Here is a 115,343-nt window from a genome sequence, read left to right on the forward strand (position 1 = left end):
GAGACGGTGGCGTGACGGATTGCTCCCCGGTCACCGTCGAGGTGCAGCTCGAAGGCCTCGGCGCCCGCGGCGGAGGCGATCCCCACGTACACGGTGCCGACGGGCTTGCCGTCCTGCGGGTCCGGGCCGGCGACACCCGTCGTGCTGATCCCCCACGTTGCGGGCTCCCCGTCGACGGACAGCGCGATCCGGACACCGGCGGCCATCTGCCGGGCGACCTCCGGGTGCACGGCGCCCTCGGCCTCGAGCAGGTCCTCCGAGACCCCGAGCACGGAGTGCTTCACGGGCGTCGCGTACGCCACGACGCCACCGTGGACGACGGCGCTCGCCCCGGGCACGTCGACGAGGGTCGCGACGACGAGTCCGCCGGTCAGCGACTCCGCCACGGCGAGGGTCTCGCCCCGCGCCGTCAGTTCGGCGATGAGACCCGGTGCGACCGGCTCGACGGGCGCGGCCTCGGTCGAACGGTCGGGCCCGGTCATGCGGTGGTGCGGTTGTGCTTCCATGCCTGCCAGAGGTAGTCGATCCCGCTCAGGACCGTTGCCAGGAACGCGGCGGTCATGAGGATGCCGTTGACCCAGTGCGCCCAGTCACCGACCAGGTTCCACCACGGGAACAGCGCGGCCGTCAGCGCGACGGCCTGCAGCACGGTCTTGATCTTCCCGCCGCGGCTGGCCGGGATCACCCGGTCGGAGAGCACCGCGAACCGGAAGACCGTGATGCCGATCTCCCGCACCATGATCAGCACGGTCACGTACCAGGGCAGTTCATGCAGGATGGACAGCGCGACGAGCGCACCCCCGATGAGCACCTTGTCGGCGATCGGGTCGACGAGCTTGCCGAAGTCCGTGACCAGGTTCTGCCGACGGGCGATGATGCCGTCCGCGCTGTCCGTGACGATCGCCACGACGAAGACGACCGCGGCCCAGATGCGCAGGGGCCCGTCGTTCCCGGCGTCGGTGAGCAGCAGGACGAAGAACAGCGGCGCCATCAGGATGCGCACCACCGTGATGATGTTCGCGACGTTCGCGGTCGACGCCGGGCCGGGCCCCTTGCGCAAGAGCCGCCCGCGCCACGGGAACCGTGCGCCGTGCGTGGTGTTCGTGCTGTCCGAGGCGGTCATCGCCGTCACTCCCTGCCCGTCAGTCCCCACGCGTCCTCATCGGGCTCGTCGTGGACTTCATCGTACCCGCGGGTCATGTCCCCGACGGGGTCGGCACCGTACCGGTCACCGTCGCCGGACGGCGTCGGTGCCGGCGCTGCCGGAGCGGCCGCGGCGGGCGGCTCCTCGCCGCGGAGCTTCGCGAGCACCGCGGGCAACTGGTCGGCGGTCACCAGGACGTCGCGGGCCTTCGAGCCCTCGGACGGTCCGACGATGTCGCGCGACTCCATCAGGTCCATCAGGCGACCGGCCTTGGCGAAGCCGACGCGGAGCTTGCGCTGCAGCATCGACGTCGAACCGAACTGGGTCGACACGACCTGTTCGACGGCCGCGAGCAGCAGTTCGAGGTCGTCGCCGATGTCGGCGTCGATCTCCTTGCGCTCGACCACGGCCTGGACGTCCTGGCGGTACTCGGGCTGGGCCTGCCGTGTGACGTGCTGGACGACCTCGGCGACCTCGCCCTCCTGCACCCAGGCGCCCTGCACGCGGAGCGACTTCGACGAACCCATCGGCAGGAAGAGCGCGTCGCCCTGACCGATCAGCTTGTCGGCGCCGGGCTGGTCGAGGATGACGCGGGAGTCCGTGACGCTCGTCACCGCGAAGGCGATGCGCGACGGCACGTTCGCCTTGATCAGGCCGGTGATGACGTCGACCGAGGGCCGCTGCGTCGCGAGCACCAGGTGGATGCCGGCGGCGCGGGCGAGCTGGGTGATGCGGACGATCGATTCCTCGACGTCACGCGGTGCCACGAGCATCAGGTCGGCGAGCTCGTCGACGACCACCAGCAGGTACGGGTACGGCTTGAGCTTCCGCTCGCTGCCCGCCGGCAGGACGATCTCGTTGTTCTCGATCGCCTTGTTGAAGTCGTCGACGTGGCGGAACCCGAACGACGCCAGGTCGTCGTACCGCATGTCCATCTCCTTCACGACCCACTGCAGCGCTTCGGCCGCCTTCTTGGGGTTCGTGATGATGGGGGTGATGAGGTGCGGGACGCCGGCGTAGATCGAGAGCTCGACGCGCTTCGGGTCGACCAGGACCATGCGGACCTCGGACGGCTTCGCGCGCATCAGCAGCGACGTGATCATCGAGTTGATGAACACCGACTTGCCGGAACCGGTGGAGCCGGCGACGAGCAGGTGCGGCATCTTCGCCAGGTTCGCGACGACGAAGCCGCCCTCGACGTCCTTGCCGACGCCGATCGTCATCGGGTGCTTCGACTTGCGCGCGGCGTTCGAGCGCAGCACGTCGCCGAGCGAGACGATCTCGCGGTCGGTGTTCGGGATCTCGACGCCGATCGCGCTCTTGCCCGGGATCGGCGACAGGATGCGGACCTCGTTCGAGGCGACCGCGTACGACAGGTTCTTCGACAGGGCCGTGACGCGCTCGACCTTGACGCCCGGGCCGAGCTCGATCTCGTACCGGGTGACCGTCGGCCCGCGGGAGAACCCGGTGACCTTCGCGTCGACCTTGAACTCGGTGAGCACCCCGGTGATGGCGGCGACGATGTCGTCGTTCGCCTGGCTGCGCGCGACCGAGGGCGTGCCGGAGCTCAGGGTGGTGGCGGCCGGCAGTCGGTACGGCTTCGACGGGTCGTCGTCGGGCCCGGCGGCGGCCGCGCTCAGCTCGGCGGCGGCGTCGATGTCCTCGGGCTCGTCGACGACCTCGGGCTCGGACAGCACCTCGGGCACCGCGGGACGGATGTCGGCGGTCGGCTCCGGGCGCGCGGGGACGTCGGTGCCGAACGCGCGGAGGGCCTGCTCGGCGTCCTGCAGGTCCTGCTCGACGGAGTCGTTGAGGTTGACCGACGCGGGCTCGGCCGGTGTCACGTCGACGAGCCCTGCGGCGGCACCGGCGTTCGGGCTCGGAACGGGGGCGACGGGAGCAGCGGGCGCGACGGGCGCGGCAGCGGGCGCGACACCGGTGGCCGGCGGGAGCACCGGGCTGTCGTACGCCGGGTCCTCTTCGCGTCCGGACTTGTTGCGGCGCCACCACGGCACGTTGTCGCCGCCGGCTTCGGCGTCGGCAGCGGCCTGCTCGTCACCGAACCCGAGGTCGTCGAACAGCTGGAAGTCGGCGTCGCCCTTCTTGCCGCGCTTCGAGGTGCGAGTGCGGGCGACGGGCTCTGCCACGGCGGCGGCAGTGTCCGCGTCCGGCTCGGCAGCGGGCGCCGGGGCACCGAACAGGTAGGCGTAGAGCTCGTGCAGCCGGCGACCGAGCTTGTTCGGCGGCGTCTTGGTGATGATGAAGAGCGAGAGCACGAGCAGCACGATCGCCACGGGCACGGCCACCCACGCGGTCGCGATCGTGACGAGCCAGCCGATGACCACCCAGCCGAGCACCCCACCGGCGGCAGCGAGCGCGGGCATGCCGTCGGCCGCGCTCGGTCGGCCGCCGAAGACGTGGCAGAGCGAGGCGATGGAGACGATCAGGATGCCCAGACCGATGCCGATCCGGGTGTTGTCGTGCACCGAGGCCGGGTGCCGGAACAGCCACCCGGCGAACACGATCATGATGACCGGCAGGGCGAATGCCAGGCGGCCGAACAGCCCGCCGAACGTGTACGCGTCGAGTGCGACGGAGACGCTGTTGGTCGGGTTGAGCCACTCGACGACCCCGCCGGCGATGGCCAGCAGGAACAGCAGGAACGGGAACCCGTCGCGCCGCTGGTCCTTCTCGAGGGTCTCCTTGCCGAGCAGCCGGAACATCGCGCCGACGCCGTGCGCCATCGCGAGCCAGAAGGTCACGAGCGGGTTCTGCTCGCGGAACACCGGCGTGGGTGCGGCCTGCGGCAGCTTCTTCGTCGTGGCCTGGGTGCGCGACGAACCGCGCGTCCCGTTGCCACGGGACGACGTGGACGCGCGCGAGCGCGTGGTCGACTTGGTGCCTCCGGCCATGGGCAGAACCCTAACGCCCGCCCAGGACAAACGCAGGAAGGCCCGCCGCAGCGTCCGTGACGGACGCTGGACGGGCCTCCAGGGCGGGGACGGAGGCTACGCCTCGATGACCACCGGGACGATCATCGGACGACGACGGTGCTTCGTGTTCACCCAACGACCGACCGTCCGACGGACGACCTGCGCGAAGGCGTGCGAGTCGCGCGTGCCGTTGGCTGCGGCCTCGGAGATCGCCTTGGCGATCTGCGGACGCACGTCGTCGAAGACGGAGTCGTCCTCGGCGAAGCCGCGCGACTGGATCTCGGGGCCGATCACGCACTGCCCGGTGGTGAAGTCCACCGCGCAGAAGACCGAGATGAAGCCCTCTTCGGCCAGGACACGGCGGTCCTTCAGGTCGGCGTCGGTGATCTCGCCGACGGTGGAGCCGTCGACGTAGACGTAGCCGATGTCGAGCTGGCCGGCGACCGTTGCGACGCCGTCCTTCAGGTCGACGACGATGCCGTCCTGACCGAGGATCACGTTGCGCGGCGGGACGCCCGTCTGGATCGCCAGGTCGGCGTTCGCGTACAGGTGACGGTGCTCGCCGTGGACGGGGAGCACGTTGCGCGGTCGCAGGATGTTGTAGCAGTAGAGCAGTTCGCCGGCCGAGGCGTGTCCGGAGACGTGCACCTTGGCGTTGCCCTTGTGCACGACCTTCGCGCCGAGCTTGGTCAGCCCGTCGATCACGCGGTACACGGCGTTCTCGTTGCCCGGGATGAGCGACGACGCGAGGATGACGGTGTCGCCCTCGCCGATCTCGATCTGGTGCTCGAGGTTCGCCATGCGGGCCAGGACGGCCATCGGCTCACCCTGCGACCCGGTCGACATGTAGACGATCTGGTCGTCGGGGACGTTCTTCGCCTTCTTCGTGTCGATGAGCACGTTCTCCGGCACCCGCAGGTACCCGAGGTCGGCGGCGATCGTCATGTTGCGGATCATCGAGCGGCCCATGAACGCGACCTTGCGGTTCGCGGCCGCGGCGGCGTCGAGGACCTGCTGCACGCGGTGCACGTGGGACGAGAAGCTCGCCACGACGACCTTCTTGCGGGCGCGCATGATGATGTTCTCGAGCACCGGGCCGATGTCACGCTCCGGAGCGGTGAAGCCCGGCACGTCGGCGTTCGTGGAGTCCGGCAGGAACAGGTCGACGCCGGCCTCGCCCAGACGGGCGAACGCACGGAGGTCGGTGATCCGGTCGTCCAGCGGGAGCTGGTCCATCTTGAAGTCACCCGTGTGCAGGACACGACCGGCGGGGGTCGTGATCGCGACGGCGAGGGCGTCCGGGATGGAGTGGTTCACGGCGACGAACTCGAGGTGGAACGGGCCGATCTGCTCGGTCTGGTCCTCGGCCACGACGAGCGTGTACGGCTTGATCCGGTGTTCCTTGAGCTTCGCCTCGACGAGCGCGAGGGTCAGCGTGGAGCCGATCAGCGGGATGTCGTCGCGGAGCTTCAGCAGGTACGGGACCGCACCGATGTGGTCTTCGTGGCCGTGCGTGAGCACGACACCGAGGACGTCGTCGAGGCGGTCACGGATCGGCGTGAAGTCCGGCAGGATCAGGTCGACACCGGGCTGGTGCTCCTCGGGGAACAGCACGCCGGCGTCGACGATGAGCAGCTTGCCCTCGTACTCGTAGACGGTCATGTTGCGACCGATCTCGCCGAGGCCCCCGATGGGGATCACGCGGAGGGTGCCGTTCTCGAGCGGCTGCGGTGTGGAGACTTGTGTGGGCATTCGGTCCTACGGATTCGGGCGACGTGCGTGCTGCGCGCCGCGGTGTTCGCTAGCGGGTGGTGCCTGGCACCTTCGGTAGTGCACCGCCGGCCGCCGCGTTGCGGTCGGGGCGGAAGTTCGAGAAGTCGGCGCCGGGCACGTCGCGCACGGCTTCGAGTGAGGTCTCGATGGCGTACGCCTCGGAGTCCTCGGGGCCGACGAGCGGCAGTCGGACGCGCGGGCTGCCGATGCGGCCGAGCCCGTGCAGGATGTACTTGGCGGCCACGGTACCGGGAACGTGCGTCATCACGGCGCGGACGAGCGGCTCGAGTCGCTTGTGCTCGGCCGTCGCGGTGGCCAGGTCGCCCCGGTTCACGGCGTCGACGATGGTGCGGTACGGCGTGCTCGTGATGTTCGCCGTCACGCCGATCAGGCCGGTGGCACCGATCGACAGGTGCGGGAGCACGTTCGTGTCGTCACCGGAGAAGTACATGAGGTCGGTGTTGTTCAGCACGCGCGAGACCTCGGCGAAGTCGCCCTTGGCGTCCTTCACGGCGAGGATGTTCGGGTGCTTCGACGCACGCAGGATCGTGTCGTAGGTGATCGGGATGCCGGTGCGGCCCGGGATGTCGTACAGGATCACCGGCAGGTCGGTGGCGTCCGCGATCATCCGGAAGTGGGTGAGGACACCCGACTGTGTCGGCTTGTTGTAGTACGGCGTGACGATCATCACGCCGTCCGCGCCGGCCTTCTCGCTCTGCTTGTACAGGTGGATGGCGTGCGCGGTCTCGTTCGAGCCACCACCCGTGATGATCTTCGCGCGGCCGGCGGCGACGGACTTGCCGACCTCGACCAGCCGGAGCTTCTCCGGGTCGGTGAGCGTCGACGTCTCGCCGGTCGTGCCGGTGACGACGATGCCGTCGGCGCCGGCGGTGATGCAGTCGTCGATGTGCTGCTCGACGCCGGGCCAGTCGACCTCTCCGTCGGCCGTGAACGGGGTCACGAGGGCGACGAGGACCTGACCGAAGGGATTCTCACGCGGGGACACGGGCACCAGCGTACCGGGGATGCGCGCGGAGGCCGCCGTCCGTGTGGACGGTCGCCTGCCTGCGGCGCGGCCGGGAGGCCCGGATCACGTCCGTCCCGCCGGTCACGCCCGGCGCGTGCGGGCGCTCAGGCGCGACGCTGCCACTCCAGGAACCGGTAGCGGGTGCCGCCGTTGCGGGACTCCTGCCACGGGCCCTCGTCGGTGAGCGTCCAACCGGCAGTCTCGTCGAGCGTCGGTGCGACGGTGTCGCCGGGGACGTCGACGTCGATCACGGTCTCGGAGACGACATCGGCACGGTCGAGCGCCGCGGCGTAGACCTGGCCGCCGCCGATGACCCAGACGGTCTCGTCGGTGCCGTCGTCGCCTTCGAGCGCGGCCTGCAGGTCGTGCACCGCCTCGGCACCGTCGGCGGTCCACGTCGTGTCACGGGTGAGCACCACGTTGCGCCGACCGGGCAGGGGGCGGAACCGCTCGGGCAGGGACTCCCACGTGCGCCGGCCCATGAGCACGGTCGCGTCGCCGGTGACCCGCTTGAAGTGCGCCAGGTCCTCGGGCACGTGCCAGGGCATGCCCCCGTCGGCACCGATGACGCCGGCGGTCGAGCGGGCCCAGACCATGCCGATCATCAGACGGCGACCGCGGCCTTGATCGCCGGGTGGTGCTCGTACCCGACGACGGTGAAGTCCTCGTACTCGTAGTCGTCGATCGAGTCGCGCGGCGCGAGCTCGAGCGTCGGCATCGGGTACGCCGTGCGGGACAGCTGCTCCTCGACCTGTTCGACGTGGTTGTCGTAGACGTGGCAGTCGCCGCCGGTCCAGACGAAGTCGCCGACCTCGAGCCCGGTCTGCGCCGCGATCATGTGGGTCAGCAGCGCGTACGAGGCGATGTTGAACGGGACGCCGAGGAACATGTCGGCGCTCCGCTGGTAGAGCTGGCACGAGAGCTTGCCGTCGTTCACGTAGAACTGGAAGAACGCGTGGCACGGGGCGAGCGCCATGTCCGGCACGTCGGCGACGTTCCACGCCGAGACGATGAGCCGACGGCTGTCCGGGTTCGTCCTGATCTGCTCGATGACCTGGGCGATCTGGTCGACGTGCTCACCCGAGGGGGTGGGCCAGGATCGCCACTGCACGCCGTACACCGGGCCGAGGTCGCCGTCGGCGTCCGCCCACTCGTTCCAGATCCGGACACCGTGCTCCTGCAGCCAGGTCGCGTTGCCCTCGCCGCGCAGGAACCAGAGGAGCTCGTACGCGATCGACTTGAAGTGCACGCGCTTCGTGGTGACGAGCGGGAAGCCCTTCGACAGGTCGTAGCGGAGCTGTGCACCGAACAGGCTGCGGGTCCCCGTGCCGGTGCGGTCGCCCTTCGGCGAGCCCTCGGTCAGGACCCGGCGGAGCAGGTCCTCGTAGGGGGTCGGGACGGAAGCGTCGGGCTGTACGGTCTCGCTGTCGGTCACACACAGAAGCCTACGTCGGTGTGAGTAGCGTTGCCGGTATGCCCGACACGACGGAACAACCGCTCTCGATCCTGGTGGCCGGCTCGTCCGGCTTCATCGGGACCCCCCTCGTCCGCGCCCTGCGCGAGGCGGGGCACCACGTCACCACGCTCGTGCGCCGGGAAGCCCGCACCGCGACCGAGTTCCGCTGGGCACCGGGGCGACGTCCGCTCGACCCGGCGATCCTCGACGGCGCCGACGTCGTGATCAACCTGGCCGGCGCGAACATCGGCAAGCTGCCGTGGACCGACGCGTACCGCAAGGAGATCCGCAGCTCACGCATCGACGCCACCGACACCCTGGTCGAGGCGATGCGGCACGCGACCACTCCCCCGGCGCTGTTCCTGTCGGGCTCGGCCTCGGGCGTGTACGGCGACCGTCCGGCCGACGTGCTGCCCGACGACGCCGCCCCGGGCACGGGGTTCCTCGCCGACGTCTGCACCGCGTGGGAGTCGGCCGCGAACGCCGCCCCCGCGGGGGTCCGGGTCATCACGCTCCGGACCGGCATCGTGATCGGCAAGGGCGGCGGCGCGCTCGCACCCCTCGTCCCGCTGACCAAGCTCGGCGTCGGCAGCCGACTCGGCACCGGCGGCCAGCACTGGCCCTGGATCGCCCTCGAGGACGAGGTCGGCGCGATCGTGCACCTGGCGACCGCGGCGCCGGACGTCTCCGGCCCGGTCAACCTGGCGGGCCCGGAGCCGGTCGTCGCCGACCGCATCACGAAGCACGTCGCCGAGGTGCTGCACCGCCCCTACCTGTTCCGGATCCCCGAGTTCGCCCTGCGCCTGGCGCTGCGGGACGCCGCGGACGACATGCTCCTGTCGAGCCAGCGGATGGTCCCCACGAAGTTGCTCGAGTCCGGCTACACGTTCCGGTACACGCAGGCTGCGGACGCGATCGACGCCGTCTTCTGATCGGACGGCAGACCGGGGGTCAGCGGTCGGCGGCGCGCGCCAGGGCGGTGCGCATCGCCGACCGTGCACGTTTGCGGTCGCCCGCGGCGTCGTAGACCACACCGAGCCGGTACCAGGCACGCCAGTCGGCCGGGTCCTGCTCGACCGCGTCGCGGTACCGCGGGAACAGCTCGTCGGCGGCGTCGCGGATCGGACGACCCGACGGCCGCACGGGGACGACGTCGTCCGGTGTGCCGCCCTCGGCCTCGAGCCGTGCGCCGAGCCGCGTGATGCGGATGCCGAAGCGGAACTCCAGGACGAGCAGGAGCGCGCCGATCGCGGCGACGACGAACAGTGCGACACCGATGCCGATGCCGATCGGGATGCCGGTGGCGATGAAGGCCACAGCACGCTGTCCGACGAGAACGATGTACAGGGCGAGCAGCACCGCCATCAGTGCTGCACCCCAGAACGGCGAGCGGATCGTGCGTCCGGCCCGCTCCATGCGACCCACGGCCCTCAGCCGATGCCGAGGACGCTGCCGAGGCCCACGGTGAGCCCCCGCGCCGACACCACGTTCGCGAGCGCCGCACGGATGCCCGCCACGTAGGCGACGTCGTCGTTGGTGTCGTGCCGGATCGTCAGTGTCTCGCCGGGGCCGCTCAGCAGGACGTCCTGCACGGCCTTCACCCCGGGCAGCCGGAGCGAGTGGATGGGCACACTGGCGACCTGCTGACCACGGGCGCGCTGGTCGACGTGTGGAGCGTCCACCGGCCCGACATCGCGCCGGGCGTCGGCCATCAGCTCCGCCGTGCGCACCGCGGTGCCCGAGGGTGAGTCGATCTTGCCGGCGTGGTGGGTCTCGACGATCTCGGCAGCCGGGAACCACGGCGCCGCGATCGTCGCCAGGTGGGTGCCGAGCACCGAGCCGATCGAGAAGTTCGGGACGACGAGCACCCCCTGCTCCGGGCGTTCCTGCAGCCCGGTGCGGAGCTTCGCGAGGCGGTCGAGCGACCAGCCGGAGGTACCGACGAGCACGTTCGCGCCGCTCGACAGTGCGTTCTCCACGATCGCGGGGCTGAGCGACGGCACCGTCACGTCGACCACCAGGGCCGCGCCGCCGAAGACGGACGGGGGTGCCTGGTGGGCGCCGTCCTTCGAGGACAGACGGGCGACGAGCTCGAACTCCGGGAGTTCCTCGACGACGGCGGCCACGAGGCCCCCGAGACGACCGGTGGCGCCGACGACGGCGACGGGAGTGACCATGCGGTCCATCCTAGGATCGACGCATGTCAGTCGAGGTCAGGACCGTGCCGGCCGATCTGCCCGAGGTCGACGTCCTGCTCGACGCGTACCTGGACGAGCGCGAGGCGACGTTCCCGAGCGCGCAGGGCACCTACGCACGGAAGCGCACCCCCGCGGCCGAGTTCACGCCGCCGAACGGTGTCTTCGCACTGGCGGACGACGACGGCGTCGCGATCGGGTGCGGGGGGCTCCGGCGGATCGCGGACGGGGTGGACGCAGCCGGCGCCGTCGACGTCCGGTTCGAGGTCAAGCACGTCTTCGTGACACCGGCCGGGCGCGGCAAGGGGGTCGCGACGGCCGTGATGGACCTGCTCGAGCGGGCCGGTGCCGACCTCGGCGCGACGAGCATCGTCCTCGACACGAACGACTCACTCGTCGCCGCGGCCGCCCTGTACCGCAGCCGCGGCTACGAACGCGTCGAGCCGTTCAACGACAACCCGAACGCGACCGCCTGGTACCGCAAGGCGGTGGCCCCGACCCGGACGGGCCGCGGGCCGGACGCCTGAGCCGCCACGGGCCTCCCGGCCGCGCCACCGCGAACCGGACCGGCGGCCGCTAGACGGGCTGGTCGACCGGCAGCCCGGTGCGCAGCTCCACCGGCAGGTGGGCCAGGTCGTTCAGCGTGACGACCTCGGCCGGCTTCGCCGAGCGGATCCGGATGATCGTGAGCGCGGTGTGCGCGACGTTGGTGCCCATCCAGCGCCACTCGGGCGCCTGGAACGCTTCACGCACGAACCAGCCGATCACGGCGTTGTGCGTGATGAGCAGGTCGTGCCGGTCTTCGCGCGCCGGGGTGAACCACTCCGACACGGCGTCGCCCATCTGGGCTTGCCCGGCGACGATCTCCTCTTCGGTGATGCCGCCGTACCAGCCCTGGTAGGCGTGCGGCATGTCCGGCGTCGGGCCCGAGGGGATGCAGTCGAACAGCAGCGTCGAGGGTTCCGGCTGGATCGACGGCAGTCGCTGCGACAGGAACGCGGCGGTCTCGCTCGGGGCCTCGAGCGGCGAGTGGTACACGCCGTCGAATGGCACGCCGCCGAGACGGTCGGCGACCAGGGTCGCCTGACGCTTGCCGCGTTCGGAGAGCTTGCCGTCCCGCAGGCCGTGTTCGGCGTCCTGGTGTTCACCGTGGCGGACGAGGTACAGGTAGTGCGACATGTCCGTGTTCAGCTGCCGATCCCGATGGCCGCGGCGAGTTCGTCCTGCTGCACGGCGCCGACCACCGAGGTGATCGTCGGTCGGGTGAGCAGGTCGCGCGCGAGTTCGAGCACGCCGCCGGTGGTGACGCCGTCCACGCGTTCGAGCGCGGTCGACAGGTCGGTGTACTCCCCCGTGCCGAGCTCGGAACGGCCGAGACGCGTCATGCGTGCGTCGGAGTCCTCGAGCGAGAGCGTCAGCGCACCCTCGATCTGCCCCTTCGCCCGCCGCAGTTCGTCGTCGGTGATGCCGTGGTCGACCATCCGGCGGAACTCCGCGTCGACGATGTCGACGACACCGGCGACGTTGTCCGGCGCGCAGCCGGCGTAGACGCCGAAGGCACCGTTGTCCAGGTAGGCGGGAGCGAACGACGACACCGCGTAGGCCAGACCGCGGCGCTCGCGGACCTCTTGGAACAGGCGCGAGCTCATGCCGCCGCCGAGCACGGCGTTCAGGACGCTGAGCGAGGGCCGGCGGTCGTCGCGCAGGTCGAGACCCTGCGAGCCGCGGAGCATGCTGACCTGCTCGGTCGGGCGGTGCACCACGGACAGCTTCGGCTCGACCGGGTCGGCAACCGTCTGGGGCGTGCGGCGCGGCAGCGGCGCGGCGTCGGGAGCGTCGTGGAAGACGCCGGCGACGAGCTCGCAGAACCGGTCGTGGTCGACGGCACCGGCGGCGGTGACGACGATGCCGTTGGGCGCGTAGTGCTCGCGGTAGTGCGCCAGCACCTCGTCGCGCTGGACCGCACGGATGCTGTCCGGGGTGCCGCCGATCGGACGGCCGAGGGGGTGCCCGCCGAACGCCGCGGCGAAGAACGCTTCGCCCGCGACGTCGGCCGGGTCGTCAGCGGCCATCGCGAGTTCTTCGAGGATGACACCGCGCTCCACGGCGAAGGCCTCGTGCTCGAGCACCGACCCGGTGACCATGTCACCGATGACGTTCACGGCCATCGGGACGTCGGTATCCCGGACCCGTGCGTAGTAGCAGGTGTACTCCTTGGCCGTCGCGGCGTTGTGCTCACCGCCGACCGAGTCGAACGCGATGGCGATGTCGAGCGCCGACCGCGTCTCGGTGCCCTTGAAGAGCAGGTGTTCGAGGAAGTGCGTCGAGCCGAACTGACCGTCGCGCTCGTCACGTGAACCGACGCCGACCCAGAACCCGATGCTCGTCGACGCGGCGCCCGGCACCACCTCGGTGAGCACACGGACGCCCGACGGCAACACGGTGCGACGGACGAAGGCCCCACCGGACGTCAGGAACGACGTGTCCGGGGCCCCGAGCGGCAGTGGCACTGGCTGGTTCATCGCAGACGAGCCTACTGATCCGCCGACGCGTGCCGCCCAGTTTCCCGGTCCGGGCCACGTGCCACTCGAAGTGGGGTACAGGAAGTGTGGACAGACCGACTCGTCTGTCTGTCCTCCTTGTGCTACAGTTGGCCACGCCGGATCGAAAGCCCCCCTAAGTTCCGATCCGGCGGCTCGGGACATCAGTCCTGCGCGACCACCGAGTCCCCCCACTCCGGTCGCGGAGCCGATGAGTCCGAGGAGTACACGCTGTGACGGTCGATTCCCCCCAACCGGCCGTCCAGCGTCTCCCCGGCCCGAGCACGAACCTCGCGTCGCCGGACGGGTCGAGCGTCCCCCCGACTCCCCGCTCCGGCGGCGCGAAGGTCCGTGTCCTCGAGACCGCCACGCGGCTGTTCTACGAAGAGGGCATCCACAGCGTCGGCGTCGACCGCCTCATCTCCGAGGCGAGCGTCACGAAGGCGACGTTCTACAAGCACTACGGGTCGAAGGACAACCTGATCCTCGCCTACATCCGGACCCAGCACGAGCGCGTGCAGGAGCGGATGGAGCAGCTCATCACCGACGCCGGCTCCCCCGAGCGGGCTGTCCGAGCGTGGGTCGCCGCGCTGGCCGACGACGTCAACGACCCGGCCTTCCGCGGCTGTGCGTTCCTGCACGCCGCCGCCGAGTACCACGACCCGCGCGACCCGGTCCGCCAGGTCGTCGCCGTGCACCGCGACTGGTACACCGAGCGCCTCGCGACCCTGCTGCACGACGCCGGGCACCCCCTGCCCGGCGACGGCGCCGACGAGCTCATGCTCGCGCGTGACGGTGCGATGGCCGGGGCCTACGCCGGCGACGCGATCGCTGCCACCGCGGCGCTGAACCGCGTGGTCGACCGGGTGCTCGCGGTCTGAGACCCGACTCGTCGCCAGCGCTGTCGCTGTCGGCTGTCGGCTGTCACTGTCGCTTTCGCGAAAGCGACAGGTCACCGCGAACAGTTCGCGGCGATCCGTCGGCTTCGCGGCACGGACGCACCCGCGCGACGCAGATCTGTCGCTTCCGCAGCGCGGTCGAGGCGACCGTGGGGCGGACGGGAGGCCCGTGGCGGCCCCGCTCCGCGCCTCCAGGCCGTCTGTGCGAACTCCCACAGCCCCACGCGCGTCCCGAGCGCAGGCCCGGCCGGCGGGTGTTGGCTGGGGGCATGGCCAACGACCCCAACTGGAACCTGCCCGATGTCCCGTCCTTCACCCTGACGAGCCCCGACTTCGCCGACGGCGGTGCGCTGCCCACCTCGGCGCGCGGCTCCGACGCCGGTGGCGAGGACCGCTCCCCCGCGCTCGAGTGGTCGGACGCACCCGAGGGCACGAAGAGCTTCGTCCTGACCGTGTACGACCCCGACGCCCCGACCGGCTCCGGCTTCTGGCACTGGAGCCTGACCGACATCCCGGGCTCGGCGACCTCGCTCCCCGCCGGTGCCGGCACCGACGACGCCCTGCTGCCCGCCGAGGCCCTCCGCCGCCGCAACGAGTTCGGCACGGACACGTTCCTCGGCGCTGCACCGCCCGCGGGTCACGGCGCGCACCGGTACTTCTTCACGCTGAGTGCCCTCGACGTCCCCGTGCTCGAGGCGCCGGCCGACGCGACCCCCGCGGTCGTCGGCTTCATGCTCCGTGGGCACCTGCTCGGTCGCGCGCAGCTCATGGGCACGCAGGAGACCCCCGCCGCCTGACGGGTACGCGCACCGCGCACCGCGCCGCGAGCTTTCGCGCCCACCGCACACACGGCCCGCAACGGCGAACGGCCGCCGCCCCGGAAGGGACGGCGGCCGTTCGTGCGTCAGGACGCGAGAGAGGATCAGCCCTCGGCCGGGTCCTCGGCGTGGGCGCGGACCGTCTCGGCCGAGGTGGAGTCACCCTCGGTCTCGTCGGCCACGACCGGCGCGAGCGACAGCTTGCCGCGGTCGTCCACCTTGGTGACCTCGACCAGGACCTTCTGGCCGACGCCGAGCACGTCTTCGACGTTCTCCACACGCTTGCCACCGGCGAGCTTGCGCACCTCGGAGACGTGGAGCAGACCGTCACGGCCCGGGAGCAGCGACACGAAGGCGCCGAAGGTGGCGATCTTCACGACGGTGCCGAGGAACTGGTCCCCGATCTCCGGGTTGGTCGGGTTCGCGATCGCGTTGACCTGGGCACGAGCGGCCTCGGCCGACGGACCGTCGACGGCGCCGATGTAGACGGTGCCGTTGTCCTCGATCGAGATGTCGGCACCGGTGGTGTCCTGGATCCCGTTGATCGTCTTGCCCTTCGGGCCGATCAGCTCGCCGATCTTGTCGACGGGGATCTGCACCGAGATCACGCGAGGAGCGGTGTCCGCCATCTCGTCGGGGGCGTCGATCGCCTCGTTCAGCACACCGAGGATGGCCGAGCGGGCCTCCTTGGCCTGCTTGAGCGCCGCGTCGAGCACCGTCGACGGGATGCCGTCGAGCTTGGTGTCGAGCTGGATCGCGGTGACGAACTCCGAGGTACCGGCGACCTTGAAGTCCATGTCGCCGAGCGCGTCTTCGGCACCGAGGATGTCGGTCAGGGCCGCGTAGCGGGTCTGACCGTCGACGGTGTCGGAGACCAGGCCCATCGCGATGCCGGCGACCGGGGCCTTGAGGGGCACACCGGCGTTGAGCAGCGACAGGGTCGAGGCGCAGACGGAACCCATCGAGGTCGAGCCGTTGGAGCTGAGCGCCTCGGAGACCTGGCGGATGGCGTAGGGGAACTCGTCACGCGACGGCAGCACCGGCACGAGTGCGCGCTCGGCGAGGAAGCCGTGCCCGATCTCGCGACGCTTCGGCGAACCCACACGGCCGGTCTCACCGGTCGAGTAGGGCGGGAAGTTGTAGTGGTGCAGGTAGCGCTTCTTCGTGACGGGCGACAGCGAGTCGATCTGCTGCTCCATCTTGAGCATGTTCAGCGTGGTGACGCCGAGGATCTGCGTCTCGCCGCGCTGGAAGATCGCCGAACCGTGGACGCGCGGGATCACGGCGACCTCGGCGTCGAGCGGACGGATGTCGGCGAGGCCGCGGCCGTCCATGCGGATCTGCTCGGTCAGGATGCGGCCGCGGACGACCTTCTTCGTGACCGACTTGTACGCGGCACCGACCTGCGAGTTGGCGACCTCGGGCAGCGAGCCTGCGGCGACCTGCTCGGCGATGGCAGCCTTGACGCGCGACTTGAGCGCGTCGTCGGCGTCCTGACGCTCGGTCTTGGCGGCGATCTTGTAGACGTCACCGAGCTCGGAGAGCGCGAGGGCTTCAACGGCCGAGTAGACCTCGGGCGCGTACGGCGGGAAGACCGGGAAGTCCTGGATCTCCTTGGCCGACTGCGCGGCGAGCTTGGCCTGGGCGTCGACGAGGGACTTGAGGAACGGCTTGGCCGCCTCGAGACCCTGGGCGACGATGGCCTCGTCGGGCTTGGTGGCGCCGCCCTGGATGAGGTCCCAGGCGTGCTCGGTGGCTTCCGCCTCGACCATCATGATCGCGACGTCCTCGTTGCCCGCCTCGTCCGTGACGACACGGCCGGCGACGGTCAGGTCGAACACGGCGTCGGCGAGCTGCGAGGCCTTCGGGAACGCGACCCACTGGTCACCGATGAGCGCGAGGCGCACACCGGCGATCGGGCCGGAGAACGGCAGACCGGAGATCTGCGTCGACGCGGACGCGGCGTTGATGGCCAGCGCGTCGTAGAACTCGTCCGGAGCGATGCTCAGGACGGTGATGACGATCTGGACCTCGTTGCGCAGGCCGTCGACGAACGACGGACGCAGCGGCCGGTCGATCAGACGGCAGACGAGGATGGCCTCGGTCGACGGACGGCCTTCGCGACGGAAGAACGAACCGGGGATCTTGCCGGCGGCGTAGGAACGCTCCTCGACGTCGACGGTCAGCGGGAAGAAGTCGAATCCTTCACGCGGGTGCTTGCCGGCGCTGGTGGCCGAGAGGAGCATCGTTTCCTCGTCCAGGTACGCGGCGACCGCGCCCTGGGCCTGCTGAGCGAGCCGACCGGTCTCGAACCGGACGGTGCGCTTGCCGTACTTGCCGTTGTCGATGACGGCTTCGGCGAACTTGATCTCGGGACCCTCCAAAAGGGCGCCTCCTTGATGTGTTTCCGGCAGGCCGTGGCGACGGCACTCGATGGTGCGTGCGCGCCGATCGTTCCGGACGCATGTCTGGCCAGCAGTAGAAGCACTCGGGAAACCGTTCCGGCCCGCGAGCCACCACCGATGACCAGCTCCGTGCCCGGCCTGCGCAGTGTTGTGTGTGACGTCCGGGGAATGAGTCCTCGGACACGATGGACTTTACCAGTCCTCAGGCTGTCGGCGGCGCGGCTCGCTGGACTCCTGGTGAACATCGGTAGCCTGCCGACATGCGTCTCACCCCCTCACGGGGCGTGCTCGTCGCGGCCGCCGTGGTCGTCGGCGCGCTCGTCACCCCGACCCTGACCGCTGTGCCCGCCAACGCCACCGAGTACCCCACCTGGCAGGACGTCCAGCGCGCCAAGGGCAACGAGACCGCGAAGCGGGCCGAGGTGCAGAAGGTGCAGGCCGCGCTGCAGTCGGCGCAGGACGAAGCGGCCGCGAAGTCGCAGGCCGCCCTGGTGGCCTCGTCGAAGGCGGACGCGGCCGAGACGGAGCTGGCGTCGGCCACCCAGGCCGCCACGAGCCTCCAGGCCCAGGCGCAGCACGCGAGCCAGACGGCGGAGCGGGCCCAGCAGCGGGCCGGCCAGCTGGCCGCGAACCTGTACCGCGACGGCAGCACGAACCAGATGACCACCCGGATCGCGACCGCGAAGAACCCGGACCAGCTGCTCTACCAGCTCGGTGCGCTCGACCAGCTCTCTGAGACCTGGTCCGGCGTGATGGACGACGCGTCCGTCGCTGCCGGCACCGCCTCGTCGCTGCACGAGCAGGCCGAGCGGGCCGAGACGGAACGCGCGACGCGTGCGCAGGCAGCCGAGGAACGATCGGCCGCGGCGAAGTCGGCGGAACAGGTGGCGGACGCCGCCGTCGAGTCGACGGAACAGCACAGCGACGAGCTGTACGCGCAGCTCGCGTCACTCAAGGACAGCACTGCGAAGCAGGAAGCCGGGTACGAGCTCGGCCAGCGGGTCGCCGCACAGAAGGCGGAGCAGCAGCGCAAGCGGGCAGCAGCGGCGGCGGCCGAGGCAGCGAACACGCCGACCCCCGGCAGCAGTGGCGGCAGCGCCCCCGGCGGCGGTTCCGGCACGTCGTACCCGAGCACCGGCGGCGTCGTCGTCGACCCGGCCGGCGCCCAGGCCTACGCGCGCGGGGCCCTGGCGTCCTACGGATGGGGCGACGACCAGTTCTCGTGCCTGGTGTCCCTGTGGACGCAGGAGTCCGGGTGGCGGGCGAACGCCCTGAACGCCTCGAGCGGCGCCTACGGCATCCCCCAGTCACTCCCTGCCGAGAAGATGGCGGTGGCCGGTGCCGACTGGCGGACGAACGCCGCGACGCAGATCAACTGGGGCCTCGCCTACATCAAGAGCGCCTACGGGTCACCCTGCGGGGCGTGGGGGCACGAGATGAGTGTCAACCCGCACTGGTACTGATCGCCGGGCAGGTCGGTTGCAGCGCAGCTTGACGCCGTCGTCTTGCTGAGACGCCGCAGTCTCACTGAGACGCCGTCGTCTTGCTGAGACGCCGTCGTCTTGCTGAGACGCCGCCGAACGCACGAGACGCCGCCGGATTCGGCGGCGTCTCGACGACACGACGGCGTCTCTGCACCTGTTCAGTGGCCGAGGCCGCCGAGCAGGCTCGCGAAGTCCGGGGTCGCGGGGAGCGCGTCGGCTTCCTGCGGCGCCCGCCTGGAGGCCCGGATCGCCCAGGCCAGGTCGGCTCCGGCCCGGCGGATGCGACCGTCCAGGGCGGCCGAGTCGCCGTCGGTCCCCCAGTCGTCGGTCGCGGCGAACACCCCGGTGGGGACGATCGCCGCACGCAGGTACGCGAAGACGGGTCGCAGCGCGTGGTCGATCGCCAGGGAGTGCCGCGAGGTCCCGCCGGTGGCACCGAGCAGGACGGGCATGTCGGCCATCGAGTCCTTGTCGAGCACGTCGAGGAAGGACTTGGCGAGTCCGCTGACGCCCGCGGTGAAGATCGGTGTGACGAACACGACGGCATCAGCCTCGACCACGGCGGCCATCGCGGCGGAGAGTGCGGGTGCGGCGAACCCGGTCAGCATCGCGTCGGTGATCTCGTGCGCGAGCGGCCGGAGCTCCACCTGCACGACGTGTGCGGGGGTGCCTTCGGCGACGAGCGAGGACACGGCCGCCTCGCCCAGACGGTCGGCGAGCAGGCGGGTGGAGCTGGGCTCGGAGAGTCCGGCGGAGACGACGGCGATGGTGGTCATGATGCTTCCCGACTTTCGATGCGTTTGCATGAACATAGCATCCAACCGAGCTCCCCTCGCGACCATTCCCGTCGTCCGACCGGCGGCCGATCGGTCACGACTCCCCGCGCGCTGACCGCCGATCGGTCACGAAGTGTCGAGTCAGACCGCGGGATACGACGAGTCGTGACCGCGGGACGAGCGCGGGCGACGTGTCGTGACCGGTCCGAGCGGGAGCGCCGACGGAGCGGACCCCGGCGCACGACGCCCGCCCCGGGAACGAAGAACACCCCGGTCCTCGTGGAGAGGACCGGGGCGTTCGGTCAAGCGTGTGTCCGGTCGACTAGCGACGCAGGCCGAGGCGCTCGATGAGCGTGCGGTAGCGGGCGATGTCGACGTCGGAGAGGTAGCCGAGGAGACGGCGACGCTGACCGACCATGAGCAGCAGGCCACGACGCGAGTGGTGGTCGTGCTTGTGCTCCTTGAGGTGCTCGTTCAGGTCGTTGATACGACGCGTCAGAACGGCGACCTGGACCTCGGGGGATCCGGTGTCGCCCGGGTGGGTCGCGTACTCTTCGATGATCTCCTGCTTGACCTGTGCGTCAAGTGCCATGGTGATCCCCTTCCTGTCCGTTGCGCGGTGCCCGTGCCTGATGCACGAGCGCTCTTTGTCCGCGGCCGTTCGACGGCAACCGCCCAAGACTACCAGAGTCCTACGCGGTCCTGGGCTGCAGACGGCGTCGGCGGCGACGGTCCGGCAACAGGCTGCGGACGAGTCCGACCAGGGTCGCGCCGAGCAGCCCGCCGAGACCGTTCGACAGCACGTCGCGCGGGTCCGCGACGCGGTACGGCAGGTACGTGGCCTGGGCGAACTCGATGCCCGTGGACAGTGCCACCGCGACGAGCGCGCCGAGGATCCACCAGCGACGGGGCAGCCACAGCGCGGCGAGCATGCCGACCGGCACGAACATCGCGATGTTGGCGAGGAACTCGGTGCGCTCGTACGTGAACCAGGCACCGTGCGGCAGCTGCTGCACCCACGCGATCGCGTGCAGCACGAGCGAGTTCTGGGCCGAGGTGAAGACCTGCGGGGTCAGCGTCATCCGCCAGATCACCCAGGCGTAGCCCGCGGTCAGGGCGAGGAGGAGGAGTCGACGGAACATCCGCACAGTGTGGAGCACGGTCCTGCGCGGTCGCTGGAGCGCTCCTGTCAGCGGGCGGTGCGACTCCTGGGCGATCGCGGCTCGGCCCTGGTCAGGACTCCCCCGCACCTGTCAGCATGGGTCCGGGCACGACCGCTGCCCGCACCACCGACACCGCACGGGCAGATCAGGGAGCACCGCAGCATGCCGGAGCACGAGGCACCCAGCACCCCCCTCCGCAACCGCACCGGCGGACTGCGGCAGTGGGGGTGGATCGCCGCGGCGGCCGTCGTCGTCGCCGCGGTCGTGACGACGCTCGTGGTCGTCGGCCCCTGGAACGGTGGCCCGCCGGACGGCGACCGTACCCCGAGCGGACGAGCCGTGTCCGAGCGGAAGTCCGCGGCCGAGGCGTTCCCCGGCGGACTCGCGCGCCAGCCGACCGCGGTGAACCAGGCCGGCATCCGCGAGCGCCAGGCCCGGGCCGAGGGCGACGCCCAGACCGCCGAGCAGATCGCGGTCATCGCCGACCAGCCGATCGCGACCTGGCTGACGAACACCTCGCGCTCCGAGACCCGGTCGACCATCCGGTCCGTGGTCGCCACCGCGAAGGAACGTGGCGGCACCCCGGTGTTCGTCCTGTACAGCATCCCCGACCGCGACTGCGGCAGCTACTCGAAGGGCGGCACCGAGGACGACGCCTACCTGCCGTGGGTCCGGTCCGCCGTCCGGGCGATGGCCGGTTCGCACGCCGTCGTGCTCGTCGAACCCGACTCGATCGCCCAGATCCAGAACTGCGAGCGGCTGCGCGACGAACGCCTGCCCCTGCTGCGGAAGGCCGTCGACGCCCTGACCGGCCACGGGCTCACCGTGTACCTGGACGGCGGCAACGAGAACCGCGTGCCGACCGCCACCATGGCGGACTGGCTGCGGCAGGCCGGCATCGACGAGGTGCAGGGGTTCTTCACGAACGTGTCGAACTTCTACCGGGTCGACCAGGAGCGCGCGTACGCCGACGAGCTCGCCGACGCGATCGGCGGGGACCCGCACTTCGTCATCGACGTCTCCCGCAACGGGCAGGGGTGGCGGGGAACCTGGTGCAACCCCGAGGGCGCCGGCCTCGGCCAGGAGCCGCACGTCACCGGCGGCAGCACCCGGCTCGACGCCCTGCTCTGGGTGAAGACGCCGGGACTCAGCGACGGCACCTGCAACGGCGGCCCCGCGGCCGGCCAGTGGTGGGAGTCGTACGCGCTGGCCCTCGTCGAGCACCGCAAGCGCGACTGACCACCGTCTTCCGACAGCCCGCGCAGGGCCGTGTCGGTGCCCGGTGGTTGCATGTGCGCATGACCGCGACCGACCGCATCCGCTCCGTCGTCCCGCCCTACTTGCTCCGCGCCGTCGCCGATGCCGACGCGTTCCCCCGGGCGGCCTCGGCAGCACGCACCGCGCTGGCCTCGCTCGACGCCGTGCAGGCACCGAAGCACGCGCACCTGGTCGCCCCGCGCGGCGTCAGCGGCGCCGTCGACCGCTCCCCGCAGCGGACGATCACCGACGCGCACGGCACCACGACGCTGCCCGGCACCGTCGTCCGGCGCGAGGGTGACGCCGACTCCGGTGACGCCGCGGTCGACGAGGCGTACGCGGGCCTCGGCGCCACGCACGCCTTCTGGCTCGAGGTGTTCGACCGGGTGTCGATCGACGGCGCCGGGCTCCCCCTCGACGCGACCGTGCACTTCGGCCAGGACTACGACAACGCCTACTGGGACGGCCGCCGGATGGTGTTCGGCGACGGCGACGACGAGGTGTTCCGCCGCTTCACCGTCGCGCTCGACGTCATCGGCCACGAGCTGGCGCACGGCGTCACGCAGTACACCGCCGACCTGACCTACCAGGGCCAGTCGGGTGCCCTCAACGAGTCGATCAGCGACGTCTTCGGCTCCCTGGTCGCCCAGTACGCTGCGGGGCAGACGGCGGAGCAGGCGAGCTGGCTCATCGGCGAGGGGCTGTTCACCGACGCTGTGCAGGGCGACGCGCTCCGGTCGATGCGAGCCCCCGGCACCGCGTACGACGACCCGGTGCTCGGGAAGGACCCGCAACCGGCGACCATGGCCGGGTTCGTCGACACCACGGACGACGCCGGCGGGGTCCACACGAACTCCGGCATCCCGAACCACGCGTTCTTCCTGGCGGCCACGGCGATCGGCGGCCCCGCATGGCTGGGCGCCGGTGCCGTCTGGTGGGACGCTCTGACGTCGCCCGAGGTGACCGCTTCGATCGACTTCGCGGGCTTCGCCGCCGTCACCGCCGACGCGGCCGGGCGGCGGTTCGGGGACGGTTCCGCCGAGCAGACCGCGGTCCGCCAGGCCTGGCAGCAGGTGGGCGTGCTCGACTGAGCAGGCCACCCGGGCGTACCGTCGGGGCCATGCGCATCGAGGTCCGCCGCTCCGGGGGCTTCGCCGGCACCACACGACGCTGGCGGGTCGACACCGACACGAGCAGCGACCCCACGGCGTGGTCCGACGTCGTCGACGCGCTGCGGCGCACCCCGGCACCGACGGCAGCGCCCGTCCCCGACGACTTCAGCTGGACGATCACCGTCGAGCGCACCACCGTGACGATCCCGGGTCGCCGCCTCGACGGTCCGTGGGCCGACCTGGTCGCGCGGGTGCGGTCCGAAGGCGACCCGACCTGAGCCGGGAGGCCCGTGGCGGGCCCGCACCGGGCCTCCCGTCCGCCCCGCGGGGACGCCACCGCCCACCGATCGTGCGCAGGAACGGTCGCGTGGGACCGACGGACCCGACCGTTCCTGCGCACGAAGTGCGCGGGGACGCGACCGTCAGTCGACGTCGATGACCGTCAGGCGACGGGTCGGACGCGTCATCGCGACGTACACCGCGGCGGCGGCACGGGCGGCGTCGGCCCCCACGCCGTCCGGGTCCACGAGCAGCACGCCGTCGAACTCCAGCCCCTTGGCGTCCGCACCCGTCAGCACCGTGAGCGAGCCGGCGGTCGGCGAGGCGAGGCCCCGGACGTCCGCCTCGGTGCGGGCGAGCCGCTGCCGGACCGTGTCGACCTGGGCCTCGGGGACGATGACGCCGATGGTGCCGGAGCCGATCCGGGCACGCTCGGCGTCGGCGACCGCCACGACGGTGTCGAGCAGGTCGGCCCGGGCGACGCGGACGCGCTCGACGGGGTCACCGTCTCGAACGGCCTCGTTGCGGGTGACCGTGAGGCCGGCGCTGTCCGCGAAGGCCCCGGCGGCCTCGACGATGGAGCGCGGGGTGCGGTAGTTCACCGTGAGCTGCTCGATGCGGTGGTCGAGCGGCACCTGCGGCGCACGGCCGCGTCGGCGACGCGCGAGCGCCCCGATGACGTCGTCCCAGGTGCGCGCGGCGCCGGGCGAGGAACCCTGCGCCATGTCGCCGACGATCGTGAACGAGCGCAGCGGGTTGCGGCGGGCGAGCACGCGCCACTGCATCGGCGAGAGCTCCTGCGCCTCGTCGACGACGATGTGCCCGTAGGTCCACTCGCGGTCGTCGGCGGCGCGCTCGGCGGTGGAGCGGGGGTCGCCGCCCTCGGCGAACGAGCCGGCGACCTGCTCGGCGCTGACGATGCCCTCGACGCCCATGTTCTCGATGGCCTGGCGGGCGTTCTCGATGTCACGGTTCCGGCTGGCCTTCGCCGCGCGCTTGGCGGCGCCGCCGGTCGGGTCGAACGGGCCGAGGAGTTCAGCGGCCTCGTCGAGCAGAGGGACGTCCTCGACGGTCCAGGCCGTCCCGCGGGCGCGCTGCAGCAGGGCTCGGCGCTCCGGGGTCCAGTCGGGGGTGAGCGAGGCGAGCCAGTTCGGCCGGGCGTAGAGGTCCTCGAGGAACTTCTCCGGCGGCAGCGGCAGCCACGCGGTGTTGAGCAGCACGCGGGCGTCGTACGAGCTCCGGATGTCCTCGCGCAGGACCTTCTCGTCGGCCTCGTCCACCGTGGTGCCGCGCTCCCGCAGCTGCTCGGCGAGCAGGCGGGTCATCGCGTCGAGGGCGGTCTTGTTGAACGTGACGCGGGCGGCGTTGTGCGGCTTGCCGCGGTCCTGCGCGCGCTTCATGGCGTCGGCGACGAGCTGCGGCGGGACGACGAGCCGCTCGCCCTCGATGTCGAGCGTGACCGACTCGGTCGGCACGACCTGGCGCGAGCGCACGGCCCGGCGCAGCAGTGACGCCATCTGCGCGGCGCCCTTCACGGCGGCGACGTCGCGGGTGTCGTGCGTCGTCGCGTGCACGCCCGGGTAGAGCGAGCCGAGCGACGCCATCACGACACCGGTCTCGCCGAGCGACGGGAGCACCTGCTCGATGTACGTCAGGAACGCCGGGGACGGGCCGACCATGAGCACGCCGGAGCCCCGCAGCCGTTCGCGGTACGAGTACAGCAGGTAGGCGGCCCGGTGCAGCGCCACGGCGGTCTTGCCGGTGCCGGGGCCGCCCTGCACGATGAGCACGCCCTCGAGCGGGGAGCGGATGATGCGGTCCTGCTCGCCCTGGATCGTCGCGACGATGTCGGTCATCCGGCCGGTGCGCTCGGCGGTCACCGCGGCGAGCAGCGCCCCTTCGCCCTGCAGGTGGGTGCGCTCGTCGTCGTAGAGCGAGGCGTCGAACACCTCGTCCTCGACGCCGACCACGCGACGGCCCTGCAGGGACAGGTGCCGGCGGGAGCGCATGCCCATGGGGTGCGCCGCGGTGGCCTGGTAGAAGGCGCTCGCACCGGGGACGCGCCAGTCGAGCAGCAGCGGCCGGTGCTCGGCGTCGCGCAGCCCCACACGGCCGATGTACCGGAAGGTGTCGTCGGGGTTGTCGGGCTCGGCGACCTCGAGCCGGCCGAAGACCAGACGGTCCCCCACCCGCTCGAGCGTCGCGACGGTGTCCTCGTAGAGCCGGGCGTACGCGTCGCGCTCGCTGCGGCTCTGGTGGTTCCCGCCGACCGCCTGTCGGCGGGTCTCGGCGAGGCGCTGTTCGGCCTCGGCGGTCAGCTCGTCGAGACGACGGAAGAGGCCGTCGACGTAGCCGCGCTCACGGTCGATCTCGGTCGGTTCGGACACACACAACCCTTCGGGAAAGAGGGGTGTCCAGTGTAGTCCCGGCGCACCGACACGGATGACTGGAGGCGCGGTGCCAGCTGGCACCGCGCCTCCGGTCCGGACGGCAGCGCGTCCGCGCGTCCGCGCGTCCGCGTGTCCGCGTGTCCGCGTGTCCGCGACCCGTCTACATCTCTTCGTGCGTGTCCGGATCGCCGTCCCACAGGCGGCCGCGCTCGAGCGCGGAGATCGCCTGCACCTCGTCGTCGGTCAGCTCGAAGCCGAAGACGTCGAGGTTCTCCTTCTGGCGGGCGGCGTCGCCCGACTTCGGCACCGGCACGGCACCGAGCTGGACGTGCCAGCGCAGGACGACCTGGCCGGGGGCCACCCCGTGTGCGGCGGCGGCGTCGACGATCGGCTGCTCGGTGAGCAGTTCCGACCGCTTCGCGAGCGGGCTCCAGCTCTCGGTCACGATGCCGAGCTCCTGGTGCACCTTGCGCAGTTCCGCCTGGGGGAAGTACGGGTGCAGCTCGACCTGGTTGACGGCCGGGGCGACCCCGGTGGCGTCGACGATGCGGCGGAGGTGCTCCGGCGTGAAGTTCGAGACGCCGATCGAGCGGACCTTGCCGCTGTCGCGCAGGTCGACGAACGCCTTCCAGGTGTCGACGAACTTGTCCACCGACGGGTTCGGCCAGTGGATCAGGTACAGGTCGACGTGGTCGAGCCCCAGGTTGCCGAGGGTCTCGTCGATCGAGCGGTGCGCCTCGTCGTAGCCGTGGTGGCGGCCGGGGAGCTTCGACGTGACGACGAGGTCCTCGCGCGCCACCTCGGACTCGCGGACGGCCCTGCCGACGGCGTCCTCGTTGCCGTAGTTCAGCGCCGTGTCGAGCAGCCGGTAACCGCCCGCGATCGCGGTGCCGACCGCGGCCGCACCCTCGTCGCCGTTCAGCCCGTAGGTGCCGAGGCCGAGTTCCGGGAACCGGTGGCCGTCGTTCAGCTCGATCGTCGGGGCACCGACCTGCATCAGCGGACCCCGAGCAGGTCGATCACGAAGATGAGGGTCTTGCCGGACAGGAAGTGGCCGCCACCGGCGGGGCCGTAGGCGAGCTCCGGCGGGACGACGAGCTTGCGGCGGCCGCCGACCTTCATGCCGGGGATGCCCTCCTGCCAGCCGCGCACCAGCGCCGCGAGCGGGAAGTCGATGGGCTCGCCGCGGTTCCAGGAGCTGTCGAACTCCTCGCCGGTCTCGTACTCGACGCCGGCGTAGTGGACCTTGACGGTCGAGCCGGCGGACGCTTCTTCGCCGGAGCCCTCGACGATGTCGGTGACGACGAGCTCGGTGGGGGCGGGGCCCTCGGGGGCGTCGAACTCGGGCTTGCTGTTCAGGTCAGTCATGCTGATCAGTCAACCAGAGGGCGCACCGGGCACGCGCAACGAGCGTCCAGCCCGCAGAATGGTTCCACCGTGACACCATCGACTCCCGCACCGCCGCGCCGCCGTCTGCTCGCCGACCTGACCCCGCTCCGCCGCTCCCCCGCCTTCGCCCGGCTCTGGGCGGGCACCGCGATCGCCGGCATCGGCACCCAGATGACGACCGTGGCCGTCGGGCTCGAGGTCTACGAGATCACCCGCTCGACCTTCGCCGTGGCCCTGGTGGGTGTCATCGCGCTCGTACCGATGATCGTCGCGGGTCTGTACGGCGGGATGCTCGCGGATGCCTTCGACCGGCGCCTCGTCGCGCTCGTGTCCTCGATCATCGCGTGGGTCGCGGTCGCCCTGATCGCCACCCACGCCTGGCTCGACCTGCACAGCGTCCTCTTGCTCTACGTGCTCGCCACGGTGAACGCCGTCGCCGCCACCGTCAGCAACGCGTCCCGCTCGGCCATCGTCCCGCGGCTCGTCGGCACCGACCTGCTGCCCGCGGCGAGCGCCCTGGGCGGGATCGCGTCGGGGTTCCAGGTCACGGTGGGCCCGGCGATCGCCGGAGTGCTCATCGCGACCGTCGGGTTCGCGCCGACGTACACGATCGACGTCGTGCTGTTCACGTTCGCGTTCCTCGGGGTGTTCACGCTGCCGCGGATGGCTGCCGACCACGACGCGCTGCGGCCGGGGCTCGGCTCGCTCATCGAGGGTGCGAGGTTCCTGCGGCGGTCGCGCAACATCACGATGACCTTCGTGCTCGACATCGTCGCGATGACGTTCGGGCAGCCGCGCGTGCTGTTCCCCGCGATCGGGGCGCTCGTCATCGGCGGCGGGTCGATCACGGTCGGCACCCTGACCGCCGCGTACGCGATCGGAGCGCTGCTGTCGAGCGTGTTCTCCGGGCCGCTCGGGCACGTCCGACGCCAGGGTGAGGCCGTCGGCTGGGCCATCACGGCGTACGGCGGGGCGATCGCGGCGTTCGGTGTGGTGATCGCGCTGGCGCACGTCCTGGGCGGTCGCTCGGGTGAGGCGTTCGGGGTCGAGATCCTGCCCGCGCTCGGGCTCGCGGCGCTGTTCCTGGCGATGGCCGGCGGCGCGGACAACGTCAGCTCGGTGTTCCGGAACACGATCCTGCAGGCAGCGTCGCCGGACGGCATGCGTGGTCGGCTGCAGGGCATCTTCATCGTGGTGGTCACGGGCGGTCCGCGGCTCGGCGACCTGTACGCCGGCCTGGTCGTCGCGGCCGGCATCGCGTACCCGCCGGTCATCGGCGGCGTGCTGATCATCGGCCTCGTCGCGCTCCTCGTCCGGATGGTCCCGTCGTTCCGCCGCTACGACGCCCTGCACCCCCACGCCAACTGACCGGTCGGTCCTGGTGCGCATAACACCGGTGTTCGCGCGTGGAACACCCGCGTTCCGCGGTGCGGAGCGTGACACCGGTGTCTTGCAGGCGCACCAGCGCGACCAACAGGCGGTCGGGAGGCGCGGGGCGGGCCCGCCACGGGCCTCCAGGGCCGCACGTGTCGGGTACCGTACGACACATGCCGGACAGCGCATCGCGCGATCTCCAGCGGACGGGAGTCCGCGCCGTCGTCCGGCGCACCTACCACTCCGTCATCCGGCACCGCGTCGTCGACGCGGCCGCGTCGCTGACGTTCTTCGCCCTGCTGACCGTCTTCCCGACCGCGCTGGCGGTGGTGTCGGCCCTGTCCATCGTGGACCGCAAGGGCGACAGCCTGACCGACATCGTCGAGGTCCTCGGGTTCATCGTCCGGCCCGAGACCGCGTCGCACCTCGAGGGCCCGCTCCGGCAGCTGCTGACCCTGGACAACCCGTGGCTCGGGTTCACGATCGGCGTCGTGCTGACGCTCTGGTCGCTGTCCGGCTACGCGACGGCGTTCGGGCGGGCGATGAACACCGCGTACGAGGTCGAGGAGGGTCGGCGGATCTGGAAGTTCCGCAGCATGATGCTCCTCGTCACGCTGCTCGTCATGGTCGGCGGTGCCGTCGCGATCGTCATCCTGCTCGGCACCCCGACGATCTCCGAGGCCGTCATCCGGCAGCTCGGGTGGGCGCCCTGGATCGACGACGTGTGGAACGTGGCGAAGTGGCCGGTGCTCGCGGTCGACCTGGTCGTGATGGTGGCGGTGCTGTACTACGCGACGCCGAACGTGAAGACCCCGCAGCTGCGGTGGGTGTCGGCCGGTGCCGCGTTCGCGATCGTCACCTGGGCCATCGCCACCCTCGGGTTCGCGCTCTACGTGGAGACCCTCGGCGGCGGGAACCGTGCCTACGGGTGGCTCGGCGGCGCGATCCTGCTGCTCGTGTACCTGTACATCTCGAACTTCGTGCTCGTGGTCGGCGGGGAGCTCGACTCCGAGGTGATCCGGATGCGGCAGCTGATGGCCGGCATCGAAGCGGACGAGTCGATCCGGCTGCCGCTGCGGGACGTCACCCGGAACTTCACGCTCGCGCGCTGGCGGGACCAGGACATGGCTGCAGCGCAGCACGTCCGGGCCGAGGCCGCTCGGGTGGCCGAGGACGAGGACGCCGAGCTGACCCCGGGCGAGGAGCAGCTGCGGGCGATGGCGCAGCAGGTGCGGGTGGGCGAGCGGCCGCTGCCCTGACGGGTGGCGTGCGCGCGCTCGTTGCCGCGGACGCCCCGCGTCAGCGCTTGCGCGCCTCGGCGTCCAGCATCTCCTCGGTGACGATCGGGATGGCGCCGGTCGCCAGCTCGATCCCCGACAGCCGTGCCGGGCTGAGCACCCGCATGACCTGGTCCTCGTCCATCAGGCCCGCGGCCACGACGAGCGTCGAGATCGGCGTCGAAGTGGTCAACGCCGTGTGCGCGATCGACGCCGCGGCCGCGTACCCGATGTACGGCGTCAGCGCGGTGACGACGCCGACGTTCGTGTCGACCTGGGCGGCGAGCTTCGCCTCGTTCGCTTCGATGCCGACGACGCAGTGCTCGCGGAGGGTCGCACAGCCACGGGACATCCACTGCAGGGACTGCAGGATCGAGTGGGCGATGATCGGCTCGAAGGCGTTGAGCTGGAGCTGGCCGCTCTCCGCCGCCATGGTCACCGTGGTGTCGGCTCCGGCGACCGCGTAGGCGATCTGGTTCACGACCTCGGGGATCACCGGGTTCACCTTGCCCGGCATGATCGACGAACCGGCCTGGCGAGCGGGCAGGGTGATCTCGCCGAGGCCCGCCTGCGGGCCGGACGACAGCAGCCGCAGGTCGTTGCAGATCTTCGAAAGCTTCGCGGCGCTGCGCTTGACCGTGCCGGACAGGGTCATGAAGGCGCCGGCGTCGCTCGTCGCCTCGATGAGGTCGGGGGCGGTGACGACGTCGATCCCGCTCGCCTCCTGCAGCTGCCGGCGGACCTCGTCGCGGTAGAGCGGATCCGCGGTGATCCCGGTGCCGATGGCCGTCGCGCCGAGGTTCATCTCGGCGAGCAGCGGCATCACCTTGCGGAGCATCTCCGCGTCCTCCTGGATGGTGTGCGAGAAGCCGGTGAACTCCTGCCCGAGGGTCATCGGCACGGCGTCCTGCAGCTGCGTCCGGCCGACCTTGAGCACGTCGGCGAAGGCGCGGCCCCGCTCGGCGAACGCGGCGGAGAGTTCCTCGAGCTGCACGATCAGCCGCCGGACGCCGAAGATCATCGCGATCTTGATGCTCGTCGGGTAGGTGTCGTTCGTCGACTGGCTGCGGTTCACGTGGTCGATCGGGTGCAGGTACGCGTAGTCGCCCCGCGCACGGCCCAGGAGTTCGAGTGCCCGGTTGGCGAGCACCTCGTTCGTGTTCATGTTCGTGCTCGTGCCCGCGCCGCCCTGCACGACGTCGACGACGAACTGCTCGCGGAGCGCCCCGTCGCGCACTTCCTGCGCCGCGCGGTCGATCGCGTCGGCGCGCTCCTCGTCGAGGACACCGATCGCCCGGTTCGCCCGCGCCGCCGCCTGCTTCACGGTGACGAGCGCCTCGATGAGGTCCGGGTACACGGCGATCGGCACGGAGGTGATCGGGAAGTTCTCCAGCGCCCGCAACGTGTTGATGCCCCAGTAGGCGTCGTTCGGGACCTCCCGTGATCCCAGCGAGTCGCTCTCGGTCCGCGTCGTCGTCACAGGTGCCTCCTCGTTGCCGGTCACACGTCGAGGCTAGTCCGGTCCGTCCAGCCGGTCCGGGAACGCGCCGGGACTGTGCAGAGCGGCGCGTTCCTGCGCGAGCGGGCGGAATGCCGCGGTCGCTTCGGTAACGCACGCCGGCATTTCGCCCGCTCGTCCGGCGAGCGCCCGCCGTGCACTTCGTGAGCAGAAGATGTCGAGTCGCGCACCCCGAGCCGACATCTTCTGCTCACCAAGCGCGCCGCCCACGCGAGCGGGCGGAATGCCGCGGTCGCCTCGGCAACGCACGCCGGCATTTCGCCCGCTCGCCCGGGGCGGACGGGAGGCGCGGCGCCAGGCCGCCACGGGCCTCCCGTCCGCGCCGCGGGCGCGGCGAACACACGACGAGTGAGCAGAAGACGCCGGGTCGCGAAGGGCGACCCGGCGTCTTCTGCTCACTCGGTGAGCGCGCCCGTCAGTGGAACTGCGGAACGATGAGGTAGATGCCGTAGAGCACGACGGCGCCGCACACGACGAAGCACGCGACGGCAGCGGCACGGAGTGCACGTGTAGCCGTCGAGGCGCCGGCCGGGTTCGGGAAGCCCGCGGTGGCCGGACCGATCGTGCCGTCGTCCTTCACGGTGAACTTGCCGGCGCGGGTGTCGGCGGCGCTCCAGAGACGGAGGCCGACCGAGTACACGGCGACGACGAAGCACGACGAGACCACGGCGACGAGCGCCACGGTGAGGAATGCAAACCAGTCGATGCCCATCAGCGACGGCCTCCCTTGCGGGCCGCCATGCGACGGAGCGTCCGCTCGCGGCTCAGTTCGGCGCGACGCTCGGCGACCGCGTCGGCGCGCTTCTTGCGCTGCATGTCGCGCAGCTCCTTGCGGGTCAGGACCGCGTTCGCGGCGACGTCGACCTCGATGGCCGAGGCCTGCTCGTGCGGCTTGCGGAGCGACCAGAGGTACAGGCCGAGGATGACGGCGGCACCGACCACGGCGTCGATCACGAGCCCGATGACGCCGAGACGGGCGATCCCGGAGGCGACGGCACCGACCGCAGCAGCGGCAGGCAGGGTGATGAACCAGGCGATGACGATCTTGCCGGCGGTCGACCACTGGATCTTCGAGCCCCGGCGGCCGAGCCCGGCACCGATGATGGAACCCGAGGACACCTGCGTCGTGGACAGCGCGAAGCCGAGGTGGCTGGAGGCGAGGATCGTCGCCGCGGTCGAGGCCTCGGCCGCGAAGCCCTGGGTCGCCCGGATCTCGGTGATGCCCGAGCCGAGCGTGCGGATGATCCGCCAGCCACCCGTGTAGGTACCGAGCGCGATCGCGAGGGCACAGGCCACGACGACCCAGAACTGCACGCCCTGGTTCGACGACTGCGCGCCCGAGGCGATGAGGGTCAGCGTGATGACGCCCATCGTCTTCTGCGCGTCGTTGGTGCCGTGCGCCAGGGACACCATCGAGCTGGTGAAGACCTGCCCGATCCGGAACCCGCCGCGCTCGTTCGGGAACACCGGCCGCTTGGTGATCCGGTACGCGATGCGCGTCGACAGGAACGACACGAGCGCCGCGATCACGGGCGAGGCGAACGCCGGGATGATCACGACCGTCAGCAGCGCGACGTAGTTGACCGACTGGAACCCGGCACCGACGATCGCGGCACCGATGAGCCCGCCGAACAACGCGTGCGAGGACGACGACGGCAGCCCGCGGAGCCACGTGATCATGTTCCAGACGACTGCCCCGATCAAGCCCGCGAAGATCATCTCGGGGCTGATCGCGACGCCACCGGGGCCCTCGTTGATCAGCCCGTGCGAGATCGACGTCGCCACGGCGGTGCTGAGGAACGCACCGACCAGGTTGAGCACCGCAGCGACGGTGACCGCCACCTTGGGCTTCATGGCGCCGGTCGCGATCGGGGTCGCCATCGCGTTGGCGGTGTCGTGAAAACCGTTTGTGAAGTCGAAGAAGAGGGCCAACGCGATGACCAGGACGACTATGAGTGTGATGTCCACCGCGGGCAAGTGTCCCAGGCGTCGGCCCTTCGAGCAAACCTGATCGGCAACCTGTTGTTCACCGTCGCTTCACACTCGTTCAGGTTCGGAACCATGCCGATGGAAGAATGGGTCCATGGACACCGCTGAGCTCCTCATCCTGTTGATCGGATCGCTCGCGGTGACCGGGTTCGCCCGCGCCAAGGGGCTCCCCGCTCCCCTGCTCGTCACAGCGGTCGCCCTGGCGGCGTCGTTCCTGCCCGGGCTGCCCCCGATGGAGATCGACTCCGAGGTCATCCTCACGGTGATCCTGCCGCCGCTGCTCTACTCCGCCGCGCTCGACGTGTCGTGGCAGAGCTTCCGCGGCTCGATCAAGCAGATCCGACGACTCGGCATCTTCCTGGTGATCGTGACGGCCCTGGTCGTCGGCGGAGTGGCGTACCTGCTCATCCCGGACATGACGCTGCCTGCGGCGATCCTGCTCGGCGCGATCGTCGCCCCGCCGGACGCGGTGTCCGCCGCCGCGATCGGCCGGAAGCTCGGACTCCCCCGGCGTGTCATGACCGTGCTGTCCGGCGAGAGCCTCATCAACGACGCGGCCTCGCTGACCCTGGTGCGCGTGTTCACGCTCATCATCGCCGGCACGTCGCTGACGGTCTGGCAGGACCTCGGCATCTTCGGGCTCGCGATCGGCGTCGGCCTGGTCGTCGGCATCGTGCTCGGCGTCGTCGTGCACTGGATCCGGATGCGCATCAACGACCCCGTGGTCGAGACGATCATGAGCATCCTGCTGCCGTTCGTCGCGTACATCCTCGCCGAGGACCTGTCCGGCTCCGGCGTCATCGCGGTCGTCACGGCCGGCCTGTACATCGGCTACAACTCGCCGAAGGAGGGCTACGCCACCCGCCTGCAGGAGCGTCCGCTCTGGACGAGCATCGACGTCATCCTGGAGGGCTTCGTGTTCGCGCTCATCGGCCTGCAGCTCAACACCGTCGTGCAGGACCTGGTGGAGAGCAAGCGCAGCCTCGGGCAGACGCTCACCGCGGCGGCTGTCGTGCTCGCGGTGGTGATCCTGGTGCGGCCGCTGTTCGTGTTCGAGTCGTACGTGCGCAACCGGTTCAACGGGAAGTGGCTCCGGCCGCTGCGGATCAAGCTGTCCCGCGGGCACCCCTCACTGCGGTGGATGCGCGGTTCCGCGGAGCCGAAGCTCAACTGGCGGGAGCTCACCGTCATCTCGTGGACGGGCATGCGTGGCGTGGTGACCCTGGCGGCAGCGGTCTCCGTCGTCGCGAGCCCGACGCAGATCCCGGCGCAGGACACGATCTTCATCATCGCCTTCTTCGTCACCGTCGGCACCCTGCTGTTGCAGGGGCTCACGCTGCCCTTCGTCATCCGCGCGCTCAAGGTGCAGGACCCGGCCGAGGGCGAAGAGGACGTGCGCAGCGAGATGCGACTCAACCAGCGCACCACCGAGGCCGCGATCGAGCTGCTCGAGAAGCGACGTCCGGCGTGGGCGAAGCAGTACGGCTCGGACGCCGTCGACTCGGTGGTGAACCGGCTGAAGGCACGACTCGAGCGTCAGGCCGAGACCTTCCGCCAGGACGCCGAGGAAGAAGAGGACGAGGAGCGGAACGTCGCACTGCGCCTGCGTGGCTCGCAGATCCAGGACATCCGGCGCGAGCTGCTCGACCGCCGCCGCGAGATCGTGCTCGAGGAGCGGGAGAAGGGGAACCTCGACGAGGAGGTCATGCGCCGCGTGCTCGTGACCCTCGACGCCGAGGAGCTCGCAATGGACTCGGCGCAGGCATCGCGCAGTCGCTCCTGAGCACCTCGGGCGTATCCTGGCGCTCCGATCGAGAGCAGGAGCAGAGCGCCGAGTGAGCACGCCGCGGAACGACGTCCCCAGGAACGACGACGGACCGGAGCGCCCCGGCGGTTCGCGTCCGACGCCCTCGAAGTCGCGCGGGAGCCGGCCGTCCGCCCAGGGGACGAAGCCGCGTCGCGGTGCCAAGGTCGCGGGACACGCCAGCCGGTCAGCACCCCGGCGGCAGGCCCCCGTCCCCGCCCCGCAGCAGTACAGCGCGTACCGCCGCTGGTACTCGACACTGCACCCGTCGCTCCAGCTCATCGGCCTGCAGCTGTGGATGCCGCTGTTCTTCATCGTCGGGTTCTGCCTGTGCTACGTGTTCGCGTTCCACGCCCCGCACCCGCACGACGTGCCGATCGCCCTGATCGGCAGCGACCCGTCCTTCGTGCAGGCCGTGCAGCGGGCGTTGCCGGGCGAGTTCGTGTTCCACTCCTACGACTCGCTCGCCCAGGCGAAGCGCGACGTGGTCGACGGCTCGATGGCGGTCGCGTACGACCCGGCCGCGAACGAGTTCTTCAAGGCGAGCGCGCACCAGTTCCAGGTCGCGAGCCTCGTGCCGGCCACCCTCAGCGCGGTGCTCACCGGCCTGGGCGTCGCGACCCCGAAGGTGACCGAGCTCGCGCCCCTGCCGGCGTGGGACGAGTACGGCACCGTGGCGATGTACGTGATGCTCGCGTGGTGCATCGGCGGCTACATGGTCGCGATGTTCATCGGCATCATGGGCGGCCCGCTCCGGCACCGCACCCGCATGACGGTCATCGCGGTCGGCGGCCTGGTCATCTCGCTCATCACGAACACGCTCGCCGGCCCGGTGCTCGGTGCCATCCACGGCCACTGGATCCAGCTGGTGCTCATCGCCTGGGGCTGGATCGTGGCGATCGGCCTGGCGGTGAACGGTCTGAGCTACTTCGTCGGCCGCTTCATCGCCGCCCCGGCGATGATCTGCTTCGTCTTCCTGTCCATGCCGTCGTCCGGCGGCGCCTACCCGAAGTGGTTCATGCCCGAGCCGTTCGCGTGGCTCAACAACGTCGTGGTCGGCTCGAGCATGGTCGACATGATCAAGCACCAGGTCTACGGCGTCGGCCCCGGTCCGGCCCGAGGCCTGATCACGATGGCGTGCTACGCGGCGGCCGGCCTCGTGCTCATGTACTTCGGCAAGCAGTGGTGGGAGCGCAAACGGATCCGCGCGATCGTCACCGGCCGCACGACGATGTTCCAGGACGCGAACACGGCCAACCGCGAGTTCCTCGGCGGGCAGCGCGACGCCGAGCTGGAGCGCCACGGGCTGACCTCCACCGAGACCGGCACCCTGAGCGTGCTGCGGGACGACGACTGGGAGGACGAACGCACCGGTGGCGACGTCTTCACCGGCGCGCGCGACGGCCTCGAACCGGGCGCGACCCCGACCGGTCGCATCGCCGTGCAGCGCCCCGCGAACCGGAAGGAGCCGCGACCGGCGGCGGCTCCGCACGGCAAGCACGCCGACCGCTGACGCGTATCCTGAGGGGCATGAACCCCCGAATCACCTGGCACCGCGTCCTCGTCACCGTCGTCGTCGTGTTCCTCGTGCTGACGCTGGGCTTCTACGCCGCGAGCGTCCTGCTCGCCCCAGCCGACGGGCGCGGCACCGCCGGGCTGTTCGTCGGGTGGGCGATGTTCTCGATGATCGGTGCGATCGTCGTCGGTGTCATCGACTTCTTCGTGCGGCCTCTGGGCGGCCGGAGCGGCGACGCCGACGTCATGGCCGCCGCCGAAGAGGCCCGGACCGGCAGCACCCGCACGCAGCAGACGCGCTAGCGGCACGCGCACCCAGCAGACGCCCTGAGCGAGACCCGCCCCAGCGGAAGAACTAGGCCACACCCGTGCCGGTGAACCCGGACACCGTCGCGTCGTCCTCGGCGAACGTGAACCGCGCCCGGACGTTGCCGCCAGCGAGCACCCCCGGCAACCAGTACCGGGCGTCGTCCCACATCGCGTCGTAGGGCACGGCGTCGACCGGGATCCAGCGCGGCTCCAGTTCGTCCGAGCCCGACGGGTCCCCCTGCCAGCGGCGGCAGACGAAGACGTCCGAGACCTGGGACCAGGACGGTCGGTACGGGAACCGGTAGTCCAACGTGCCACGGGCCTCCAGGTCGACCGCGTCGACCCGCAGGCCGACCTCTTCACGCACCTCGCGCACGGCGGTCTCGACCGCCGTCTCGCCGGACTCGCGCTTGCCGCCGGGGCCGACCAGACGGCCGGTGCCGAGGCCGCGGCGCTTCTCCCCCAGCAGCACCTCGGGCCCTGCCTCGCCGTCGCGCAGCAGGTACACGACCACCACCCGGGGATGCTGGGACTTGCTCTCGTCGCGAAGGCTCACGCGTCCAGTGTGACCGATGGAGTGTCGTACGCTCTTCCCATGGCAGGCGTGCTGCGGGGGCACCATGGCTGAGCCCCGCAGGACCGGGCGCAGCCTCGAAGTGCTGCGCGCCGAGGCCGCCGAGGAGATCTCGATGCTCGTCGAGCACCGGAGCCGTCAGGGCGAGGACCCGTGGGAGTTCATGCCGACGCTCCCCACCGTCGACGAGCAGGTCGTGCTGATCCTGCGCGCGGACGCCGTCGACCTGGACGAGGCGATCGGCAAGCGGCACGCACAGTGGTCGAGCCACCCGGCGTCCGGGCAGGGCACCAAGCTGGGAGAGGAGTACCACCGGCTGCGCCGGATCGCGCTGCAGCACCCCGAGCTGACGCCCGCCGTGTGGAAGCTGCTCGGCGCCCTGCCCGAAGCGGGCTGAGCTGCGGTTGGATGGACGCATGACCGAAACCGTGCTCGCCGTCCTCAACCAGCCCTCCCGCGACGCCGCGCCGCACGACCCCGCGGCCGACGCCTTCACGTGGGCGAAGCCGCTCGAAGAGCACGTCCAGGTGCAGGACCTCGGCGTCACGCGCGGTGACGGCGTGTTCGAGACGATCACGGTGATCGACGGTCGGCCCCAGGCCCTCGAGGCGCACCTCGCCCGTTTCGGTCGCTCCGCCGCGATGCTCGACCTGCCCGCCCCCGACCCCGAGGCGTGGCGCCAGGCCATCGAGGCCGTCTGCGCGCGCCTCGACCCGGTGCGCGAGGCCTTCGCCAAGACCGTCCTGACCCGCGGCGTCGAGGGCACCGACCGTCCGACCGGCTGGGTCTACGCCGCGCCGTCTGGCGACTCCACGGCCGCCCGCACCGAGGGGATCTCCGTCGTCGTCCTCGACCGCGGCTACCGGCACGACGTCGAGCGCACCTCGCCCTGGCTGCTGCAGGGCGCGAAGACGCTGTCGTACGGCGTCAACATGGCCGCCCTGCGCGAGGCCGTCCGCCGCGGCGCCGACGACGCCCTGTTCGTCTCGAGCGACGGCTACGTGCTCGAGGGCACGCGCGCGAACCTGATCATGAAGGTCGGCGACCGGCTGGTCACGCCCCGCACCGACATCGGGATCCTGGCGGGCACGACGCAGGCCGACGTGTTCCGCTTCGCTGAGCAGGAGGGCATCGAGACCGCCTACGAGCTCGTCACCCTCGCCGATCTTGCAGCCGCGGACGCGCTCTGGCTCGTGTCGAGCGTGCGGCAGGCGGCGCCGATCCGTTCGGTGAACGGCGACGCCCGCGCGATCGACGCGGACCTGACGACGCGCATCAACGACTTCCTGCTGGCGCGCGAGGTCTGAGCACGGTCTGACCGCTCGACCCGGAAGACGCCGTCGTGTCCGCGAGACGCCGCGGAATTGGGCGGCGTCTCGCGGGTGTGACGGCGTCGTGCCGAAACGACGGCGTCTCGCGACCGGACACCTGACGGACGGGAGGCCCGTGGCGGGCTCGCCACGGGCCTCCCGTCCGCCTGTGGCTGAGCCCACCGCGTCACGCGAGACGCCGGCGTCTCGTGGCCGCTACCAGCGCGGGGTGGTCACGCCGGCTCCGTCGGCCCACGCGAAGACGGTCTTGCCGTCGATCCAGACGCGCGTCGCGCGGCTGGTCGCGTCGAGCGGGTCGCCGTCCCAGAGCACGAGGTCGGCGTCGTAGCCCTCGGCCAGGCGACCGACACGGTCGCCGAAGCCCAGGAACTCGGCCGGGTTGACCGTGAGCGCCTCGAGTGCGGTCTGGGCGGGCAGGCCCTCCTTCACGGCGGCGGTCGCCTGGTCGACGAGCATGTTGATCGGCACGACCGGCGCGTCCGTCGTGATGGCGACCCGGACCCCGGCCGCCGCGATGGTGGCGAGGTTCGGGATGCCGCGGTCGCGGAGTTCGACCTTCGAGCGGCTGGTGAAGAGCGGGCCGTAGATGACCGGGATGTCCTTCGCGGCCAGCACGTCGGCGATCTTGTGCGCCTCGGTGCCGTGGTTCACGACGAGCCGGTAGCCGAACTCCTCGGACAGGCGGATGGCGGTGGCGATGTCGTCGTGGCGGTGGGTGTGCTGGTCCCAGACGAGTTCGCCGTCGAGCACCCGGACGAGCGTCTCCTTCGTCAGGTCGCGGGCGAACGGCTCGTCCTTCGCGGCGGCGGCATCGCGGGCGGCCTTGTAGTTCTGCGCGTCGACGAAGGCGTCACGGATGATCTTGGCGACACCGAGCCGGGTGGAGGGGGTCTGGCCCTTGCCGCCGTAGACCCGCTTCGGGTTCTCGCCGAGGGCGCTCTTCACGCTCACCGAGTCGGAGATGAGCTGCTCGTCGATCGTCCGGCCGCCCCAGGTCTTGATGGCGACGCTCTGGCCGCCGATCGGGTTGCCCGAGCCGGGCTTGACGACGATGCTCGTGATCCCGCCGGCGAGCGCGTCCCGGAAGCCCTCGTCGTCGATGTCGATCGCGTCGATCGCGCGGACGCCCGCCATGTTCGGGGCGGTCATCTCGTTCGTGTCGTTGCCGGCCTCGCCGTTGGCTTCTTCGTGGATGCCGACGTGGCCGTGCGCCTCGACGAACCCGGGGACGAGCCACGAACCCGCGGCGTCGATGACCGTCATGCCGTCGGGCGGGGTGACGTCGGGTCCGACCGCGGTGATCCGGCCGTCCTCGACGATGACCGCGCCGCCGTCGAAGGCGGGGGCGGAGACGGGGACGACGTGGGCACCGGTGATCGCGAAGGAGTTGCTCATGGCACCAACGGTACGCGGGGGCGTGCGGGCGGGGCGTGCGGGCGGCGGCGCGCGGGCGGCGTGCGGGCGGGCGGCGGCGTGCGGGCGAAATACCGATTCCTGGCGCCGGACGTCCCGGCGGCCCTACCGTCGCGGGATGGCACACCGGAGCGAGACCTGGCCCACGCACCACAGCGCCGAACGACCCTGGCGCAGCGCAGTCCGCGGGTGCCGTGACGACCGGCTGGTGACCACCGTGCGGGTGTCGGTGCCCCCGTCCATCGCCAGGGCTCGGTGGACACCCGACGACGACACCGTCGCACTGCTCGACCGGAGCGCCACGGCCCTGCGCACCCTCGACGTCCACCACGGCTCCCGGCTCGCACCGCTCGGGTCCGTGCTCGGCCGGACCGAAGCCGTGGCGTCGTCGCGGATCGAGGACGAGCCCGCCTCGATCGACGACCTGGCGCGCGCGCTCGTCGGCATCAGGGCGAACCCGGGTGCCACCGCGGTGGTCCGGGCCGGCGGCGCCGTCGAGCACCTGGTCTCCGCGGCGGACTCGGGCATCGTCACGGAGTCGTCTCTGCTCGAGGCGCACCGTCTGCTGATGCGCGACGACCCGGTCGACGGACGGTCCGCAGGCCGGTACCGCGACGTGCAGAACTGGATCGGTGGCGGCGCCACACCCCGCGACGCCCGGTACGTCCCACCGCCGCCGGAGCTCGTGGCACCGCTGATGGCCGACCTGCTCGCGTTCGTGCACCGTGTGGACCTGCACCCGATCGCCCAGGCGGCCATCGCGCACGCGCAGTTCGAGTCGATCCACCCCTTCACCGACGGCAACGGTCGGACCGGGCGGGCGCTGATCGGGGCCGTGCTGCGGCGCCGCGGGGTCACGACGACGGTGACCGCGCCCGTGGCCACCGCACTCGCGGCGGACCGACCGCGGTACTTCCGGCACCTGGAGCGGTACCGCGACGGCCAGGTCACCGGGTTCGTGGCCGATCTGGCCCTGGCGATCGGGACGGTCTGCGACGAGGCGACGCTCGGCGCCCTGCTGCTCGCCGAGCACGACGCCGACCGGTCCACCGGTCCCTGCGCCACGGGCCCGCACGCCGTCGTCGGCCGTGCGCTCGCCGACGACCCCGTCCTGACCGAAGCGCACCTGGGAACCCTGCTCACCGCCGACCAGGTCGAGCGCGTCACGCTCGACCTGGTGCTGGCGGGCGTGCTCCGTCCGGTCACCCGTCGCCGCCGTGACCGCGCCTGGGTGGCACCCGCCGTGGTCGCCGAGCTCGAGGCGTTCGAGCAGCGGGTGCACGCCGCTGTGGGCGGCCACGAGCGGACCGCGGCCTGACCGGGGGTGCGGGCGAATAGGGTGGGACGGTGAGCAACGAGCACACCGCATCCACCCCGCCCAGCGCCGCCAAGCGGCCCGTGACACGGACCCACCACGGCATCGACTTCGTCGACGACTACGAGTGGCTGCGGGACAAGGAATCCCCCGACACCCTGGCGTACCTCGAAGCCGAGAACGCCCACACCGACGCCGCGACCGCGCACCTCGCGCCGCTGCGGGACCGCATCTTCGCCGAGGTGAAGAGCCGCGTGCAGGAGACCGACCTCTCGGTACCGGTGCGCATGGGCGACTGGTGGTACTTCACCCGCACCGCCGAGGGCAGCCAGTACGGCGTGCACTGCCGCGTGCCCGTTGCGGGCCCCGACGACTGGACGCCGCCCGCCGTGGTCGAGGGCGAGTCCACCCTGCCCGGTGAGCAGGTGGTGCTCGACGGCAACGCCCTGGCTGACGGCCACGAGTTCTTCTCCCTCGGGACCTACGACATCAGCGACGACGGCACCCGCCTGGTGTACGGCATCGACGTCGAGGGCGACGAGCGGTACACCCTGCACGTGCGCGACCTGGCGTCGGGGACCGACCTCGGCGACGCCATCCCGAACACCGGGGCCGGCGCCACGTTCGACCCGGCGGGCCGCTACGTCTTCTACCCCACGGTCGACGAGTCCTGGCGTCCGGACAAGATCTGGCGGCACACCGTCGGCACCGCGGCGTCCGAGGACGTCCTGGTGTTCGAGGAACCCGACGACCGCTACTGGGTCGGCGTCGGCGTCACCCGCTCGTCGCAGTACATCGTCATCGAGCTCGGCTCGAAGATCACGTCCGAAGCGCACGTCCTCGATGCTGCGGACCCGACCGGTGAGTTCCAGGTCGTCTGGCCCCGCCGCGAGGGCGTCGAGTACGAGATCGAGCACGCCATCGTCGGTGGCAGCGACCGGTTCCTGGTGCTGCACAACGACGGCGCCGAGAACTTCGAGCTCGTCGACGTCCCCGCCGACGACCCGACGTCCGAGCGTGACCGCCGCGTCGTCGTGGCGCACCACACCGAGCGCCGCATCGAGTCGGTCGACGCCTTCGCCGGGCACCTCGCGCTGGAGTACCGGTCCGAGGCGCTCCCCCGCGTCGCGATCATCCCGATCGAGGGCGACGGCTACGGCGACGCGCACGAGGTCCCCTTCGACGAAGCCCTGTTCTCCGCGGGGCTCGGCGGCAACCCGGAGTGGGAGCAGCCGACACTCCGCATCGGGTACACGTCGTTCGTCACCCCCTCCGAGGTCAGCGACCTCGACCTGGCCACCGGCGAGGTCACCGTCCTGAAGCGCCAGCCCGTGCTCGGTGGCTACGACCCGGCCGACTACGTGCAGGAACGCGACTGGGCCACCGCGGCCGACGGCACCCGCGTGCCGATCTCGCTCGTCTGGCGCCGTGACGCCGTCGACCAGGACTCGCCGTCGCCGCTGCACCTGTACGGCTACGGCTCGTACGAACACTCGATCGACCCCGGCTTCAGCGTCATGCGCCTGTCGATGCTCGACCGCGGTGTCGTCTTCGCGGTCGCGCACGTCCGTGGTGGCGGTGAACTCGGCCGGCACTGGTACGAGAACGGCAAGACCCTGACGAAGAAGAACACCTTCACCGACTTCGTCGCGGTCGCCGAGCACCTGATCGAGTCCGGCCGGACGAGCGCCGACCGGCTCGTGGCCGAGGGCGGCAGTGCGGGTGGGCTCCTGATGGGCGCCGTCGCGAACCTCGCACCCGAACGGTTCGCCGGCATCCTGGCGGCCGTGCCGTTCGTCGACGCGCTGACGAGCATCCTCGACCCGGACCTGCCCCTCACCGTCATCGAGTGGGACGAGTGGGGCGACCCGCTGCACGACGCCGAGGTCTACCGCTACATGAGCGAGTACACGCCGTACGAGAACGTCCGCGACGACGTCCAGTACCCGCAGATCCTCGCCGTGACCTCGATCAACGACACCCGCGTGCTCTACGTCGAGCCCGCGAAGTGGACCGCGAAGCTCCGCGAGGTCGGCGCGCCCGTGCTGCTGAAGACCGAGATGTCCGCCGGCCACGGTGGTGTCAGCGGTCGCTACGCGTCGTGGAAGGAGCGGGCGTTCGAACTCGCCTGGCTGCTCGACGTGCTCGGGCTCGCCGACGAGACGCCCGCCGCGGCGACCGCCACCCCGATCGCCGCGGGCTGAGCAGCGCCGCGCACTTCGTGAGCAGAAGAGGTCGGGTCCGAACGCGGGACCCGACCTCTTCTGCTCACCAAGCGAACAGCGGCGCACGCAACGCGCGCACTCCGCTCACACGCGGTTGAGCGCGTGCACCGCCTCGTCGTAGGACTCCTCGGCCAGGCGCACCCGGTCCCCCGCGAGCACCCCGTACCCGAACGTGCCCTCACCGCCACGCTCCGCGATCGCCGCGTTCGCCCGCAGGATGTCGAGGGCGTGCAGCGACCGCACTCGCTCCGTCAGCACGTCGGCGGCGGTGCCGATCCGCTTCCACAGCGCGTGCGGGAACGCGTCGTCGCCGAGCACGTCCATCGCCATCCGGGCCCGCATCGTCTCCTGCCACGCGGCCTCGGTGGTGCTCCGGTCGGCGGCCTCCCGCTCGGCGGCGGTGTCCGAGGTGTCGTCGGCCACGGCGGCCCGGACGAGCTCGCGCACGCGCGGCTTCACGTCGGCGCCGACGTCCTGGGCGACCTGCTTCGGCGAGCGGAGCGACCACGCGGTCGGCACCGGACGCTCGGCTGCGTCGTCGAGGGCGTCGAGCAGCTCGAGGAACGGCTCGCCGTGCAGGAACGCGACGACGTCGCGCACCGCCTGGTCGCGACGCTCACGGGTCGAGGCCAGGATCCGCTCACGGGTCAACGCGTCGACCAGGTCGTCCTGCGCCGGCGACGACGCCCGCGGCAGCCGGTCGATCAGGTACTCGGCCAGCGCCGCACGGGCGGTGACGCCCGCCAGGCCGTCCGCCGCCTCGGCGGCGCGGTCGACGGCCTCGCCGTCGCGGAACGCCGGGCGGTAGGCGCCCAGGATCGCGGCGATCTCGAGGGTGGTGTCGGCCGCTTGCCGGAGGTCGGCCGTGTCGCCGGAGCGGAGCCGGGCCTCCTGGCCGAGCAGCGCGATGCGCAGCTTGCGCACCCGCTTCGCCAGGATGCGTGCGGTCGTGCCCTTGGCCGGCTTCTCCTCGGTCTGGAGGCGCGGTGCCGGTGCTCCTGCCAGCCCGCGTGCCAGCTTGGACGCGACTGCGGCGGGGCCGGCGCCGACGGCCGCGAAGCGTCCGTCGAGGGCCGCGAACAGCTCGTGGGCGATCTGCGGGTCGACGCCGTCGACGGTCTCGACCTCGACCTCACGCCAGGTGCGCGGGGTCTCCGGGGCGTCGTCGTCGAGGCGCTGGGCGGTGACCTGGTCGTCGGCGAGCTCGGCGATCTGGTCGCCGTCCTCGTCGAGCAGTCGGGTGACGGTCCGGGTGGTGGTGATCCGGACGACCGGACGCAGCCCGCGGCCGCGACGCTCGGTGAAGAGTGCGGCGAGGACCTCGTCGGGCACCGAGTCGGCGTCGTCGGTCAGGGGGAACTGCTGCTCGTGGCGGACCGTGTCCGACTCGGAGCGCTTGATGTGCCAACCGGCGTCGGGGCCACCGGTGCGACGGCGGACCGTCACCCGCGCGGCCACCAGGTCGTACCGCTCGGTGTCCCAGTAGGTCGCGTCCAGTTCGAACGGCTCCTGGTGCTCGGTGCGGAGGATGCCGCCCGCGCCGACGAGGTCGGGGAGGGCACCGCCCTCGGGCAGGTCGTAGGTGCGCTCGATCTCGAGGTGCGTGTGGCTCACACGGTCTTGTCTACCAGGCACTGCGCGGATTCCCCGCACCCGGGGTTAGCCTGCAGGGATGAGCGACACGATCACCCGCGAGCAGTTCACGCCCGAAGCCGGCGGCGTCACGATGTTCACCACCACGTGGTGCGGCTACTGCGCCCGGCTGAAGAACCAGATGTCCAAGGCCGGGGTCCCCTTCACCGAGGTCGACATCGAGCAGACCCCCGGTACCGCGGAACTCGTCGCCGAGGTCAACGGCGGCAACCAGACCGTGCCGACGCTGGTGTTCCCCGACGGCACGACGGCGACGAACCCGTCCCTGGCCGAGGTGCAGTCCCGCATCTGAGCGGCGGCGCCTCGCAAGACACCGGCGTTCACGCTCCGAACACGCGCATGACGCGGTTCAGAGTGCAAACACCGGTGTTTTGCTGTCCGGACGCGCCTGTGCTAGCCGCCGAGCGCCTCGGTCAGCAGCGCGGCCATCGCGTCGAGCTGGATGTCGCCGGAGTCGACGACCGCTTCGTCCGAACCGTCGAGCGCACGGGCGGCCAGGGACGCCTTCGAGTCGATGAGCTCGGCGATCTTGGTGTCGATCGTCTGCGCGGCGATGATGCGCCACGCGGTGACGGGCTCTTCCTGTCCGATGCGGTGCACGCGGTCGATCGCCTGGGTCTGCTCGGCGCTCGTCCACGACAGCTCGGCGAGCACGACGTTCGACGACACCTGCAGGTTCAGGCCGACGCCGGCCGCGGTCAGCGAGCAGACGATGACGGCGACGTCGGGGTCGTTCACGAACGAGTCGATCTCGGCCGTGCGCTGCGTGGGGGTCTGGTCGCCGCGGATCGTGGCGGTGCGCAGCCCACGACGGGCGAACACCTCTTCCGCCTGGTCCATCACGTCGAGGTGCTTCGCGAAGAACACGACCTTGCCGACGTTCGAGGCGAGCTGCGCGGCGTAGTCGGCCGCGAGCTGGGCCTTGGCCCGGCCGATGCGGCGGACCATCGAGAACACGTTCTCGCCGGTCGACGAGGCGTCCTGGTCCTCGAGCTCCCAGCGCGCGACCTGGCGGACCAGCTTGTGGTCGATGCCGACGACCGGGTCCTGCCCGGTGCGGGCGTCGAGCGCCTGGTGGTACCGGCGGACCAGCTTCGCGGTGAGCTCGCGCTCGGCGTCGCGGATGGAGCGGCCCTCGTCGCCGTCGAGCTCGACGGGGATGTCGGCGATCCGGCGTGCGGGGATGTCCGCGGCGACGTCGACCTTGCGGCGTCGGACGATGCCCTGGTCGATGACGGCACGGCGGGCCTCGACGAAGAACCCGGGGTCGGCCGGCGTCAGGCCGATCTCCTCGAGCTCGTTCATGAGCTTGGCGCGCGGCTTCTTGTCGTCGATCCATCCGAGGTACTCCCAGATGGTGCGGAAGTCCTCGACCGAGTTGATGAGCGGGGTACCGGTCAGCGCCATGAGCAGCGGGGTGGCGGTGCGCTGCCGGATGCGCTCGGCGATCTGCAGCACGAACCGGGCGCGCTGCGAGTCCTTGTTCTTGATGAAGTGCGCCTCGTCGACGACCATCCCCTTGAACCCGAAGTTGCCGAGCCACCCGGCGTGCCGGTCGAGGATCTCGTAGTTCACGATGACGATGTCGGCGAACCCGTCGAGGTCGTTGCCGTCCCCGTGGATCACCGTGGCGCGGCGGTTCGGCACCCAGCGCTCGGCCTCACGTGCCCAGTTCGTCTTGACGACGTTCGGCACGACGACGAGCAGCGGGAACGCGTTCGCGGCGTCGGCGGCGAGCAGCGACTGCGCGGTCTTGCCGAGGCCGGGTTCGTCGGCGAGCAGGAAGGTACGGTGCCCCTGCGCTGCGGCGGTGATGAGCTCCGCCTGGTGCTTCATGAGCGTGGTGCCCGAGCGCGAGTGCAGCGTCGGGGGCTCCGGCAGCGGCATCGTCGCCGCTCCGCCGCCCGCGCCGTACTCGAACGACTTGAACAGCGGTCCGAACAGTTCCCAGTTCGCCAGGCGGCGCGGGTGCGCGACGGGCTGGTCGGCGAGGGCGAAGTCCGGCGGCATGAACGGGTTCGCGAGCTGGCGCTGGACGACGGACTGCGGCACGACGGCACGCACCGGGGTCTCGACCACCGCGGCGGGCTCGGACGCGATGACGAGGTCCTCCGGCTGGAGCTCGACGCCACCGGCGATCATCATGTCGCGCTTGACCGCGCGCGTCGCCTCGGGCACCTGCACCTCTTCGGCGAGGAGCTGGATGACGCTGGTGTCCCGCGCCGCCGTCTTCGCCAGGATCGTGGCCACGCCGTCGAGCCGCTTGAGCTGTTCGGCGCGCTGCGCGTCGGTGAGCTCCGTGTCGGCCTTCACCCGCGCGCGCTCTTCGCGCATCAGCAGGGCGACCGCCTGGAACTTCGTCCGGTTCGACGCCTTGAGTGGTCCGCGCTGCGCCGCGGCCTCGACCTCGCGCACAGCGCGGGCGAGGACGGGGATGACGCCGTCGTTGTCCAGCGGCCTGGTGCGACGTGACGCGGTCCGCGTCCCGCCGGCAGCACGCCGGGTGCCTGATCGAGCCAACGCTCCTCCTGTTCCGCCCACACGTCGGGGCGATCCGCCCGTGGGGCGGGAAGTCCTGCACCGGGGCCTGGCGCGGCTCCGGTTCGGCCGCGGGCCACCGTGGCCCACCGCATCGCCGGTCCCCGCATCGGGACGTCCGGTGGACTCCCGCGAGCCGTTCCACACGAGCACCTGCCGGGAGCAGGTTCGGACGGTCCGCGCCGGGATCCGGCGTCGTCACACGCACGTGGTGCCCCCTCGGGGCGCTCACGGCCCGGTCCCCGCGTCGATCAAGTGATCGACGGCTGCGTCCGGAATCGACGCGGCACGCGGGAACACGGTGCGTGCGCGCTCAGTTTACTCCCGGACCACCGACGGAGGCGACCGCCGCGTTGCCCGCGCGCGTCGCGACGGCGGACGGGAGGCCCGTTGCGGGCCCGACCCGCGCCTCCCGTCCGTCCTGCAGTCGCCTCCAAACCGCCGAAGCGACGGGGCTGCGAGCCGTCAGGCCTGCGGTGCGGACCGCGGGCGGGTCGATGCGCCGGTCGGGAGGCTCGGGGCCGCGTCCGCCAGGGCGGCCTGCGTCGCGGCGAGGAGCTGCTGGGCGGTCTGGATCCCGTTGGCGGAACCGGTGGTCGCCTGGCCGCCGGCGTGGGCGAGCAGCTGCGCGCCGATGGCGGGCCCGATGCGGTCGGTCTCGCGCGGGTTGCGCGCGACCCAGTCGCGGGCGATCGCGTCCGCGAGGCGCTCGGCGGCGGCGCCGCGCTCCGCGTCACCTCGGGACCGGTGCCACAGCCCGGTCACCACGAGGTGGGCGACGACGGCTCCGACGTCACGGACCGGGAACCCCCAGCCCGCGGTGTCGATGTCGAGCAGGCCCGAGATGCGCCACGGCTCGTCCTCGTCGACGAACACCTGCTCCAGGTGCAGGTCGCCGTGCACGACCTGCTTGGTCGAGCTCGACCAACCGATGGAACGGCGGCCGATGGCGTCGTACAGGCGGTCGATCTCCTCGGCGTCGCGCGGCAGGGCGGCGATGAGCGTGCGACGGTGCCAGTCGGCGTGGTCCATCGCGTCGGCACGGGCCTGCTGGGTCATCGGCACGGTGGCGACGCGGCCGCTCAACGCCGCGAGCGACGCCACGAAGCGCGGGTCGTCGGCGATGTCGAGGATGCGGCTGCCGGCCGGCACGCCGCGGATGCGCTCGAGCACGAGCAGGCCGTCGCCACGGCTGGACAGCACGCGCGGCACCGGCAGACCGGCAGCGACGAACTGCTCGTGCGACTGCACGATCGGCGCGACCCGGTGCGGACGGACGATCTTCAGGAACAGGGTGCGCTCGGGGGCGTCGACGCGCACCACCGCACGTTTGCCGGGCCGGTACGCGGCGACGGTGAGCACCGGGTCGGTGACGGGCATGCCGAGGGTGGTCAGCAGCTCGGCGACGGCATCGCGGTAGGTGACCTGCGGCAGCACCGGCAGGCCTGGGTCGTTCGGGTACGCCCAGACCGACACCGGTTCGCCCGTCCCCGGGTCCGTGACGATGGCGCTGTTCTGGTCGTGGGTGCCGCCGGTGTCGACGTAGGTCAGGACCGTGGCGCGCTGGCCGTTGCGGTCCAGTGTGTCGACCTCGTAGCCGTACAGGTAGCCGTTGCCCGACGGTTCGACGGAGTGCGCCCGAGCGGCCACCACGGAGGTCCCGGAGCCGGCGAAGGCCTGCGGGATGACGCGCTCATGGTTGGGCCACACGACATCAGTCAACCGCGTCGCACGGGTTTCGTCGCGTTCGTGCACGGCTCGGCGCGCGGCCGGTGGCTACCGTGGTCGGTGTGAACCCGGTCGCGCGTCTCCGCAGCTCCAGTCGCACGCCGTTCCTGCAGGTCGTGAAGACCGCCGTCGCGGTGGTGGCCGCCGTGCTCCTCTGCCGTCTGGTGATCCAGGGGCCGTTCCCCACCTTCGCGGCCATCGCGGCCCTGCTCGTGGTGCAGCCGAGCATCAACCAGTCGTTCGTGAAGGGGCTCGAGCGGAGCGCGGGCGTCGTCATCGGCGTCGTGCTGGCCACCGGGTTCCACCTGCTGCTCGGCGACGGCGTGTTCGTGGTGCTGCTCGTCATCGTGCTCGCGATCCTGATCGCGTGGGCGCTCCGGCTCACGCCGACCTCGGCCACCCAGGTGGGGATCAGCGGGATGCTCGTGCTCACCGCCGGGGTCGTGACGCCGAACTACTCCGCCGACCGGATCCTCGAGACCGTGATCGGTGCGATCGTCGCCCTGGTCGTGAACGCGCTCATCGTGCCGCCCGTCCTGCTCGAGCCGGCGCACCTCGCCGTCGCCCGGCTCGCCCGCGACACCGCGGTGGCGTTCGAGCGGATCGCGATCGGCCTGACCGAGGGGTGGGACCGCGCACGCTGGGACGAGGCCCTCGTCGCGGCCCGGGCCCTCCGGCAGCAGCACGCCAAGGCCGAGGCGTCCCTGGGGTCGGCCCGCGAGTCCCTGACGATGAACCCGCGCAGCGGCCGGCACCGGACGATCCTCGACCGCGACGTGGTGGTCACCGACCACCTGCGCATCCTGGTGACCCGGGTCACCGGCATGACCCGGGCGATCCGCGACAACACCGCCCCGGACCTGCGGGACGATCCGGTGGTGCACGGCATCGCGACCGAGGTGGCGCGGATCGGGGCGGACGTGCGGGCGCTCAGTGCGCGGGTCGAGTCGACGCGGCTCGACCCGGCACCCGGGGCCGGTGGGGCGGACGCTGCTGCGCTCGGACCGGACGCCGAGCCGTGGGCGGAGGCCTCGGAGCCGGCACTCACCGCGCCACTCGAGGTGGTGCGTCCGAACTCCCGGCACTGGGTGCTCATCGGGGCGCTGCTCGAGGACATCCGACGGGTGCGCGGGGAACTGCTCGGCGAGGACGACTAGGCGCGTCGCGTTCGCGCGGTGCCGGGTCTGCTCAGCGTGCCGCGCAGGCGTTGTGCCGGGTCCACCTCAGCGTGCCGCGCAGGCGTTGTGCCGGGTCCACCTCAGCGTGCCGCGCAGGCCGCCTCCGACGCCGTCCGCACCACGTCGGACCAGATCACCTCGGTCGGCACGACGTCGGTCGCACCGGGGACCCCGGTGTCGGCGTACCGGTTGATCTCGGCGACGACGACCTCGATGCCGACCTCGCGTGCGGCACGGCTCGCCACGTCCGGCACCGCCGTCCGCAGCTCTGCGACCACGCGATCGCGCGGTACGTCCTCCAGCTGTGCGAGCGTGCCGATCCCCTTCCACGCGGCGTCCAGTTCGGCGCGCAGGCGCACGATTGCCGGGTGGTCGATCGAGTCGTTCATGATCCCCCAGTGCGGGCGGCGCATCGGGTCGCGCTGTCCGCTGCCGGAGCCTAGCAACGAAGCAAGCGACGCTCACGTCCCTAGAACGTGGGACAGACCGTTCCGCCCTGTCCTGTGACGAGATTCAGCGAGTTCGGCCTGAGAACGGCCCTCGGCGACGGTTCGATGCCACGATGGGTCCGAGGAGGTCCACTATGCGGCTGTTGGTGGTCGAGGACGACGACGAGATGCGGGCCCTGATGGAGCGCGGACTCGCGGCCGAGGGGTACCGCGTGACGGCGGTCGAGAACGGTGTCGAGGCGCTCATCGCGCTCGGCGAGCAGGCGTTCGACCTTGCGGTCGTGGACGTGATGATGCCCGGCATGTCCGGCTTCGAGCTCGCCCGGCGGATCCGTGAGCGCGAGGACCCCGTGCGGATCCTGCTCGTGACGGCGCGCGACGCCGTGGATGACCGTGTGTTCGGGCTCGACGCCGGTGCGGACGACTACCTCACCAAGCCCTTCGCCTTCGCCGAGCTCACCGCTCGGCTGCGTGCGCTCGGCCGTCGTGAGTCCGCCGGGGCTCCCCGCACGATCGAGGTCGGCGACGTCTCCATCGACTCCGAGGCACGCCGCATCTCGATCAAGGGCCAGCGCGTCGCCGTGAGCCCCACGGAGTTCGCCCTGCTCCGCCTGCTCGCCCGGTCCGCCGGCAGTGTCGTCGACCGCCCGAAGATCCTCGAAGAGGTCTGGGACGGTTCGCAGCACGTCGACCCGAACGTGGTCGAGCAGTACATCTCGTACCTCCGCAAGAAGCTCACCGCGCACGAGGCCACCGTCGCCATCGCCACGGTCCGCGGTCGCGGGTACCGCCTGGATCTGCTCGGGGCGTGAGCGGGGCCGACGACGCCCCACGATCGGACCACCGACGCGGTGGTCCGATCCGGCCGCTGGGTCTGCTGTCGCTGCGTGCCCGGATCACGATCGGTTCGACGGCGATCGCGGCGATCGTGATCCTGCTGCTCGTCCTGGTGATGCGGTTCCAGGTGGTGAGCGTCGTCGCGAGTGCGACCCGCACGCTGCTCGACGCCGATGCCGACCCCTACGTCGCCACGCTCGAGGTCGACAGCGACCCCGACCTGTCGTCACCGGGCAACGCGCAGCTCGTCGCCGTCGTGTCCCCGTCCGGCGAGATCGTGCTCTCGACGATGCCGGACCGCGTCGAGCAGGCGCTCGGCAGTCTGCGGTCCACCCCTGCCGGCACCTCGATCATCACGGCATCCGGCTCGGAGTACCGCGTCGTCGTGGAGCACCCCGTCAACGAGGCCGGCCGGTGGACGGTCGTCGCCGCCCGTAACTCGCAGGCCGAGGCCATCGTCGTCGACGACCTCACGACGACCCTGTCGTTGACCGGCCTGGCGATCCTGCTCGCCTTCGGCGTGGCGTCCTGGGTGCTCGCGACCACCGCGTTGCGTCCGGTGAACCGGATGCGCCGCGAGGCCGAACGGCTCTCCGTCGCCCCGGAGCGCGCCGAACTGCCGGTGGGCCCCGCCCGGGACGAGCTGGCATCCCTGGCGACGACGCTCAACGCCTTCCTGGCCCGGACCCGGCAGGCGACCGAGCGTGAACGCCAGATGGTGTCGGACGCCAGCCACGAGCTCCGGACGCCCCTGGCCATCCTGACGACCCAGCTCGACCTCGCCTCGCTCGACGGCAACGACGCCGCCGCCCTCGCCGCCCACATCGAACGCGCCAAGCACAGCGTCGCGCGGTTGTCCCGGCTCGCCAACGACCTGCTCGCACTGTCGCGGATCGAGGAGTCTGAGCAACGTGAACAGGACGGCGACCGACGGCCGGAGACCGCCTGGTCGGACCTCGGCGACGAGGTGATGGCAGCGGTCGACCGCGTCCGGCTCATCGCGTCGGCGAAGGACGTCACCGTCGACTTCGACCTGGAGCCGCCGGTCGCCGTCGGCGGGTCCGGCCCGGGCATCGGCGGCGGCACCGTGGAACCGCGCTACCGGATCGACACGGGTGGGATGGCCCAGCTCGTCACGAACATCGCGGGCAACGCCGTGGCCGCACTCCCCCGCGGTGGCGGCATCTTCGTGTCCTGGCGGAGCACCGGCGGCCAGGGCGTGCTGCAGATCACCGACGACGGCCCCGGTGTACCCGAGTCGTTCATCCCCGTGGCCTTCGACCGGTTCACGCGTCCGGACGAGGCACGGACGTCCCGCCCGAACCCCGACCCCTCCACGGGCGCCGGCGCCCTGCCGGGCGGCTCCGGTCTGGGACTCGCGATCGTCCGCGCGGTGGCGGAACGCGCCGGGGGCACGGCGTCGCTCCGCAACGTGCCCGCCGGTGGGCTCGAGGTCACGATCACCCTGCCCGAGGTGCGCTGAGCTCGACCGATCACCGGCGCAGGACCGCTCACTGGAAGTCGCGCGACCGGGTGCGGACGGACAGCGACAGGTGCTCGATGCGGTCCGCCACCAGGTTGACCACGCCGTCGGGTGACCGCTCGAGGATGCCCCGGACGATCACCGCCGGGGACTCCCGCGCCACCCGGCGGTAGCGCCCCCACACCCCGACGCTGCAGATGACGTTGACCAGCCCGGTCTCGTCCTCGACGTTCAGGAACGTGATGCCGGACGCGGTCGCCGGACGCTGCCGGTGCGTCACGATCCCGCCGACCTCGACCCGTCGTCCGGTCTCGGCGGTCGCGGTGTCCTGCACGCTGAGCACCCGGCGGGCTGCGAGCCGGTCGCGCACGTGCCGGACGGGGTGGTCGTCGGTCGTCATGCCCGTCGACCACATGTCCGCGATGAGCACGTCCCCGCTCGTCATCTGACCGAACAACGGCGGCTGCACGAACACCTGCGTGTCCGGCAGCTGGTCCGGACGCTCGGCCGCGGCCTGCGCAGCCGACCACATCGCACCGCGGCGGTCGATGTCGAACGGGGCGAAGGCGTCGGCGGCAGCGAGGGCCTCGAGCTGCGGCGTCGTGAGTCCGACCCGGCGGGCCAGGTCCGACATGTCGCGGAAGGGGCCGTTGGCGTCCCGCTCGGCGACGATCTTCTCGGCGCTCTTCCGGCTGAGCGACGCGACCTCGGCGAGCCCGAGCCGCACGGCGAAGGCACCGTCGCGACGGTGGCTCGCGGTGTCGTCGGGGAGCGCCTTGTCGAACGGCAGTACCGGGGGCTGCTCGGCAGCCAGGCAGGCGTCGGCACCGACCGGGGCGTCCCCGTCCGGCAGCGGTTCGAGCGTGGCGTCCACCCCGGACCGCAGGATGTCCGGTCGCAGCACGCGGACACCGTGCCGCCGGGCGTCGGCGACCAGGGTCTGCGGTGAGTAGAACCCCATCGGCTGCGCCCGGAGCAGCGCTGCCAGGAACGCCCCCGGGTAGTGCAGCCGCATCCACGCGCTCGCGTAGACGATGAGGGCGAAGCTGATCGAGTGGCTCTCCGCGAAGCCGAAGTTCGCGAAGGCCTGGATCTTCGCGTAGATCGCGTCGGCGTCGGCGCCGTGGATGCCGTTGTCCGCCATCCCCGCGTAGAGCTTGTCCCGCAGCCGGTCGATCTTCTCGTGTCCGCGCTTCGACCCCATCGCCCGCCGCAGCAGGTCGGCGTCGTCCCCGGAGCAGTTGCCGACCGCGATCGCCATCTGCATGAGTTGTTCCTGGAACAGCGGGACCCCGAGGGTGCGTTCGAGCACGGGTTCGAGCGCCGGGTGCATGTAGGTGATCGGTTCCTCGCCGGTGCGCCGTCGGATGTACGGGTGCACTGCGCCGCCCTGGATCGGCCCGGGGCGGACGAGTGCGACCTCGATCACCAGGTCGTAGAACCGCCGTGGGAGCAGTCGGGGCAGGGTGCCCATCTGCGCGCGGGACTCCACCTGGAACACCCCGATCGTGTCCGCGCGGCAGAGCTGGTCGTAGACACCCTGTTCCTCCTTCGGGATGGAGTGCATCTCCCAGCGCTCACCGCAGTGCTCTGCCGCCAGGTCGAACGAGTACTGCAACGCGGCGAGCATGCCGAGCCCGAGCATGTCGAACTTCACGAGCCCCATGTAGGCGCAGTCGTCCTTGTCCCACTGCAGCACGGTGCGGCCGTCCATCCGGGCGTGTTCGATCGGCACGACCTCGCCCACCGGGCGGTCGGTCAGCACCATGCCGCCGGAGTGGATGCCGAGGTGCCGCGGGAACCCGAGGACGTCGCTCGCGAGTCCGACGACCGCCGGTGGGATGTCGTGGTCCTGGCTCTCGGTCACCGAACCCCACCGTTCGACCTGCTTCGACCAGGCGTCCTGCTGTCCGGGGCTGTGGCCGAGCGCCTTCGCCATGTCGCGCACCGCGCCCTTGGGCCGGTAGGTGATCACGTTCGCGACCTGGGCGGCGTTGTGCCGGCCGTACTTGGCGTAGACGTACTGGATCACCTCTTCGCGGCGGTCCGAGTCGAAGTCGACGTCGATGTCGGGCTCCTCGTCGCGCATCGCCGACAGGAACCGCTCGAACGGCAGCCCGTAGCGGATCGAGTCCACCGCGGTGATCTCGAGCAGGTAGCAGACCGCCGAGTTCGCCGCCGAACCCCGCCCCTGACAGAGGATGCCCCGGCCGCGGGCGTACTGCACCATGTCGCGCACGATCAGGAAGTACCCGGGGAAGTTCTTCTCCTCGATCACGGACAGCTCGCGTTCGATGCGCTCCCGCTTGCGGGGCTCGACGCCGTCGGCGCTGCCCGGGTAGAACCGCCGGGCACCGGTCCAGGTGAGCTCGCGCAGCCACGACATCGCGGTGTGTCCGTCCGGGACGTCGAGGTCGGGCAGCCCGGGCTTGACCGTCTTCAGCCGGAACCCGAGTTCGTCGGCGAGCTCCACGGTCCGTTCGACCGCGCCGGGGTAGCGCCCGAACCGTCTGGCCATCTCGGCGCCGGAGCGCAGGTGGGCGGTGTCGGCTGCGGGCAGCCAGCCGTCGATCTCGTCGAGGCTGCGGCGGGCACGGACCGCCGCGAGCGCGGTGGCCACCGGGAACCGGTCCGGGGTGGCGTAGTGCACGTTGCCGGTGGCGACCAGGGGCAGTGCGTGCTTCGTGGCCAGGGCGGCCAGGGCGTCGTTGCGGGCGCTGTCGAGCGGGTCGCCGTGGTCGAGCAGCTCCACCACGACGTTGCGGCTGCCGAACCGGTCGAGCAGCACCCGGAGCGCGGTGTGGGCGGCGGATTCCCCACCCTGCTCGAGGGCCTGCCGCACGGTGCCCTTCCGGCACCCGGTCAGGACACGCCAGTGGCCGTCCGCGCGTGCGGCGAGGTCGTCGAGGTCGTACTGCGGGCTGCCCTTCTCGGATCCGGCGGCCAGGTGCGCGCTCGTGACCGCGCCGGCCAAGCGGTGGTAGCCGTCCTGCCCGTCGGCGAGCAGGAGCAGGTGCGAGCCCTCGGGGTCGGGCACACCGTTCTGCGGTTCGGTCAGCCCCAGGGACAGCTCGGTGCCGAAGACGGTGCCCACCTGCGGGTAGGACTCGGCGACCTCGGCCATCCGGGCTGCCCCGTAGAAGCCGTCGTGGTCGGTGAGCGCGAGGGCGTGCAGCCGGAGCCGGGCGGCTTCTTCGAACAGGTGCTCGGGCTGACTGGCGCCGTCGAGGAAGCTGAAGGCCGAGTGCGCGTGCAGTTCGGCGTACGGCACGACCGGGCCGCCGTCGGTGTCGATCGGCGACGGGACGTACGGCTCGCGCTTCCGCGACCACGCCGGGCTGTCGCCGCCGTCGCCGTCGTGCGCGGTGCCCGGGCTCCGTTTGTCGGACAGCGCGCGCTCGAACTGCGACCACGGGACGGGTGGGTTGCTGTAGCCCATCAGGACACGCTCCTGTTGGTGGTGGTGGGGGTCGGGGTCACGTCGCGATCGCCTCCGCCCACCAGCGGTGGTCCGCGAGCATCAGGTACCAGGCACGCCCCTCGGCGTCGACGAGCTGCAGCCGGTGCAGGCGTCGGCCGCCGGACTCCCACCACCGGACGACGAGTGGCCACGGACCCGCCCAGGCCGTCACGGCAGAGAAGCCGCCGCCCCGGTCGCCCTCGGCACGGAACCGTTCGGGAGCGCCGGACAGCACGCCGCGCTCGTCGACGTCGACGCTCGCACCACCGGCAGCGACCACGTCGACCGGTCGGGGGCGCTCGAGCACGGTGGCGGGCGGCGGACCGGGGAGCTTGCCGGGCCACGGACGGTCGCGGACGGTCGCCAGGGCGCGCTCACCACCCGCGGGTGCGTCGCCCCACGGCACGAGCACCACGCGCTCGGACAGGGTGCGGCCACCGCCGACGCGCGGACTCACCACACCGTCGTGGCCGACCATGCCCTGGATCCGGGCGAGGCCGTGGTGCACGCGCTCGTCCGGGCCGGAGCCCCACAGCCCGCGCTCGTGGTTCGCCATGTCGTCGACGGCGACCGGCTCGAGCACGACCGAGGTGACCGGTGCCTCGAGCCCGCTGGGGTCCACCCCGCCGGCGAGCTGCCACCGCACCCGGTCGACCACGTCGGCGGCGTCGAACCAGCGCGGGTGTGCCCAGGTCCGTTCGAGCAGGATGTCACGCTCGTCGACGATCCCCACCCGGATGGTCGTCGCCACGAGCCCCGCGGCCCGGAGTCGCTCGGCGAAGTCGTCGGCGGAGCGTCGGAACGCGAACGCGATCTGGTCGGCACGGTCCAGCGGGGGTTCGAACGACGCCTCGACCCGGAGTTCCGGTGGGATCTCCCGCGCCGCGATCTCGCGCGGGTCTCGGCCCGCGGCCAACCGGTGCAGGAACGCTCCGGCCACACCGAAGCGGTCGCGGACCTGCTCGTCGCCGAGTGCCGCGAAGTCGCCGAGCGTGGTGATGCCGAGCCGGTCGAGCACCGTCGCGAGGTCGGGGTCGCCGAGCACGCCGAGCGGCAGGTGCGCGAGGAAGTCCGCCGATCCCCCGACGGGCACGAGCCGCACGCGTTCACCGGGACGCACCGGGCGCGCCCGGGCTGCCTGGTCCGCCGCGAACGGGGTGTCGGCCACCCCGGCCCGCACCGCGGGGGCGCCGTGGTCGGCCGCGATGCCGGCCAGGGTCGCCGCCGCCGCTCGCTCACCGCCGTAGTACCGGGCCGGCCCGCGGGCGCGGAGCGCGAGGGTGCCCGGCCGCAGCACCTCTACCCCGGGGACCGCTGCCTCGACCGCACGGATGACGGGCTCGAACGCGCGGTGGTCGAGGGCGTCGTCGTAGGGCTGCACGAGGAGCTCGGGGCACCGCGCCTGCGCCTCCCGCACGCGGAGTCCCCGCACGACGCCCTGTTCTCGCGCGGACGCCGAACTCGCGAACACGAGCCCCTTCGCGGTCAGGGCGAGGGGCTGCTCCGGCGGGGTCCCACCGGCCCGAGCAGCCGCGATGACCGGCCAGTCCGGGCACCAGAGCACGATGGTCCGGGTCGGGGGTGGTTCGGGCAGTGCTGCCCCACGGGTGATCGCGTCGGTCCGGACGCGCCCCGGGGCGATCACGACGCCACCGCCACGGGCCGCAGCACACGGGTGTCCCCGGAGCCCACCGTCGGCACGGGCGTCGCGGCCCGGACCGCGCCGTCGGCCGCGGGCAGGAGGAGCTCTGCGGTCGCCGGACGCACCGCACCGGCACGCCCGGTCGCGGTCACGGTGGCCCGGCGCTCCGTCAGGTGGCCGTGGCCCTGTCCGATGCCGCTCCACGTCGACGACGTGACCCGCAGCGTGACGTCCGCTCCGGGCCAGGACCCGAGCGCGACGAGCGCCCCACCACGCTGTCGCAGTCGGGCCGAGAGCCGTGCCACGTCGCCCGGCACGACCCGGCCGAGCGGTCGGGTGAGGACGATCTGCGCGACGTCGGCCATCGCCGCCGTCACGGCGAGCCACTGGTCGCCCGGATCGGGGACGAGCACGAGCCGCTCCAGGTCGATCCCCGCGGCTGCGGCGGCTTCGATCCCGAAGGACGGCACCCCGACGACCGCGCACCACGCGCCGGCCGCCGAGGCCGCCTGCAGCATCGTGATCGCGAGCAGCACCGACTCGGGGACGGCGTAGGTGCCACCGACCCGGATCGCGCCGCCGGGCAGCAGGGGTTCGAGCGCCGGGGCGGTGGGGAGCCCGGCGGTGTCGACCCGGGTGGACTCCATGTCGGCCACCCGGGACCGCAGGGACGTGATGCGGTCGAGCGCGGCCCGCGCGTCGCCCAGGTGATCGGACCCGCGACGCACACCGCCACCGGCCGCACCGCCGCCGCGTGCAGCACCGCTCCGCCCGCCCCGGTCCGGGGTGGGCGACCGGAGTGCCGCCGCCGTCTGCATGCCCTCATATTCGAACATGTGTTCGATGATGTCAATCGCGTCCGACATCTGTGGACAGTCCGTGTCGAACACGTGTTCGAAACGCGGCAGGTCACCAGCCGACGGCCGCCCCCACTGCACCGAGCACCGACCGCGTCTTCGTCTCGACCTCGTCCGCCTCGTCCGCTGCCACCGAGGACCACGTCACCGCTCCCCCGGCTCCCAGCGTCCGGGAACGCACCGCCCCCGACGCGTCGAGCACGGTCACGAGGCTACGGATCGCCACCGACAGATCGACCGCCCCACTGGCCGAGAAGTACCCGATCGCGCCGGAGTACACCCCGCGCGGCGCCCCCTCGAGCCGGTCCGCGATCGCCGTGGCGCTGCGCTTCGGCGCACCCGTCATCGACCCCGGTGGGAACGCCGCGTGCACCACGTCGGCCCGTGACGCCCCCGGCGGCAGCACCGCCCCGATCGTCGACACCAGCTGGTGCACGCTGGCGTACGTCTCGACCTCGCACAACCGCTCGACGTGCACCGACCCGGGCACCGCCGTCCGCAGCAGGTCGTTCCGCAGCAGGTCGACGATCATCACGTTCTCGGCGCGGTCCTTCGGACTCGTCGCCAGGTCGTCCCGCGCAGCCGCGTCCGCCGCCGCGTCGGCGAGTCGCCGTCGGGTGCCCTTGATCGGCTCCGCGAGCACCGCTCCGGCCGCGTCGATCCGCAGGAACCGTTCCGGCGACCGGCTCGCCACGCGCAGCGGGCCGAGCCGCAGGTACGCGCCGAACGGCACGGGGTCCGACGCCCGCATCCGCAGGTACTCGTCCAGGTGCGGGTCCGTACCGGGGCCGCCACGGGCCTCCTGGCCGACCGCGAAGGCGGTGGTGAGGCAGACCTGGAACGCGTTCCCCTCGCGGATCTCCGCACGGCACACGTCGACCGCCTGCTCGTAGGCGGCGCGCGACACGCGTCCGGTCGCCGCGGACACCCCGGCCGGGAGGCCCGTGGCCGCGTCGCCGACATCGGCCGACGGCATGCGGGCGGTCGCGTCCTCGAGCCACGCACGGTTGTGCGCACTGGCCTCCGGTTCGGCGTCGGCGACGAGCGCCAGCGCCCACGCGTCACCGGTGTGGTCGACGACGAGGGCACGGTCGACGAACCGCAGGTCCGCGTCGGCGTGCCCGTCGGCGGTGCGGTCCGGGCCGTCGGACTCGCGGCCGAGCTCGTACCCGAGGAACCCGACCCACCCGAGCGCGAACCCGCACCCGACGACCGGCTCGGGCAGACGGGGCGTGCGTCGGAGCAGGTCCGCGAGCACCGCGAAGGCAGGACGGCCCTCGGAACGAACCCGCCCGAACCACCCCTCGGCGGGCGCGGCGACCGTCAGGTGCGCACGGCGGCCCTGGTGTCGGAACCGAGCGGCGAACGGCCCGTCCGTCCAGGCCAGCACGGACCAGCGCGCCCGGGGCCGGGCCGTGGCGGGGGCACCGTCCGGCAGCCCGGAGTCGAGCCACACCAGGTCCCCCGAGACCCGCGCCGCCAGGGCCGCCAGGTCGGGGACGGGGTCGAGTCGGCGGACCTCGACGCGGACGCCGGGGTCGGGACCGGTCAGACCGCGGCGATCGTCCATGCGGCGGTGTGCGAGGCACCGGGGACGAGCACCACGAGGCCGCGGTCCTCGCCGTCGTTGAAGGCGTCGGGCGCGCAGGTCATCGGCTCGACGGCGAGACCCGCGCGGTGGTACTCGGGCACGACGTGGTCGGCGGTGTGCACCTGGGCCCATCCGCACTCCGGCCCGAAGGTCGCACGGACCCCGTGACCGTCCGCCGCCGTGACGGCGATCGTGGCGAGTCCGCCGGCGTCGCGGTCGAACCCGGTGAAGGCGTGGTCGATGAACCGGTCGCCGATCAGCGTGGGCGTGCGCAGGTCGAACTCGTCGTGGACGGGGACCAGGTCGGTCGGGATGAGCCGGTCCGGCGTCACCTCGAGCACCTGGGCGGCGGGGAGCGTCAGGGTCCAGTCGTCGACGGTGCCGGCACCCGCCACGAGGTACGGGTGCGGGCCGGTGCCCCACGGCGCGGCCTGGGCCCCGGTGTTCGTCCCGGTGATCGTCGTGTGCAGCCCCTCGGCGTCGAGCCGGTACTCCACGGTGACCTCGACGCGGTACGGGTAGCCTTCCTGCGCCTGCACGGTCGTGGCGAGCACGACCCGGTCGTCCGCCTGCTCCTGCACCCGGAAGTCGGTCCACGCGACGAGTCCGTGCAGGGCGTGGTGCCGTGCCGGCTCGGTGAGGGCCAGCTCGTGGTCGACGCCGCCGAAGGAGTACTCGCCGTCGACGATCCGGTTCGGCCACGGAGCCAGGACGGCGCCGCGGAAGACCGGACGGACCTGGTCGGCGTCGAACGGCACGACCAGGTCACGACCCTCGTGCCGCAGCGTCCGCAGCGTCGCTCCGACCGTGGCGATGTCGGCCGTGTAGCCGGCGGAGGCGATCGTCAGTGGGGACCCGGACAGCGGCGCGTCGTTGCTCATGCGCTCAGCGTATCGGGCCACCGGGTGGCGATCGGCGCACGAGAAAACCCCCGCCGTTCCGAGGAACGACGGGGGTTTCGGGTGGATCTGAGGGGACTCGAACCCCTGACCCCCTGCATGCCATGCAGGTGCGCTACCAGCTGCGCCACAGACCCAGATCGTGTTGCTTCTGCACCAACCGGTTCCCCGGAGGCACCATAGAAGCGTACACCATGCGAACGCCGGGCAACGAAATCGAAGCCGCCACCCGGGCGCGTCGCTGATCAGGCGGTGTGGTCCACCGGGAGCTCGAGCGGGATGGTCGGGCAGTCGGCCCAGAGACGCTCGAGCGAGTAGTACTGGCGGTCTTCGTCGTGGAAGACGTGCACGATGACGTCGCCGAAGTCGATGAGGACCCAGCGGCCCTCGGCACGGCCTTCGCGGCGGAGCGTCTTGGCACCGAGCTCGAGGAGGCGCTCCTCGACGGCATCGGCGATGGACTGCACGTTGCGCTCGTTCCGACCGGTTGCGAGCAGGAACACGTCCGTGAGCTGCAACGGCCCGGTCACGTCGAGAGCGACGAGGTCCTCGGCCTGCTTGGCGTCAGCCGCGAGTGCTGCGGCCTGCGCGAGTTCCAGTGCGCGAGTGGAGGCGGTCACGGATTCCTTCCGGTCGTCGAACCGACGGACAGCCGGTTCGCTTGATGGGTCACGATCATAAGCCACCCCGCCGACAGCGGCCAGGCCGGGGTCGGCGGGGTGGTGGAGAACGGTCGTCGGGGACGGCAGCGGTCAGCCGCCGAACGCATGGGTGGTGACGAGGGCGACGACGATGACCGCCGCTGCGGCGATGCCGACCGAGCCGAGCGCGACACCGAGGATGAGCGGCGTTCGCGACTCCTTCGGCTTGGCGGCGGCGAGCACGACCTGACGGGTCGAGGTGTGACTGGACACCGCACGGCTCGCCCGCACCGGACTGGCGTCGGTCTCGGGCTGCTCGTCCTGCTGCTCGAGCAGGCGGTCGACCTCGGCCCCGTCGATCGGACGGTGCGACCCGGTCGACGACAGCGACGCCGGCAGGTCGATCGATCCGGTGAGGATCACCTCGCCCGTCGCGTTGAGGGCACCCGTCGGGTCGGCCAGGGCCGAGTTCGGCAGGATGATCGCGTTGGTGTTCGTCACGGCGACGCGGCGGGTGCCGGTCTCGGCGTCGTGCACCTCGGAGTCGTTCGAGTCGTGCGCCTGCTGCGACCAGTGGCCGGCGGGCGGCGCGAAGGCCGTGGTCACCGGCTTCGGCTCGGTGGGCCGCTGGAACGCGGCGGTGGCCTTCGGGGCCTCGGTCACGGCGCCGGGCAGCGGGACCTCGTTCGTGTCGTCGTCCTCGGCGTCGAGCGACAGCGGGAACACCGCGGGGGTCGCTGCTGCGGCGTTCGTCGGGATCGGGACGGGCGTGACGGCGGGCCGCGACCCGGGCGCGGTGTCGGCCGACCCGGCCGGAGCGTCGGCGGGCGTCTCGTCGGCCTGGGCATCGTCGGTCGCGTCGTCCGCCGGGGCGTCGAGGACCGACGCCTCGGGTGCGGTGGCGTCCGGGTCGGTGGCGTCCGAGTCGGTGGCGTCCGATTCGGTGGCGTCCGATTCGGTGCGGTCCGAGTGGGTGCCGTCCGAGTCGGAGTCGGCGGGCGGCGACCACGTCGAGCGGTGGCGGCGGGGCTCCTCGGCGTGCGCAGCGGCCTCGTCGAGGGCCTCGATCGCGTCCGGGGACCCGTCGGCCTCGGTGGCCTGCGCGACCGCGGCCTGGTCGAGGACCGTCGGCGCAGCGGACTGCTCGTCGCGCTCGGCCTCGGCATCCGGAGTGCCCTGCTGCGCCGCGGCGGGGTCGATCGTGTCGACCGAGCCGATGACGTCCTCGACGGTGCGGTCGGAGGACTGCGGCGTGGGGTTCTGCAGCGGGACCGGCAGGACCGCCTGGCGCTCGGCGGCGCGGAGCTGCCGGATCTGCCGACGGGTGAGTCCACCGCTGCCGGGGACGATCTCGGTCGCGGACGCCGGCGGGAACGGCGGCACACCGGCCGCGGGCGCCGACACCGGGACGGACGGCGCGGAGCCCGGGGCATCCTGCGCCGAACCCGGCGTGGACGACTGGGCAGGGCCGCCTGGTGCGGGGGCAACGTGCGACCCGGGGCGACGACGGGACTCGGGGGTCTCGGCCGCGGGCGTGGCGACGGTCGGGGGCGGCGTCGCGGGCTGCGAACCGGCCGCGGCGGCACGCTCCCGCTCGCGCGCCTGGCGCCGCGACAGGGGCGGCTGCGCGTCGGACGAACTCATGCAACGCTCCGATACAGATGGTGCTTGGAGATGTACTGGACGACACCGTCGGGAACCAAGTACCAGACGGGGGAACCCCGTCGAACCCGGTCACGGCAATCCGTCGACGATATGGCCAGTGCAGGGACCTCGAGCAAGCTTACGTCCCGCTCGGGCAATCCGGTGATGCTCAAGGCGTGTCCCGGACGCGTCACGGCGACGAAGTGTGCCAGGTCCCAGAGTCCATCATGGTCTTTCCAGTCGACGATCTGCTGAACGGCGTCTGCGCCCGAGATGAAGACGAGCTGGGCATCCGGTCGTTGTTCGTGCAGGTCCTGCAGCGTGTCGACGGTGTACGTCGGCCCCGGACGGTCGATGTCCACGCGGCTGACGGTGAACATCGGGTTCGACGCGGTGGCGATGACGGTCATCAGGTACCGGTGCTCGGCGTCGGTGACGTCGGACTTCATGTACGGCTGCCCGGTGGGGACGAAGACGACCTCGTCGAGGTCGAACGCCCGCGCCACCTCGGACGCCGCGACCAGGTGCCCGTGGTGGATGGGGTCGAACGTGCCACCCATCACGCCGATGCGTGGCCGTCCGGTGGTCTCGAGCATCGAGTGGTCGGTCAGATCTTGGTGTGACCGAACTCGTCGACACCCGACTCGTTGTGGCGGGTGGCCTCGAACTTCTGGGAGTGACGGTACGCCACGTCGCGGAAGCTCCAGGTCACGAAGCCGAGGAAGATGAAGAAGAGGGCGCCGACCATGGGGAACACGAACGCGGGCGCCCCGGAGGCGTGCTCAGCAGCTTCTGCGAGGAGGGTCATCGTTCGTGCTCCGTTCGGTCGGGGAAAGACGCCGTTCAGTCTAGCCGCGGATCTGCCCGGAGCCGCGCACGATCCACTTCGTGCTCGTGAGCTCCGGCAGCCCCATCGGACCGCGCGCGTGCAGCTTCTGCGTCGAGATGCCGACCTCGGCCCCGAAGCCGAACGCACCGCCGTCGGTGAACCGAGTGGAGGCGTTCACCATCACCACCGCCGAGTCGACGCTCGCCAGGAACCGCTCGGCGGTGTCGACGTCGTTCGTGACGATCGACTCCGTGTGGTGCGTGGACCACCGGGCGATGTGCGCCATCGCCGCGTCGACGTCGGGCACGACGCGGATCGACAGGTCGAGGTCCATCGACTCGGTCGCCCAGTCGGCGTCGGTGGCTCGGAGCACCCCGGGCACGATCGCCCGGGTGGCGTCGTCGCCGCGCAGCGTGACGCCGGATGCCCGCAGCCGGTCCGCCAGCACCGGCAGGAGTCGCTCGGCCGCCGCCTCGTGCACCAGCAGGGTCTCGAGGGCGTTGCACACGCTCGGTCGCTGCACCTTGCTGTTCAGCACGATGTCGACCGCACGCTGCTCCGGCGCGGACGCGTCGAGGAACACGTGCACGACGCCTGCCCCGGTCTCGATGACGGGCACCTGCGACTCGGTGACGACGGTCTGGATGAGCGCGGCGCTCCCCCGTGGGATCAGCACGTCGACCAGCCCGCGGGCGCGCATGAGCTCGGTGGCGCCGGCGCGGCCGAACTCGTCGATGGTCTGCACCAGGTCGCGGGGCAGTCCGACCGACTCGACCGCGTCCTGGATCCGGGCGACGAGCACGGCGTTCGTGTGCTGGGCCGCCGATCCACCGCGGAGCACGACGGCGTTGCCCGACTTGAGTGCGAGCGAAGCGATGTCGACGGTGACGTTCGGGCGTGCCTCGTAGATGGCCCCGACGACACCGAACGGCACACGCACCTGGGTGAGCTGGAGCCCGTTCGGCAGCTGCGACCCGCGCACGTGCTCCCCCACGGGGTCGGTGAGCCCGACGACGTGCTCGACCGCGGCAGCCAGGGCCTCGATCCGGACCCGGTCGAGCCGCAGCCGGTCGAGCAGCCCCGACGACAGGCCGCCGTCCTCACCCGCGACGAGGTCGTCGTGGTTGGCGCGGACGATCTCGTCCGTCGCTGCACGCACCGCCGAGGCGATCGCCGCGAGGGCCGCGTCCTTGACCGCGGTCGTGGCGGTCGCGAGCGCCGACGAGGCGGCGCGTGCCGCCACGAGCTTGTCGGTCAGGGTCGGGGCGGGCGCGATCGACGACATGGACCGATTGTAGGTCCGCCACCCGGGTCGTGACGGGCGAGCCGGACGCTCGCCGCGCCTCCAGGCCCGGTCCGCCGTTCCTGTCGGTCACGACACGTCGTCCCCGCTCGCCGAGCGGTCGCAGACCGTCGCCCAGCGGCGACCGCAACGACGGTTCCCGACCACACGCCGGTGACCCGACGGGGAGTCGTGACCGCCCGGAGGCCCGCCACCGGTCCCGACACCCGCACCGGCCCTCCAGGCGGTCGCGTCCACCCCGTCGACTGCCTGGACCCGCAGGTCACGACACGTCGCGTCACGCCCGCCGAGCGGTCGCAGACCGTCGCTCCGCGACGCCCGCGCCGACGGTCCCCGACCAGTCAGCGCCGTCCCGACGGGGAGCCGTGACCGCCTGGAGGCCCGCCACCGGTCCCGGGACCCGCACCGGGCCTCCAGGCGGTCGCGTCCACCCCGCCGACCGGTCACGACACGTCGTCCCCCGCCCTCCGAGTGGTCACAGAACGTCGCCCAGCGGCGACCGAAGCGACGAGTCCCGACCACGCACCGGTGACCCGACAGAGAGTCGTGACCGCCCGGAGGCCCGCCACCGGTCCCGGGACCCGCACCGGCCCTCCAGGCGGTCGCGTCCACCCCGTCGACTGCCTGGACCCGCCGGTCACGACACGTCGCGTCACGCCCGCCGAGCGGTCGCAGACCGTCGCTCCGCGACGCCCGCGCCGACGGTCCCCGACCAGTCGGCGCCGTCACAACGGGGAGCCGTGACCAGTCGCTGCCAGTCGCGCGGCCCGGCCCGCCCTCAGCGGCGCGGCGCGGCGTGGAACCAGGTGCCGACGTGTTCGCCCGCCAGGGCGCGGTATACCAGCGCCGTGTCGGTCACAAGCACCGCGGTGCCCGCCTCGGCCGCGAGCCGCGCAGCGGCGACCTTGGTCCCCGCTCCCCCGGTACCGACGCCGGCCGTGCCGATCGACCCGAAGGTGACCCCGGCCAGCTCGTCGCCGAACGGCACCTCGTCGATGCGGGTCGCACCGGGCTGCTCCGGGGGTGCCGTGTAGAGCGCCTCGACATCGGAGAGCAGCACCAGGGCATCGGCACCGAGCAGCCGAGCCACCAGGGCCGCGAGCCGGTCGTTGTCGCCGAAGCGGATCTCGTGGGTAGCGACGGTGTCGTTCTCGTTCACGATCGGCAGCACTCGCAGCGCGAGCAACCGGTCGATGGCGCGCTGGGCGTTCACCCGGTGCGTGGGGTTCTGCAGGTCGCCCGCCGTGAGCAGGATCTGCGCCGCGACGACACCGTGCCGGTCGAGTTCCTTCTGGTACCGGAACATCAGGACGTTCTGCCCGGTGGCCGCCGCCGCCTGCTGCGTGGCCAGGTCGTCCGGCCGCCCCTGGAGCCCGAGGAACGGGAACCCGGTCGCGATCGCACCGGACGACACGAGCACCACCTCGGTGCCCCGCCCGTAAGCCGCCGCCAGGGCGTCCACCAGCGGGCCGATCTGCCCGGCGGCGTCACCGCTGACCGACGACGAGCCGACCTTGACCACGATCCGCCGCGCACGCGGGATGTCCTCGCGCCGGGTGACGGGTCCGAGGTCGGTACGGGCGGTCGTGTCGGTCATGCCGCGGTCAGTCCTTCTGGTCGCTGGTCTCGACCTGGTCGCCGTCGAACTGGTCGCCGGTGCCGAGCTGGTCACTGGTCACGACGTCGTCGTCCACCCAGAGCCCGGAGACGCGCTCCTGCTCGAGCTCGGCACGGGCGGCGGCCTTGGCGTCCATCCGCTCGAAGTACTCCTCGCGCCGCTCGTTGCGGGTCGGACGCGAGGTCGCACCGATGCGGGCGTCGGTGCCACGGGCACTCGTGATGAGCTCCGCGGTCGATGTGAGCGTGGGCTCCCAGTCGAACACCATGCCGCCGTCGCCACCGATGACGACCGTCGACCCGGCGACGGCTCCGGCCTTGAACAGACCGTCCTCGACGCCGAGCTTCGCGAGCCGGTCGGCCAGGTAGCCGATCGCCTCTTCGTTGGTGAAGTCGGTCTGCTGGACCCAGCGCTCCGGCTTGGCGCCGCGGACACGGTAGAAGCGGTGCTCCTCGCCGCCCTCGGCGCGCACGGTGAAGGGCTTCTCGTTGACCGAGCGGGGGCGCAGGACGATGCGCTCCGGCACCGGCTCGGCCGCACGGGCGGCGCGGGCCTGCTCGACCACGTCCGCCAGGGCGAACGTCAGCTCGCGGAGCCCCTTGCGGGACGCCGTGGAGATCGAGAAGACGCGGTAGCCGCGGCCCTCGAGCTCGGCGGTGACGAACTCTGCGAGTTCCTGCGCCTCGGGCACGTCGATCTTGTTCAGGGCGATGAGCTGCGGGCGCTCGAGCAGCGGCACCTGGCCCTCGGGGACCGGGTAGCGCTCGAGTTCGCCGAGGATGACGTCGAGGTCGCTGATCGGGTCGCGGCCCGGGTCGAGCGTGGCGCAGTCGATGACGTGGAGCAGCGCCTCGCACCGCTCGACGTGCCGCAGGAACTCCAGGCCGAGGCCCTTGCCCTCGGACGCGCCCTCGATCAGACCGGGGACGTCGGCGACGGTGAAGCGGGTGTCGCCGGACTCGACGACGCCCAGGTTCGGGGTGAGGGTGGTGAACGGGTAGTCCGCGATCTTCGGCTTGGCGGCCGAGACCGCCGCGATCAGCGAGGACTTGCCGGCGCTCGGGAACCCGACGAGGGCCACGTCGGCGATGGTCTTCAGCTCGAGACTGATGTCCCCCGCCCAGCCCTCGGTGCCGAGCAGCGCGAAGCCGGGGGCCTTGCGCTTCGTGGTGGAGAGCGCCGCGTTGCCGAGGCCGCCCTGTCCACCGGGGGCCACGACGACGCGCATGCCGGGCTCGGTGAGGTCGGCGATCACTTCGCCGGACTCGTCGTACACCACGGTGCCGACGGGCATCGGGAGCTCGAGGACCTCGCCGCTGACACCGCTGCGGTGATCGCCCATGCCGGGCTGGCCGTTCTTCGACGAGCGGTGCGGGGAGCGGTGGTAGCCGAGCAGCGTCGTCACCTGCGGGTCGGCCACGAGCACGATGTCGCCGCCGTCACCGCCGTTGCCGCCGTCGGGCCCGGCCAGGGGCTTGAACTTCTCACGGCGGACCGACACGCAGCCGTTGCCGCCGTGCCCCGCGCTGAGGTGCAGGGTCACGCGGTCGACGAAGGTCGCCATGGGTCCACTCCAGGTGTTTCGTTGTGCCGACGGGATCGTCGGCGGGAAAAGCGAAGGAGGGGCGGGCACTCGGCCCGCCCCTCCAGCTGCAGTCGTTCGAACGACTACGCGTTGACGATGTTGATGACCTTGCGGCCACCCTTGGTGCCGAACTCGACCGAACCGGACGAGAGGGCGAACAGCGTGTCGTCGCCACCACGGCCGACGTTGGCGCCGGGGTGGAAGTGGGTGCCGCGCTGGCGGACGATGATCTCGCCGGCGTTGACGACCTCGCCACCGAAGCGCTTCACGCCGAGGCGCTGTGCGTTCGAGTCACGACCGTTGCGAGTGGAACTCGCACCCTTCTTGTGTGCCATGAGTTGACTCCCTTACGCGATCTTGGTGATCTTGACGCGGGTCAGCTCAGCGCGGAAACCCTGGCGCTTCTTGTACCCGGTCTTGTTCTTGAACTTCTGGATGATGACCTTGGGACCACGGAGGTCGTCGAGCACCTCGGCGGTGACGGTCACGTTCGCGAGCTCGGAAGCCGCCGACGTGATCTTGTCACCGTCCACGAGGAGCACGGGGGCGAGGTCGATGTTGCCCTTGTCGTCCGCCTTGGCACGGTCGATGGTCAGGATGGTGCCGACCTCGACCTTCTCCTGACGGCCGCCGGCGCGCACTACTGCGTAAACCACGTGGAAATCCTTACGTAACTCTGCTTGAGGGAAGTCTCGGGTGCCCACTTCTGCACGAGCGGCTCCCGGAAGGCCGGGCCCGATCGGCGACGCAGGCAGAACGGCCCGCTGACACCAGGGACCGAGAATACTCGATCACCCTGGGTCCGGTCAAACGGCGACACCCGTACGATTGCACGGTGACCGTGTTGATCGACCCACCGACGTGGCCCGCCCACGACACACTGTGGTCGCACCTCGTCAGTGATGAATCCTACGCGGAACTCCACGCGTTCGCTGCGCGGGCCGGCGTGCCGCCCCGCGCGTTCGACCACGACCACTACGACGTCCCGCTCTCGCGGTACGACGAACTGGTGGCCGCCGGCGCCTCGGCCGTCACCGGTCGCGAGCTCGTGCTGCGGTTGATCCGCAGTGGGCTGCGCGTGGCGCAGCGGGACAAGCGCGGCCTCTGAGCGCCCGCCAGGAGGCGCGGTGCGGGTCTGCCCGGCCCGCACCTCGCACGGTGCGCAGCCGGCTCACAGGGCCCGCGAGCGGGCTCAGCGGGGCGCTGGGCCGCCCCAGGGGTTCGCTGGGGGCTGCTGCTGGTCGGAGCGCGGCCCGGCGCCGTACTGCCCGCCGTACTGGCCGTGCGGGTCGGGCTGGACGCGTCCCTGCCCGTAGGGTGCGGGCGGCTGCTGCTGTGGCTGCTGCTGGATCGTCGACGGCGGGACCGCGTCGGCGGGTCGGACGGTGCCCGGCCTGCCCGAGGTCGTCGACGAGCCTCGGGCGCGGCGCGGGCGACCGAGCCAGAGCCAGGCGGCCGTGGCGGTCGCCAGGAGCATCACGGTGAACGGCAGCCCGTTCTGCAGCGGACGCGTGAGCACGTCGATGACGAGCTTGGAGCCGCCGGCGGTGGCCGCGCCGAAGGACCCGGTGAAGACGCCGACCAGCATCAGGGCCACCGTGCCCGCGGCGCCGGCGAGCACGACGCGGAGCAGGAGCCTCGGCAGCGGGCTGCGGCGGTCGATCGGCGTCAGGAAGGCCAGGGCCAGGAACGCCCCGGCGTAGTACGGGAACGGCGCCACGAAGACACTGGTCGTGAAGCTGCCGAGCAGGCTCGTCCCCGCGCCGTAGTGCTGGAACGGGCTGACCACGAGCGAGGTGCCGAGCAGGCCGAAGAGCCCGGAAACGAATTCGACGAGCACCAGGGCGACCACCGCGATGAGCGCCCCGGCCGTGTTCGTCACCGAGGCACCGGGCGCGAAGGCCCGCCGCGGGTCGGCAGGGGCACGGGGCGGTCGCGGCGGGGCGTACGGCGCACCCGCACCGGGCTGGCGGCCGTACTGCGGCACACCACCCTGCTGCGGCGGCACCGGACCACGCGGCTGCTGCCCACCCGGCTGCTGACCACCCGGGCCGGGCGGTGCGGGCTGGGACCAGCCCGCACCGTAGTACCCACGCTGCTGCTGCGGGTCGCCCGGGTTCGTCACGTCAGCTCCCCAGGATCACAGCGCCGTCGGTGCCGTCGGCGTCGTCGGCCGGCTCCTCCGTCGGCGTGGCCGGCGCACTGATGCTCGGCGACGAGACCCGGCGGGAACGCGAGCGCCCCTGTCCGGGCTGCTTCGGCTCAGGGAGCGCCTGGAGCACCGAGTCGAGCAGGGACTCGGCGTCCGGGGCGACCGCGCGGGGCTCGCGCTTGGGCGCTGCGGCGATCGGGATGTCCAGGATCGCCACCGAGTTGTCGGTCGGGGTCACCGTGGCACTCGAGCTCACGCGACGACGGGCCGGGGCCTTCGCCTTCGGTGCGCTCGCGACCTCGGGCTCGGTGACGGACGGCGCGGCGGCCTTCGGGGCGCTGCCCTTCGTCGCACTGGCCTTCGGCGCGCGCGCCTCGGGTTCGACGACGGGCTCGGCGGCGGGTGCCTCCGGTGCCTCGGTGGCCTCGGGGGCCTCCGGGGTCTCCGGGGTGGCAGCGGTCTGCCGGTCTCCCCCGCGCCCACCACGGCCCCGGCGACGGCGCTTCGAACCGGTGGGCTGCTCGCCGCCCGCACTGTCCGTGCTGGTCGATGCGTCCGCCGAGGACGGCGCCTCGGCTTCGGTCGCGGCGGCCGCGGCCTCCTGCTCGTCGTGCGACAGGGTCGAGGCGGCGATCCGGGACAGCGCGTTCTTCACGTCGTCGGTGATCTGGTGCGCCTGGCTCGACCCACCGTTCGACGAACCCGACGAACCCGACGAACCGGAGTTCCCGGTGCCGTTGCCGGAGCGGCCGTTCTCGTTGCCGTTCCCGCCACGACCCTTGCGACGGCCCTTGCTCGGACCCGGGTCGGCGTTGTTGTCGTTGATCTTGGCGTTGACCTCGTCGAGCGACTCGCGCAGACCGACACCGATCTTCTTGCGGGTCATCTGCACCAGGCCGAGCGAGGTGATCTCGGCGACCTGGTGCTTCGTGCGGTCGCGGCTCAGGCACTCGACCAGACGGCGGAGCACGAGGTCGCGGTTCTCCTCGAGCACCATGTCGATGAAGTCGACGACGATGATGCCGCCGATGTCACGCAGGCGCAGCTGCCGGACGATCTCCTCGGCGGCCTCGAGGTTGTTCTTCGTGACCGTCTCTTCGAGGTTGCCGCCGGAACCGACGAACTTGCCGGTGTTGACGTCGACGACCGTCATGGCCTCGGTGCGGTCGATGACGAGCGAACCACCGGAGGGCAGCCAGACCTTGCGGTCGAGCGCCTTGTCGATCTGCTCGTTGAGGCGGAACTCCTCGAAGGAGTCGGGGCCGTCGTAGCGGACGACGCGGTCCTTCAGGTCCGGGGCGACGGCCGTCAGGTACTCGTCGATGGTGCCGCCGGCGGCCTCGCCGTCGATGATCAGCTTCGTGAAGTCCTCGTTGAAGACGTCGCGGACGATCTTGATCAGCAGGTCGGGCTCCGAGTGCAGCATCACCGGGGCCTGGCCACCGGCGACCTTCTTCTGGATGGCCTCCCACTGGCTGGTCAGGCGCTGCACGTCGCGGGTGAGCTGCTCCTCGGTCGCTCCCTCGGCAGCGGTGCGCACGATGACGCCCGCGTGCTCCGGCAGGACCTCCTTCAGGATCTTCTTCAGGCGGGCACGCTCGGTGTCCGGCAGCTTGCGCGAGATCCCGTTCATCGAGCCGTTCGGCACGTAGACCAGGTAGCGACCGGGCAGCGAGACCTGGCTGGTCAGACGGGCGCCCTTGTGGCCGACCGGGTCCTTCGTGACCTGCACCAGGACCTTGTCGCCCGGCTTGAGGGCTGCCTCGATGCGGCGACCGTGGCTGGTGTCGACCGAGTTCCAGTCGACCTCGCCGGCGTAGAGCACGGCGTTCCGGCCACGGCCGATGTCGACGAACGCGGCCTCCATCGAGGGCAGGACGTTCTGCACCTTGCCGAGGTAGACGTTGCCGATGAGCGACACGTTCTCGGACTTGGTGATGTAGTGCTCGGCGAGGATGCCGTCCTCGAGCACGCCGATCTCGATCGTCGACGAGCTGGAGCGGACGATCATCTGGCGGTCGACGCTCTCGCGGCGCGCGAGGAACTCGTCCTCGCTGACCACCTGGCGGCGGCGTCCGGCGTCGCGACCGTCGCGACGACGCTGCTTCTTCGCCTCGAGACGGGTCGAACCCTTGATGCGCTGCGGCTCGGTGATGAGCTCCGGCTCACGACGGCGCGGCTCCTGGTGGTCGCGCGGCTCGCGGGCCTCGCGGTCGGCGCTCGAGCCACGGCGACGCGAGCGACGGCGGGAACCGCCCTGGTCGTCGCGGTCGTCACGGTCGCGATCGCGGTCGAAGCGGTCTTCGCGGTCGTAGCGGTCGTCCTCGTCGCGGTCGCGGTCGCGGTCGCGGTCACGATCGCGGTCGCGCTCGAACCGGGGCGCGCGCTGCGGCAGCTCCGGCAGCACCGGGGCGTGGAAGATCAGGCTGAGCGTGCTCGTGGCCTTCGGCACGAACGGCTCGTCGGCTGGTGCCGCGTCGTCGCTCGCCTCGGCCGTGGGCGCGGCCTCGGTCGGACGGGAGGCGCGGTCCGCGTCCGCCCCGTCGGTCACGGTGCCTGACTGGTCGCCCGTCACGACCGGCAGGTCACCGGTCAGCGTGCTCACGTCGTGCGGCTCGGCACCGCTGTCGGCGACGGCCTCGACCGCGACGGAGACCGCCCCGGTGTCGGTCGGCTCGACGGGCGAAGCCGGCGATGCCGGGGAGTCGGGCGAGTCCGGCGAATCGGGAGAGTCCGGCGAACCGGGCGACTCGACGCTGGCCGCGGGACGGGCGTCAGCGCCGCCCGTCAGCGCGAGGGTCTCGTCGGCGTGGGGTGCCTGCTCGGCGCTCCCACGGGCCTCCTGGCCGGACGACCGGGCGCGGCGACCGCCGAACAGGCGGCTCCGGCGCTTCGGCGCGTTCTCGTCGTTGGTCGTGTTGTCGTTGTTCTGCTCCACCATGGACTGGTGCACTCCTCGGCCCCACTCGCACCCTTTCGGGTGGCGGGAATTCTGTGTCGTGGCGGGCGGCGTCGACGCCCCCGCGCTCGCTGTCTCGTGACCGGTCCGCGTCAACTTCTCGTTGCGTCCGCGCCCGTTCCGGTCCGGGCACCCGGCCCGGGTCGGCTCGTCGTCGGAGTGACGCTGCCCGACCACAGTGCGCTCTCACCGCACCTGATCGTCCGAGGTCTGCCCGGTGGGGCGTCGCTCGGAAAGCTCTCTTCGGTGTGCGGTTGGCCGCACGACCTCCAGGCATTATCGCATGCCACACCCGGAAAGCACCGGAACCCGCGTGCGATGATGACCGCGTGACCGCGTCTGCACCTGCCCCCCGTCGTCCGATCGCGATGGCGGTCTTCCTGCTCGTCACCGGGCTCGTCGGCCTGTACGCAGCGTTCCGGCTCGTCCTCGACGAGTTCGCGAAGTACGAGAACCCCAAGGCCGTCCTGAGCTGTGACGTCAATCCGTTCATCAACTGCTCCGACGTGATGGCCAGCTGGCAGGGCCACCTGTTCGGGTTCCCGAACCCGCTGCTCGGCGTCATGGGGTTCGTCGCCCCGATCGCCGTCGCGGTGCTGATGCTGGCCGGGTTCCGGAACGGCTCGCGCTGGTTCTGGATCGCGTTCAACGCCGGCGTGTTCCTGGCGTGGGTGTTCGTGACCTGGCTGTTCACGCAGACCGTCTTCGTCATCGGCGCCCTGTGCCCGTGGTGCATGCTCGTCTGGTCGATGACGATCCCGATGTTCTGGGTCTTCACGATCTGGAACATGGCGCAGGGACGCTTCGGCGCCGGAGCACAGCGCGTCGGGCGCACGCTCCTGCCCTTCTGCTGGACGTTCCCGCTGGCCAACTACCTGGTCATCATCGTCACGATCATCATCATGTTCCCGGCGGTCCTGACCGTCTTCTGAGCCGTCCGGACTGCCCCTACGCTCGGGATCGATGAGCGAGCAGGAGACCAGCAGGGCGCGTCGGGACGCCGTACGGGAACGCGCGCGGGCGACACGGGCGAAGGAGCAGTCGCGCCGCCGTCGCCTCCGCACGCTGGGCATCAGCGGAGCCGTCATCGGTGGGCTCGCGGTCGTCGCGGTGGTCGTCGTCCTGGTGGCGGGATCGGTGCAGCCCGCGGGTCCCGGCCCACGCAACGCGGCGAGCGACGGCGTCCTGCTGACCGGTGTGCACGGCAGGATCGTGCCCGTCGAGACGCGCGCGGTCCCCGCCGGCGGGACGCCGACACCGACCGACCAGGACGGCTCGAAGACCGCCATCGTGGTCTACGCGGACTACATGTGCCCGTACTGCAACCAGTTCGAGACGGCCCAGATGCCCCAGATCCGGCAGTGGGTCGAGGACGGGACCGCCACCCTCGAGCTGCACCCGCTCGGGCTGCTCGACCGGCTGTCGCTCGGCTCGCGGTACTCCACCCGCTCTGCGGCGGCTGCTGCCTGCGTCGCCGACCACGACCCGGACGCGTTCCTGGCCTACAACGCGTCGCTCTCCGGGCACCAGCCGTCCGAGAACACCCGCGGGCTGACCAACGACGAGTTGGCGTCCCTCGCCCGCGGAGCCGGGGCGAGGGCCCCCGAGGTCGCCTCGTGCATCACCGGGCAGCGCTTCGCCGGGTGGGTCGCCGACGCCACGAACCGGGCGGTGCAGGACCCGGTGCCGAACTCGACGCTCGACGGGATCACGAGCACGCCCACGATCCTCGTCGACGGCGAGCAGTACGACCCGGACGGCTCGACGTCCCTCGCTGACCCCGAGGCGTTCGCGTCGTTCGTCCGGCGGCACGACCGCGCGTCCTAGCCCGAGGAGCAACGTGGAACGGCCCCCGCTTCCCATCGGGAGCGGGGGCCGTTCGTCGTGCCGAGGTGTTACTTCGCCGCGGCGTCGATCGCGGTGATGACCGTGCTCAGGTCGTCGAGGCGCTTGCCGTCGACCACGACCGTCGGCGTGCCGAACCCCTGCGGACCCGCGAGTGCCTCGTTCGAGGTGACGGCCTGCGTCGACTTCGTCACCCAGCCCTTGAACCGCTCGGTCGACAGGCACTGGGACAGGTCCGAACCCGTCGCGCCGCCCGCCTTGACGAGCTTCGCGATCTCGGAGTTGGTCAGGCCCTTGGTGCCCTCGGCCGGCTGGTTGTCGAAGAACTGCGTCTGCACGTCGAGGAACTTGTCCGGGTCGTAGTTCGCCACGCACATGGCGGCGTTCGCAGCACGGCTGGCGTACCGGGAGCCCGGGTAGCTGCGGTCGAGGATCGACACCGGCTGGATCGCCAGCGTCGCGTCGCCCGACTTCACCTTGTCGAGGATCTGGTCGGCGTAGGCGCCCTCGAACTGCTTGCAGACGGGGCAGGCCCAGTCGACGTACTCGGTGACCGCGACGGCACCGTCACTGTTCGCCGTGGGGGCCGGCGACGCCGAACCCGTCGCGGCCACGGCCGGCGTGGTCACGGGGGTGACCTTGCCGTCCTTGCCGGTGAACTGGATCGCGCCGGTGGCCATGTTCTTCGGCCCGGCGGCGGACAGCACCGGTGCGTTGTTCACGTTCACCACGACGATGGTGATGATCGCGGCGATCGCCACGATGCCCAGGCCGATGCCGCCCTGCAGGAACCACTTGTTGCGGCGCTTGCGGCGCTTCTCGGCGTCGGCACGCTGGCGTGCGACCTCGCGCGCGTGCTGACGCCGCTCGTTCTTGGTGGGTCGGTCGTTGTTCGTCATGTCGTCCCCGCCGCTCAGGCGAACCAGAGCGCGAGCTCGCGCGCGGCCGACTCGGGGCTGTCCGAACCGTGGACCAGGTTCTGCTGCACCTTGAGGCCCCAGTCGCGGCCCAGGTCACCACGGATGGTGCCGGGCGCAGCCGAGGTGGGGTCGGTGGTGCCGGCGAGCGAGCGGAAGCCCGCGATCGCACCGTTGCCGGCGACGCGCACGGCGACGACCGGACCGGACTGCATGAACTCGACGAGCGGCTCGAAGAACGGCTTGCCCTGGTGCTCCTCGTAGTGTGCGTCGAGCAGGTCGCGCGGCGCCGTGAGCATCTTCAGGTCGACGAGCTCGTAGCCCTTCGCCTCGATCCGGCGGAGGATCTCACCGGTGAGCTGGCGGGCCACACCGTCGGGCTTGACGAGGACGAGGGTCTCTTCGAAGTCGGACACGCAGTACTCCCTGTGTTCGGGGTCGAATGTGGTGGTCAGTCCTCGCCCATGGCCGCTCGGCGCGCGGCGTTCTGACGGTCCAGCTGACCGCCCTTGACGAAGCAGAAGACCCACAGCGCCAGGAACACCACGGCGACCGCGAACATGAACGGTTCGATGAACCCGGTGGCGAGGATGGCCGCCTGCAGCAGCCACCCGAACCATACACCGGCCCGCTTGCCCGTCAGACGTGAGGCAGCTGCGAGGACGATGATCGCGCCGACGCCGCCGCCGAAGGCCGCTGCGGGCGGCAGCGTGCCCTTGCCGAACACGACGAGCATGGGGAAGAAGAACATGATCGCCTCGAGCACGAGCGTGATCGAGAGCAGGCTCTCCTGCGCTCCGCGTTCGCGGCGCGGCTTCCGGGTGCGCGGTGCGCGGCCCGGCCGGGAGGCCCCTGGTGCGTCCGTCACTTCGTCTCGCCTTCGCGGTGCACGAGGTCCATGACCGCGCCCACCATCACGATGGAGCCCGCGACGAGCACGAGGGCGTCCTCGGCGTCCGCCTCGTCGGCCAGGTCGCGTGCCTGCTGCAGGGCGGACGCCAGGGACGGCTCGACGACGACGCGGTCAGCGCCGATCTCGTCCACGACCACCTTGGCGAAGGCATCGGCGTCGAGCGCACGCTCCCCCGGCGGCTGCGTGACCACGAAGGTGGCGACGGTGTCCTTGAGCGCGCGGACGAACCCGCGGGCGTCCTTGTCGCCGAGGATCCCGACGACGCCGACGACGTGCTCCGACGGGAACGCGACCGGCAGTGCCTCGGCCAGGGCCTTCGCACCGTGCGGGTTGTGCGCGGCGTCGACGACGACGGTCGGGTCCGTGGCGATCGGCTGCAGTCGACCGGGGCTGGTCGTGCCGGCGATTCCCTCGGACAGGACGTCCTCGTCGAGGGCCTGGGCCCCACGGCCGAGGAACGACTCGACCGCCGCGATCGCCACGGCGGCGTTCTCGGCCTGGTGCCGGCCGAACAGCGGCAGGAACAGGTCGTCGTAGCGACCGGCGATGCCCTGCACGGTGATGAGCTGTCCGCCCACGGCCGGGGTGACGTCGACGACGCTGAACCCTCCCTGCAAGCTCGGACTGCCCGCCGCTCCGCGACGGTCAGTGACCGGCTCGAAGGGGCCCGTGCCCTCGACGGCCAGGGTGGACTCGGTGAGCTCGGCGGCGCGCTCGAGTTCGGCGAGGGCCTCGGGGACCTGCCGGCTCGACACCACGGCGGACGACGGCTTGACGATGCCCGACTTCGTGCGGGCGATCTCGGCGACGGTGGCGCCGAGCTGCTTCGCGTGGTCGATGGCGATCGGCGTGAATACCGACACCTGGCTCTGCACGACGTTGGTGGAGTCCCACTCGCCGCCCATGCCGACCTCGATCACGGCGACGTCCACCGGCGCCTCGGCGAAGCACGCCAGGGCGAGCACGGTGAGCGCCTCGAAGAAGGTCAGCGGGAGTTCGCCCTTGTCGGCGAGCTCCCGGTCGGTGATCTCGAGCACCGGGGCGATGTCGTCCCAGTTCGAGGTGAACCGGTCCGCTGCGATCGGCTGGCCGTCGATCACGATGCGCTCCCGGATGGACACCAGGTGCGGGCTCGTCATCAGGCCGGTGCGCAGACCGTGGGCACGGACGATGCTCTCGATGGTGCGGCTGGTGGACGTCTTGCCGTTCGTCCCGGTCACGTGGATCACCGGGTACGCCAGGTGCGGGTCGCCGAGCAGCTCGACGGCACGGCGCGTTGCGGTCAGCCGTCGCTCGGGGGCCTGTTCACCGATCCGGGCGTACAGGGCGGCCTCGACACGGCGGACCTCGTCGTCGTCGCCCCCGTAGGGCACGGCGTCGGCAGGGCCGTCACCGGCCGGGCCGACCGGGATCCGGATGCCGTCTTCGTCGCGGCCGTCGAACTCGTCGTGTCCGACGAACTCCTCGTTCGCCTCGTGGTCGTCGTACTGGTCGTCGTCGCTCATGCGCGTGCCACCTCCACGGAAACCTTCGCACCGTCACCGACGTCGGTGGTGGTGTCACTCGCCCCGAGGGGCACGATCTCGACGCTCGTCGCCAGGGTCTCACCGGCGATGAGGTCCTGGTGTGCACGGACCGCGCCGTCGGCGGTGTCGTCCACCCGCAGGGTCAGGGCGATGCGGTCGCTGACGTCGAGGTCGGCGTCGCGGCGGGCCTGCTGGACGGCGCGGACGACGTCGCGGGCGAGCCCCTCGGCCTCGAGCTCGGGCGTGGTCACGGTGTCGAGCACCACGAAGCCACCCTCGTCGAGGAACGCCACGGCCACCGAGGTGTCGGCGACGGTGAGGTCGAGCGAGTACTCGCCCTCGATCAGGTCGATGCCGCCGACGGTCACGCCGGAGTCGGTGGCGGTCCAGTCGCCCTTCTTGGCGGCCGGGATGACCTGCTGCACCTGCTTGCCGATGCGGGGGCCGGCGACGCGGGCGTTCACGGTGAGCTTCCGCTCGATGCCGTACTGCGCCAGGGACTCCTCGGCCTGCGCCTCGAGCACCACGCGCTTGACGTTGAGCTCGTCACGCAGGATGTCGGCGAACGGTTCGACCGCAGCCGGGTCCGGCACCACCAGGGTCAGCGTGGCGAGGGGCAGGCGGACGCGCTTGCCCGTGGCCTTGCGGAGCGCCAGGCCCTTCGAGGCGACGTCGCGCACGCGGTCCATCGCATCGACCAGGGCGTCGTCGGCGGGGAACTCGTCGGGGTCCGGGAAGTCCGTCAGGTGGACGCTGCGCCCGCCGGTCAGGCCCTTCCAGATCTCCTCGGTGACGAGCGGCGCGAGCGGGGCGGCGACCCGGGTCAGGGTCTCGAGCACGGTGTACAGCGTGTCGAACGCCGCGCGGGTCTCGGCGCCGGCGGCCGCGTCGGCCCCGGTCCAGAACTTGTCGCGCGAGCGACGGACGTACCAGTTCGTGAGCACGTCGGCGAAGTCACGGACGGCCTGGGCCGCCAGCGGGGTGTCGAGCGCGTCGAGGTGCGCGGTGACGTCGGTGACGAGCACCCGGGTCTTCGCGAGCAGGTACCGGTCGAGCACGTCGGTGCTCGCGGTGCTCCGGGTGGCCTGGTAGCCCGACTCCCCGGAGGCGTTCGCGTACAGGGTGAAGAAGTAGTACGTCGACCACAGCGGCAGCATGAACTCGCGGACGCCCTGCCGGATCCCCTCTTCGGTGACGACGAGGTTGCCGCCGCGGATCACCGACGAGGACATCAGGAACCAGCGCATGGCGTCGGCGCCGTCGCGGTCGAAGACCTCGGAGACGTCCGGGTAGTTCCGGAGCGACTTCGACATCTTCTGGCCGTCCGAGCCGAGGACGATGCCGTGGCTGATGACGTTCTGGAAGGCGGGTCGGTCGAACAGCGCAGTGGAGAGCACGTGCATGACGTAGAACCAGCCGCGCGTCTGCCCGATGTACTCGACGATGAAGTCGGCCGGGTTGTGCGACTCGAACCACTCACGGTTCTCGAACGGGTAGTGCACCTGGGCGTACGGCATCGACCCGGAGTCGAACCACACGTCGAACACGTCGGTGATCCGGCGCATCGTCGAGGTGCCCGTGGGGTCGTCGGGGTTCGGCCGCGTCAGGTCGTCGATGAACGGGCGGTGCAGGTCGACTTCGCCCTCGGCGTTCACCGGCAGGCGACCGAAGTCGCGCTCGATGTCGGCGAGCGAGCCGTACACGTCGGTGCGCGGGTACTCGGGGTCGTCGGACTGCCACACCGGGATCGGCGTGCCGAAGTAGCGGTTGCGCGAGACCGACCAGTCGATGGCGTTGCCGACCCACTTGCCGAACTGGCCGTCCTTGACGTTGTCCGGCACCCAGTTGATGTCCTGGTTGAGCTGGCCCATGCGGTCGCGGAGCTCGGTGACGCGGACGAACCACGACGAGACGGCCTTGTAGATGAGGGGCTTCCGGCACCGCCAGCAGTGCGGGTAGCTGTGCTCGTAGGATGCCTGGCGGAGCAGTCGCCCGGCGTCGCGGACGGCCTTGGTCAGCGGCTTGTTCGCGTCCGACCAGAGCATGCCGGCGACCTCGCCGAACTGCGACGTGAAGACGCCGCCCTCGTCGAGGGACAGCACCACCGGGATGCCGGCGGCGGCGCAGACCTCCTGGTCGTCGGCACCGTAGGCCGGGGCCTGGTGCACGATGCCGGTGCCCTCACCGGTCTCGACGTACTCGGCGACCAGGATGCGCCACGCGTTCTCGTAGCCCTCGGCATCGGCCAGGTGGTCGAACAGCCGCTCGTACTCGACGCCGTCGAGCTCGGCGCCCGTCAGCGTGCGCGCGACGGCGGCGAGCGCCTCGTCACCCGAGGCGTAGCCGAGCTCCTTCGCGTGCGCGGCCACGGTGTCGGACGCGAGCAGGTAGGAGACGGAACCGGCGTCGGCACCGTCAGCCGCGCCTCCAGGCCCTGCCGGGACGACCGCGTACGCGATCTCCGGACCGACCGCCAGGGCGGCGTTCGTCGGCAGGGTCCAGGGGGTCGTCGTCCAGGCGAGCGCCCGCACACCGGTCAGGTCGAGCGCGGAAGCGCGGTCGCCGTGCAGCGGGAACGAGACGGTGACGGACTGGTCCTGGCGCATCTTGTAGACGTCGTCGTCCATGCGCAGCTCGTGGTTGGACAGCGGCGTCTGGTCGTTCCAGCAGTACGGCAGGACCCGGAAGCCCTCGTACGCCAGCCCCTTGTCCCAGAGCTGCTTCCACGCCCAGAGCACGCTCTCCATGAAGGTGACGTCGAGGGTCTTGTAGTCGTCCTCGAAGTCGACCCAGCGCGCCTGGCGGGTGACGTACTCCTGCCACTCGTCGGTGTACTGCAGCACCGACTTCTTGGCGGCGGCGTTGAAGACGTCGATGCCCATGGCGTCGATCTCGTGCTTCTCGGTGATGCCGAGCTGGCGCATCGCCTCGAGCTCGGCGGGCAGGCCGTGGGTGTCCCAGCCGAAGCGGCGGTGCACCTGCTTGCCGCGCATGGTCTGGTAGCGCGGGAAGACGTCCTTGGCGTACCCGGTCAGCAGGTGCCCGTAGTGCGGCAGGCCGTTGGCGAAGGGCGGGCCGTCGTAGAAGGTCCACTCCGGGCAGCCCTGGCGCGCGTCGATGGACGCCTGGAACGTGTCGTCGCGCTTCCAGAAGGCGAGGATGCCCCGCTCGACGGCGGGGAAGCTCGGCGAGGGGACGACACCATCGGCATCGGCGTTCAACGGGTACGGCACCGGGACTCCTTGTGGGTTCGCTCGATCTCCACGAGGACGGAGCCAGGCTCCGCGGTACCACCTCGTTTGCCGCCCAACGTCCGCTGTGCGACCACTCTGTGTCGGGGATGGTGACGGTCCCGAACCCGCCCGGTTCTACTGACGGAGGCGCTGGTGCGCCCCGTGTTCTTCCGGAAGCTCCCCGGTGATGGCCGGATCGATGCTCGTGGAACACGACTTTACCGGACGGGAGCATGCTTGAGCGATGCCCGCAGAAGATCGCCCCGAGTCACTCGTCACCGTCCTGATCGCGTTCGGGGCGAACCTGCTCGTCGCGATCGCGAAGACGATCGCCTCGCTCGTGTCGGGTTCGGCGTCGATGGTGGCCGAGGCGGCGCACTCGTGGGCGGACACCGGCAACGAGGTGTTCCTGCTCATCGCCGAACGCCGGGGCGGCAAGAAGCGGGACGCCGCGCACCCGCTCGGGTACGGACGCGAGACGTACATCTGGTCGATGTTCGCCGCGTTCGGCCTGTTCACGGCCGGTGCGATCGTCTCGATCTACCACGGCATCTCGGAGTTCGGGGAGACCGGGCCGGCCGAGGACGTCGTGCTCAACTACGTCGTGCTCGGGCTCGCGTTCGTGCTCGAGGGCACGAGCTTCCTGCAGGCGTACCGACAGGCGCACGGTGCCGCGACGAAGCGGAAGGTCCCGGTGCTGCGGCACGTGCTGCAGTCGTCGAACCCGACGCTCCGTGCGGTGTTCGCCGAGGACGCGGCGGCGCTGATCGGCCTGGTCGTGGCGTTCCTCGGGGTGTTCCTGCACCAGGTCACCGGGCTGGCGGTCTTCGACGCACTCGGCTCCATCGCGATCGGTGTGCTGCTCGGTGTCGTGGCGATCGTCCTGATCGACCGCAACCGCCGGTTCCTGCTCGGCGAGAGCACGTCGCCGGAGCTCGAGAACGCGGTGCTCGTCGAGCTGCTGGGCCGGTCGCAGGTCGAGCGCGTCACCTACCTGCACCTGGAGTTCGTGGGGCCGTCGCGGGTGTACCTCGTCGCGGCCGTCGACCTGACGGGCAACGAGACCGAGGAGCACGTCGCGGTGCGGTTGCGCGACGTCGAGCAGTCACTCGAGGACAGCCAGTACATCGAGGAGGCCGTCCTCACCCTGAGCTACCCGGGCGACGAGTCCCTGGTGCCGACCGACGGCGCTGTCCCCGAGGTCGTGCGGGACGGCACCGCGTCGGACGTGGCGGCCGGTGGCGCGGGGACCCTGCGCACGGAGTGAGCGCGGGCCGGGTCGCGGGGCGGCGTGGCGGCAGGGCTCGGGTCGCGAGACGCCGGTGTGTCGGCAAGACGCCGCCATGTGCTCGAGACGCCGCCGGATTCGGCGGCGTCTCGCCGGTGAGGCGGCGTCGTAGAAAGACGACGGCGTGTTCCGTGAGCGACCGCGCGGCGGACGGGAGGCGCGGTGCCGGGCCGCCACGGGCCTCCCGTCCGTCTTGCCGTCGCGTCCACCGCCCACACGCTGGAGGAAGACGCCGGTGTGTCAGCAAGACGCCGCCATGTGCTCGAGACGCCGCCGGAATCGGCGGCGTCTCGGCGACGAGGCGGCGTCGTACGAGGACGACGGCGTGTCCGGGGGCGGAAGACGCCGGCGTGTCAGCGAGCGTCGAGGCCCGCGACCACCGGTGTGAGCGCCGCCGCGACGTACTCGACGAGCGCTCGGCGCCCGACCCCGTCGGTGACCCACACCCCGAACGCGGCGGCGGCGGCCCCGAGCATCGCACCGGACACCGTCTGCGGCCAGAGCGCTCGCGGCTGCTCCCCCGTGCGGCCCGCGACGAAGGCGGCGACGGCCTCGTGCTGCGCCGTCACCCGGACCGCGACGCCGGCCACCAGCTCGGGCCCGATGCCCATGACCTCGGCCTGCGCGACCGCCCACGGCACCCGCTCGGGGTCGTGGGCGCGAGCGGCGTCGAGGAGCGCCTGTTCGACGGCCCGTACGGCACTCGACTCGGTGGACGCTGCGAGGTACCCGGGCAGCCCGGCGACGGCGGCGTCGAGTTCGAGCCACATCACGTCGGCCTTCGCCGGGAAGTAGTTGAAGAACGTCGCGCGGCTGACCCCGGCGCGGGCGGCGATCTGGTCGACCGTGGTGCGCCCGTACCCCTGCTCGAGGAACAGCTCGGCAGCGGCGTCCGCGAGGACCTCGGCGCTCGAGCGTCGGGGGCGGCCACCGCGGCGGATCGGTTCGTCCATGGGCCCCAGTAAACCGTTAGACTCGGTCAGCCATGATCTTGGACTCAGTACAGAAAACCCTCACCGCAGTCGCGGGCGCCTCGGCGGTCCTGCTCGTCCTGGCTGCCTGCAGCGGACCGGGCACGAGCACCGGGAGCAGCACCCCGGTCGCGGGCGGCACGCTCACCTACGCCTCCGGTGACGCCGAACCGACCTGCCTCGACCCGCACGTCGGCGGCAACTACCCGCAGGCGCTCCTGGCGACGCAGTACATCGAGGAGCTCGTCGGGCTCGAGGACGGCAAGCCGACGCCGGAACTCGCGACGAAGTGGACCACGGGTGACGACGGGAAGACCCTGACGCTCACCCTGCGCGACGACGTCACCTTCACCGACGGCACCCCGTTCGACGCCGCCGCCGTCGTGGCGAACATCGAGCACGTGCAGGACCCGGCCACCGCCTCGAGCACCGGGTACCTGGCGCTGCAGTCCATCACGAAGGCGACCGCCACCGACGACCACACCGTGACGCTCTCGCTGAGCCGGCCGGACAGTGCGCTGCTCGAGTCCCTCTCGCAGCCCTGGGTCGGTATGGAGTCCCCGCATGCGCTCGAACGGAAGCAGGCGACGAACTGTGAGTCCCCCGTCGGCACCGGCCCGTTCCGGGTCACCGGCTGGAAGCACGGCGACCGCGTCACCCTGACGAAGAACACCGACTACTGGGGCAAGACGAAGCCGCGCCTGTCGGGCATCACGTGGCGGTTCCTGCCGGACTCGACCTCGCGCTACGCCGCGCTGCAGTCCGGCCAGGTCGACGTGATCGACAACGCCCAGCCCGACCAGCTCAAGGCCGCGTCGGCGAAGGGCGCGATCCGCGACCTCGACGCCCCCCGCCCCGGCGCCTCGAACCGGCTCGAACTGAACTCCGGGCACGGCGTGTTCCGCGACCAGGCAGTCCGCCAGGCCTTCATCGCCGGCGCCGAGATCGACCCGGGCCTGCAGTCGCTGTTCCTCGGCACCGCGAAGCGCTCGTACTCGGTGCTCTCGAGCGCTGAGCCGCTCGCGTACTCCGACAAGAGCCGCTTCGACTACTCGCCGTCGAAGGCGAAGCAGCTGCTCGACGACGCCGGGTGGAAGGTCGGCTCGGACGGCATCCGCGAGAAGGACGGCCAGCAGCTCACCGTGACGTTCCCCGTCTCGACGAACCAGTCGGTGCCGGCCGAGCGCAGCCTGTTCCAGCAGATCCAGGCGTCCGAGAAGGCCGTCGGGTTCAAGGTCGTGCTCGACGAGCTCGACCTGTCCAGCTGGTACGCCGCCCTGGCCGCGAACGAGTACGACGTCGTGAGCGCCCCGTACACGAAGGTCGGCCCCGACGTCCTGCGGATCCTGTACGACAGCGCGAGCATCGAACCGGCACCGTCCGGCTACTTCGCGAACCTGGCCCAGCTCGACGACCCCGCGCTCGACCGGCTGCTCGAGCAGGCCGCCCGTACCTCGGACGCCGACGAGCGCGCCGACCTGTACGAGCAGGCGCAGAAGGCGATCCTGGCGAGCGACACCGTGCTCCCCCTGTACGACCAGCAGAACCACTTCCTGGTGCGCTCGGCCGTGCACGGCATCCGGACCACCCCGGTCTCGACGCCCTGGTTCGGCACCGCCTGGATCGACCGCTGACACGGATGCGGTGGGTCTGGTGGGCCGTCCGGCGGCTCGCCGGGGGCATCGGCGTGCTCTGGGCCGTCGCGACGATCGTCTTCGTCGCGATCCGGCTCATCCCCGGTGACCCGGCGCTCGCGATCCTCGGTGGCCCGGGGTCGCAGGCCTCGGCCGAGGCCGTCACCCAGGTCCGCCACGAGTACGGCCTCGACCAGCCGGTCCTGGTGCAGTACGCGGTGTTCCTCGGCCGCCTCGCGACCGGGCAGCTCGGTGACTCCTACGCGTTCCGCACCCCGGTCGCGACGCTCCTCGGCCAGCAGCTGCCCGTCACGCTGACGCTCGCGGTCGCCGGGCTCGTCGTCGCCTGGGTGCTGGCGATCGTCGCCGCTTGGGCCTCGACGCAGCGCGGCCGCATCGCCGCCGGGCTCACCAGCGCCCTCAGCGTCACCGCGAGCGTGATGCCGCACTTCTGGCTCGGCAGCGTGCTCATCGTGGTGTTCGCCTCGTCCCTGGGGTGGGTGCCGGCGGTCAGTGACGGCACCGCACGCGGCTGGGTGCTGCCGGTGCTGACCGTGGCCGTGCCGGTCGCCGGGTACCTGGCCGAGACCGTGCGCGACGGCGTGGTGGACGCGCAGCGCTCGGCCTTCGCGCTCGCCGCCCGGGGCCGGGGCGAGACCCGCCTCGGACTGTTCGGACGGCATCTGCTCCGGCACGCCGCCCTGCCCGGGATCGCACTGTCCGCGTGGGCCTTCGGATCGCTCGTCTCCGGGGCCGTGGTCGTCGAGTCCGTGTTCGCCCTGCCCGGCATCGGCCGCGCGCTGGTCACCGCCGTCACCCAGCGGGACATGCCCCTCGTCGCCGGCATCGCGATGGTCTCGGCGGCCGCGTACGTGGTCGTGCTGGCCGTCGCCGATCTGGTCGAGCGTGTGGTCGACCCGCGCAGCACCGCACGGAACGCGACCGCGCGCCCCGGCACCGCGCGACGCCGTGGGCCCGGCCGTCCGGCGGGCGCGCGGTGAGCGGGATCGCCGACCCGGGCCTCCAGACCGGTGCGTCCGCCCACCAGACCGCCGTCGGCACCGAGCGCGTCCGTGGGGGGACGCTCGGCGTCGGCGGCACCGCCGCGGCGGTGGTCGTCCTGGTCGCCGTCGTCGCGGCGGCCTGGCCAGCGCTGCTGGGCGGCGGCGATCCGCTCGCGGTGCACCCGACCCAGGCACTGACCGCCCCGAGCGGCGCACACCCGTTCGGCACCGACGAGTCCGGCCGCGACGTCCTGGCACGGGTGGTCGCGGGGACCCGCGCCTCGCTCGTCGTCGGCGTCGCCGCCACCCTGATCGGCGGCGGAGCGGGCGTCCTGCTCGGTGTCGTCGCCGGGCTCGGCGCCGGGGCCGGACGGCTCGGCCGTCTGCTCGACGCCGTCATCGGCCGTGTCACCGAGGTCGCGTTCGCCCTGCCGCTGCTGCTCGTCGCCCTGGTCGTCATCGCCGTGACCGGTCCGGGTCCGGTGCCGGCGGTGCTCGCCGTCGGGTTCGCGACCGCTCCCGGTTACGCCCGGATCGTGCGGGGCCTGGTCCGGACGGCCCGCGGTTCGCAGGTGGTGGAGACCGCCGTGCTGCTCGGCCGCTCCCCAGCCCGCACCGTCGTCCGGCACGTGCTGCCGACGGCGCTCTGGCCCGTCGTCGCCGTCGCCACGCTCGGGGTCGGGCAGGCGGTCGTGTGGGCATCGGCGCTGAGCTACCTCGGGGTCGGCACGCCCCCACCCGCGCCGGAGTGGGGCGCGATGCTCGCCGACGGCCGGACCTACCTGCAGACCGCGCCGTGGATGAGCACCTTCCCCGGACTCGCGATCGTCGTGCTCGCGACGGCCGTCACCGTGCTCGGCCGGGCGATCCGACGGAGCGGGGCCGCGCGGTGAGCGCCGTCCTCGACGTCCGCGGACTCACCGTCGCCATCGGCGGGACCCCGATCGTGCACGGTGTCGACCTGCGCGTCGACGCCGGCGAGTGCGTCGCCCTGGTCGGCGCCTCTGGCTCGGGCAAGACCGTCACCGCACGCGCCGTGCTCGGCCTGTCCGCGCCCGGCGCCGCCGTGCACGCCGAAACGTTCACGGTCGACGGTGTCGACGTCGGCGGGTACACGGACCGGCGGTGGCGCCGGCTGCGGGGATCGCGCATCGGCTACGTCGGCCAGGAGGCGCTGGGCGCGTTGGACCCGCTGCGTCCCGTCGGGCGCGAGGTCGCCGACAGCCTCCGCCTGCACACCGAGATGCGTGCGGCCGAGCGCGTGGACGCCGTGCGTGCTGCCCTGGCCGCGGTGGGCCTCGACCCGGACACCGCGACCGACGGCCGGCTCGCCGGGACACTGTCCGGTGGGATGCGACAGCGTGCCCTCATCGCCGCGGCCACCGTCGGGTCCCCCGCGCTGCTGGTCGCCGACGAACCGACGACGGCGCTCGACGCCGGGGTCGCCGTCACCGTGATGGAGCAGTTGCGGGCAGCGCAGAGGCGGGGCGCCGGACTGCTCGTCATCACGCACGACCTGGGGCTCGTCGCGGGGTGGGCCGACCGGGTCGCCGTCGTGCACGAGGGCCGGATCGTCGAGCAGGGTGCGGTCACCGGGGTCTTCACGGCGCCGCAGCACCCCTCGACACGGGCGCTGGTGCGCGCTGCCGGTGCTGCCGGTGCTGCCGCGGCGGAGCCGGCGCCACCGCACGGTGCCGATCTTGCCGGGCGGTGCGAGGTCGATGGCTCCGTGCAGTCCTCTGACGATGCACCGAGCGGCCGACCTCGCACCGGCCGCACGACTCCGTACCGTGCGCCGATCGGCAACCGCGACACCGAGCGCGCATCCTCGCACGGTGCGAGGGACGTGCTCGCGGCGCAGGGGCTCTCGCGGGGGTACGGCGGGCTGCTCGCGGTGGACGACGTGTCGTTCGGGCTCGAGCGGGGCCGGGTGCTCGGGGTGATCGGCGCCTCGGGCTCGGGCAAGACGACGCTGGCACGGATGCTCCTGGGACTCGAGACGCCCGACGCCGGCGCGGTCACGCTCGACGGCGACCCCTGGGTCCCGCTGCCCGAGCACGAGCGACGCCCCCGACGGCACCGGCTCGCGGCCGTCGTGCAGGACCCCGGCGCGACGTTCGACGAACGGTGGAACGTCGAACGGGTCCTCGCGGACGCGTTCTCACGCGGTGACGAACGGCGGGCGCGCGGAGCGCTCGGCGAACGGGTCGACGCAGCACTGCGACAGGTCGACCTCGACCCCGTGCTGCGGTCCCGCTCCCCCCGCATCCTGTCCGGCGGGCAACGGCAGCGGCTCGCGATCGCCCGCGCGCTGGCGACCAGCCCCGAGGTGATCGTGCTCGACGAGCCGGTGACCGCCCTCGACGCCACGGTGCAGCACGCCGTGCTCCGGTTGCTCGAACGACTCCGCGACGAGACCGGGGTGGCGATGGTGTTCGTGTCGCACGACCTGCGGGCGGTCCGGCGGATGGCGGACGACGTGCTCGTGGTGCACGCCGGCGCGGTCGTCGAGCACGGCCCCGCCGCCGAGGTCTTCGCGCGCCCCGCCCACCCGGTGACCGCGCGGCTGCTGCACGCCGCGGAGCGGCTGGCAGCGGGTCCCGCCGCGGATCCAGCCACGGGGACCGCAGCCGACTCCACGGGCTGAGCGACAGTCCACACGGTGCCGCGCCCGCGGACTGTCACTGCGCGCGTGACGTCGCCAACGGCTCGGAACGGCCAGGAGGCCCGGCGCGCGTTCCGAGACGGAACGTGCGCCGGGCCTCCTGGCCGGGTTGCCGCGGGGCGGCTGGGTCCTCAGGAGCCGGAGGGCTCCTTCGATGCGGCCTCGGCCGAGATGATCGGGATCTCGCTCGTCGAGAACTCCTTCGCCCAGTCGGACTGCGCGAGCTCCGACGTCGGGTCGTTGTAGTCCTCGATCACGCCGGCGACCTCGTCCTCGGACCCGACCGTCGGACCGGAGCCCATCAGCGGGCTCGCGGCGGTCTCCTTGGTGAAGTACACCGCGACCAGGCCGATGACGGCGGCGAGCATCAGGTAGAACGCGGGGATGTCCTCGGCCCAGCCGTACCCGGCGTCCTTCGCGGCGTTGATGAGCGCGGCGGTGGCGAGCGGGGTGGTCCCACCGAAGAGCGACACCGACACGTTGAACGCGATCGCCAGGGCGCCGTAGCGGATGATCGTCGGGAACAGCGCGGGCAGCGTCGACGGCATGGTCGAGGTGAACGTGACGAGCACGACGCCGAGGATCAGCAGGCCGGCGAACACGCCGACGCCGGTGCCGGTCTGGACGAGTTTCAGGGCCGGCCAGGACAGCAGGATGAAGCCGATGCAGCCGGCGGCGAGCACCGGACGGCGCCCGAACTTGTCGGACAGGCGACCGCCGAAGGTGATGACGACCATCATGAGCAGCATGACGATGACGATGAGGATCAGGCCGAACGTGGCGTTCTGGCCGAGGTTCTGCTCGAGGTAGGTCGGCATGTACGAGAGCAGCATGTAGTCGGTCACGTTGAAGACCAGGACCAGGCCGATGCAGATGATGAGCGAGCGCCAGTTCTCGGCGAAGAGCTTGAGGAACGGGGTCTTCTGCCCCTCGCGCTCAGCGGCCTGCTCCTGCTGCTTCTGGAACGCCGGGGTCTCTTCCAGCTTGAGGCGCAGGTAGAGACCGATCAGGCCGAGCGGGCCCGCGACGATGAACGGGATGCGCCAGCCCCAGCTGAGCAGGGCGTCCTCGGACAGGCCGAACTGCAGGCCGGTGACGATCGAGGCGCCGAGCACGTAGCCGGCGAGCGTGCCGAACTCGAGCCACGAGCCCATGAACCCGCGGCGCTTGTCGGGCGAGTACTCGGCGATGAAGGTCGCGGCGCCGCCGTACTCACCACCGGTCGAGAAGCCCTGCACGAAGCGGGCGACGAGCAGCAGGACGGGAGCCCAGAAGCCGATCGTGTCGTACGACGGGATCAGGCCGATCATGAGCGTGCCGGCGGCCATCAGGATCATCGTCAGCGCGAGGACCTTCTGTCGGCCGATCTTGTCGCCGATCGGGCCGAACACGGCACCGCCGATCGGGCGCACGATGAACGCGGCGGCGAAGAAGCCGAACGTGGCGACGATGTTCGCGGCCGGGTCGCCCTGCGGCAGGAACACCTGCGAGATGGTGACCGTCAGGTACGCGAAGATGCCGAAGTCGAACCACTCCATGGCGTTGCCGAGCGCGGCAGCCGCGACGGCACGCTTGAGCAGCGACTCCTCGACGACGGTGACGTCGTCCTTCGTGAGATCGCGACGAGCGCGCTTCACGGCGCCCTTCGTGCGCAACGGCCGATCGCCGTGCGGTTGGGGTGCGTTGTTCGGTGCCAAGTCGTTCCTCCGGGGTGCGGTGCTTCCTTCGGGCGTCCGGCGGACGGCGACGTTGCAGCTCCTGCGAACCCTGCGTTCGCCGGACAAACTCCGACAGACTAGCAGGCTCTTGGCGTGTCCGACAGGTCGGTGTGGTAAGTCCCGGTCGGCAGCGGGCCGCGGACGCCCCACTGCCCGGCTCAGGACGCGTGCGCGGCCGCTACGATTGGGGCACCGCGCGTCAGGCGCGCAACACTCAGGCACCTCATCACGGACTCGGTGCCGCACACACGGACGGAAGGCGCACCATGACCAAACCCATGCCCGAGAAGCCCAGCGTCGACGGACTGGAGCAGGTCTGGGGGCCCGTCTGGGAGCAGGACGGCACGTACCGCTTCGACCGCGACGCCGCCGGTCACCGCGACGCCGTCTGGTCGATCGACACCCCGCCGCCGACCGCCTCCGGTTCGCTGCACATCGGGCACGTGTTCTCGTACACGCACACCGACCTCAAGGCCCGGTTCGAGCGGATGCGCGGCAAGCACGTCTTCTACCCGATGGGCTGGGACGACAACGGCCTGCCGACCGAGCGTCGCGTGCAGAACTACTACGGCGTCCGCTGCGACCCGACCCTGCCGTACGACCCCGACTTCACGCCGCCGTTCGAGGGCGGTGACGGCAAGTCCTCGAAGGCCGCCGACCAGCTGCCCGTGTCGCGCCGCAACTTCATCGAGCTGTGCGAGCGCCTGACCGTGCAGGACGAGCAGCAGTTCGAGGAGCTCTTCCGCACGCTCGGCCTGTCGGTCGACTGGACCCAGTCGTACCGCACCATCGACGACACCTCACGAGCGAGCGCCCAGCGCGCCTTCCTGCGCAACCTCGAGCGCGGCGAGGCCTACCAGGCCGACGCCCCGACCCTGTGGGACGTCACGTTCCGCACCGCGGTCGCGCAGGCCGAGCTCGAGGACAAGGAGATGCCCGGCGCGTACCACGGCATCGCCTTCCACCGCACCGACGGTGGGGACGACGTCGTCATCCAGACCACCCGCCCGGAGCTCCTGCCGGCCTGCGTCGCCCTGGTGGCACACCCGGACGACGAGCGGTTCCAGGACCTCTTCGGCACCACGGTCCGCTCCCCCCTGTTCGACGTCGAGGTCCCGGTGCTCGCACACCACCTGGCGCAGAAGGACAAGGGCGCCGGCATCGCGATGGTCTGCACCTTCGGTGACACCACCGACGTCGTGTGGTGGCGCGAGCTGCAGCTGCCGAACCGCGCGATCATCGGCTTCGACGGCCGCGTGCGCTCCGACGAGCCCGCATGGATCGAGTCCGCGAAGGGCCAGGAGCTCTACGCCGAGATGGCCGGCAAGACCGTGTTCTCGGCCAAGAAGGTCGTCGTCGACGCGCTCACCGAGTCGGGCGAGCTGATCGGTGACGTCAAGACCATCCAGCACCCGGTGAAGTTCTTCGAGAAGGGCGACAAGCCCCTCGAGATCGTGTCGACCCGCCAGTGGTACATCGTCAACGGTGCGCGCGACGAGCAGCTGAAGAGCACGCTCCGCCAGCGCGGCGAGGAGATCGCGTTCCACCCGGACTTCATGCGCGTCCGCTACGACAACTGGGTCGGCGGCCTGTCCGGTGACTGGCTCATCTCGCGCCAGCGCTTCTTCGGCGTGCCGCTGCCGGTCTGGTACCCGCTCGACGCCGACGGCAACCCGGTGTTCGACCAGCCGATCGTGCCGACCGAGGCGCAGCTGCCCGTCGATCCGGCCTCCGAGCCCGCCCCCGGCTTCACCGAGGACCAGCGCGGCGTCGCCGGCGGGTTCCAGGGCGAGCTCGACGTCATGGACACCTGGGCGACCTCGTCGCTGACCCCGCAGCTCGCGGGCAAGTGGGAGACCGACCCGGCGCTCTACGACCTGGTGTACCCGTACGACGTCCGCCCGCAGGCGCAGGACATCATCCGGACGTGGCTGTTCACGACCGTGCTCCGCAGCCAGCTCGAGGCCGACGTGGTGCCGTGGAAGCACGCCAGCATCTCCGGCTTCATCGTCGACCCCGACCGCAAGAAGATGTCGAAGTCGAAGGGCAACGTCGTCACGCCGCTGTCCATCCTCGAGCAGCACGGTGCCGACGCGGTCCGCTACTGGGCGGCCTCGTCCAAGCTCGGCACCGACGCGGCGTTCGACCCGCAGAACCCGAAGCAGATCAAGGTCGGTCGTCGTCTGGCGATCAAGGTGCTCAACGCGGCGAAGTTCGTCTACGGCTTCCCGCTGCCCGAGGGCGCCACGAGCGTCACCGAGGCCCTCGACGTCGACATGCTCGCCGAGCTCGGCGCGGTCGTCGAGCAGGCCACCGCCGCGTTCGACGGGTTCGACCACGCCCGTGCCCTCGAGATCACCGAGCGCTTCTTCTGGACGTTCTGCGACGACTACCTCGAGCTCGTGAAGGAGCGCGCCTACGGCACCGCGTCCGACGCGACGCACGAGACGCAGGCGAGCGCGGTGCTGGCGCTGCGCGGCGCGATCGACGTGCTGCTCCGACTGCTGGCACCGTTCCTGCCGTACGCGACGGAAGAGGTGTGGGCCTGGACCCACGACACCAGCGTGCACCGGGCCTCCTGGCCGACCGCTGCCGACCTGCCCACCGACGCGGCCCCCACCGGGCTGCTCGCGGCCGTCGGACAGGCGCTCATCGGGATCCGCGGTGCGAAGACGGCGGCGAAGGCGTCCCAGAAGACGCCCGTGACGCGTGCCGTCGTCGCGGCGCCCGCCGAGACGCGGGTGCTCATCGAGCGCGCAGCGGTCGACCTGGCGGCCGTCGGCCGCATCGAGAACCTGTCGTTCGTCGACGGCGACGAGCTCGCCGTCACTGAGATCGAGCTCGCGGAGCAGCAGGCGTAACGTCGGTCATCCGGGTCGGGTCGCCTCGGCGACCCGGCCCGTCCACCACCGGACAGGAGGCACGGATGCAGTTGGGCACACGCTGGAACGTGGGTGGGGAGCCGCCTGCGCGACTGCCCGAGGCGATGGTCGTCGCCGTGCGGGGCGTCGAGGACGAGCTGGCGGCGGAGTCCGTCGACACGGCGACGTGGGGGTGGACCCTGACGTTCCTGGAGGGCAAGCCGATCGTCGAGCTCGACGACGGCACCTCGATCCACCTCGACGACGCCGGGCACGCCCAGGTCACGAACCCCGACGACGCGGGCGAAGAGGACTAGCGCGGCCGCGTGCTGCGCGGCCCGCGGTTCGCTTGGTGAGCAGGAATGGTCGGGTCCCCACCGGGGACCCGACCATTTCTGCTCACGATGCGGGCGCCCCCACCGGGGAGCGCCCGCGTGATCGCCGAGGGATCAGGACTCGGCGAGCCAGGTGGCGAGGACCTCGTTCACCTCGGCGGTGTGCGTGGTGAGCAGGCCGTGCGGGGCGCCCTCGATCTCGACGTACTCCGCAGCGGGCAGGGCCTTCGTGAAGCGTCGGCCGGTGGCGTCGATCGGGAGGATGTTGTCCGACGTGCCGTGCACGATCAGGGCGGGGACGGTGACCTTCGGGATGTCCTGGCGGAAGTCGGTCGGCCAGGTCAGGGGTGCCGCCGCGGACGCGATCGAACCGGAACCGGCCGCGACGTTCCAGGCGTTCCGCACCTGCTCCTCGGAGATGCGGGTGCCGAGGTTCTCCGACAGGTTGAAGAAGTCCTGGTAGAAGTTCGTGAAGTAGGCGTAGCGGTCCTTCGTCACGTCGGCGGCGATGCCCTCGAAGAACGACATCGGGCCGGCGCCGTCGGGGTTGTCGTCGGTGATGGCGAGGAACGGCTCGAGCGAGGCGAGGAACGCGACCTTGGCGATCCGGTCCTCACCGTGTCGGCCGATGTAGCGGGCGATCTCGCCGGTGCCCATCGAGAAGCCGACCAGGATCACGTCGCGCAGGTCGAGGGTCTCGAGGACGGTGTGCAGGTCGTCGGCGAAGGTGTCGTAGTCGTAGCCGGTGGACGGCTGCGAGGACCGGCCGAAGCCACGGCGGTCGTACGTGATGACGCGGTAGCCGGCCTCGAGGAGCATCGGGACCTGCCCCTCCCACGAGTTGCCGTCGAGGGGGAAGCCGTGGATCAGCACGATCGGCTGCCCCTGGCCCTTGTCCTCGTAGTGGAGTTCGATGTCGACGCTGTTCTCGGTTCCGACGGTGATGGCACCCATGGTCGTTCCTTCCCTGAACTTCACAGAGAACGATCGTTCTCTGCCGATGTGGACTACAGTAGAGAACGCCCGTTCCCGCCGCAACTCGAGAACGGTGAACACTCAGGGAACGGGGTACACATGGTCGCCAGCACCGTCGAACCGGACGTCCGAGCGCACATCGTCGAGGTCGCCGACGAGCTGTTCTACACGCGCGGGATCCAGTCGGTGGGGATGGACGAGATCCGCACGGGCGCAGGCGTCTCGCTGAAGAAGCTCTACGCGGCGTTCCCCGGCAAGGAGCAGCTCATCGCCGCGGTGCTCGCCGGTCGGCACGACATGTGGGACCAGGGCGTGCACGGTGCGGTCGAGGCCGCGGCCAGCCCGCGCGACAAGCTGCTCGCGGTCTACGACTTCCTGGAGTCGTGGTTCGGCGACGACACCTTCCGCGGCTGCGGGTTCATCAACGCCTTCGGTGAACTCGGCGCGACCTCGCCCGCAGTCGCCGAGATCGCGCGTGAGCACAAGGACTCGTTCCAGCGGTTCGTGCAGCAGCTCACCACCGAGGTCGTCGCCGACCCCGAGCACGCCGAGGAACTCGCCGCACAGCTCGCGCTGCTCGCCGAGGGCGCGCAGACCACCGCCGCCATCGCGGGCACCACGGTGCCCGCCGCGCACGCGCGCCGCGCCGCGGTGACCCTGATCGACGCCGCGATGCGCTAACCGAACGACTTTTCGCAACCAACCGCGCACACGGACGGTGCGGCACTCGCACGAAGGTGCTCCCCGTGGAGCCCCAAATCAGCGAGAAAGGCGATCAAACCTTTGACCGTGATGTAAGGGGACCCTGTTCCTCCGAATCTCTCATCGAACGACGCCCATGCGTCGGTTATTATCGCGAGAAGTGATTCAACCGATAGGTTTCCACGTGGCCTGAGTGCAAAAACACAGTCGCTCAGGACGGCCTCGCTCTCAACGACCAAGGGGGCTCCCCAGCGTGGACTTCCGACCCTATGGACGACAACCATTGGACCCAAAGTGACCAAAGTCGTAGCAAGTGGCACAGACGTGATTGCTCGTGCTGAACGGCCACGAGTTCGGGACAAATCACTCGTATGGATGAAGCGAGTTCCGGACTCGCTTGATGTGGCGAGGACGCCTAACCGCCTGACGGCATGCACTTGGACTCGACCTCGCACAACTTCAACGCAGCCACGATGGAATGCTTGCACCTGTCCCAAGCGGTGAACCCGCGGAGCGTGAGCGCCAATGCGTACCACAACCGAAGAAGCCCTGGTGCCTGAGAAGGTTCCTGTGGACGGACGGGCAACCTCGACGACCTCAAACAAACTTCTCAAGTGCTCCCAGAATGACTGATACTTCTCACCAACATAGCTCCCCAACGGCAACACAGCGACAATTCCGTCATGCGGCGAAAATTGTTCCACTGCTCGAACCAAAAATCGAAGCGCCACCGGAAGAGCCCATAGATGACCGCCGAACGGCATCGTCGCCTTACTGCCACCCCGATAAGAGAACGGGGGATTGATGACGACGCCAGAAACATTCATCCGAGCTCGTCCGACAACCGACGAAGACACCGACCTTCGGTTCAAGAAGTCTGCCCGCGAAACTAGATCTATCGCCGGGTCACTACGCAGCCTATCAACCGCGGAACCATCGACGTCGAGAGCCCATAAGGTCGCAGACGAAAACCTTCGACGAACCCCCCTCAGCAAACTACCATGTCCAGCCGCCGGGTCGACATACACTCCCCCATCTCTTGCCGGGAAAGCACCCGCAACCACATCGGCAAGATGATCAGGCGTATAGTACGCGTCCCTAGCTTTCATTCGTTGAGAGAGGCCAGGTGTGACGCAATATCATAAACACAAACTTTCGACGCTCCGGTCGTTCGCCCTTTCGATTTGATCGGATGGTCGTAGAGCAATTCCACCGCCGCCGGGTTCAGTGTGGCATATAGGACGGCCCCAAGAGCGTGAGGTTTGGTACCGATCATCGCTACCTTCAGAATACTATCGCCTGCAATCGCACTAAACTCATCTAGGAGCCAGAAGAGATCGAAAGGACAGTTCGCTTTTGCGTAAGCAACTCGCCGGTGAAGTCCGGCGTTTTGCTCGAAGAGGAGCCGATTCTCGGCGAATACCTCGTGTACGTACTCCAAGAAGAATCCAGGAGCACCCACTACCGGATGAGTTTCCTGCAAGTCCACATCGGACCGGTCTGCCATGTATTCGAATCTCGAGCCCTCAAAACCAAGAAGAGGAAGGAATATGCTCGGCTCGTCGCTTAGTCCGAGGCGTACAAAACCAGGCAGCGGTCGGATACCTTCAACACGTTCGGACAAATCGTAAAATTCTCCTGTGCGAACATACTCGGCTGGCTGCGCGTATATCACGGTTAACGGCTTACCAACCTGGATACTAGTCCGAACTAAAGGTGCCCAAGTATTGTGGCCTAGACCGGTTATGTCCAGCCACGCCTTGTCCCCGGCCGCCGCCAAGAACTCTACGACCGCATCAAACGAGTGAAGATCTACTTTCAGCTGCTCACCACTTTCACTGACGTACTCAAAGGCATCGGGCGTCTCATCTGAAATAACCACCTTTTGATCCACCCGCAAGGAGTCATCGGTTCTTGAGAAAGACGCACTCGCCCGCTCCTCAAGGCCGCTATCGCGAAAGATAAGACGTGAAGCGTCCGGAATTTCTAGCTTGCCTACCGCGATCTCCCGGGTGGGCAAGGGCCGCCTACGCCTGTTCATACAGTTCGCTGTAGAGCTCGAGTTGCACAGGCATACCGATATCGGCGCGAGCATCTCGTCTTCGCACGAGGTCCTTCACAGCACCTGATACGTCGTCCGTAGCCAGACGAAGGATTTGCCTAGAATCGATATTCATGCGGCGTTTGCTTCGGTGGCTGAATTCGAAGAAAGCGGAGTAGATTGGGTGCAACTGGAAGTCAAGTGCTTTCACCGCCGTCGACTCCCGTGCGTTCTTGTCACCCGAGAACGCGACAAAGCATCCTTGGCTGACACCCTCTTCAAGGAGTAATTGGGCTTCCCGAAACTCGCGGGCCTCTGGGTCTGATATGCGCACCTGATTCACCTCGGGGGTATGACCCTCCGGATTACGAGCCATAAGATTGAATACGCGCCCGACTCCAAGAACGAGACGCATCAATTGCGCGCCGACCTCAGACAATCCTAACAACTCTCGCACTAGTCTCTCGCCGATGAGCGCGGCGGCATCGCTCTGAGTTGCGGGAGAAACAGCGCGATCAAGCCGGTTGCCTTCCGCGACATGCCTCATCAACGACTCGCCGACAAGTTGCAACACATAGCGAATATTCCCATCCGCCATTTGTACCAAAATGCTCCAGCCCGAGTAGTACTTCCGACGACCCGCCCCTCGACCGGCAATTGTATAGAGCATTGCGTATGCGTAATTATTGACTCTGCCCCGCCAGCGGCTTTCTCCACTCAACGCCTCGCGGAGCACGGCCGAGGGTACAACTGATTTCGATTCGGCCCAATAACCTACAAGGAGCTGTTGTAGGAGTGGTAGGCCATCGAACCCTCTTATTTCCTCGTTGGTGGCGCCCGTCTGCAGCAAGCTACGACGAACCGAGTCGCTCTTCCGAGCTCCCCCAAGCAAGCGTGCTTCTTCAGTCAGAGAGAGGTCGGGGAATAGCGCTGGTAAATCAAGCACGTCGTCGTGCGCAATCTTCTGGAGGCGGGCAGAGCATATTCGCAATGCGAAATCGGCAAAGCCGACTGCTCCCAGGTTATCGGCGATACGGACGGAGGTGTAATCGGCCGGCTCCTGAAGTGGCTGCCCTTCGGCATCAGTAGGAAATGAGTGACTCGTTGAATCACGCAAACCGATTTTGAATGTAAACGCGCCGTCCCCGGAATGTTTGATGAGCGTGTTTAGTGTACGTTGTTGACGGGCACTTAGGTTCTCGTACTCGTCAATACAGAATGCGAAGTAGCTTTGTTCGAGTACTGGATCCAAGCGAAGAGCCTCGACCAGATAGCCGACAGGTACGCCAGCGATCGACTGCGGAGCTTCAAGCAAAGCAGCGCTCGGACCATTTAGGGCCCCTTGAAGACGAGCAATCGCCAAGCGCACGACTGGACGAAGCGCCGCTACATTGTCCACCTCAGGCAGGCCTAAGCTGACGCAGGTCAGCATCAAGGCCTCGGGGTCCACCAAGGTCTCCGCTTGTAGCTCCTTGAGGCGCCAGGCCGTGAAATCCAGGATTTGGTGCACTAGTTGAAGATTGAGATAGTGAGCGAAAAGGCCCTCCCACTGGTCTTCGTCCAGTCCGCGCCCTTTGAACGTATTCACTACACTCGCATCGACCCTCCAATATACGCCGATCATCCCCCAATCAGCGATCGTGTTACCGGTGAGCGCAGCTTGGCCCTTATAGGACAGACTTCTCAAAGTGGTAGTTTTACCGGTGCCCCTACCGCCGATGAGGAAGCATGGCCTCAGACCGCGTAGTTGAGTCCAATAGACCGGCGTGGTAAACATGCTGAAAACATCCGAGCCCCGAAGGTGTTCGGTTCGCACTTGCCCGAAGGCTTCGCCGATTTCACGGGCAAAGTCCTCGGGTGCTCGTTCAGTTGAATCTGTCATCGGAACAAGGGGGTCCAGTCATTCTTGATGCTTCGGAAGAGCGGCAGGGTCGCGTCGGGGATTTTGTGTTCAAAACCGATGGCGAGACCAAGGCGGTGATAGCCGTATGGTTCGGTCTCGTTGTATCCGGCGGAGTCGGCGTATCGCTGAAGAAACGACTCGAGAGCGTTCCGACGCTCCTCCGGAACGAGGCGCGTAAGTGGATCAGACGCGCTGTAATCTCCTGGCAAGATGTGGGCTGGCTTGATGTCCCGGATAGGGGTCAACTCACGGATCTGTCGGAGCGCATAGGAAGTTGCTATGGCGGGTGCGTACACCAGGGTGGATATCAGCCCCCCGGTGAGTAGCTCGGCTATCGAATTTGCTCCCGGCGCCTCTTTGCGCACCACAGTGTCTATGAATTGACTGCCGCTTGCGGCGATGTCGTCAACGAACACTACCGACTGTGGGTGGTCGGCAGCCTCGATCCTGCTAACGAGGTCACGGGGGTCAACTAGCTGATCCTCACGGAATCCGACTTGGTCACGGGCGGCGCGCAAAAAGAGATGACCTGATGCTGCTGCATCGGACTTCCTGCTTGTCGGGTAGGTCAGCAAGGTGGTGTTGAGAAAAGAGGCCCAGTCGAGTGGGGTTCGCACTGGCGTTGCCCCGTAGACTCCTTGGATAGCAGAAAGCACTAATTGATCGGTGAGATCGCGGCTCACGTATATGAAAGAACGAAGGAGAGCGACGGCTATGGCCTGATCTTCCGAGTCGTCGAAGTTCGAGAGCCATCCTCTGGGATCGGCTTCTCGAGGCAGCGCCGCCCACAGTCCGAGGTCGCTGAGAAATCCGACGCGCTTCAAGACGTCCTTCGTCCCGCCGTTCGCGGTCAAGTGTCCCCCTGCTCAGAAGTTTTTGCAATCTTAGCCTGGCTCACCCCCTACTCGGGCGACTTCGACTTGAGGGCCTGTCCCGATTACTCGGCCGGGTGCATAGGGTGGGCAGATGGCAACCCCGTTCGACGTCCCGAGCACCCTCCCCTACGCCCTGCCGCCCTTCGGCGACGTGCGACTCGAGCACTACCGACCGGCGTTCGAAGCCGGTATGGCCGAGCAGCGCGCCGAGGTCGAGGCCATCGCCACCGACCCCCACGCCCCGACGGTCGAGAACACCCTGATCGCACTCGAGCGGTCCGGGCAGCTGCTGGCCCGCGTCAGCCACGTGTTCTTCACGCTGTCGTCGGCCGACTCGACCCCGGAGCTGCACGACCTCGAGGCCGAGATCTCACCGCTCCTCGCCGCCCACCGCGACGCGATCACGCTCGACGCACGCCTGTACGCCCGGGTGCAGGAGGTGCTCGACGGCGCTTCCGCCGCGGGTCTGGAGGGCGAAGCGCTCCGCCTGGTCGAGCGGACCCACGCCGAGATGACCCTGGCGGGCGCCGGGCTCGACGACGCGGGCAAGGAGCGTCTGACCGCGATCAACCAGGAACTCTCGACCCTCACGACGACCTTCGAGCGGAACCTGCTCGAGGACACCAACGACTCCGCCGTGCACGTGACGAGCGAGGACGAGCTCGAGGGGCTCGACGACGGCGCGAAGTCCGCCGCTGCCGGAGCCGCCGCCGACCGTGGCCTGGACGGCTGGCTCATCACGCTGCCGCTGTACACCGGACACCCGTGGCTGTCGTCGCTGGCGAACCGTGCCCTGCGCGAGCGGATCATGCGGGCCTCACTCGCCCGCGGTCGTCGGGGCAACCAGTACGACAACCGCGACGTGCTGCTCCGGATCGTCCGGCTCCGTGCCGAACGCGCCGAGCTGCTCGGGTTCCCGAACCACGCCGCCGTCGTCACCGCCGACGAGACCGCCAAGACCCCCGAAGCCGTCGACGGCCTGCTGTCCTCGCTCGTCGGTGCCGCCGCCCGGAACGCCGATGACGAACGGGCCGTCCGTTCCCGCACGGTCGGCTTCGACGTCGAGTCGTGGGACTGGGCGTACGCGACCGAGATCCTGCGCGGGGAGCAGTTCGCCGCGGACAGCACCGCACTCCGCCCGTACTTCGAGGCGGACCGGGTCCTGCACGACGGGGTCTTCCACGCCGCCGGCGCCCTGTACGGCCTGACCTTCACGGAGCGCCCGGACCTGCACGGCTACAACGACGAGGTCCGGGTCTTCGAGGTCACCGGCGACGACGACGAGCCCGTCGGCCTGTACCTGCTCGACCTGTACACACGCGACGGCAAGCGCGGCGGCGCGTGGATGAACCCGGTCGTCGAGCAGTCCGAGCTCCTCGGCACCCTGCCCGTCGTGGTGAACAACCTCAACGTCGCGAAGCCCGCTGCCGGCTCCCCCACGCTGCTCATCCAGGACGAGGTGCAGACGCTCTTCCACGAGTTCGGGCACGCCCTGCACGGCCTCATCGCCCGCACCACCTACCCGCGGTTCTCCGGCACCAACGTCGAGCGGGACTTCGTCGAGTTCCCGAGCCAGGTGAACGAGATGTGGGTGTCGTGGCCGTCGGTGCTGGCGAACTACGCGAAGCACCACGAGACCGGGGCTCCCCTGCCGCCCGAGCTGGTCCTGGGGCTCAGCGAGTCCGAGGGGTTCAACGAGGGATTCGGCACGACCGAGTACCTGGCCGCCGCACTGCTCGACCAGGCGTGGCACCGACTGTCGGCTGCCGAGGCGGCCGCGGTGACGGACGTCGAGGCGTTCGAGCGGGACGCCTTGGCAGCCGCCGGCATCGCCGTCGAGGCCGTGCCACCGCGGTACTCCTCGACGTACTTCGCCCACACGTTCTCGGGTGGGTACGACGCCGGCTACTACGGGTACATCTGGTCCGAGGTGCTCGACGCCGACACGGTGGAGTGGTTCCGCGACAACGGCGGGCTGGACCGTGCGGCCGGTCGACGCTTCGCGGAACGGCTGCTCGGGGTCGGCGGCGCGAAGGACCCGCTCGAGGCGTACCGGGACTTCCGCGGCCGCGACGCCGAGGTCGGCCCGCTGCTGCGGCGCCGCGGGCTCGAGTAGGGCGCTGCGGGACCGGGCGCTTCCGGGCGTACCGCCACGAATCGGGCGTACCCGGTCGGAACTCCCGACCAGGTACGCCCGATCTCGCTTTCCATCGCACCCGTCGTGGGAAGCACCAGACGTCGATCCGCGGGCCGCGCCGACCGCCAGAGCACGACGAAGCCCCGCACCGATCCGGTGCGGGGCTTCGTTGCGAACGGAGCGCTACGCCGACTTCTCGACGCGCTTGGCCCGGGGCCGCGGCACGATCGTCGGGGCGGCGTTCTCGAGCACGGACTCGCGGGTGATGACCACGCGGGCGACGTCGTCGTCGGACGGGACGTCGAACATCACCGGGCCGAGGACCTCTTCGAGGATCGCGCGGAGCCCGCGGGCACCCGTCTGGCGCAGCACCGCGAGGTCCGCGATGGCCTCGAGCGCGCCCTGGTCGAACTCGAGCTCGACGCCGTCGATCTGGAACATCCGCTGGTACTGCTTGACCAGCGCGTTCTTCGGCTCGGTCAGGATCTGCATGAGCGCCGCCTGGTCGAGCTGCGACACCGTGGTGACGACGGGCAGACGACCGATGAACTCGGGGATCAGGCCGAACTTGTGCAGGTCTTCCGGCAGGACCTCGGAGTACAGGTCCTGGTGGTCGGTCGCACTGTGCAGGGGCGCTCCGAAGCCGATCCCGCGCTTGCCGACGCGCGAGGACACGATGTCCTCGAGCCCGGCGAAGGCACCGGCCACGATGAACAGCACGTTCGTCGTGTCGATCTGGATGAACTCCTGGTGCGGGTGCTTGCGACCGCCCTGCGGCGGGACCGAGGCGACCGTCCCCTCGAGGATCTTGAGCAGCGCCTGCTGCACGCCTTCGCCCGAGACGTCGCGGGTGATCGACGGGTTCTCGGCCTTGCGGGCGATCTTGTCGACCTCGTCGATGTAGATGATGCCGGTCTCGGCACGCTTCACGTCGTAGTCGGCGGCCTGGATCAGCTTGAGGAGGATGTTCTCGACGTCTTCACCGACGTAGCCGGCCTCGGTCAGGGCGGTGGCGTCGGCGACGGCGAACGGCACGTTGAGGCGCTTGGCCAGGGTCTGCGCCAGGTACGTCTTGCCACAGCCGGTCGGGCCGATGAGCAGGATGTTCGACTTGGCGATCTCGATGTCGTCGCGGTCTTCGGCGGCGGTGATCTGCCCCTGCGCGCGGATGCGCTTGTAGTGGTTGTAGACGGCCACGGCGAGGGCGCGCTTCGCCGGGTCCTGCCCGATGACGTACTCCTGCAGGAAGTCGAAGATCTCCCGCGGCTTGGGCAGTTCGAAGTCCCCGCTCGAGGTGTCCTCGCCGGCTTCGGCCAGACGTTCCTCGATGATCTCGTTGCAGAGCTCGACGCACTCGTCGCAGATGTAGACGCCCGGTCCGGCGATGAGCTGCTGGACCTGCTTCTGGCTCTTGCCGCAGAACGAGCACTTGAGGAGATCGCCGCTCTCTCCGATGCGTGCCATTCCCGTGCCTCCCTGATTGGACATGCCGGCCGCGCTGTCGCACCACCGCTGGTGCACCGCTGCTGGTGGGCACCTCGTCGTGGACACGAGCCTAACCGCAACCGGTGACACCGACCGCGATGCCCCTCCGCAATCGCGCAGCGCGTTCGCCCAGGGCGTTCGAGCCTGCTACGGTGATCCGGACTTCTCTACAACTTGTAGAACAACACGCGCAGAACCACCCCGGAAGGAACCCCATGCAGAAGCGTCTCGCCGCCGGCGGCGCCGTCACCCTCGGCGTCGCAGCCGTCATCGTCCTCGGCAGTGCCACGGCGGCCAGCGCGCACGTGTCCGCGACGGCCACGTCGACCGCCGCGAACTCGTACACCACGGCGACCTTCTCGGTCCCGCACGGCTGCGACGGCTCCCCCACCACGAAGATCGAGTTCCAGGTGCCGGAGTCCGTCATCGAGGTCACGCCCACCGTGAACCCGAACTGGAAGATCACGAAGGCGACCGAGCCCTACACCGACCCGTCGGCCTCGGCTTCGGCCTCCGACGAGGACCACGCCGAGACGGCCGCCGAGCGCGTCACGAGCGTCACGTACACCGCGAAGACCCCGCTGCCCGCCGACGAGCGCGACACCTTCGCGCTCTCGTTCTCGCTGCCGGACGGCAAGGCCGGCGACCTGGTCGAGTTCCCCGCGATCCAGACCTGCGAGAAGGGCAGCGTCGAGTGGAACCAGGAGCAGCAGGCCGGCGAAGCCGAGCCCGAGCACCCGGCGCCCTCGATCACCCTGACCGCCGCCGAGCCGACGGACGACGACGGCGACCCGATCGCCGCGACCCCGACGACCGAGGCTGCCAGCACGACCGCCTCGAGCGACCCCGACCTGATCGGTCGCTTCCTCGGCCTCGGCGGCCTGGTGCTCGGCGCCGTCGCCCTGGTCGTCGCCGTCGCCGGCACGCGTCGTCGGAGCTCCACCAAGTGACGCAGCGCGGCCCGCGTCGGTCCCGCCAGCGGTCCTCTGCCCGGAGGCTCGTGGCCGGGACCGCCGCGGCCGTCGCGATCGCCGGTGGTGCGGTCCTCGGGCTCGCCGGTCCCGCCAGCGCGCACAACTACCTGATCTCGTCCGACCCGGAGGTCCGCGGCACGCTCACCGAGCTGCCCGAGGACTTCGACATCACCACGAACGACAAGCTGCTCGACATCGGCGGATCGGGGTCGGGCTTCGCGTTCCGCATCGTCGGGCCCGACGGCCGGTACTACGAGGACGGCTGCGTCGACGTCGAGGGGCCATCGATGACCACGGCCGCCGCACTCGGCGACTCCGGCAAGTACACCGTCGAGTGGCAGATCGTCTCCGCCGACGGCCACACCGTGTCCGACGAGTACCCCTTCACGTGGAAGGCACCGTCGGGCTTCACCCCGGCATCGGGCGCGGCGAAACCCCCGACCTGCGCCACCGCGGGTGACGACGACGGCGGATCGGACACCACGACCGGTACGGCCTCGGGGTCGAGCGACTCGGCGGCGTCCGACGCGATCTGGATCGGCGCCGGTGGCATCGTGCTCGTCGGCGTGGTCGTCGCGGTGTTGCTGCTCCTGCGCCGCAAGCCGGCCCCGGAGTCCGACGACACCGACGACTAGCCACAACGCAACGACGAAGGCCCCGCTCCGATCGGTGCGGGGCCTTCGTCGTTCCTGCTGGAGCTACTTGACGAGCGCCGGCAGGTTCTTGCGGCTGGTGAGGACCTGGTCGATCAGGCCGTACTCCACGGCTTCCTGCGCGGACATGATCTTGTCGCGCTCGATGTCGTGGTTGATCTCCGCCGGCGTCTTGTTGGAGTGCTTCGACAGCGTCTCCTCGAGCCAGGTGCGCATGCGGAGGATCTCCGCCGCCTGGATCTCGATGTCGGACGCCTGACCGCCACCCTGCTGGGTCGCGGGCTGGTGGATCAGCACACGGGCGTTCGGCAGCGCGAGGCGCTTGCCGGGGGTGCCACCGGCGAGCAGCACCGACGCAGCCGAGGCAGCCTGGCCGAGGCAGACCGTCTGGATCTGCGGACGGATGTACTGCATCGTGTCGTAGATCGCCGTCATCGCGGTGAACGAGCCACCGGGCGAGTTGATGTACATCACGATGTCGCGGTCGGGGTCCATCGACTCGAGCACGAGCAGCTGGGCCATGACGTCGTCAGCCGACGCGTCGTCGACCTGCACGCCGAGGAACACGATGCGGTCCTCGAAGAGCTTGGCGTACGGGTCCTGGCGCTTGTAGCCGTAGGCCGTGCGCTCTTCGAAGCTCGGCAGGATGTACCGATTGGACGGAGCCGGGACGTTCTGCGCGCCACCGAGCATGGGGAGATGCATTCTCGTTTCCTTTTCTTCGGTGGTGATCAGGACTGGGCGTCGGGCTCGGCTGCGCTGGTGGGCGTCTCGCCGTCGCCGACGGTGCCACCACCGCCGATGACCTCGGCGCTCGAGGCGCGGAGGTGGTCGACGAAGCCGTACTCGAGCGCTTCCTGGGCCGTGAACCAGTTGTCGCGGTCGTTGTCCTTGAGGATCTGCTCGACCGACTTGCCGGTCTGCTCGGCCGTGAGCTCCGCCATGCGCTGCTTCATGTCGAGGATGACCTTGGCCTGCGTCTGGATGTCGGCAGCGGTGCCGCCGAAGCCACCGGACGGCTGGTGGAGCAGCACGCGCGCGTTCGGCGTGATGTAGCGCTTGCCGGGCGTGCCGGAGGACAGCAGGAACTGTCCCATCGACGCGGCGAGGCCGATGCCCACGGTGACGATGTCGTTCGGGACGAACTGCATCGTGTCGTAGATCGCCATGCCAGCGGTGATCGAACCACCGGGCGAGTTGATGTAGAGGTAGATGTCCTTCTCAGGGTCCTCGGCGGCGAGCAGCAGCAGCTTGGCTGCGATCTCGTTCGAGTTGTCGTCGCGGACCTCGGAGCCGAGCCACACGATCCGGTCTCTCAGAAGGCGGTCAAAAACACTGGGGTTCAGTGTTGCTTCGGCCATGGAAAAGCTCCCGTTCAGTTGTCGCTTGTTGTCGAACTTATCGGGTGCAACGCACCAGTTCTCGTCTGTTCGCCGACAGCAATGCGGTGGTGCGGAAATACGGACGGGAGGCGCGGTGCCAGCTGGCACCGCGCCTCCCGTCTGTCGTACTGGTGGCGTCGAGATCGTTACTCGGCGTCCCCTGCCGGCTCCTGCGCGACGCCCGCCGTGAAGGCGGACAGGTCGACGGCGTCGCCGTTGGTGTCCTTGACGGTCACCTTGGACAGGACGGTCGCGACCGCCTTCGAGCGGGCGACCTCGCCGACCATGCCGGGGATCTGGCCGTTCTGGTCGATGACCTTGATGAACTCGGCCGGCTCCATGCCGTACTGCGCGGCGGCCTGGATGAGGTACTGGGTCAGTTCCTCCTGCGAGACCTGGATCTCTTCCTTCTCGGCGATCGCGTCGAGGAGGATCTGCGAGCGGAAGGCGGTCTCGCTGGACTCGGAGACCTCCTTGCGGTGCTCCTCGTCCTCGAGGCGGTTCTCCTGCTCGAGGTGACGGTGCACCTCGTCGGCGATGAGCTGCTCCGAGATCGGGATGTTGACGTCCTCGGTGAGCTTCTCGACGAGCTTGTCGCGAGCCGCGGCGCCCTGACCGAAGGTCTTGGACTTCGCGATCTGCTCCTTCAGGTCCGCCTTGAGCTCGTCGATGGTGTCGAACTGGCTGGCGATCTGGGCGAACTCGTCGTCGGCCTCGGGGAGCTCGCGCTCCTTGACGGCGGTGACGGTGACGGCGATCTGGGCGGTCTCGCCCTCGCGGTCGCCACCGACGAGCTTCGACTCGAAGTTCGTCGACTCGCCGGCGGTCAGGGACTCGAGCGCCTCGTCGATGCCCTCGAGCAGGTCGCCGGAGCCGATCTCGTAGGAGACGCCGGTGGCCGAGTCGACCTCGTCGTCGCCGATGCTGGCGGTGAGGTCGATCTGCGCGAAGTCGCCGGTCTTCGCCGGACGGTCCACCGTCACGAGCGTGCCGAAGCGGGTGCGCAGGTTCTGCAGCTCCTCTTCGATCTCGTCGTCCGACACCTCGACGGCGTCGACGGTGAGCTCGTACGAGGAGTAGTCCGGCAGGTCGAACTCGGGGCGGACGTCGACCTCGAAGGTGAGGACGAGGTCGCCGGTGAAGTCCGCGACGTTCGGCAGCTCGGCGACGTCGGCCTCGGCACGGCCGAGGATGCGCAGCTCCTGCTCTTCGACCGCCTGGCGGTAGAAGTTGTCGATGGCGTCACCGACGGCGTGGTTCAGGACCTCGCCGCGGCCGACACGCTGGTCGACGATCGCGGGCGGGACCTTGCCCTTGCGGAAGCCGGGGATGTTGATCTGCTCGGCGATGTGCTTGTAGGCGTGGTCGATGCTCGGCTTGAGATCGTCCGGCGTCACGTTCACGGTGAGCTTGACGCGGGTGTCGCTCACCTTGTCGACGGTGCTGGTGGCCAAGGGATGTTCTCCTGTTGGTTGACGTTCGTGTGGTCGGTGGTGCTCGGAGGACCTGGTCGGGGCGACAGGATTTGAACCTGCGACCTCCCGCTCCCAAAGCGGGCGCTCTACCAAGCTGAGCTACGCCCCGTTGGTTCGTGCCAGGGATCAGCCGCACACACCGAGGGGCGCATGCGACCCCGGTGAGTCTAGCGGTCCGACGGCGCACTGTTCCCGGGGGTTGCTCAGTCGTCCTCCGCGGCGCGTCGGAGACCCCGCCGCCACCGGATCCCGACGACCACCTGGACCCCCAGGGCGGCCACCGCGAGCAGCAGCCCGACGACGATCCGCCAGACGTGCAGCAGTGCGTGCGCGGGCTGCGACTGCGGGTCGCCGAACAGGTCGGGGCGCAGGGACAGGACCGCGGCGGCGAGGAGCACCAGCACGTACGAGACCACCCGCGACCGGCGGATCGTGCGTTCGGCGCCGGCGTCCGGCTTCGGGATGACGCGCGTCGGCATGTCGGTGCTCGTTCGTCCGCTACGATGGTCGGGCTGCGCCTGGTGCGCAGGCGCGGGGATGTAGCTCAATGGTAGAGCCCCAGTCTTCCAAACTGGCTACGCGGGTTCGATTCCCGTCATCCCCTCTCTTCGTCCCCTTCCTGCCGTCGCCGCACGGTGCGGTGTTGTTCGGCCCGTGCGCGGTGGGTCGTTCTGTGCGATGTCGTTCCGGCACACCGAGCGATCAACTCCGCACGGTGTGGACACGTGCGCACCGTGCATCTCGCCACCATCCAGAACCCGCCAGACCACAAGCCAGCGCGCGCCACGTACCCGTCGTCGGGTACCGATCATCACGTGGGTGGGCATCGTGGGAACAGCATCGTACGGCCGCGGCGTCGAGCGCGCCGGGCCGGGGTTCGTTCTCGGTGGATGACGGTTCCGGTTCACGATCCCCGAGGTCAGCGAACCGGAACCGTCAAGGGCGAGGAAGAACTGGGGCCTCCCCCGGAACAGCGGGACCCGGACGGCGGACGCGCCCCGCGCCTCCAGGCCGGAGCCGGGGAGCACGGGGCGCGAGCCGCCGTCAGGACGGACGCGTCAGCGGTACGACGCGTCCTGTCCGTACAGCACCTTGGTGAAGGAGGAGACGTACGCGGACTCGTCGCCTCCCGGCAGGTTGTACGTCATGAAGACGCCGTACCCGTCGGCCTTCGTGCGCTGTGCGAGCGACACCGCGGTGGCCTGCGGGGTGTTCTGGATGTCGACCGCGGCGGCGGACAGCTTCGACTTCGGCAGGCCCGGGATCGTCGGCGCCGTGTAGGTGCCGTAGTACGGGTTCCAGGCGTAGTCGAGCTGCTTGCCGATCGACGGGCTCGCGGTCTTCAGGGCGTCGGACGACGGGCCGATGTCGTAGAACGAGATGATCTTGCCCGGCATGTCCGCACGCAGGGCGCTGATGAGCCAGCCGATGGACTGCTGGTTCGGCTGCGGGGTGCCGTTCACGCCGTAGTCCGAGTACTCGTCGTCCAGGTCGACGCCGTCGAGTCCGTACTTCTTCACCGTCGCCGAGACCTGCGCCGCGAAGTCCCGTGCCGCGGCCTTCGTCGGGAAGTTCGCCAGTCCGGCGCCCTGGTGGTTGCCGAGCACCGACAGCGTCACCTTGATGCCCTTGGCCTGCAGCGGGCGGATCTGCGTGGCGGCCTGGTCGAGGGTCCGCTGCACGTTCTCGTTGTTGTACAGGACCGCCTTGCCGTCCTCGTAGTTGATGTTCGCGGCGAAGATGATCGCCACGTCGAACGCGTTCGCGCCGTTCTCCAGCGTGTACCGGCCGACGTTGGCGAGCTCGTCGTTGTTCACCTCGACGTAGGCGATGCTCGTCGGCCCCGACTTGGTGGGCGCAGCGTGGTGCCCGTGACCGTGGCCGCCGCCGTGGGACGCACCGTGGCCGTGCCCGTGGCTCGATCCGGACGAGGAGGGCGCCGCGGACGCTGCGGCGGGCACCAGTGGCGCCGCGAGCATGGCGACCAGTGCGGTCGCGATGCTGAACTTGGTGGACTGCTTCATGACACTCCTCAGCGAGTGACGAACCGGTCGGCGGTCGCCGACCGGGGGCCGCCGCCGGGACACCCGAAGTCCCGGCGGCGGAGTCTCAGGCGCGCGTGCGCGGGAACCGGAAGGTGCGGACCTCGTAGGCGTCGACGGCGAACGAGGAAGCGTCGACCGCCGCGCCCGAGGCCAGCGGCTCTTCGAGCAGCGTCACCTCGGCAGCCGGCCCGAACGCAGCCCCGTCGGCCTCGGACACCGCGATGCCCCCGGTCCCCCGCTGCCCGGACGGCTCGTAGACGCGCACGACCAGGTCACCGGACCGGTCGTCGGCGAGCTTGACGCTCGACAGCACGACGTCGCCGGAGACCTGCACCAGCGGGTCGAAGCCGTGCGCCCCGGTGATCGTCCGCGCGCCCGCGTTCATCCGCACGCCGGCCGACGTGGCGCCGAGCTGGTCGGTGCCGATGACGATGCCGTAGCGGTGCGTCTGCACGCCCTGGTCGGTCTCGGGGTCCGGGAACCGGGGTGCTCGCAGCAGCGACAGCCGCACGGTGGTGGTGACGTGCCCGTCGACGGCGTCGCGCGTGGTGTCGAAGCCGTGGATCGAGTCGTTCACGAGCGCGACCCCGAAGCCCGGTTCGGACACGAGCACGTAGCGGTGCATCGAGGTCTCGAACTTGGCGGCCTCCCACGAGGTGTTCGTGTGCGTCACCCGCTTCTGCGCGCCGAACTGCGTCTCGGCGACGGTGTGCTCGGCGCGGACGTCGAGCGGGAACGCCACCTTGAGGAACTTCTCGGTCTCGTGCCAGTCGGTCACCTGATCGAACTCCAGGGTGCGCGACCCCGGCGCCAGGACGATCTCCTGCGTCACCGTCGAGTCGCCGAACGCCCGGGACACGACGACCCGTGCGACCCCGGACTCGTCGACCGACGCGGTCAGCCCGGTGGTCGCCACGAGGTCCTCGACGCGGTTGCGGTAGTACCGGTCGACGTCCCATGCGTCCCACATGTTCGGGAAGTCCTGGTGCAGCTGCAGCAGGTTCGCCGCCTGGCCGGCCGCGATCGCCTCGCGTCCGCTCGCCAGGTCGACGGCGCTCGTCACGAGCCCCTGCGCGTCGACGACGACCCGCACCAGCTCGTTCGCCAGCACGTACCCGCCGTCCTGCTCGGTCAGGGACACGGCGGTCGCCGCCGTCACGTCGGTCGCCACGACCGCGCCCTGCGCCGGCGCACCGGCCTGGAGGAACGGGGCCGGGTTCACGACGACGGCCGCGTCCCCGGCGCCGGCGAGCGCCGAGAGCGCCCGGTCGATGATCGCGGTCAGCGCCGCGGCCGTCTCGGCGTAGCGCTCGACCGCTTCGCGGTGCACCCATGCGATCGAGGTGCCCGGCAGGATGTCGTGGAACTGCTGGAGCAGGACCTGCTGCCACAGGGCGTCGAGCTCGTCGTACGGGTAGGCGAAGTCGGTGCGGGCGGCGGCGGTCGCGGCCCAGAGCTCGGCCTCGATGAGCAGCTGCTCGCACCGGCGGTTGCCCTGCTTCGTGCCGTGCTGGCTGGTCAGAGTGGCGCGGTGTAGCTCGAGGTACAGCTCCCCCACCCACACGGGCGGGTCGGGCAGCTCGGACTTCGCCCGGTCGAAGAACGTGTCGGGGTGCTCCCAACGGACCTTCGCGCTGCCCTCGAGGTCGGCCAACCGTGCTGCGGTGCCGGTCATCTCGCGGGTGGTACCACCGCCGCCGTCGCCCCAGCCGACGGGGGCGATCGAGCCGGTGGCGAGCCGGTTCTCACGGAACTGGCGGGAGGCCTTGGCGACCTCGCTGCCGGACAACCGCGAGTTGTAGGTGTCCATCGACGGGAAGTGCGAGAACACCCGTGACCCGTCGATGCCCTCCCACAGGAACGTGTGGTGCGGGAACTTGTTCACCTGGTTCCACGAGATCTTCTGCGTGAAGAACCACTCGAAGCCCGCGCGGCGCATGAGCTGCGGCAGCGCCGGCGAGTACCCGAAGCTGTCCGGCAGCCAGACGCCCTTGGGCCGGATGCCGAACTCGCGCTCGAAGAACCGCTGGCCCTGCGAGAACTGCCGGACGATGCTCTCGCCGGTCGGCATCACGGTGTCGGACTCGACCCACATGCCGCCGATCGGCAGGAACCGGCCGGCCTCGACCGCAGCCTTGACGCGGGCGTAGACCTCGGGGCGGTGCTCCTTGATCCACGCGTACTGCTGCGCGCTCGACATGCCGTACAGGAAGTCGTCGGTCTGGTCGATGAGCTCGGTCATGGTCGACGTGGTGCGGGCGACCTTGCGGATGGTCTCGCGCACGGGCCAGAGCCAGGCGGAGTCGATGTGGGCGTGCCCGATGGCCGAGATGGTGTGCGCCGAGGCCTCGGCGGGAGCGGCGAGCACGTCGGCGAGCGCCGCGCGGGCGTCGGACGCGGTCTCCGGGATGTGCTGCAGGTCGAGCGCGTCGAGGGCGTCGTCGAGGGCCTGCAGGATCCGCATGCGTCGGGGCCCGGCGGGCAGCTCGGCCTGCAGTTCGAGCAGGACGTCGATGTCGAGGGCGAGTTCGTGCACCTCGGACTCGAAGACGGCGAGCTCCATCCGGCGGGTGGCGTAGAGGCGCTTCGAGGACGAGGTCTGCACGTCGCCCTCCTGCGTCGGCAGGAAGGGGTGGTAGTCGAGCAGGACGGGGTTCGACGCGGCCTCGACGAACAGTTCGACGGTCTCGCCGCCCTCGGCCCGCTCGGTGACCAGGACCCACTGGTTGCGTGGGTTGATCGACTTCACGGGGGTGCCGTCGGCCAGGTACACGAGCCCCTCGCACTGGAACCCGGGCATGTTCTTGTCGAAGCCGAGGTCGATCACGGCCTCCACCCGGCGCCCGGCCCACTCGGTCGGCACGGTCCCGGTCAGCCGGAACCACGTCGTGCCCCAGGCCGCGCCCCACGGGGTGCCGACCTCGTAGGGCTCGAACGTGAGCGCGAGTCCCTCGGCGGGGGCGATCGGCTCACCGGGGAGCTCGTGCCAGGCAACGTCGAGCGGCGTCGCCGTGGCGTGCACCGCGGGGGTGATCCGCTCGTCGAGCACCCGTCG

The 115,343-nt window shown here is 70.7% G+C and carries 96 protein-coding genes and 3 tRNA genes (2 of these 99 cut by a window edge); 36 read left to right on the forward strand and 63 right to left on the reverse strand.

Translation table 11 applies throughout. The annotated features are described in order from the left end of the window. The 7 genes from QRN30_RS07825 to QRN30_RS07855 all read right to left on the reverse strand — a co-directional run. A protein-coding gene (locus QRN30_RS07825; RefSeq protein ID WP_052481724.1) for a CinA family protein crosses the window boundary here: on the reverse strand, nucleotides 1-482 show its 5' portion. Its footprint begins 46 nt before the window's first position; the window shows 482 of its 528 coding nt (coding positions 1-482); it begins with the start codon at nucleotides 480-482; its stop codon lies off the left edge, out of view. Continuing rightward, nucleotides 479-1,123, reverse strand: coding sequence for a CDP-diacylglycerol--glycerol-3-phosphate 3-phosphatidyltransferase (gene pgsA, locus QRN30_RS07830; RefSeq protein ID WP_042538583.1), 645 nt, complete (start codon nucleotides 1,121-1,123; stop codon nucleotides 479-481). The genes QRN30_RS07825 and pgsA overlap by 4 nt, the downstream gene beginning before the upstream one ends. A 5-nt stretch (nucleotides 1,124-1,128) precedes the next feature. Further along, nucleotides 1,129-4,056 (reverse strand): FtsK/SpoIIIE family DNA translocase, encoded by a 2,928-nt coding sequence (locus QRN30_RS07835; RefSeq protein WP_284760815.1) that lies wholly within the window; start codon nucleotides 4,054-4,056, stop codon nucleotides 1,129-1,131. Nucleotides 4,057-4,152: 96 nt separating this feature from the next. Then, on the reverse strand, nucleotides 4,153-5,829 hold the full coding sequence (locus QRN30_RS07840) for a ribonuclease J (protein ID WP_017885920.1): 1,677 nt from the start codon (nucleotides 5,827-5,829) through the stop codon (nucleotides 4,153-4,155). 49 nt (nucleotides 5,830-5,878) lie between these two features. Then, entirely contained in the window at nucleotides 5,879-6,856 is a 978-nt protein-coding gene (gene dapA / locus QRN30_RS07845; RefSeq protein WP_259552119.1) for a 4-hydroxy-tetrahydrodipicolinate synthase, read from the reverse strand. A 125-nt stretch (nucleotides 6,857-6,981) separates the two neighbouring features. After that, nucleotides 6,982-7,482 (reverse strand): dihydrofolate reductase, encoded by a 501-nt coding sequence (locus QRN30_RS07850; RefSeq protein ID WP_056071279.1) that lies wholly within the window; start codon nucleotides 7,480-7,482, stop codon nucleotides 6,982-6,984. Beyond that, on the reverse strand, nucleotides 7,482-8,312 hold the full coding sequence (locus QRN30_RS07855; RefSeq protein ID WP_042538447.1) for a thymidylate synthase: 831 nt from the start codon (nucleotides 8,310-8,312) through the stop codon (nucleotides 7,482-7,484). Before QRN30_RS07855 ends, QRN30_RS07850 begins: the two co-directional genes overlap by 1 nt. 38 nt (nucleotides 8,313-8,350) lie before the next feature. On the opposite strand from QRN30_RS07855, the gene QRN30_RS07860 reads away from it, so the two are divergent. Then, nucleotides 8,351-9,265 carry a TIGR01777 family oxidoreductase gene (locus QRN30_RS07860; RefSeq protein WP_042538449.1) on the forward strand — a complete coding sequence of 305 codons (915 nt, stop codon included), beginning with the start codon at nucleotides 8,351-8,353 and terminating at the stop codon, nucleotides 9,263-9,265. 19 nt (nucleotides 9,266-9,284) lie between these two features. Here the strand turns inward: QRN30_RS07860 and QRN30_RS07865 are convergent, their stop codons facing one another. After that, nucleotides 9,285-9,749, reverse strand: a complete 465-nt coding sequence (locus QRN30_RS07865; protein WP_017885925.1) for a tetratricopeptide repeat protein — start codon at nucleotides 9,747-9,749, stop codon at nucleotides 9,285-9,287. A 14-nt stretch (nucleotides 9,750-9,763) separates the two neighbouring features. Continuing rightward, nucleotides 9,764-10,510 carry a 4-hydroxy-tetrahydrodipicolinate reductase gene (locus QRN30_RS07870; protein ID WP_236559561.1) on the reverse strand — a complete coding sequence of 249 codons (747 nt, stop codon included), beginning with the start codon at nucleotides 10,508-10,510 and terminating at the stop codon, nucleotides 9,764-9,766. A gap of 23 nt (nucleotides 10,511-10,533) precedes the next feature. Here QRN30_RS07870 and QRN30_RS07875 point away from each other — a divergent pair, with 23 nt between their 5' ends. Then, the gene (locus tag QRN30_RS07875; RefSeq protein WP_042538451.1) at nucleotides 10,534-11,055 is read left to right on the forward strand and encodes a GNAT family N-acetyltransferase; all 522 of its coding nucleotides are present in this window, start codon (nucleotides 10,534-10,536) and stop codon (nucleotides 11,053-11,055) included. 49 nt (nucleotides 11,056-11,104) lie between these two features. On the opposite strand, the gene QRN30_RS07880 is transcribed toward QRN30_RS07875, so the two are convergent. Both QRN30_RS07880 and QRN30_RS07885 read right to left on the reverse strand, forming a co-directional pair. Then, the gene (locus QRN30_RS07880; RefSeq protein ID WP_017885928.1) at nucleotides 11,105-11,707 is read right to left on the reverse strand and encodes a histidine phosphatase family protein; all 603 of its coding nucleotides are present in this window, start codon (nucleotides 11,705-11,707) and stop codon (nucleotides 11,105-11,107) included. Between the two features lie 8 nt (nucleotides 11,708-11,715). Next, nucleotides 11,716-13,050 (reverse strand): M16 family metallopeptidase, encoded by a 1,335-nt coding sequence (locus tag QRN30_RS07885; protein WP_284760818.1) that lies wholly within the window; start codon nucleotides 13,048-13,050, stop codon nucleotides 11,716-11,718. Nucleotides 13,051-13,301: 251 nt separating this feature from the next. Between QRN30_RS07885 and QRN30_RS07890 the strand changes: the two genes are divergently transcribed. After that, nucleotides 13,302-13,949 carry a TetR/AcrR family transcriptional regulator gene (locus QRN30_RS07890; protein WP_056071287.1) on the forward strand — a complete coding sequence of 216 codons (648 nt, stop codon included), beginning with the start codon at nucleotides 13,302-13,304 and terminating at the stop codon, nucleotides 13,947-13,949. A gap of 287 nt (nucleotides 13,950-14,236) precedes the next feature. Then, a complete protein-coding gene (locus QRN30_RS07895) occupies nucleotides 14,237-14,764 on the forward strand; it encodes a YbhB/YbcL family Raf kinase inhibitor-like protein (protein WP_056071290.1) in 528 nt (175 codons plus the stop codon). Nucleotides 14,765-14,889: 125 nt separating this feature from the next. Here the strand turns inward: QRN30_RS07895 and QRN30_RS07900 are convergent, their stop codons facing one another. Continuing rightward, nucleotides 14,890-17,169: a polyribonucleotide nucleotidyltransferase gene (locus tag QRN30_RS07900; RefSeq protein ID WP_259552115.1), complete on the reverse strand. Its 2,280-nt coding sequence runs from the start codon at nucleotides 17,167-17,169 to the stop codon at nucleotides 14,890-14,892. 281 nt (nucleotides 17,170-17,450) lie between these two features. On the opposite strand from QRN30_RS07900, the gene QRN30_RS07905 reads away from it, so the two are divergent. Next, nucleotides 17,451-18,653 (forward strand): aggregation-promoting factor C-terminal-like domain-containing protein, encoded by a 1,203-nt coding sequence (locus QRN30_RS07905; RefSeq protein WP_284760821.1) that lies wholly within the window; start codon nucleotides 17,451-17,453, stop codon nucleotides 18,651-18,653. 179 nt (nucleotides 18,654-18,832) lie between these two features. Here QRN30_RS07905 and QRN30_RS07910 read toward each other — a convergent pair whose 3' ends face one another. From QRN30_RS07910 to QRN30_RS07920, 3 genes are all read right to left on the reverse strand, one after another. After that, nucleotides 18,833-19,450 (reverse strand): CE1759 family FMN reductase, encoded by a 618-nt coding sequence (locus tag QRN30_RS07910; protein ID WP_284760822.1) that lies wholly within the window; start codon nucleotides 19,448-19,450, stop codon nucleotides 18,833-18,835. Nucleotides 19,451-19,772: 322 nt separating this feature from the next. Further along, entirely contained in the window at nucleotides 19,773-20,042 is a 270-nt protein-coding gene (gene rpsO, locus QRN30_RS07915; RefSeq protein ID WP_017885935.1) for a 30S ribosomal protein S15, read from the reverse strand. A gap of 100 nt (nucleotides 20,043-20,142) precedes the next feature. Beyond that, nucleotides 20,143-20,592: a VanZ family protein gene (locus QRN30_RS07920; protein WP_017885936.1), complete on the reverse strand. Its 450-nt coding sequence runs from the start codon at nucleotides 20,590-20,592 to the stop codon at nucleotides 20,143-20,145. Nucleotides 20,593-20,775: 183 nt separating this feature from the next. Here QRN30_RS07920 and QRN30_RS07925 point away from each other — a divergent pair, with 183 nt between their 5' ends. Genes QRN30_RS07925 through QRN30_RS07935 form a run of 3 tightly spaced genes read left to right on the forward strand, consistent with a single transcriptional unit; the run spans nucleotide 20,776 to nucleotide 23,260 of the window. Further along, nucleotides 20,776-21,852, forward strand: coding sequence for a glycoside hydrolase family 6 protein (locus QRN30_RS07925; RefSeq protein WP_284760823.1), 1,077 nt, complete (start codon nucleotides 20,776-20,778; stop codon nucleotides 21,850-21,852). 59 nt (nucleotides 21,853-21,911) lie between these two features. Next, a complete protein-coding gene (locus tag QRN30_RS07930) occupies nucleotides 21,912-22,961 on the forward strand; it encodes a M4 family metallopeptidase (RefSeq protein ID WP_284760824.1) in 1,050 nt (349 codons plus the stop codon). 29 nt (nucleotides 22,962-22,990) lie between these two features. Then, a complete protein-coding gene (locus QRN30_RS07935) occupies nucleotides 22,991-23,260 on the forward strand; it encodes a protealysin inhibitor emfourin (protein ID WP_071405582.1) in 270 nt (89 codons plus the stop codon). Nucleotides 23,261-23,404: 144 nt separating this feature from the next. On the opposite strand, the gene QRN30_RS07940 is transcribed toward QRN30_RS07935, so the two are convergent. The 3 genes from QRN30_RS07940 to QRN30_RS07950 all read right to left on the reverse strand — a co-directional run bounded on the left by QRN30_RS07940 (nucleotide 23,405) and on the right by QRN30_RS07950 (nucleotide 27,019). After that, on the reverse strand, nucleotides 23,405-25,648 hold the full coding sequence (locus QRN30_RS07940) for a HelD family protein (protein WP_258370490.1): 2,244 nt from the start codon (nucleotides 25,646-25,648) through the stop codon (nucleotides 23,405-23,407). A gap of 163 nt (nucleotides 25,649-25,811) precedes the next feature. After that, nucleotides 25,812-26,648 (reverse strand): aldo/keto reductase, encoded by an 837-nt coding sequence (locus QRN30_RS07945; RefSeq protein WP_259496383.1) that lies wholly within the window; start codon nucleotides 26,646-26,648, stop codon nucleotides 25,812-25,814. Beyond that, nucleotides 26,648-27,019, reverse strand: a complete 372-nt coding sequence (locus tag QRN30_RS07950; protein ID WP_017885942.1) for an FKBP-type peptidyl-prolyl cis-trans isomerase — start codon at nucleotides 27,017-27,019, stop codon at nucleotides 26,648-26,650. Before QRN30_RS07950 ends, QRN30_RS07945 begins: the two co-directional genes overlap by 1 nt. Before the next feature lie 69 nt (nucleotides 27,020-27,088). On the opposite strand from QRN30_RS07950, the gene QRN30_RS07955 reads away from it, so the two are divergent. Continuing rightward, nucleotides 27,089-28,408: an MFS transporter gene (locus QRN30_RS07955; protein ID WP_082509663.1), complete on the forward strand. Its 1,320-nt coding sequence runs from the start codon at nucleotides 27,089-27,091 to the stop codon at nucleotides 28,406-28,408. Between the two features lie 179 nt (nucleotides 28,409-28,587). After that, nucleotides 28,588-29,673, forward strand: a complete 1,086-nt coding sequence (locus QRN30_RS07960) for a YihY/virulence factor BrkB family protein (RefSeq protein WP_284760825.1) — start codon at nucleotides 28,588-28,590, stop codon at nucleotides 29,671-29,673. Between the two features lie 40 nt (nucleotides 29,674-29,713). On the opposite strand, the gene QRN30_RS07965 is transcribed toward QRN30_RS07960, so the two are convergent. From QRN30_RS07965 to QRN30_RS07975, 3 genes are all read right to left on the reverse strand, one after another. Beyond that, nucleotides 29,714-31,195, reverse strand: a complete 1,482-nt coding sequence (locus QRN30_RS07965) for an aspartate ammonia-lyase (protein WP_017885945.1) — start codon at nucleotides 31,193-31,195, stop codon at nucleotides 29,714-29,716. Nucleotides 31,196-31,625: 430 nt separating this feature from the next. Beyond that, nucleotides 31,626-31,922, reverse strand: a complete 297-nt coding sequence (locus QRN30_RS07970) for a hypothetical protein (RefSeq protein ID WP_017885946.1) — start codon at nucleotides 31,920-31,922, stop codon at nucleotides 31,626-31,628. Beyond that, nucleotides 31,922-33,178 carry an inorganic phosphate transporter gene (locus QRN30_RS07975; protein ID WP_040418878.1) on the reverse strand — a complete coding sequence of 419 codons (1,257 nt, stop codon included), beginning with the start codon at nucleotides 33,176-33,178 and terminating at the stop codon, nucleotides 31,922-31,924. Before QRN30_RS07975 ends, QRN30_RS07970 begins: the two co-directional genes overlap by 1 nt. 115 nt (nucleotides 33,179-33,293) lie before the next feature. Between QRN30_RS07975 and QRN30_RS07980 the strand changes: the two genes are divergently transcribed. From QRN30_RS07980 to QRN30_RS07990, 3 genes are read left to right on the forward strand one after another with little or no spacing between them, the layout of a single operon-like run. Then, nucleotides 33,294-34,982, forward strand: a complete 1,689-nt coding sequence (locus tag QRN30_RS07980) for a cation:proton antiporter (protein ID WP_284760827.1) — start codon at nucleotides 33,294-33,296, stop codon at nucleotides 34,980-34,982. A 52-nt stretch (nucleotides 34,983-35,034) separates the two neighbouring features. Further along, nucleotides 35,035-36,516 (forward strand): ABC transporter permease, encoded by a 1,482-nt coding sequence (locus QRN30_RS07985; protein ID WP_056071316.1) that lies wholly within the window; start codon nucleotides 35,035-35,037, stop codon nucleotides 36,514-36,516. Between the two features lie 17 nt (nucleotides 36,517-36,533). After that, nucleotides 36,534-36,821: a hypothetical protein gene (locus tag QRN30_RS07990; RefSeq protein WP_071252337.1), complete on the forward strand. Its 288-nt coding sequence runs from the start codon at nucleotides 36,534-36,536 to the stop codon at nucleotides 36,819-36,821. 52 nt (nucleotides 36,822-36,873) lie between these two features. Here the strand turns inward: QRN30_RS07990 and QRN30_RS07995 are convergent, their stop codons facing one another. Then, nucleotides 36,874-37,383, reverse strand: coding sequence for an 8-oxo-dGTP diphosphatase (locus QRN30_RS07995; protein ID WP_214584626.1), 510 nt, complete (start codon nucleotides 37,381-37,383; stop codon nucleotides 36,874-36,876). 64 nt (nucleotides 37,384-37,447) lie between these two features. Here QRN30_RS07995 and QRN30_RS08000 point away from each other — a divergent pair, with 64 nt between their 5' ends. Continuing rightward, on the forward strand, nucleotides 37,448-37,798 hold the full coding sequence (locus QRN30_RS08000) for a tryptophan synthase subunit alpha (RefSeq protein WP_111038858.1): 351 nt from the start codon (nucleotides 37,448-37,450) through the stop codon (nucleotides 37,796-37,798). Between the two features lie 19 nt (nucleotides 37,799-37,817). After that, complete coding sequence (locus tag QRN30_RS08005; protein ID WP_056071322.1) at nucleotides 37,818-38,708, forward strand: aminodeoxychorismate lyase; 891 nt, start codon at nucleotides 37,818-37,820, stop codon at nucleotides 38,706-38,708. Nucleotides 38,709-38,927: 219 nt separating this feature from the next. Here QRN30_RS08005 and QRN30_RS08010 read toward each other — a convergent pair whose 3' ends face one another. After that, nucleotides 38,928-40,127 (reverse strand): amidohydrolase, encoded by a 1,200-nt coding sequence (locus QRN30_RS08010; protein WP_056071325.1) that lies wholly within the window; start codon nucleotides 40,125-40,127, stop codon nucleotides 38,928-38,930. 136 nt (nucleotides 40,128-40,263) lie between these two features. Here QRN30_RS08010 and QRN30_RS08015 point away from each other — a divergent pair, with 136 nt between their 5' ends. Both QRN30_RS08015 and QRN30_RS08020 read left to right on the forward strand, forming a co-directional pair. Next, nucleotides 40,264-41,463 carry a Fic family protein gene (locus QRN30_RS08015; RefSeq protein WP_274007920.1) on the forward strand — a complete coding sequence of 400 codons (1,200 nt, stop codon included), beginning with the start codon at nucleotides 40,264-40,266 and terminating at the stop codon, nucleotides 41,461-41,463. A 29-nt stretch (nucleotides 41,464-41,492) separates the two neighbouring features. Beyond that, nucleotides 41,493-43,664, forward strand: coding sequence for a S9 family peptidase (locus QRN30_RS08020; protein WP_194590174.1), 2,172 nt, complete (start codon nucleotides 41,493-41,495; stop codon nucleotides 43,662-43,664). 105 nt (nucleotides 43,665-43,769) lie between these two features. On the opposite strand, the gene QRN30_RS08025 is transcribed toward QRN30_RS08020, so the two are convergent. After that, on the reverse strand, nucleotides 43,770-45,299 hold the full coding sequence (locus tag QRN30_RS08025; protein WP_284760831.1) for a CYTH domain-containing protein: 1,530 nt from the start codon (nucleotides 45,297-45,299) through the stop codon (nucleotides 43,770-43,772). Between the two features lie 58 nt (nucleotides 45,300-45,357). Here QRN30_RS08025 and QRN30_RS08030 point away from each other — a divergent pair, with 58 nt between their 5' ends. Beyond that, nucleotides 45,358-45,630 (forward strand): mycoredoxin, encoded by a 273-nt coding sequence (locus QRN30_RS08030; protein WP_027464730.1) that lies wholly within the window; start codon nucleotides 45,358-45,360, stop codon nucleotides 45,628-45,630. 101 nt (nucleotides 45,631-45,731) lie between these two features. Here the strand turns inward: QRN30_RS08030 and QRN30_RS08035 are convergent, their stop codons facing one another. Both QRN30_RS08035 and QRN30_RS08040 read right to left on the reverse strand, forming a co-directional pair. Next, a complete protein-coding gene (locus QRN30_RS08035) occupies nucleotides 45,732-47,858 on the reverse strand; it encodes a DEAD/DEAH box helicase (protein ID WP_042538474.1) in 2,127 nt (708 codons plus the stop codon). Between the two features lie 483 nt (nucleotides 47,859-48,341). Further along, nucleotides 48,342-49,586, reverse strand: a complete 1,245-nt coding sequence (locus tag QRN30_RS08040; RefSeq protein ID WP_159557735.1) for a phosphotransferase enzyme family protein — start codon at nucleotides 49,584-49,586, stop codon at nucleotides 48,342-48,344. An 80-nt stretch (nucleotides 49,587-49,666) separates the two neighbouring features. On the opposite strand from QRN30_RS08040, the gene QRN30_RS08045 reads away from it, so the two are divergent. Beyond that, nucleotides 49,667-50,761, forward strand: coding sequence for an FUSC family protein (locus QRN30_RS08045; protein ID WP_082046881.1), 1,095 nt, complete (start codon nucleotides 49,667-49,669; stop codon nucleotides 50,759-50,761). 101 nt (nucleotides 50,762-50,862) lie between these two features. On the opposite strand, the gene QRN30_RS08050 is transcribed toward QRN30_RS08045, so the two are convergent. Further along, nucleotides 50,863-51,195: a hypothetical protein gene (locus tag QRN30_RS08050; RefSeq protein ID WP_214584630.1), complete on the reverse strand. Its 333-nt coding sequence runs from the start codon at nucleotides 51,193-51,195 to the stop codon at nucleotides 50,863-50,865. Between the two features lie 170 nt (nucleotides 51,196-51,365). On the opposite strand from QRN30_RS08050, the gene QRN30_RS08055 reads away from it, so the two are divergent. Beyond that, nucleotides 51,366-52,043 carry a response regulator transcription factor gene (locus tag QRN30_RS08055; protein WP_017885962.1) on the forward strand — a complete coding sequence of 226 codons (678 nt, stop codon included), beginning with the start codon at nucleotides 51,366-51,368 and terminating at the stop codon, nucleotides 52,041-52,043. Beyond that, nucleotides 52,040-53,551 carry a sensor histidine kinase gene (locus tag QRN30_RS08060; protein WP_214584631.1) on the forward strand — a complete coding sequence of 504 codons (1,512 nt, stop codon included), beginning with the start codon at nucleotides 52,040-52,042 and terminating at the stop codon, nucleotides 53,549-53,551. Before QRN30_RS08055 ends, QRN30_RS08060 begins: the two co-directional genes overlap by 4 nt. Nucleotides 53,552-53,579: 28 nt before the next feature. On the opposite strand, the gene QRN30_RS08065 is transcribed toward QRN30_RS08060, so the two are convergent. From QRN30_RS08065 to rplU, 15 genes are all read right to left on the reverse strand, one after another. Beyond that, entirely contained in the window at nucleotides 53,580-56,990 is a 3,411-nt protein-coding gene (locus QRN30_RS08065) for an error-prone DNA polymerase (RefSeq protein WP_214584632.1), read from the reverse strand. A gap of 37 nt (nucleotides 56,991-57,027) precedes the next feature. Beyond that, nucleotides 57,028-58,656: a DNA polymerase Y family protein gene (locus QRN30_RS08070; protein WP_284760834.1), complete on the reverse strand. Its 1,629-nt coding sequence runs from the start codon at nucleotides 58,654-58,656 to the stop codon at nucleotides 57,028-57,030. Further along, nucleotides 58,653-59,489, reverse strand: a complete 837-nt coding sequence (imuA', locus tag QRN30_RS08075; protein WP_228501128.1) for a DnaE2-dependent mutagenesis accessory factor ImuA' — start codon at nucleotides 59,487-59,489, stop codon at nucleotides 58,653-58,655. Before imuA' ends, QRN30_RS08070 begins: the two co-directional genes overlap by 4 nt. Nucleotides 59,490-59,562: 73 nt before the next feature. Then, a complete protein-coding gene (locus tag QRN30_RS08080; protein WP_284760837.1) occupies nucleotides 59,563-61,080 on the reverse strand; it encodes an anthranilate synthase component I family protein in 1,518 nt (505 codons plus the stop codon). After that, complete coding sequence (locus tag QRN30_RS08085) at nucleotides 61,059-61,982, reverse strand: aldose 1-epimerase family protein (protein WP_214584634.1); 924 nt, start codon at nucleotides 61,980-61,982, stop codon at nucleotides 61,059-61,061. The genes QRN30_RS08080 and QRN30_RS08085 overlap by 22 nt, the downstream gene beginning before the upstream one ends. 82 nt (nucleotides 61,983-62,064) lie before the next feature. Next, nucleotides 62,065-62,137, reverse strand: a tRNA-Ala gene (locus QRN30_RS08090). Nucleotides 62,138-62,245: 108 nt separating this feature from the next. Then, nucleotides 62,246-62,620 carry a ribosome silencing factor gene (rsfS, locus tag QRN30_RS08095; protein WP_017885969.1) on the reverse strand — a complete coding sequence of 125 codons (375 nt, stop codon included), beginning with the start codon at nucleotides 62,618-62,620 and terminating at the stop codon, nucleotides 62,246-62,248. A gap of 132 nt (nucleotides 62,621-62,752) precedes the next feature. Next, nucleotides 62,753-64,285, reverse strand: coding sequence for a hypothetical protein (locus QRN30_RS08100; protein WP_284760838.1), 1,533 nt, complete (start codon nucleotides 64,283-64,285; stop codon nucleotides 62,753-62,755). After that, nucleotides 64,282-64,881, reverse strand: coding sequence for a nicotinate-nucleotide adenylyltransferase (gene nadD, locus QRN30_RS08105; RefSeq protein ID WP_082046874.1), 600 nt, complete (start codon nucleotides 64,879-64,881; stop codon nucleotides 64,282-64,284). Before nadD ends, QRN30_RS08100 begins: the two co-directional genes overlap by 4 nt. Before the next feature lie 11 nt (nucleotides 64,882-64,892). After that, a complete protein-coding gene (locus QRN30_RS08110; protein WP_017885971.1) occupies nucleotides 64,893-65,093 on the reverse strand; it encodes a hypothetical protein in 201 nt (66 codons plus the stop codon). Between the two features lie 40 nt (nucleotides 65,094-65,133). Continuing rightward, nucleotides 65,134-66,399 (reverse strand): glutamate-5-semialdehyde dehydrogenase, encoded by a 1,266-nt coding sequence (locus tag QRN30_RS08115; protein WP_140449220.1) that lies wholly within the window; start codon nucleotides 66,397-66,399, stop codon nucleotides 65,134-65,136. A 796-nt stretch (nucleotides 66,400-67,195) separates the two neighbouring features. Beyond that, nucleotides 67,196-68,014: a glutamate 5-kinase gene (proB, locus tag QRN30_RS08120; RefSeq protein WP_017885974.1), complete on the reverse strand. Its 819-nt coding sequence runs from the start codon at nucleotides 68,012-68,014 to the stop codon at nucleotides 67,196-67,198. A 7-nt stretch (nucleotides 68,015-68,021) separates the two neighbouring features. Then, nucleotides 68,022-69,599, reverse strand: a complete 1,578-nt coding sequence (obgE, locus tag QRN30_RS08125; RefSeq protein ID WP_214563446.1) for a GTPase ObgE — start codon at nucleotides 69,597-69,599, stop codon at nucleotides 68,022-68,024. Between the two features lie 104 nt (nucleotides 69,600-69,703). Then, entirely contained in the window at nucleotides 69,704-69,955 is a 252-nt protein-coding gene (rpmA, locus tag QRN30_RS08130) for a 50S ribosomal protein L27 (RefSeq protein ID WP_017885976.1), read from the reverse strand. A 12-nt stretch (nucleotides 69,956-69,967) separates the two neighbouring features. Further along, a complete protein-coding gene (gene rplU, locus QRN30_RS08135; RefSeq protein ID WP_027464715.1) occupies nucleotides 69,968-70,276 on the reverse strand; it encodes a 50S ribosomal protein L21 in 309 nt (102 codons plus the stop codon). 179 nt (nucleotides 70,277-70,455) lie between these two features. Here rplU and QRN30_RS08140 point away from each other — a divergent pair, with 179 nt between their 5' ends. Beyond that, nucleotides 70,456-70,728 carry a DUF4031 domain-containing protein gene (locus QRN30_RS08140; protein WP_017885978.1) on the forward strand — a complete coding sequence of 91 codons (273 nt, stop codon included), beginning with the start codon at nucleotides 70,456-70,458 and terminating at the stop codon, nucleotides 70,726-70,728. An 84-nt stretch (nucleotides 70,729-70,812) separates the two neighbouring features. Here QRN30_RS08140 and QRN30_RS08145 read toward each other — a convergent pair whose 3' ends face one another. Both QRN30_RS08145 and QRN30_RS08150 read right to left on the reverse strand, forming a co-directional pair. After that, entirely contained in the window at nucleotides 70,813-71,745 is a 933-nt protein-coding gene (locus QRN30_RS08145) for a hypothetical protein (RefSeq protein WP_159557723.1), read from the reverse strand. A gap of 1 nt (nucleotide 71,746) precedes the next feature. Then, nucleotides 71,747-74,713 carry an Rne/Rng family ribonuclease gene (locus QRN30_RS08150; RefSeq protein WP_284760840.1) on the reverse strand — a complete coding sequence of 989 codons (2,967 nt, stop codon included), beginning with the start codon at nucleotides 74,711-74,713 and terminating at the stop codon, nucleotides 71,747-71,749. A 347-nt stretch (nucleotides 74,714-75,060) separates the two neighbouring features. On the opposite strand from QRN30_RS08150, the gene QRN30_RS08155 reads away from it, so the two are divergent. Continuing rightward, a complete protein-coding gene (locus tag QRN30_RS08155) occupies nucleotides 75,061-75,663 on the forward strand; it encodes a vitamin K epoxide reductase family protein (protein ID WP_042538492.1) in 603 nt (200 codons plus the stop codon). 31 nt (nucleotides 75,664-75,694) lie between these two features. Then, a complete protein-coding gene (locus QRN30_RS08160; RefSeq protein WP_042538493.1) occupies nucleotides 75,695-76,558 on the forward strand; it encodes a DsbA family protein in 864 nt (287 codons plus the stop codon). A 68-nt stretch (nucleotides 76,559-76,626) separates the two neighbouring features. Here QRN30_RS08160 and QRN30_RS08165 read toward each other — a convergent pair whose 3' ends face one another. Genes QRN30_RS08165 through ileS form a run of 5 tightly spaced genes read right to left on the reverse strand, consistent with a single transcriptional unit; the run spans nucleotide 76,627 to nucleotide 83,165 of the window. Next, entirely contained in the window at nucleotides 76,627-77,475 is an 849-nt protein-coding gene (locus tag QRN30_RS08165; RefSeq protein WP_017885983.1) for a DsbA family protein, read from the reverse strand. Between the two features lie 14 nt (nucleotides 77,476-77,489). Beyond that, nucleotides 77,490-77,909, reverse strand: coding sequence for a nucleoside-diphosphate kinase (ndk, locus tag QRN30_RS08170; protein WP_017885984.1), 420 nt, complete (start codon nucleotides 77,907-77,909; stop codon nucleotides 77,490-77,492). A 35-nt stretch (nucleotides 77,910-77,944) separates the two neighbouring features. Beyond that, nucleotides 77,945-78,361 (reverse strand): DUF4233 domain-containing protein, encoded by a 417-nt coding sequence (locus QRN30_RS08175; RefSeq protein WP_017885985.1) that lies wholly within the window; start codon nucleotides 78,359-78,361, stop codon nucleotides 77,945-77,947. Beyond that, a complete protein-coding gene (locus QRN30_RS08180; RefSeq protein ID WP_201300457.1) occupies nucleotides 78,358-79,911 on the reverse strand; it encodes a bifunctional folylpolyglutamate synthase/dihydrofolate synthase in 1,554 nt (517 codons plus the stop codon). Before QRN30_RS08180 ends, QRN30_RS08175 begins: the two co-directional genes overlap by 4 nt. Further along, nucleotides 79,908-83,165 carry an isoleucine--tRNA ligase gene (gene ileS / locus QRN30_RS08185; RefSeq protein ID WP_284760842.1) on the reverse strand — a complete coding sequence of 1,086 codons (3,258 nt, stop codon included), beginning with the start codon at nucleotides 83,163-83,165 and terminating at the stop codon, nucleotides 79,908-79,910. The genes QRN30_RS08180 and ileS overlap by 4 nt, the downstream gene beginning before the upstream one ends. Before the next feature lie 244 nt (nucleotides 83,166-83,409). Between ileS and QRN30_RS08190 the strand changes: the two genes are divergently transcribed. Further along, nucleotides 83,410-84,432, forward strand: a complete 1,023-nt coding sequence (locus QRN30_RS08190) for a cation diffusion facilitator family transporter (protein WP_214584639.1) — start codon at nucleotides 83,410-83,412, stop codon at nucleotides 84,430-84,432. Between the two features lie 374 nt (nucleotides 84,433-84,806). Here QRN30_RS08190 and QRN30_RS08195 read toward each other — a convergent pair whose 3' ends face one another. Next, entirely contained in the window at nucleotides 84,807-85,406 is a 600-nt protein-coding gene (locus QRN30_RS08195) for an acyl-CoA-like ligand-binding transcription factor (protein WP_017885989.1), read from the reverse strand. 32 nt (nucleotides 85,407-85,438) lie between these two features. On the opposite strand from QRN30_RS08195, the gene QRN30_RS08200 reads away from it, so the two are divergent. From QRN30_RS08200 to QRN30_RS08215, 4 genes are read left to right on the forward strand one after another with little or no spacing between them, the layout of a single operon-like run. Beyond that, nucleotides 85,439-87,058: an ABC transporter substrate-binding protein gene (locus QRN30_RS08200; protein ID WP_284760843.1), complete on the forward strand. Its 1,620-nt coding sequence runs from the start codon at nucleotides 85,439-85,441 to the stop codon at nucleotides 87,056-87,058. A gap of 5 nt (nucleotides 87,059-87,063) precedes the next feature. Beyond that, entirely contained in the window at nucleotides 87,064-88,059 is a 996-nt protein-coding gene (locus tag QRN30_RS08205) for an ABC transporter permease (RefSeq protein ID WP_017885991.1), read from the forward strand. Further along, the gene (locus QRN30_RS08210; RefSeq protein ID WP_017885992.1) at nucleotides 88,056-88,955 is read left to right on the forward strand and encodes an ABC transporter permease; all 900 of its coding nucleotides are present in this window, start codon (nucleotides 88,056-88,058) and stop codon (nucleotides 88,953-88,955) included. The genes QRN30_RS08205 and QRN30_RS08210 overlap by 4 nt, the downstream gene beginning before the upstream one ends. Further along, nucleotides 88,952-90,709, forward strand: coding sequence for an ATP-binding cassette domain-containing protein (locus QRN30_RS08215; RefSeq protein WP_284760846.1), 1,758 nt, complete (start codon nucleotides 88,952-88,954; stop codon nucleotides 90,707-90,709). The genes QRN30_RS08210 and QRN30_RS08215 overlap by 4 nt, the downstream gene beginning before the upstream one ends. A gap of 149 nt (nucleotides 90,710-90,858) precedes the next feature. Here QRN30_RS08215 and proP read toward each other — a convergent pair whose 3' ends face one another. Then, nucleotides 90,859-92,364, reverse strand: coding sequence for a glycine betaine/L-proline transporter ProP (gene proP, locus QRN30_RS08220; RefSeq protein ID WP_197068642.1), 1,506 nt, complete (start codon nucleotides 92,362-92,364; stop codon nucleotides 90,859-90,861). Between the two features lie 347 nt (nucleotides 92,365-92,711). Between proP and valS the strand changes: the two genes are divergently transcribed. Both valS and QRN30_RS08230 read left to right on the forward strand, forming a co-directional pair. Continuing rightward, a complete protein-coding gene (gene valS, locus QRN30_RS08225) occupies nucleotides 92,712-95,306 on the forward strand; it encodes a valine--tRNA ligase (RefSeq protein ID WP_056071378.1) in 2,595 nt (864 codons plus the stop codon). Nucleotides 95,307-95,371: 65 nt separating this feature from the next. Continuing rightward, nucleotides 95,372-95,623, forward strand: coding sequence for a hypothetical protein (locus QRN30_RS08230; RefSeq protein WP_042538506.1), 252 nt, complete (start codon nucleotides 95,372-95,374; stop codon nucleotides 95,621-95,623). A 132-nt stretch (nucleotides 95,624-95,755) separates the two neighbouring features. Here QRN30_RS08230 and QRN30_RS08235 read toward each other — a convergent pair whose 3' ends face one another. Continuing rightward, the gene (locus QRN30_RS08235; RefSeq protein ID WP_140449372.1) at nucleotides 95,756-96,595 is read right to left on the reverse strand and encodes an alpha/beta fold hydrolase; all 840 of its coding nucleotides are present in this window, start codon (nucleotides 96,593-96,595) and stop codon (nucleotides 95,756-95,758) included. A gap of 120 nt (nucleotides 96,596-96,715) precedes the next feature. Between QRN30_RS08235 and QRN30_RS08240 the strand changes: the two genes are divergently transcribed. Further along, nucleotides 96,716-97,297 carry a TetR/AcrR family transcriptional regulator gene (locus tag QRN30_RS08240; protein WP_284760852.1) on the forward strand — a complete coding sequence of 194 codons (582 nt, stop codon included), beginning with the start codon at nucleotides 96,716-96,718 and terminating at the stop codon, nucleotides 97,295-97,297. 1,126 nt (nucleotides 97,298-98,423) lie between these two features. On the opposite strand, the gene QRN30_RS08245 is transcribed toward QRN30_RS08240, so the two are convergent. From QRN30_RS08245 to QRN30_RS08255, 3 genes are read right to left on the reverse strand one after another with little or no spacing between them, the layout of a single operon-like run. Beyond that, nucleotides 98,424-99,338 carry a hypothetical protein gene (locus QRN30_RS08245; RefSeq protein ID WP_284760854.1) on the reverse strand — a complete coding sequence of 305 codons (915 nt, stop codon included), beginning with the start codon at nucleotides 99,336-99,338 and terminating at the stop codon, nucleotides 98,424-98,426. 7 nt (nucleotides 99,339-99,345) lie between these two features. After that, nucleotides 99,346-101,241 carry an ORC-CDC6 family AAA ATPase gene (locus QRN30_RS08250; RefSeq protein ID WP_284760856.1) on the reverse strand — a complete coding sequence of 632 codons (1,896 nt, stop codon included), beginning with the start codon at nucleotides 101,239-101,241 and terminating at the stop codon, nucleotides 99,346-99,348. Further along, on the reverse strand, nucleotides 101,238-102,116 hold the full coding sequence (locus tag QRN30_RS08255; RefSeq protein ID WP_284760858.1) for a phosphoribosyltransferase-like protein: 879 nt from the start codon (nucleotides 102,114-102,116) through the stop codon (nucleotides 101,238-101,240). The genes QRN30_RS08250 and QRN30_RS08255 overlap by 4 nt, the downstream gene beginning before the upstream one ends. Nucleotides 102,117-102,228: 112 nt before the next feature. On the opposite strand from QRN30_RS08255, the gene QRN30_RS08260 reads away from it, so the two are divergent. Beyond that, on the forward strand, nucleotides 102,229-104,253 hold the full coding sequence (locus QRN30_RS08260; RefSeq protein ID WP_071252282.1) for a M3 family metallopeptidase: 2,025 nt from the start codon (nucleotides 102,229-102,231) through the stop codon (nucleotides 104,251-104,253). Nucleotides 104,254-104,457: 204 nt separating this feature from the next. On the opposite strand, the gene clpX is transcribed toward QRN30_RS08260, so the two are convergent. Next, nucleotides 104,458-105,738 carry an ATP-dependent Clp protease ATP-binding subunit ClpX gene (gene clpX / locus QRN30_RS08265; protein WP_017886000.1) on the reverse strand — a complete coding sequence of 427 codons (1,281 nt, stop codon included), beginning with the start codon at nucleotides 105,736-105,738 and terminating at the stop codon, nucleotides 104,458-104,460. Nucleotides 105,739-105,974: 236 nt separating this feature from the next. Here clpX and QRN30_RS08270 point away from each other — a divergent pair, with 236 nt between their 5' ends. Both QRN30_RS08270 and QRN30_RS08275 read left to right on the forward strand, forming a co-directional pair. Next, entirely contained in the window at nucleotides 105,975-106,709 is a 735-nt protein-coding gene (locus tag QRN30_RS08270; protein WP_259496418.1) for a YcnI family copper-binding membrane protein, read from the forward strand. A gap of 50 nt (nucleotides 106,710-106,759) precedes the next feature. Beyond that, nucleotides 106,760-107,368: a copper resistance CopC family protein gene (locus QRN30_RS08275; RefSeq protein ID WP_056071387.1), complete on the forward strand. Its 609-nt coding sequence runs from the start codon at nucleotides 106,760-106,762 to the stop codon at nucleotides 107,366-107,368. 63 nt (nucleotides 107,369-107,431) lie between these two features. Here the strand turns inward: QRN30_RS08275 and QRN30_RS08280 are convergent, their stop codons facing one another. The 5 genes from QRN30_RS08280 to QRN30_RS08300 all read right to left on the reverse strand — a co-directional run bounded on the left by QRN30_RS08280 (nucleotide 107,432) and on the right by QRN30_RS08300 (nucleotide 110,722). Beyond that, nucleotides 107,432-108,091 carry an ATP-dependent Clp protease proteolytic subunit gene (locus QRN30_RS08280; RefSeq protein ID WP_031259232.1) on the reverse strand — a complete coding sequence of 220 codons (660 nt, stop codon included), beginning with the start codon at nucleotides 108,089-108,091 and terminating at the stop codon, nucleotides 107,432-107,434. 26 nt (nucleotides 108,092-108,117) lie between these two features. Next, nucleotides 108,118-108,747: an ATP-dependent Clp protease proteolytic subunit gene (locus QRN30_RS08285; protein WP_035807635.1), complete on the reverse strand. Its 630-nt coding sequence runs from the start codon at nucleotides 108,745-108,747 to the stop codon at nucleotides 108,118-108,120. Nucleotides 108,748-108,914: 167 nt separating this feature from the next. Further along, nucleotides 108,915-110,222 (reverse strand): trigger factor, encoded by a 1,308-nt coding sequence (gene tig / locus QRN30_RS08290; RefSeq protein ID WP_017886005.1) that lies wholly within the window; start codon nucleotides 110,220-110,222, stop codon nucleotides 108,915-108,917. A 53-nt stretch (nucleotides 110,223-110,275) separates the two neighbouring features. Then, nucleotides 110,276-110,352: transfer RNA gene (locus QRN30_RS08295), tRNA-Pro, on the reverse strand. Nucleotides 110,353-110,446: 94 nt separating this feature from the next. Continuing rightward, nucleotides 110,447-110,722 carry a hypothetical protein gene (locus QRN30_RS08300; RefSeq protein WP_071252277.1) on the reverse strand — a complete coding sequence of 92 codons (276 nt, stop codon included), beginning with the start codon at nucleotides 110,720-110,722 and terminating at the stop codon, nucleotides 110,447-110,449. A gap of 54 nt (nucleotides 110,723-110,776) precedes the next feature. On the opposite strand from QRN30_RS08300, the gene QRN30_RS08305 reads away from it, so the two are divergent. Beyond that, a tRNA-Gly gene (locus QRN30_RS08305) sits at nucleotides 110,777-110,847 on the forward strand. Nucleotides 110,848-111,301: 454 nt separating this feature from the next. On the opposite strand, the gene QRN30_RS08310 is transcribed toward QRN30_RS08305, so the two are convergent. Next, nucleotides 111,302-112,267: an endo-beta-N-acetylglucosaminidase H gene (locus tag QRN30_RS08310; protein WP_284760859.1), complete on the reverse strand. Its 966-nt coding sequence runs from the start codon at nucleotides 112,265-112,267 to the stop codon at nucleotides 111,302-111,304. Nucleotides 112,268-112,352: 85 nt separating this feature from the next. Next, nucleotides 112,353-115,343: the 3' portion of an alpha-mannosidase gene (locus tag QRN30_RS08315; protein WP_284760861.1), read on the reverse strand. 36 nt of this gene lie beyond the right edge of the window; the window shows 2,991 of its 3,027 coding nt (coding positions 37-3,027); the start codon falls outside the window, past its right edge — the gene reads right to left on this strand; the stop codon is at nucleotides 112,353-112,355.

The organism is Curtobacterium sp. MEB011 (genome assembly GCF_030209655.1).
In the GTDB taxonomy this organism is placed as follows: Bacteria; Actinomycetota; Actinomycetes; order Actinomycetales; family Microbacteriaceae; genus Curtobacterium; species Curtobacterium poinsettiae.

Bases quoted from the DNA above. Each gene is read 5' to 3' on its own strand.
- QRN30_RS08160 (WP_042538493.1), top strand. From the start codon at position 75,695: ATGAGCGAGCAGGAGACCAGCAGGGCGCGTCGGGACGCCGTACGGGAA.
- QRN30_RS08080 (WP_284760837.1), bottom strand. From the start codon at position 61,080: ATGGACGATCGCCGCGGTCTGACCGGTCCCGACCCCGGCGTCCGCGTC.
- QRN30_RS08100 (WP_284760838.1), bottom strand. From the start codon at position 64,285: ATGAGTTCGTCCGACGCGCAGCCGCCCCTGTCGCGGCGCCAGGCGCGC.
- QRN30_RS07850 (WP_056071279.1), bottom strand. From the start codon at position 7,482: ATGATCGGCATGGTCTGGGCCCGCTCGACCGCCGGCGTCATCGGTGCC.
- QRN30_RS07945 (WP_259496383.1), bottom strand. From the start codon at position 26,648: ATGCAGGTCGGTGCCCCGACGATCGAGCTGAACGACGGCCACCGGTTC.
- QRN30_RS07970 (WP_017885946.1), bottom strand. From the start codon at position 31,922: ATGGGCATCGACTGGTTTGCATTCCTCACCGTGGCGCTCGTCGCCGTG.
- QRN30_RS08055 (WP_017885962.1), top strand. From the start codon at position 51,366: ATGCGGCTGTTGGTGGTCGAGGACGACGACGAGATGCGGGCCCTGATG.
- obgE (WP_214563446.1), bottom strand. From the start codon at position 69,599: ATGGCGACCTTCGTCGACCGCGTGACCCTGCACCTCAGCGCGGGGCAC.
- QRN30_RS08050 (WP_214584630.1), bottom strand. From the start codon at position 51,195: ATGCGCCGCCCGCACTGGGGGATCATGAACGACTCGATCGACCACCCG.
- QRN30_RS08270 (WP_259496418.1), top strand. From the start codon at position 105,975: ATGCAGAAGCGTCTCGCCGCCGGCGGCGCCGTCACCCTCGGCGTCGCA.
- pgsA (WP_042538583.1), bottom strand. From the start codon at position 1,123: ATGACCGCCTCGGACAGCACGAACACCACGCACGGCGCACGGTTCCCG.
- nadD (WP_082046874.1), bottom strand. From the start codon at position 64,881: ATGCTCGAGACCACCGGACGGCCACGCATCGGCGTGATGGGTGGCACG.
- QRN30_RS08005 (WP_056071322.1), top strand. From the start codon at position 37,818: ATGACCGAAACCGTGCTCGCCGTCCTCAACCAGCCCTCCCGCGACGCC.
- QRN30_RS07935 (WP_071405582.1), top strand. From the start codon at position 22,991: ATGCGCATCGAGGTCCGCCGCTCCGGGGGCTTCGCCGGCACCACACGA.
- QRN30_RS08300 (WP_071252277.1), bottom strand. From the start codon at position 110,722: ATGCCGACGCGCGTCATCCCGAAGCCGGACGCCGGCGCCGAACGCACG.
- QRN30_RS07905 (WP_284760821.1), top strand. From the start codon at position 17,451: ATGCGTCTCACCCCCTCACGGGGCGTGCTCGTCGCGGCCGCCGTGGTC.
- QRN30_RS07925 (WP_284760823.1), top strand. From the start codon at position 20,776: ATGCCGGAGCACGAGGCACCCAGCACCCCCCTCCGCAACCGCACCGGC.
- proB (WP_017885974.1), bottom strand. From the start codon at position 68,014: ATGACCGACACGACCGCCCGTACCGACCTCGGACCCGTCACCCGGCGC.
- QRN30_RS07865 (WP_017885925.1), bottom strand. From the start codon at position 9,749: ATGGAGCGGGCCGGACGCACGATCCGCTCGCCGTTCTGGGGTGCAGCA.
- QRN30_RS07840 (WP_017885920.1), bottom strand. From the start codon at position 5,829: ATGCCCACACAAGTCTCCACACCGCAGCCGCTCGAGAACGGCACCCTC.
- QRN30_RS07895 (WP_056071290.1), top strand. From the start codon at position 14,237: ATGGCCAACGACCCCAACTGGAACCTGCCCGATGTCCCGTCCTTCACC.
- QRN30_RS08260 (WP_071252282.1), top strand. From the start codon at position 102,229: ATGGCAACCCCGTTCGACGTCCCGAGCACCCTCCCCTACGCCCTGCCG.
- QRN30_RS07920 (WP_017885936.1), bottom strand. From the start codon at position 20,592: ATGTTCCGTCGACTCCTCCTCCTCGCCCTGACCGCGGGCTACGCCTGG.
- QRN30_RS08230 (WP_042538506.1), top strand. From the start codon at position 95,372: ATGCAGTTGGGCACACGCTGGAACGTGGGTGGGGAGCCGCCTGCGCGA.
- QRN30_RS08015 (WP_274007920.1), top strand. From the start codon at position 40,264: ATGGCACACCGGAGCGAGACCTGGCCCACGCACCACAGCGCCGAACGA.
- imuA' (WP_228501128.1), bottom strand. From the start codon at position 59,489: ATGTTCGAATATGAGGGCATGCAGACGGCGGCGGCACTCCGGTCGCCC.
- QRN30_RS08195 (WP_017885989.1), bottom strand. From the start codon at position 85,406: ATGGACGAACCGATCCGCCGCGGTGGCCGCCCCCGACGCTCGAGCGCC.
- QRN30_RS08190 (WP_214584639.1), top strand. From the start codon at position 83,410: ATGCCCGCAGAAGATCGCCCCGAGTCACTCGTCACCGTCCTGATCGCG.
- QRN30_RS08240 (WP_284760852.1), top strand. From the start codon at position 96,716: ATGGTCGCCAGCACCGTCGAACCGGACGTCCGAGCGCACATCGTCGAG.
- QRN30_RS07990 (WP_071252337.1), top strand. From the start codon at position 36,534: ATGAACCCCCGAATCACCTGGCACCGCGTCCTCGTCACCGTCGTCGTC.
- QRN30_RS07880 (WP_017885928.1), bottom strand. From the start codon at position 11,707: ATGTCGCACTACCTGTACCTCGTCCGCCACGGTGAACACCAGGACGCC.
- rpsO (WP_017885935.1), bottom strand. From the start codon at position 20,042: ATGGCACTTGACGCACAGGTCAAGCAGGAGATCATCGAAGAGTACGCG.
- QRN30_RS08110 (WP_017885971.1), bottom strand. From the start codon at position 65,093: ATGACCCTCCTCGCAGAAGCTGCTGAGCACGCCTCCGGGGCGCCCGCG.
- valS (WP_056071378.1), top strand. From the start codon at position 92,712: ATGACCAAACCCATGCCCGAGAAGCCCAGCGTCGACGGACTGGAGCAG.
- rpmA (WP_017885976.1), bottom strand. From the start codon at position 69,955: ATGGCACACAAGAAGGGTGCGAGTTCCACTCGCAACGGTCGTGACTCG.
- QRN30_RS07835 (WP_284760815.1), bottom strand. From the start codon at position 4,056: ATGGCCGGAGGCACCAAGTCGACCACGCGCTCGCGCGCGTCCACGTCG.
- QRN30_RS08150 (WP_284760840.1), bottom strand. From the start codon at position 74,713: ATGGTGGAGCAGAACAACGACAACACGACCAACGACGAGAACGCGCCG.
- QRN30_RS08115 (WP_140449220.1), bottom strand. From the start codon at position 66,399: ATGTCGTCGATCGCGCCCGCCCCGACCCTGACCGACAAGCTCGTGGCG.
- QRN30_RS07910 (WP_284760822.1), bottom strand. From the start codon at position 19,450: ATGACCACCATCGCCGTCGTCTCCGCCGGACTCTCCGAGCCCAGCTCC.
- clpX (WP_017886000.1), bottom strand. From the start codon at position 105,738: ATGGCACGCATCGGAGAGAGCGGCGATCTCCTCAAGTGCTCGTTCTGC.
- QRN30_RS08200 (WP_284760843.1), top strand. From the start codon at position 85,439: ATGATCTTGGACTCAGTACAGAAAACCCTCACCGCAGTCGCGGGCGCC.
- QRN30_RS07950 (WP_017885942.1), bottom strand. From the start codon at position 27,019: ATGACTGACCTGAACAGCAAGCCCGAGTTCGACGCCCCCGAGGGCCCC.
- QRN30_RS08310 (WP_284760859.1), bottom strand. From the start codon at position 112,267: ATGAAGCAGTCCACCAAGTTCAGCATCGCGACCGCACTGGTCGCCATG.
- QRN30_RS07870 (WP_236559561.1), bottom strand. From the start codon at position 10,510: ATGGTCACTCCCGTCGCCGTCGTCGGCGCCACCGGTCGTCTCGGGGGC.
- QRN30_RS08085 (WP_214584634.1), bottom strand. From the start codon at position 61,982: ATGAGCAACGACGCGCCGCTGTCCGGGTCCCCACTGACGATCGCCTCC.
- QRN30_RS07885 (WP_284760818.1), bottom strand. From the start codon at position 13,050: ATGAACCAGCCAGTGCCACTGCCGCTCGGGGCCCCGGACACGTCGTTC.
- QRN30_RS07860 (WP_042538449.1), top strand. From the start codon at position 8,351: ATGCCCGACACGACGGAACAACCGCTCTCGATCCTGGTGGCCGGCTCG.
- QRN30_RS08235 (WP_140449372.1), bottom strand. From the start codon at position 96,595: ATGGGTGCCATCACCGTCGGAACCGAGAACAGCGTCGACATCGAACTC.
- QRN30_RS08065 (WP_214584632.1), bottom strand. From the start codon at position 56,990: ATGGGCTACAGCAACCCACCCGTCCCGTGGTCGCAGTTCGAGCGCGCG.
- QRN30_RS07875 (WP_042538451.1), top strand. From the start codon at position 10,534: ATGTCAGTCGAGGTCAGGACCGTGCCGGCCGATCTGCCCGAGGTCGAC.
- QRN30_RS07930 (WP_284760824.1), top strand. From the start codon at position 21,912: ATGACCGCGACCGACCGCATCCGCTCCGTCGTCCCGCCCTACTTGCTC.
- QRN30_RS08285 (WP_035807635.1), bottom strand. From the start codon at position 108,747: ATGGCCGAAGCAACACTGAACCCCAGTGTTTTTGACCGCCTTCTGAGA.
- QRN30_RS08165 (WP_017885983.1), bottom strand. From the start codon at position 77,475: ATGACGAACAACGACCGACCCACCAAGAACGAGCGGCGTCAGCACGCG.
- QRN30_RS08250 (WP_284760856.1), bottom strand. From the start codon at position 101,241: ATGACAGATTCAACTGAACGAGCACCCGAGGACTTTGCCCGTGAAATC.
- QRN30_RS08030 (WP_027464730.1), top strand. From the start codon at position 45,358: ATGAGCGACACGATCACCCGCGAGCAGTTCACGCCCGAAGCCGGCGGC.
- QRN30_RS07980 (WP_284760827.1), top strand. From the start codon at position 33,294: ATGGACACCGCTGAGCTCCTCATCCTGTTGATCGGATCGCTCGCGGTG.
- QRN30_RS08205 (WP_017885991.1), top strand. From the start codon at position 87,064: ATGCGGTGGGTCTGGTGGGCCGTCCGGCGGCTCGCCGGGGGCATCGGC.
- QRN30_RS08180 (WP_201300457.1), bottom strand. From the start codon at position 79,911: ATGAGCGACGACGACCAGTACGACGACCACGAGGCGAACGAGGAGTTC.
- QRN30_RS08280 (WP_031259232.1), bottom strand. From the start codon at position 108,091: ATGCATCTCCCCATGCTCGGTGGCGCGCAGAACGTCCCGGCTCCGTCC.
- QRN30_RS08010 (WP_056071325.1), bottom strand. From the start codon at position 40,127: ATGAGCAACTCCTTCGCGATCACCGGTGCCCACGTCGTCCCCGTCTCC.
- QRN30_RS07960 (WP_284760825.1), top strand. From the start codon at position 28,588: ATGCCGGACAGCGCATCGCGCGATCTCCAGCGGACGGGAGTCCGCGCC.
- QRN30_RS08000 (WP_111038858.1), top strand. From the start codon at position 37,448: ATGGCTGAGCCCCGCAGGACCGGGCGCAGCCTCGAAGTGCTGCGCGCC.